This window comes from Billgrantia aerodenitrificans, from assembly GCF_021404405.1.
In the GTDB taxonomy this organism is placed as follows: Bacteria; Pseudomonadota; Gammaproteobacteria; order Pseudomonadales; family Halomonadaceae; genus Halomonas; species Halomonas aerodenitrificans.
In genome coordinates, this window is sequence record NZ_JABFTV010000003.1 from 1 (window position 1) to 111,275 (window position 111,275).

Sequence of the window (111,275 nt, forward strand, 5' to 3'; positions counted from 1 at the left end):
CGCTGTTCGGCCTGGGCATTCCGGGCAGCGTCTCCGCCGCGCTGCTGGTCGGGGCGTTCATGATCCACGGCATCCAGGTGGGGCCGCTGATGCTGCGCGACCATCCCGAGATGCTGTTCACGCTGTTCTCGGGGATGATCGTGGCGAGCCTGTTGATGCTGGCGGTGGGCTGGTACGGCCTGCGTATCTTCGCCAAGGTCACCAGCGTGCCGCCGCACATCGTGATCCCGGTGGTGATCTTCCTGTGCCTGGCGGGCATCCAGGTGCAGGGCTACGGCACCTTCGGCCTGGTCACGGTGTTCGCCTTCGCCATCTTCGGCTACTTCCTGAAGAAGTTCGACTACTCCTTCGTGACCTTTCTGGTGGCGTTCATCGTCACGCCGATGCTGGAGATGAACCTGCGCCAGGCGGTGATTCTCTCCGGCGGCGACATCGCCATCCTGCTCAACCGCCCTATCGCCCTGGCCTTCGTCGTCTTCACCGCGCTGATGGCGCTGCACCTGGGCTGGAGCGGCTATCGCCAGTGGCGCCGAAAGCGCCTCAAGGCGTTGGGTAACTGAACCCACAGCCGGCAGCGACCGGCATCACCACACCACAACAACGCAACCACGAGGTTCCGAATCATGAAAATGAAACTGCTGGGTACTGCCATCCTTTCTTCCGCCATGGCCTTCGGCGCAGCCGGCATGGTCCAGGCCGATGACTTCCCGACCAAGCCGGTGACCATGGTGATCGGCTGGGGCGCCGGCGGCAGCACCGACATTCAGGGCCGCGTGCTGGCCGACATCCTCTCCGAGGAGCTCGGCCAGCCGGTCAACGTGGTCAACCAGCCCGGCGCCGGCGGCGGCGTAGCCCTGGCGCGCCTGGCCAACAGCCGCGACGAGGGTTACACCTTCGTTTTCGGCACCTCCATGACCATCACCTTCGGCCCGCTCTCCACCGAAGCCACCTACGAGCTGGACGACTTCCGCTACGTCGCCGGTGTGACCCTCGGCCAGTCGGCCATCGTCACCGGCGAGAACCGCCCCTTCGGCGACAGCTGGGAAGATCTGGTGGAGTATGCCCGCGAGAACCCGGGCATGAGCTATGCCACCCAGACCGCGCTGGACCGCATGATCATCGAGTACATCGCCCAGCAGGAAGGTCTCGATCTGCGCATCGTGCCCACCTCCGGCGGCGCCGGCATGGCACCGCTGATCCTCTCCGGCGACGTCGACTTCGCCTATAGCGGCGGCACCCACTCCGGCTATGCCGAGACCGGCGAGATGCCGGTGCTGCTGAGCCTGGCCGAGGATCGCCTGGTGGCGTTCCCGGATGCCCCGACCCTGCCGGAAGCCGGCTACGACATCAATGCCGCGGAGATCCGCGTCGCCATGGTGCCGCAGAACACCCCCGACGCCCACGTCGAGCGTCTGGCCGAGGCGCTGGAAGCCGCCACCCAGGACCCGCGCTTCATCGAGATCACCGAGGAGCGCATCCTGATGCCGGTGTCCTACATCGCGGAAGACGAAGTCACCCAGACCCTGCGCGATCAGGTGGAAGGCTACAAGGCGCTGATCGAAGAGCTCGGCGGCCTGCCCGGCGAGGAGTGATTCTCGCCATGGCCCTGTCGTGACAGGGCCGTTCGAACGCCGACGCCGCCCCACGGGGCGGCGTCGCTGTTTGCATGGGCTGTACGGAATAGGGGGCGAGTTCAGTCGCCCAGCGCCCCCAGGCGGTCGGCCTGAACCACCTCGATCCAGTAGCCGTCCACGTCCTTGACGAAGATGACATCCTTCATCTTGCCCTGATCCGAGCGCTTGACGAATTCGACCTCATTGGCATCGAACCACGCCTCGGCGGCGTCGAGGTCGGGCACCGAAAAGCAGATGTGGCCGAAACCCTGGGGCTGGGCATTGCCATCGTGATAGGCAAAGTCTTCCTGGCTCTCGGTGCCCCAGTTGTGGGTCAGCTCCAGCAGCCCCGTCTGGCGGAAGGTCCAGACCGTGCGCTCGCCCTGGTCCTCCGGCACCCGTTCGCCGTCATCCAGCCTGGCCAGGAAGTAGAGCGAGAAGCTCATCTCCTCGAAGTCGAGCCGCCGCATGACCCGCATGCCGAACACCCGCGTATAGAAGGCCAGCGCCTTTTCCGGGTCTTTCACCCGCAGCATGGTGTGATTGAGACGAAAGCCCTGCGAATCGGCCGTCGGTGTCTGCACACCGGGGTGCTGCTCTCCCTTGAAGCTCATGCGTTTCTCCTTTGGTGTCGCTGTCATCTTGCTCATCATTACCAGGATGATGCGGATCGTTACGACGTTTTTCCAGCCGCCGGCAGCTGTCATGCCCTTCGGATCGCGCTAAAGTAGGAAAAGCACCGCCATGAAGAGCGACCGCCCATGCCGACCTCATCCAGGCTAGAACAGGTAGCGCCAGGGGCCTTTCACAGTGCCGTCGGGCATTTGCTGCGCCATCTGCCCTGGCTGCTGGCGCTGATGCTGCTGGCCGGCTGCGCCAGCCGCGATATCGCCACTCACGAACCGAGCCGCGGCCCGGACGCTCTCTCCATCGAGCGGGCGCTGATCCTGGCCACGGCCAAGAATGCGCTGGGCACCCCCTATCGCCTCGGCGGCAATACGCCGGAAGGGCTCGACTGCTCGGGCCTGGTGGAGATGGCCTACCGGGCGGCGGGCATTCAGGTGCCGCGCACCGCCGACGAGCAGTTTCGTGCCCTGCCGGCGGTGCGTCAGGCCCAGCCAGGCGACCTGCTGTTCTTCGGCGACCGCCGCAAGGCGACCCATGTGGGCATCTACCGCGGCAACGGCCAGATGATTCACGCCCCGGGCAACGGGCGCGAAGTCACCAGCGTGCCGTTGCACATCGACTACTGGCAGCAACGGTTTCTGGGTGCCGCCGGCCCAGCCCCCTAAGCTTTGTCCGAAAAGTCGTCGAGCGACGGTCAGACAAGGCAAAAATCGGCGAAAAGACGGAGTTTACGCGGTGTAAATGAGTACTTTGAGCCGAGTTTTAACGCCGTATGACCGAGCGCAGACAGTTTTCAGACAAAGCGTAGCCTCATCGCTCTGGTAAGATGAGTAGCTTTCCAATCGCATTGGTGATGCCATGCCACTCGATCTTTCCCTCTATCTGGTAACCGACCCCGAGCTCTGCGCCCGCCATGGGCTGGTGGAGACCGTGGTGGCTGCGGTGCGTGGCGGGGTCACCGTAGTGCAGCTGCGCGACAAGCACGCCTCCGATGACGAGATGATCGCTCAGGCGCGCCGTCTCAAGGCGGCGCTGGCCGGCAGCGGCGTGCCACTGATCGTCAACGACCGCCTGACGGTGGCGCTGGAAAGCGGCGCCGATGGCCTGCACATGGGACAGGACGATGGCGACGTGGCGGCGGCCCGCGCCGCCCTGGGCGAGAGCGCCATCCTCGGGCTCTCGGTGCAGAATCACGAGCAGCTTTCGCGCCTCGACCCGGCCGCCCTCGATTATCTAGGCCTCGGCCCGGTATTCGCCACCTCGACCAAGCGCAACCACGCCACCCCGCTCGGCTTCGACGGCCTGGCTGCCCTGGTGGCGGCAAGCCCGCTGCCGGCCGTCGCCATCGGCGGCCTCAAGGCGAAGCATGCCGCAGCGGTGCGTGCCGCGGGAGCCAAAGGGCCGGCGGTGGTATCGGCGATCTGCGGACAGTCGGACGCCGAAGCCGCCGCCAGGGCGTTCTTTGCCTGAAGTCAGAAAAAACCAGGGTGAAAGAGGTGATGGGCCCGAGGTGAGAGAACCTGAAGCGAGAGAACCTCAGACGTCGCGGTGCCCCTGTTCGCGGGTGTAGCGCTGCATGATCTCCAGGGTTTCCTGGCTGACGTGATGCTCCATGCCTTCGGCATCAATGCGAGCGGTGCGGTCGCTGACGCCGAGGGCGCGCAGGAACTGCAGCACGATGGCATGGCGCTGATGCGACATGGCCGCCATCGCCTCGCCCTTCTCGGTCAGGAACAGCGAACGGTAGGGCTTGCTGGACACCAGCCCCAGTGACTTGAGCCGGGTGACGGTCTTCGACACCGTAGCCTGGCTGACCCCCATACGCGCCGCAATGTCCGTCGAGCGCGCCTCGCCCTGATGCTCGAGCAGGTCGGCGATCAATTCCACGTAGTCTTCGAGAAGTTCGGTTTCGTGTGCGTTGCGCACGGCAGCGTACTGCTGCGCATGCTGGTCGCTGGGCGGCAGGGCGTCCGCCTTGCACAGGCGATCAGGCGTCACGTCATTCGGCGAGTCGGTCATCGGGCCAATATAGCCAAAGTGCTCATAGGGCAGCAACAGGGCCTCGATAGAGATTTCCTACTACCCTACAAGTTAACCTTGGCTAAAATAGTGTCTATACGCTTACAAACTCACCGCAACGTAACAACCGACCGTTAACGTTCAGCCACCAGAGGAGAGTGATCGATGCCGACCCCCAAGGGCTTCCTGCTTCTTAGCGCGTTTGCCTTCGCCATGTCGACCTCGGCCCAGGCCGCAGAGCCGCCCCTGAAGGTAGCGGCCACTTTTTCCGTGATCGGCGATCTGGTGCGCGATGTGGCGGGTGACGATGCCGATGTCACGGTACTCACGCCGGTGGGCGCCGAGGTCCATGAGTGGGAGCTGATACCGAGCAACTTCATCGCTCTCGAAGAGGCCGATGTGGTGTTCTACAACGGCTACGGCCTCGAGCAGTGGCTCTCTCAGATCAACGCCACGGTAGGCAACGGCGTGCCGGTGGTTGCCCTGGCCGAGGAGAGCGGCTACGCCACCCAGCCGATCGCCACCGGCGAATACGCCGGCGAGGTCGACCCGCACATGTGGATGGACCCACGCGCCGCGGCGGAATATGCACGCGTGATTGCCGAAACGCTGGCCGAGGCCCGGCCCGACGCCGCCGAGGCCTTCCAGGCGCGCGCCGAAGCCCTGCAGGAGTCGCTGCATGCGTTGCATGAGGAGCTGCTGGAGACGCTGGCGATCATTCCCGAGGAGCGGCGTCTGCTCATCACCAGCGAGGCGGCCTTCGTCTACTTTGCCGATGCCTTCGGCTTCGAGCACGACGGCATCTGGGGTACCAACGCCGAGGAAGAGGGTTCGCCGCGTCAGATCATGCGCATCGTCGATCTGATCGAGGAAAAGCAACCGGCCGCCATCTTCTGGGAGAGCACCATTTCCGACCGCCACGTGCGCAGCGTGGCCGACGAGACCGAGGTGGCGATTGCCGGCCCCCTCTACGTCGACTCCCTCAGCGAGCCGGACGCTGCAGCGCCCGATTACGCCAGCATGCTGCGCCACAACGTTGGGCTGTTGCGCGAGGCCCTGGGAGACACACATGAATGACAAGGTGCCGGCGCTCGAGGCACACCGCCTCAGCGCGGCCTATCACCAGCACCCCGTGCTGGAAGACGTCACCCTGGTGCTGCCGCAAGGCGAGTGGACCGCCATCGTGGGCCCCAATGGGGCCGGCAAATCGAGTTTGCTCAAGCTGGTGATCGGTGGCCTCACGCCGCTGCGCGGCGAACTGCGCATTCTCGGCGCAAGCCCAGCCGTGCAGCGCAGGGCCGGCAACATCGCCTACATGGCTCAGCAGGAGCACATGGAGTGGGACTTTCCCATTTCAGTGCGCGAGACGGTGCTGACCGGCCGCTACGGCCTGATGCGCCAGGACCCTTTGTGGCAACGCCTGCTGCCGCGCCACTGGGCCAACCCCAGCCATCGCCAGGCCGTAGAAGCTGCACTGGACGACGTCGACATGGCAGAGCATGCCGAACGTCCCATCGGCGAGTTGTCCGGCGGCCAGAAGAAGCGTGTGCTGCTGGCCCGCGCACTGGCACAGCAGGCCAGTATTTTGCTGCTAGACGAGCCACTGGCCGGGGTCGACCCACCCAGTGAGGCGCTGATTCTCGCCACGCTGGAACGGCAGCGCGACGCAGGCCGCACCGTCATCATGGTCACCCATGACATGCCCAGCGCACGTCGCCACGCCGACCGCGTACTGCTGATCAATCGCAAGGTGGTGGGCATGGGCACGCCGGAAGAGATGCTCAGCGACTCCATGCTGGCCCGCCTGGCGGTGGGTACGGCTTCCCGCTCAGCGTACGGGGGTACACGTGCCGCCGCTTGAATTGCTGGCCCAGGTGATCGATGGCTTGATCGCTCTGCTGATGCTGGTGGTGAACCTGCTGCCCGAGCCCCTGGCCGCTCCCTTCGAGTACCGCTTCATGCAGCGTGCCCTGCTCACTTCGGTGCTGGTGGGGGCGATCTGCGGCCTGCTCTCCTGCTACGTCGTGCTGAAGCGCTGGTCGCTGCTGGGCGATGCCATCTCTCATGCAGTGCTGCCTGGCGTGGCCATCGCCTACCTGCTGGGCTGGCCGTTCTTCATCGGCGCCTTCGTCACCGGCGCACTGACCTCGCTGGGCATCGGCGCGCTGGAGCGTCACACCCGGATCAAGGCGGATGCAGCCATGGGACTGATGTTCACCGCCGCCTTTGCGCTGGGCATCGTAATCATCAGCAAGATCGCCACCAGTACCCACCTGATGCATATCCTGTTCGGCAACGTGCTGGGCGTACAGACCACCGCTCTGATGCTGACCCTGGCGGCAAGCCTGGTGACCGCACTGGCCATCTGGCTCGCCTATCGCCCCTTGCTGCTCTACACCTTCGATCCTCAGCAGGCCCAGGCCCTGGGCTTCAACACCAGCTTCATCCACTACGGTCTGATCCTGCTGCTGACCCTGACCATCGTCGCCAGCCTGGAGACCGTGGGCATCATCCTGGTGGTAGCCATGCTGATCACCCCAGGTGCCACGGCCCACCTGCTCACCGACCGCTTCCCGCTGATGCTGGCGATCTCGGTCACTGTCGGCGTCACGTCCGCCGTGGTGGGCCTGGTGCTGTCGGTGTCGCTGGACGTCGCCTCGGGCGGCGCCATCGTGCTGGTAGCGTCGGGACTGTTCCTCGTCGCCCTGCTGGCGGCCCCCAAGCATGGCCTGGTGGCGCGCCACTGGCGACGTTGGCGCCTGAACCGGGTTTAACTGAATCGGATTAGGCTACGTCTGAAAAGTCGCCGAGCGAAGGCCAGACAAGGCAAAAATCAGCGAAAAGATGGAGTTTGCTTGGTGCAAATGAGTACTTTGAGCTGAGTTTTAACGCCGTATGGCCAAGCGCAGGCAGTTTTCAGGCATAGCCTAGGAGGTGGGGCGGCGCTTCAGGGTAGTCCGGCGATCATGATAGGCGATCGCCAGCCCGCTGCCGATGATCAGCGTACTACCCAGGAAGACCCAGAGATCAGGCATTTCCCCCCAGAACCACCACCCTAGCAACACCGCCCACAGCATGGCCGTGTAATCGAAGGGGGCGGCGATGGCCGCCGGAGCGAAGCGAAAGGCCATGGTGATACAGGCCGTCGCCCCCACCCCGATCACGCCGGCGCCGAGAAACCCCAGCCAATGCCAGGGTTGCGGATCCTGCCATACCCAGGGCAGGGTCACAGCGGTCAGCACCAGCGGCACCAGGGTGATGTAAAACACCATGGCCCAAAGGTGCTCGGTGGCCCCGTAGCGTCGCGAGGTGATCATCAGCAGTGCATAGAAAACCGCCGCGCCCAGCATGATCAATGCGCCGGGATGGAAACCCTCGCCCCCCGGCCGCACCACCACCATCACACCGACAAAGCCCAACAGCGAAGCCGCCACGACTTGGTAGTCGACCCGTTCACCGAGCAACGGAACCGACAGCAATGTGACGAACAGGGGGGCAGCAAAGGCGATGGCCGTAGCCTCGGCAAGCGGCAGCATGGTCAATCCCAGCACGAAGAAGCCCATGGTGCCGGTATAGATCAAACCGCGCACCAGGTGGACCCCGGGCCGACGAGTACGTAGCTTGGTCAACCCACCGCCGTAGTGCGCCAGCACGGCGATCAACGGCAGCGAGACCAGGGTACGGAAGAAGATGATCTGCAGCGGCGAGTGCACCTCGCCCAGCCACTTGGCAATGGCATCGCCGATGGCCAGGCAGAGTACGCCGGCACACATGAACAGGATGCCCTTCAATGACGGCGACATGGCCCCTCCCCCCGGCAGGAAAAAACCACCCCGCCGACCAGGATGGGCGGCGGGGCTTGTTGATTACCAACCTAACGGGTGGGGCGCACGGCGGCAAGTGCCATGCCCCAAGATGGCGCATCGGGGTGGGTGGAGGTCGAACCCAGAATGACGCGAGGTCAGGGCATAGTCACGCCATGGACGTTATGTTATAACGAATCATTCTCAGCGTTCGACCGCCTGCATACGCGAGCGCCTTGCAATCTCTACCATCGCTTTGAAGCGGGCGGACCTCGCAGCACGAATGATATGTTATAGAGTTTCACAAGGAGGTGCCATGCAGCCCCATCCCTCTCTCGATACTTCGGCGCACTGGGCATTCGGCCAGGAAATCGAGGTGCTGCCGCGCATTTTCGACGACGACATCACCCTGGCAGTCATGCAGCGACGGCTCGACTCGGCCCTCGCCCTGGCCGTGCGCGCCCAGCTCAACGGCTCCCGCTCTCTCGACTGGCACTGGCGCGGCGCACCCGGCCAGGCAATGAAAGAGGATCTCGAGCGTCGGCTCCCCGCCCCTGAGGCCGGCGCAGCCCTGGTGGAAGACGTCAGTCATATCGCCGAGGCCATGGCCTATCTCTTCTCTACCGAGGCCATCGGCATCCGTCTGCGCACGCTGGAGGGCGCCATGTGCCCGCGCTTCCACGTCGACAACCTGGCGGTGCGTCTCGTGACCACCTATGCCGGCCCGGCCAGCGAATGGCTGCCCGAGCATGCCGTCAACCGCGCCGGGCTCGGCGCTCCGCATCCCGACAAACCCGATATCGTCGCCGATCCCGACGCCATTCGGCAGCTCGCCGTTGGCGATCTGGCTCTGCTCAAGGGCTGTGGCTGGATCGGCAACGAGGAGCGCGGCCTGGTCCACCGCAGCCCGCAGCCCGCTGCGGGCGAACGCCGCCTGCTGCTGGCGCTGGACCCGGGCTGACCCCGCTCCACCCGTTACTCAACTCCCTTCTTTCCATCTGAGGAAGCCCCCGGCAATGACTCCATGCCTTCGTCCCCTCCTGTTTGGCCTGGCCCTGCTGCCACTGGCGGCACAGGCCGATCGCCCACTGGCGGTCGTCGCCCCTTGGGAGATCACCGGCCTCGACCCCTCCACCTCAGGCTATGTGTTCAGCCGCATGCGCGTTGCCGAGACCCTGGTCGACACCGATGCCGATGGCCAACCAGCCCCTGGGCTGGCCAGCGGCTGGCAGGTCTCCGACGACGGCCTGACCTGGCGTTTCGCTCTGCGTGAGGGCGTGACCTTCCACGACGGCAGCCCGCTGACGGCACAGGCCGCGGCCGCGAGCCTCGAGCATGCCCTGGCCAAGCCGGGCATACTCGACTCGGCCCCCATCGTCTCCATCGAAGCCGAAGGCGACGACGTCGTGGTGCGTCTCGACAGCCCCTTCGCACCGTTGCCGGCCCTGCTGGCTCACTCCACCACGCTGATTTTGGCAGCGGATGCCTTCGACGACGAGGGGCGGGCCACCCAGGTGATCGGCACCGGCCCTTATCGCGTCGCATCGGTCGCGCCGCCTCAGCGTCTGACGGTGGAGCGCTTCGACGGCTACTGGGGCGAGACACCCGCCATTGGCAACGCCAGCTATCTGGCGGTAGGACGCGGCGAAACCCGCGCGCTGATGGCCGAGAGCGGCGATGCCGACGTGGTGTTCACCCTCGACCCGGCCAGTCGCGCACGGCTGGCACGCCATGATCGCTTGGCGCTGCATGCCGAGCCGCTGCCGCGTACCATCGTGTTCAAGCTCAATGCCGAACACCCCTTCCTCGAGGACGAGCGCGCCCGCCAGGCATTGAGCCTGGCCGTCGACCGTATCGGCATTGCCGCCGGGCTGCTGCGCCACCCCGAGGCCGCTGCGGCCGAGCTGTTCCCGACCAGCCTCGGCCCCTGGCATCTCGGCCTTTCTGTAGAAGAAGCACAGGACGTGGAGCGCGCCCGCGAGCTGCTGGCCGAGCTGGGCTGGGAAGCCAACGGCAGCGGCATGCTCGAGCGCAACGGCCAGCCCTTCCAACTGACCCTGCGCACCTTCTCCGACCGCCCCGAGCTGCCGCTGGTGGCAACGGCCCTGCAGGACCAGTGGCGCGAGCTCGGCGTGGCGCTGGAAGTCGCCGTGGGCAACGCCAGTGATATCCCTTCCGGGCACCGCGACGGCAGCCTTGAGCTGGGTCTGATGGCACGCAACTACGGGCTGGTGCCCGATCCGCTCGGCACCCTGCTCGACGACTTCGGCACCGACCCTGAAACGATGGGCGGCGACTGGGGCGCCATGGGCTGGCGCGACGCGGACGTGGCGGCCTGGCTCGATACCCTGCGCCAGGAGGCCGACATGGATGCCCGCGCCGAACTGGCCGAGCAGGTGGCACGCCGACTTAACGAGGCGATGCCGGTCGTGCCAGTGGCCTGGTATCAGCAGACGGCTGCGGTGCACGCCGAGCTGGAAGGCTTCTCCATCGACCCGCTGGAGCGCAGCTACCGCATCGACGAGCTGAGGTGGGGGGAATGAGCGAAACGCTGGCAGCGCGCTCGACGTCGCGCTGGGCCTCTCGCATGACGACAGGCCTGGGTGGCCTGCTGCTGCAGCGCCTGTTCCAGGCCGGGCTGGTGGCTTGGATGGTCGGCACCCTGACCTTCGTGCTGACCCGCTCGCTGCCCGGCGACATGGCCTATCGCATCGCCGCCGGGCGCTATGGACACGATATGGTCAACACCAGCGCCGCCGAGGCGGTACGCGCCGAGCTGGCGCTGGACCAACCGGCGCTGAGCGCCTACTTCGGCTGGTTGTGGGACCTGGTGCAGCTCGATCTGGGCCGTTCGCTAGTCAGCGGTGAACGCGTGGTGACCGAGCTGTGGCATCAGCTCGGCCACTCGCTGGGCCTGGCGACGATGGCCGTGCTGCTCTCGCTGCTGCTGGGCCCGCCGCTGGGCCTGCTCGCCGGACTCAAGCCCAACGGCGTGCTGGACCGCGTGAGCGAAGTGGCGGCCAGCGTGCTGCGCGCCCTGCCGCCCTTCGCCGTGGGCCTGATCCTGATCCTGATCTTCTCGGTCAGCCTAGGCTGGTTGCCTGCCGCCGGACATGGTCGCAGCGCACACAGCGTGCTGCCGGCGCTGACCCTGGCGTTGGCGCTGGCCGCCATCTCCAGCCGGGTGGCGCGCAACGCCATGGCCGACGTCTCGCAGTCGGCCTATTACGCCTTCTCGCGCACCAAGGGGCTGGGCGAGCGCCTGAGCTTCATGCGTCATGGCCTGCGCAACGCCGCAGTGCCGGTGGTGGCTTACCTCGGCGTGCAGTTCGTCTACCTGATCGAAGGTGTGGTGGTGGTCGAGACCCTGTTCGCCTGGCCCGGCATCGGCCATGCCCTGGTGCATGCCATCGTGGCCCGCGACGTGCCGATGATTCAAGGTACCGCGCTGGTCATGGGGCTGATGTTCGTCGCGCTCAATACCGTGGTGGACCTGATCTGCTACTGGCTCGACCCCAGGAGGCGCAGCGCATGAACGGCTCGACCCTGACGTCTACCCGCCGCCTTTTCCTGCCGACGCTGAATGGCCGCCAGCGCCTCGGTGCCACACTGCTGGCGCTGCTGCTCGCCTTCGCCTGGCTGGTGCCCTGGCTGTTCGATGCCGATCCTGCGCGGCAGCAACTCACCCGCATCCTGCAGTTGCCTTCGCTGGCCGAGCCGCTCGGCACCGACCACCTGGGTCGCAGCCTTCTGGCGCGGCTGGCAAGCGCCGTGCGTCTGTCGCTGGGCATGGCGCTGCTGAGCGTAGCCAGTGCAGCCATACCGGGCGTGATTCTCGGCGTGATCGCCGGCTGGCGCGGCGGCTGGCTCGACCGCGTGCTGGGCAGCTTGGCCGATGCCTTCCTGGCGTTGCCGGGCCTACTGCTGGTGCTGCTGCTGGTGGCCATCGCTCCAGGCAACTTCTGGGCTCTCTACGTGGGTATCTCACTGGTGCTGTGGATCGAGTACTTCCGCGTGGTGCGCGCCCGCACCCGGGTGCTGGTCGCTTCGCCCCAGCTCGAGGCGAGCCGCCTACTCGGCTTCGGCCCGCTCTACCTGTTCCGCCGCCACCTGTGGCCGGAGCTGGCGCCGCAGGTGTTGACCCTGGCCGCCTTCGGCGCCGCCAGTGCGATCCTGGCCATGGCCGCGCTGGGTTTCGTCAGCGTCGGGCTGCGTCCGCCCACCGCCGAGCTGGGGCTGATGATGATCGAGCTGCTGCCCTACTACCACGAGGCGCCCTGGGCCATGGCCCAGCCGATCCTGGTGCTGTTCGTGCTGGTGCTGAGCCTCAACCTGCTGGCGGGAAGGGATCCACGATGAGTGCGTACTTACTTCAGGCGGAAGACGTCACGATCCAGGGCGAGGGCGTCACCATCGCGCCCTTCTCCTGTGCGCTCGAAGCCGGTAGCCGGCTGACCCTGCTCGGCGAGACCGGCTCGGGCAAGAGTCTGCTCGCTCAGGCCATCATGGGCACGCTGCCCCGCGGCCTGCGCGCGCGGGGGCGACTCGTCATCGACGGCGAGACCTTCGATGCCGCCGATGACAAGTCGCGCCGCGCCCTGTGGGGCCGACGCCTGGCGCTGCTGCCCCAGGAGCCTTGGCACGCGCTGGACCCGACCATGCGAGCCGTATCGCAGGTGGCCGAAAGCCACCGCCACGTGGCCGGGCGTGATCGACGCCATGCTCAACAAGCGGCCTGGGCCGATCTGGCCGAGCTGGGTCTGGCCGAGGCCGGCGGCAAGCTGCCCGGCGAACTCTCCGGCGGCATGGCACAGCGCGTGGCCTTTGCCGCCGCCAGTGCCGGCGGAGCACCCATCGTTATCGCCGACGAACCGACCAAGGGACTCGATGCGCCGCGCCGCGATGCCGTGGTCGAGCTGCTGGCTCGCACGCCCGAGAGCGGCGGCGTTCTGATCACCATCACTCACGACATCGACGTGGCCCGCCGCCTGGGTGGGGAAGTGGTGATCCTGCGCCAGGGGCAGGTGGTCGAGCGCGGACCGGCCCAGCAAGTGCTCACTCACCCCCAAAGCGAGTACGGGCAGGAGTTGCTGGGTGCCGAGCCCAGCCGCTGGCCACGCCCGGCGCCGCTCGGAGAAACGGCCCAGGCACCGGTGGTGAGCGCCACCGACCTGGCCAAGGCCCGCGGCGGCCGCGAGCTGTTTCGCGAACTCTCCCTCACGGTGCGCCCCGGCGAGATCGTCGGCGTGGTCGGTCCCTCCGGCTGCGGCAAGAGTACCCTCGGTGACATGCTGCTCGGCGTGACGCGCGCCGACGACGGCAAGATCCAGCGCGCGACAGGGCATCCGCTCGGCTTTCAGAAGCTCTATCAGGACCCGCCGGCGGCCTTCTCGCCCCACTGGCGGCTCTCTCGCCTGCTCGACGACCTGGTACGCCGCCACCGCCTGGATCGCAGTGTCATCCCACCGTTGATGGCACGCCTTGGGCTCGATGAGCGCCTGCTGGAACGGCACCCCGGCGAGATCTCGGGCGGCGAACTGCAACGCTTTGCCATCCTGCGGGTGCTGCTGCTCGAGCCGTGCTTCCTGTTCGCCGACGAGCCGACCTCACGCCTCGACCCCATTACCCAGCGCAGCACCCTGGCGCTACTGGTGGAGCTGGCTCGCGAACGGCGCTGCGGGGTAATGCTGGTGAGCCACGACCCAGCGCTGATCGGGCGCATCTGCGATCGCCGAATCTCGCTGGGCGGGGAGCCAGTGAGCGAGGTCCGCCAGACGCTCGATCCGGCCCTGGCCTGAAGGCAGCTCGCAAGACAGCACCCTCTAAACGTCTAAACGACATCGCCCCGCACGAGCGGGGCGATGTCGAATCGGCTTGGCAGCCAGGAACGTCAGTAGTGCGCCACCACCATGCAGTCCATCCCCTGGGCGCGCAGGCTGTTGCAGGCGGAGTGGGCATCGCTCTCCTGCAGGTCGACCAGACGTGCGCGGAACACTCGCCGCTCGCCCTCCGACTCCGCTACCGACACCCGCAGGTCGCGCATGAAGCCGGAAAGCTGATCGGCGGCGCGGGTGGCCAGGTGGCGAGCCTGATCCGGGTCGTTGAAGGCACCGACCTGTACCGCCCAGTTGCCCCTACGCGGTATATCGGCCTGATAGGTGTCACGCGGCATATCGGCCTGGTAGGTGATGCGCGGTGTGTCGGCCTGGGCGATCAGGGCACGAATCGGGTCATCGGCGGAGCCCATCTCGACCCCCATCTCCGACTGGAAGGAGAACTGACGCTCGCCGCTCGAGGCTGGCCCAACGGCCTCAGGTGCAGCGGCCAACTGCTGGGCGGAAGGGGACGGGCTCTCCGGCAGATCCATGCTATCGCCCAGCACATCGGCCTGGGCAATCCAGTCGCCGCGCTGCAGCATGGAAAGCCGGGCAAAGCCGCGGTCGAGCAGGTCGGCCATATGCGTGTCGCGCGAGGCGGCGGTGAAGCCACCCATTACCACGGAGACGATACGACGGTCGTTACGGATCGCCGAAGTCGCCACGTTGAACCCGGAGGCGCGGATGAAGCCGGTCTTGAGGCCATCGGCGCCGGCATAGTTGCGCAGCAACCGGTTGTGGCTGGTGTGGGTGGTGCCGCGATAGGAGAAGCTCTGGGTGGAGAAGTAGTGATAGTACTGGGGGAAATCCTGCATCACGCGGATTGACAGCGTGGCCATGTCGCGGGCCGTGGTGACCTGAGCGTTGTCGGGCAGCCCGGAAGCGTTACGGAACACGGTGCTGGTCATGCCCAGCTCGTTGGCACGCTGGGTCATCATGCGGGCGAAACCGGATTCGGTGTTGCCCAGCGCCTCGGCGACCACCACGGCAACGTCGTTGGCCGAACGCACCACCAGCGCCTTGATGGCCTCTTCCGCCGTGATCGTGCTACCCGCCGCGAGCCACAGCTTGGAAGCGGGCATCGAAGCGGCATGGGCAGATACCGGTAATGGCTGGTTCAAGCGTATGGTGCCGTTCTCGAGCGCCTCGAACAGCATGTAAAGTGTCATCATCTTGGTCAGCGAGGCGGGATAGCGCGTCGCATCGGCATTGGCCTGATGCAGCACGTCGCCGCTCTCGACATCTATCACGATGGCCGCATAGCGGGGGTTGGCCTGCGCCGAACCGATCGTCAACAACTGAAGAAAGAGAAAAAAGAAAATGGCCACACCGAGGTAATGTCGGTTGTAGGAGCGCATGACGAACACCTCTGGTTCCCTTTTGATTCCCCGTGGCCCGATTCTAAAGCGGACCTTGCCTCAGTATGGCCGGATAACGAAGCGCTTAACAGCCGGAATAGCGAGTTTTTTTGCATATATACCGGCTGCTTCCATCAAACTTCCGTTTATTAATCAACTGGAATAACAGCCCGTTACCTTTGGGTTGCAGACCCGCTACTCCCAGGCCGGAAAGGGGTCGGGCAAGTCGGCCCACGCCCGATGACCATCCGCCAATACGGCGTCGCTCAGCAGACACTCGTCCAAAGCCTGACGGATACGCGCTTCGTCGAGATTCTGGCCGATGAAGACCAGTTCCTGACGCATGTCGCCGAACGGCTCCTCCCACTGCTCCATGATGTAGCCACGCGTCTCCGGATCCTTGGGCCAGCGAGACTCGGGGACGGCCTTCCAGAACATGCCGGCAAAGCCGTAATGGGCAATGCCACCCGCCTGACTCCACTGACCGGCGTACTGGGGTCGCGTAGCGAGCCAGAAGAAGCCCTTCGAACGCAGCAGCTTGCCGCCGAACCAGTCACCATGCAACAGGGCGTGAAACTTATCGGGATGGAAAGGCCGCCGGGCGCGGTAGACGAAGCTCGAGATGCCGTACTCCTGGGTTTCAGGCACGTGCTCACCGCGCAGCTCCTTGAGCCAGCCCGGGGCGAGCCTGGCCCGTTCGAAGCTGAAGCGACCGGTATCGAGCACCTTGTCGAGCGGCACCCGGCCATGGGCCATGGGTACCAGCTCGGCATCGGGATTGAGCGAGCGCAGTACCGCCTTCAACTCGGCCAGTTGCACTTCGTCGATCAGGTCGGTCTTGCTGATCAGCAGCACGTCGCAGAACTCGATCTGATCCACCAACAGGTCAGCCACGTTGCGCTCGTCCTCCTCGCCCAGGCTCTCGCCCGCCTCGGCGAGGGATTTTGCCTCCTGGTACTGCACCAGGAAATTGGCACCGTCGACCACCGTCACCAGGGTGTCGAGGCGGGCGACACTGGAGAGACTCTGGCCCTGCTCATCCTCGAAGGTGAAGGTCTCCGCCACCGGCAGCGGCTCGGAGATCCCGGTGGACTCGATCACCAGATGATCGAAGCGGCCTTCCCGCGCCAGCCGGCTCACCTCCACCAGCAGGTCCTCACGCAGCGTGCAGCAGATGCAGCCATTGCTCATCTCGACCAGCCGCTCCTCGGCCCGGTTGAGCGTCACCTCGTCATCGGCACTGCCCGGAGCGCCTCGTACCAGGGCCGCATCGATGTTGACCTCGCTCATGTCGTTGACGATCACCGCCACGCGGCGTCCGTCGCGATTGGCCAGGATATGGTTTAGCAGGGTGGTCTTTCCCGCTCCGAGAAAGCCGGAAAGCACGGTAACCGGCAGTGGCTTATGGGACATTACGCGTCTCCTCGCTGCTTGCTGTAGTGATGTTCGCGTTTCTCCTGTCGCTCCTTGGCCTCCAGGCACAGTTCGGCAGTCGGCCTGAGCAACAGTCGAGGCAAGCCGATGGGCTGGCCGGTTTCGGCGCAATAGCCGTAGTCGCCCTCTTCGATACGCCGCAGCGCCTGACGAATCTTGCGCAGCAGCCGCGTCTCGCGGTCGGCCTGGCGTAACAGCAGCCGCAGCTCCTCCTCCACGGCGGCACGATCAAGCTCGTCGCCGCTGCGTTCGTTGTCGGCTATGGCATTGCGCACCTCCACCAAGTGCGCCTCCACTTCGGCCTGTTCGGCAGCCAGCCGGTGCTGGAAAAATGCCAGCTGCTCATCGTTCATGTATGCCTCTTCGGGCATGGCCAGCAGTCGCTGCACCTCGGGATCGGCCGACATGGGCATCCTCTCCTGAAAATAGACGTTATAACATAACAATACTACTTCCCAAGGCAAGCCCTCTACAGCAAGCCGTGTTTGTGCTCCCGATTTCCCATAGATACCAGGCAATTTCTTGCCCGCCGGGCAACTTCTTGCCCGACCCGGGCAACTTCTTGCCTAACTAGGCTTAGCAATGATTGACCAGAAAATCGCTAACACACTGTATCAAAACAGGTTTGAAGGGGATGGCACACATACTGCTCATATCGAACTGTCCATCGGGACATTTCATTCACATCGTCAAGGAGCAGACCATGCCGACTCCCTGCTATATCAGCATCCAGGGCCAGACCCAGGGCAACATCACCGCCGGTGCCTTCACCCCGGATTCCGTGGGCAACATCTACGTGGAAGGCCACGAAGACGAGATGCTGGTCCAGGAGTTCAAGCACGTCGTCACCGTGCCCACCGACCCGCAGTCCGGCCAGCCCTCCGGCCAGCGCGCCCACAAGCCGTTCGTCTTCACCGTGGCCCTGAACAAGGCCGTGCCGCTGATGTACAACGCCCTGGCTTCCGGCGAAATGCTGCCGAACGTCGAGCTGAAGTGGTACCGCACCTCCGTCGAGGGCAAGCAGGAGCACTTCTTCACCACCACCCTGACCGACGCCACCATCGTCGACATCAACCTGCGCATGCCGCACGCCCAGGACTCCACCAAGTCTGAGTTCACTCAGCTGATGGACGTGTCCCTGGCCTACCGCAAGATCGACTGGGAACACAACGTCGCCGGCACCTCCGGTTCCGACGACTGGCGCGCCCCGATCGAGTCTTGATCGGCTAGCCCCGCGCCCCCACCCGCCGGCTCGCCGGGCGGGGGCGACGGTTCGCACTACGACGCCAGCGCTCTTTTCGAGCGCTGGCGTCGTGGTTTTTCAGGATGGGTGAATATTGAATCGCGGCGCCCGCCGCACGTTGGCCAGCAGCAGGCTGCCGGTGGCGGGGTCGGGGATCAGCGTGCAGTCGATGTCGTAGAGCTGGCGTACCAGCTCGGTGGTGACCACTTCGCCTGGCGGGCCGGCGGCCACCAGCTGGCCATGGCGCAGGGCGACGAGGTGGTCGGCGTAGCGGCAGGCACTGGCGAGGTCGTGGAGCACCATGACCACGGTACGGCCGTGGGCGGCCAGCCGGCGTACCAGTTCGAAGACCTCGATCTGGTGGCCGAGATCGAGCGCCGAGGTGGGCTCGTCGAGCAGCAGCAGCGGGGTCTGCTGGGCGATGGTCATGGCGATCCAGGCGCGCTGGCGCTGGCCGCCGGAGAGGGTATCGAGGGGCCGGTCCGCCAGTTCGTCCACATCGGCCGCGGCCAGCGCCTCGTGTACCACTTGTTGATCCTCCGCCGACCACTGGCGCAGCCAGCCCTGGTGCGGCTGGCGACCGAAGCGCACCAGCTCGGCCACGGTCAGCCCCTCCGGGGCGCTGGCTTCCTGCGGCAGCAGCGCCAGGCGCCGGGCCAGTTCCCTGGCCGGGAGCTGCTGGATGTCCTGACCGTCGAGCACCACCGCGCCCTGGCTGGGCGCGTGCAAGCGCGCCAGGCCGGCCAGCAGGGTCGACTTGCCGCAGCCGTTGGGGCCAACGATGGCGGTGACCTGGCCCGCCGGCAGCGACAATGCCAGCGCGTCGATGATGGTGGTACGGCCGTAGCGCAGGGTCAGGTCGCGGGTGGCGAGTTCATGTCGGGTCATGCCAGATTCCTCGAAGCCGGTCGCAACAGTATCCACAGCAGCCAGGGGCCGCCGACCACGGCGGTGACGATGCCCACCGGGATCTCGATGGGCGAGAGCAGCACCCTTCCCGCCAGGTCGGCCAGCACCATCACCAGCGCCCCCGCCAGCGCCGAGGCCATGACCGGCACCCCGCGTGGCGAGGAGAGCGAACGGGCGATTTCCGGGCCGATCAGGCCTACCAGCCCCACCGGGCCCGCCACGGAAACCGCCAGGCCGGTGAGCAGCACCGAGACCGCCAGTACCTGCCAGCGGCGCTGTGACACGCGCAGGCCGAGGCCCGAGGCCACGGCGTCGGAGAAGCGCATCAGGCTCAGTGCACGAGTGAGCCACAGGGCAGTGCCCAGGCCCAGCGGCAGCCCGACCGCAAGCAGCATGACGGCACCGGCCGGGCGGGCGTTGAGCGAGCCGACCGTCCAGGGATAGGCGGCGTTGGCGGTGTCGATGTGCACCTTGGCCAGCAGCAGTTGGGTGATGGCACCGAACACGGCGCCGACCCCGATACCGGCGACGATGAAGCGGTAGCCGCGGGTGCCGCCACCGGCGGCCAGGCCGAAGGTGAGAGCGGCCGCCGTGGTCGCCCCCACCAGGGCCATGGCCGGCGGCGCCAGCGACACGCCCAGGCCGATCACCGAGGCCACGGCGAAGGCGGTGGCGCCGTTGTCGATACCGATGATGCCGGGCGTGGCCAGGCGGTTGCGGGCCAGGGTCTGCATCAGGCAGCCCGCCACGCCGAAGGCGGCACCGGTGAGGCAGGCGGCAAGCAGCCGCGGCAGGCGTAGTTCCTGAACCAGGAACACCGCCATCAGATCGCCGCGCCCCACCAGCGCCGGCAGCACCGCCTTCGGCGCCAGGGCGCTGCTGCCCATGGTCAGATAGGCGAACGATGCCGCCAGCAAGCCCAGCAGCAGGAGCAGCGCGGCCAAGAAGGCGCGTCTGTCCACCAGCACGCTGTAGGGTGCCCGTGCGCCGCCCAACTGCCAGGCCAGGCACCAGTGGCCGGCCGGCGCGGAAGCCGCCGTTGCCCGGTCGTAGCCGTGCCCGACGGGCTGCTGTTGGAGCCCGTCCTCGGCAGTGTTGCCGTGCATTGCCCCCTCCTCTCTCATCAGGCGCATAGCGTTCATCAGGCTCATAGCGTTGGCATGCGCCGCGCTCTCACCACGGCCACCAGCACGGGCGCACCGCACAGCGCCGTGAGCACACCGAGCGGCAGTTCGGAAGGTGCGACCAAGAGGCGCGATACGATATCGGCCGTGATCACCATCAGCGGACCCAGCGGCAGACACAGCCACAAAGTACGGCGAATATCGGGGCCGGCCAGCGCTCGAGCGGCGAACGGAACCACCAGCCCGACGAAGGCGAGGGGGCCGGCGGTGGCAGTCGCAGCGCCCACCAGCAGCGCCACCGCCACGATCACCAGCAGCCGGATGAGCCCCGGACGATGGCCGAGGCCGCTGGCAACGCGTTCGCCCAGCGAGAGAGCCGCCAGCGGGCGCGCCACGGCGAGCACGATGGCCCCCGCCAGCAGCAGGCTGGGCAGGATGGCAAGCAGATGCTCGAGTCGGCGACCGGCCAGGCTGCCGACGATCCAGAAGCGAATTTCGTCGGCGGCGCGCTGATCGAACAGCAGCAGCAGCGAGGTGAGCGAGAGCAGCAGGCCGGTCAGGGCGGCGCCGGCCAGCACCAGCCGCACCGGATCGTTGCCGGCACCGCTCACCCGCGCCACGCCGAGCACGCAGAGACAGCCGACCATCGCGCCCAGTTGGGCCACGCCGATCCGCATCGTGGTAGCGGTGGCGCCGAGCACCAGCGCCACGGCAACGGCAAAGGCCGCCCCGGCGCTGACGCCGAGCAGACCCGGCTCTGCCAATGGGTTGCGCGTCACCGCCTGAAGCAGGGCTCCCGCCACCCCCAGGGCCAGACCGACCACGAGGCCCACCAGCGTCCGCGGCAGGCGCAGCGAGCCGACCACGAACTGGGCTTCGGCATCGCCCTGCCCGGTGATGGCGGCCCAGGCCCGAGCCGGCCCAACGTCGCCGGCCCCCCACAGCAAACTGGCCAGACAGACCAGCACCAGCAATGCCAGCAGGCCCGCCAGCCTCGCGGAGAGGCGGCGGGCCTGGAACAAGCCCGAAGGTCGTGCTGCGTACATCAGGGTGTCAGCGCAGCATCGAGCTGATCGAGAATCGTCAGCGCCGCCAGCGGGCCGGTGGCGCTCGACCACAGCTGGCCGTCGACGGGCACGACCTGGTCGCGAGCCACCACGTCGAGGCGGGCAAAAGCGGGCGTGGCCTGCGCGGCTTGCAGGGCTTCCCGCCCCTCCTCGTTGAGGGTGGCCAGGAACAACCAGTCGGCGTCCACACGGGAAAGGTTCTCGAGGCTTAGCGGATCGCTGTGTGGGCTGTTCTCACGGGTCAGCCCGGCATCGTGAACCGCCACGCCTGCTGCGCGCAGAAGGCCGGCCGTGAAGAGATCGGCGGACATGACCATGGGGCCTTGCGGCATCCAGCGCACCAGCACGGCACTGGGGGCCTCGTCGGCCGCAATGCGCTCGGCGACCTCGGCGGCGCGAGCATCGACCTGCTCCAGTGCGGCTTCGATTTCCGCCTCGCGCCCCAGCGCCTGGGCGAACAGGCGGGTCTCGGCGCGCCATGCCTCCGGATCCAACCCTTCGGTCAACGGCACGACGGTGGGCGCCATGCGCGAGAGCAGCCGGTATTGCGCTTCAGGTAGCTGCGGCGGAGCGAGAATGACGTCCGGCTCCAGTGCCAGCACGGCCTCGAGGTTGATCTCGCGCACCACACCGACGATGGCGGGTCGCTGCTCGCCCAGATGCGCCTCGATGTAGCGGGCCATGCCGTCGCCACCACGGGTGGTAACGGCACCCAGCGGCGTGACGCCAGCCGCCAAGGCAACGTCGAGTGCACCCTCGTAGAGCGTCACGACGCGTTCCGGCGACCTGGGTACCACGACCTCGCCAAACGCCGTCTCCACGCTGCGCTCGGCCCAGGCGGTCAGCGGCAGCAACGCGAGCACGGCGACCGACAGGGGCAGGCGCAGCGCGCCGACCCAGTTCCGCATCCCTTTCATCACGAACCTCGCACACGAAAACTAATGCGAATTATTATCACAAAGAATTGCAAAGCTATGCCATGCAACACCTTGTTGCGGAAACTGCAACGCCCTCTCGACCTAATGAAACTCAACCAGAATCGTTTTCATTTATCTCCACGACTCTTACACTGTCGCATTCGATGCCACTCATCGCCGAGGAATGGCCATGTACGATCTCGACGAGCTGCTCGCCTTCGATCACGTCATGCGTTCCGGCAGCCTGACCCGCAGCGCACGAGCTCTCGACCTAGCCAAGTCGACCCTCAGCCGGCGTATCGCCCAGCTCGAACGAAAGTTGGGCCAGCCCCTGCTGCGCCGACAGTCCAACCGACTGCTGCCCACCGAAGCCGGCCACGCCTTTCATGTCTACTGCCGGCAGATTCTCGAGCTTGCCGAGCAGGGCCGACAGGCGTTGGAAGAGTTGAACGAGGAGGTCAGCGGCGAGCTGCACGTGGTCGCGCACAACGCGTTGGCCCGCAGCTGGTTGTCCGCTCGGCTGACCGCCTTCATGGAGGTCCACCCCGAGGTACGTCTCACGCTACGCACCGGAACGACACCCACCCTCACCGCCGATAGCCAGGCGGTGACCGTGTGGCTGGGCGAGGTGCGCGGCAGCGAACTGCGCCAGGAGGTGCTGGGCTGGCTCCACCGCGGCCTTTATGGACACCCGGACTACTTCTCTCGTCAGGGCCAGCCACAACACCCTCGCGAACTGATACGGCACACCTGGATCGATCTGCTCGGCGAAACCGAGCAGGGGCTCACCCTCACCCACCGTGGGCAAGGCGGCGAGTTCCACTTTCGCCCCCCCGAGTCGCGCTTCCGCGTCGACCAGCAGATGCTGCATGGCGATGCCCTCGCCAGCGGGCACGGCCTGGGACTGATGTCCGACTGGTTGGCACAGGCGCGCGAACGCGCTCACCCCGGCTCTCTCGTGCGTTGCCTGCCGGAGTGGGATGCACCGGCCGTGCCGGTCACGCTGCTGTACCCCTATGGCTTCCGGCCGCGGCGGCTGAGTGCCCTACTGGCCTTCCTGCGTCAGTCGCTACCGAACGCATGGCAACCAAGCCCAACCCCTCAGCTCGAGCCGACGAGCGTAGCCGGAAGCGAAGGTGTTGCCAGTCGCGCAACGCAACGTTGCCTGTCCTCCCCCTGAGCAAAGGGAACTTTCGGCATTAGAATCACCTGCGTTTGATAATTAATATCATTTGATAATTTTTTCATGCTCAGCAGGTGATCTCATGCTCCATGCCCGTCGCACCGCTCTGGCCGTTGCCGTCGCCAGCGCACCGCTCGCCTTCACCGCCCAGGCGCAGGATAGCGCCCGCCTCGACAATGTCGTGGTGACTGCCGCCGGCTTCGAACAGTCGCTGCGCGACGCCCCGGCCAGCATCTCGGTGGTGACCCGCGAGGAGCTGGAGCGGCGTCAGTTTGCCAATATCGCCGAAGCCATCGCCGACATTCCCGGCGTCGACGTACGCTCCGGCGTGGGCAAGACCGGTGGCCTGAATGTCAGCATTCGCGGCATGCCGAGCAACTACACCCTGATTCTGATCGACGGCCGGCGCCAGAACGCCGCCGCCGACGTCACCCCCAACGGCTTCGGCGAAACCGCCACGAGCTTCATGCCGCCGCTGTCGGCCATCGAGCGTATCGAGGTCATTCGCGGCCCCATGTCGACCCTGTACGGCTCCGACGCCATGGGCGGCGTGATCAACATCATCACCCGCCGTGTCGCCAACGAGTGGAGCGGCTCGGTCAGCGCCGAGAGCACCTTCCAGCAGCATCGCGAAGAGCCCAACTCCCAGGCGCTCAGCGTCTTCGCATCCGGCCCGCTGGTCGAGGAGAGCCTGGGCCTGCAGTTGCGTGGGCGGGTCTACAACCGCGGTGCGTCGGAGCGACTGATGGAGGGTGCGGGACGCGACCCGCGTCCGGCCGAAGGGGAGATCTACTCCATCGGCGGACGCCTGAACCTCACGCCGGACGACACCAACGAGTTCTGGCTCGACGCCGAGCGCGCCCGCCAGTGGTACGACAACACAGACAGTCGCCTGGGCAGCCTCGATGGCAGCAACCCGAACAATCCCGACCAGGTCTACGGCTACGACGATCACATGCGCTTCAACCGCGACCAGATCGCTTTGGGGCATACCGGACGCTTCGCGGCGGGCACCTGGGAGAGCAGCGTGACCCACGCCATCACCGAGACCGTCGGCCGCACCATTCCGCACCCCAACGCGGGGCCCGGCACGCCGCATCCCGCCCTGCCCCACGCACCGATCATCGGTTCGCCGCGTACCCTGGAAAACGAGCAGACCGTGCTCGACACCAAGCTCACCACCAATCTCGGTGCGCACATGCTCACCTTCGGCGGCCAGTACATGGAAGCGGAGCTGACCGACGACCTGGCACCGGACAGCTACGACGAATCCCAATGGGCGCTGTTCATCGAGGATGAGTGGTGGCTGCGTGACGACCTGGCGCTGACCCTGGGCGGCCGCTACGAGAACCACGACGCCTTCAGCGGCCACTTCACGCCGCGGGGGTATCTGGTGTGGAACGCCGACGACAGCTGGACCCTGAAGGGTGGCGTCAGCCGTGGCTACAAGACACCGACGCTCAACCAACTGAGGGATGGTATCAACAACGTCTCCGCCCAGGGCGCCAGACTGCTGATCGGCAACCCGGACCTACAGCCGGAGAAGAGCACCAACTACGAGATCGGCGCGCATTACGACAACCTGGCCGGCTTCTCAGCGGGCGCCACATTCTTCCACACCGATTTCACCGATCGCATCGTCACCGCCAGCGAGCGTGCCGTCAGCGGGCATCCGACCATTCCCGACGGCACCTATGACCAGGCGATCAACATCGGCGAAGCGCAAACCCAAGGGGTGGAGCTGGAGGCCCGCTATCGTTTCGCCCCTGCCTGGGAAGTGAGCGGCGGTTACACCTACACCGATACCGAGATCAAATCCGATGAAGCGCGTGGCGCAAGCCTGACGCTGGCGCCCCGGCACAAGCTGACCGCCGCCGTGAGCTGGGAGATCAACGAGCGCTGGAGCACCACCCTGGAAGGTGAGCACTACAGCGGTCGCAAGCGCTTCGCCTCCGCGCCGGAGGCCGGCACCCAGGATGCCGCCCTCGCCGCTACCGTGGGCGACAAGTTCAAGAGCTACGAGCTGTTCAACCTGAGTTCCACCTACCGCGTGGGGGACAACGTGCGACTGACCGGCACCATCTACAACCTGCTCGACACCGACTTCGGCACCGGCACGACCTACGAGTACGAAGGCGAGACCTTCGCGGCCTATGAGTACTTCACCTCGGGCCAGTCCATCAACGGCGCTTACATGCCCCGGCGCAGTTTCTGGCTCTCCGCGACCTACGAGTTCTGACCGGCACCTGCCTGCCGTTTCGCATCGTTACCTTCGCCCCGGCTCTGCCGGGGCTTTTTCTTGTGCACTGGGCGTCATTCATCCGCCATACGCAGTATCACCGAGTAGCGATAGTCGTGGTCCTGCAACGCTGAAGGGGAACCCGCGTAGGGGGTGGTCACCCGCAGGTACCAGACGCCGGCGTCGAGTTCACGTTCGATGCGGAAGTTGCCGTCGACACCGCTGTGCCAGTCACGTTCCACGACCTCGCCCTCGGCGTTCATCAGCTCTCCCGAGGGCGCGCCCATGGCGGAGTCCCAGGGAAAGGTCTCGCTTTCCAGTACCACGCGGGTCGGCTCCTGCAGGGTGAAGGTGAAGTAGCGCATTCCCGTCGACATGACCTCGAAGGGGCGGTCGGGTGCCAGCGGGATGGCGTAGTCGCGTGGATCGCTCGTGCCCGCACAGCCCGTCAGTAGCAACAGCATCGAGAATAGAGCAGCAACGCAGCGGCGCATGGCAGCCTCCTTTGCAGCTAGCGCGTTACCTTCAGCCTACTCCCAATAGCCGTTCCACGCCCAGCCAGATCAAGCGCAGCGCAACCTTGCAATGCCTTCGTCAGCCTCTTCCCGCCTTAATCGCGACAGGCTCGATGGGGTTGTCGCAGCGGGCTTGGTCGAGATCCACCGCGGCGTAGATACCGCCCATAGTCGCCGCATCATCCAGCACGGCAGCGATCAGCTTGGCCAGATCAGCCCGATGGATGAAACCATGCATGGCAGGGTCGGTGCTCAGTATCCCTCTACCTGTGGCGGGCTCGCTCTTGAGGCCACCAGGTCGCAGGATGGTGAAAGGCAGCCCGCTTGCGCGCAGATCATCCTCGGCACGCGTCTTGGCATCCACGACTTGCCCAAAGGCCTCGATGGCACGCGCCGAGCGATGAGATGCCATTTCACCGCAGCCGATCGAGGTCACCAGCACGATGCGCTCCGGCAGGTAGTCGTGCGCGACCTCAATGATGAGCCGGTTCCCCAGCTCATCGGTGTAGCCACCATCCGGCGCCAGCCCCGAGAGGGTCGAGACGATACGACCGCCCTCTCCGAGCTTGCGAAAGGCCTTACGTACGTCATGGCTGCTGAGCGCATCGCCCATGACGCACTCGACACCCAGTGACACCAGGGGCGTTTCGTCGCTGGTCGGACGCACGAGAGCGATGACCCGCCGGTCTCGCTCTCGCAGGATTCGCGCCACCTCGAGGCCTGCACCTCGCGTGGCACCGAAGATGAGTGTCGCACTCATGCCGCGTACCCGCGTTGCCGGGTCAATCGCAGGACCAGGGATTCGAAGCGCTCCAACTGATCGGGGCGCAGCTGACGCGATGCATCACGCCCGATGTAAACCTTGAACATGCTGTTGCCGTCAGCACTGAAGAACTGCACCGAGGCTGTGGGTGTACCCATGAAAGGACGCCTGAGGAAGATGATATCGCTGCAACAGTCTGGCTTGAGATGGCCACTCAGGCCCGAACCGCCCTTGAGGTTGTAGAAACCACGACCCAGCTCGCCGCCAGGCAGCGGACCGGTGAATTCGAGGATCACCCCGTCGGTATGCACGATGGTGGTAAGCTCACCCCACTCGGCAAGCTCCTGCATCACGCTGACGAAGTGGCTGCCATCGATACGTTGCCAGCACGCATCAGGCAGGCAGCGCACGACGTCGAGCAGGGTCACGTCATGCTGCAGCGCCATGGCTTCCAGAATGCCATCCTGGCTTTCCGCCAGTTGCAGACGCAGCTTTTGCAGACGTTCGGTCTTGGCGGACAACAGTTCGGTCGACATGCTTCTCTCCTTGAGGTTGGTAATCGTACCGCTTCGTTTCAGGTGACATCAGGCACGCTTGGGGCGCCTGTCGAGTGGGTAAGTTCCTGCTTGAGACCTGCAATGAGATTGGTGCTCCAGAACCGGCCCGCAGTGGTCAGGGTGACGATTTCGCCGTGATACTCCGCCAGGCCGGCCTGCTGCCAGCTGCCGAGCAGTGCCTCCAGGCCCGCGCGGCGAGCATTCAGGCCAGGCCAGCGCCGCAGCAACTCAGCGATGTCGAGCCGTGCCGTTTCCAGCATGCCGGTCACCCAGTCCCGCAGCGGCTGATGCTCATCGCTTCTCAGCATGCCCGTGATCGCCTTGCGCCCCTCACCCCCCGCCCGCAGATAGCCCGGCAAGTCGGCGTCGATGCTATAGCTGTAATCGCCCAGACTGCCTCCTGCCCCCGCACCGAAGGCGAGTGTCTCGGCTCCAGCCTTGATCAGCAGGTTGTAGAGATTGCGTTCGCGGGTACAGCTTGCCCAGTGGCTGTTGCTGACCTGGTGCCAGCCGGCCCCGGCCAGACGCTCGCAGGCCCGTTCGTACAGGCGCGCCTGCCCGGCAAGGGAAACGGGCGGCGCAAGCTTGCCGTTGGTCACCGCTCGATGTAGCGGCGTGCCCGGGAACATGGCCAGACAGTAGACATCGAGCCCATCGGGCCCAAGTGAGAGCGCGGTATCGATATCGCGAGACCAGACGGCCTGGTCCTGGTCGGGCAGGCCATACATCAGATCGATGACCACGGCGGCACGGTCGCGTGCGATCAAGTCACCGATGAAACGCTCCGCCTCGGGACCACTGGCACGTCTTCCCTGCTGTTGCCGCACCTTGGTATCGAAGCTCTGCACACCGATGGAGATGCGATTGATGCCGGCCTCCAGGCAAGCGTCGACCTTTTCATCGTCGAAGTGGAGAATGCGCCCCTCCAGCGTCAGCTCACAATCCGCCGCCAATGGCAGTTCGCTGCGCAGCACTTCGATGAGGCGCACCAGGTCGATGGTCTCCAGCGCCGTGGGCGTGCCACCGCCCAAGTAGAGCGCGTGGATCGGCGCCTTGCCTACACATTGCATATCGGCATCGAGGCGCACCTCGTCGATCAGCGCTTGAACGTAGCGCGCCGACTCTTGGTACCGATACTTGTTGCGGTAGAAGCCGCAGAACAGGCAATGATTGGCACAGAAGGGTACGTGCACATACGCCAGCCGCTTGCCGGAGTCCGGTGACGAATCGCACAATCCGCGCCAGACATCCGCGATTTCCACACGCGGTACCGGCCGCTTGTCCAGCCAAGGCATCAATGGCACGCGGGAAGTGAAGGCTTCCGCTATAGGGTCTGAGCTGACCCTGGGCAAGTCGGCTTCGAGTCGTGGCGGCTGAGGCGGCGCCGCCGGTCGCCGCTTGCTGCGGGTCGAGGCAATCAACGTCATGTCGGCCCCTCGCTCAGAAGTGCAGAGTGGTGGTCAAGGTGACGCTGCGCTCTTCACCGGTGAGTTCGCCGAAGGAGCGGTAGCGCTTGTCGAGCAGGTTGTCGAGGCTCAGCCCCACGTCGAGCCGGTCGGCATACTGCAAGCCCAGGTAGGCATTGAGCGTGCCGAAACCGGCCGTGCGAGAGGTCAGCTCGCCCGCGGCATTGCGCTCACGTACCTCGCTTTCTCCACGCAGGAACAGATCGCCCTCCAGACGCATGGCAGAAGCAGGCATCCACTCCTGGCGCACGCCCAAGCGCCCCGCAAGCCGCGGCGTACCGCTATCGTAGGTTTGCGACTCGCCGAAGTCGTACTCACGGCGCAGCACGCTGCCGTTCAGGTAAAACGCCGTGTCCGTCGCCGTCAGGCGATGCTCTCCGAAGAGTTCGAGCCCGGTAGTCGTCGCCTGATGAATGTTGACGTAACGGCGGATCGGCTGCGGGCCGGAAGTGTTGTCCACTTCCTGGCCGATGTAGTCCTCTGCCCGGGTGTGGAAAAGCGTGGCATCAAGCGTCAATCGGCCATCGCGGTAGCGAGCGCCGAGCTCCACGGTGTTGGCTTTTTCCGGCAAAAGCTCAGGGTTGCCCACGGTAGTCTGGCCCCCTGCCGTGGTGGTCAGGAACAGCTGCTGCAGCGTCGGGTAGGAGTAGCCCTGGGCCAGGTTGGCGCGCAGCGACCAGCTGTCACCGGGCGTATATACCAGGCCCAGCGAGCCCAATGCCCGGGTATCGGTATTGCGCTCCAGTGCCTTGTCGCTGCTGGCTTCCAGTTCGGCCTCGACGGCATAGACCCGCCCACCGAAATAGGCGGTGGTATCGTCGTTCAGTTCCCAGGCCTGCTGGGCGTAGCCCGACAAGGTCTGGATGCGCGCCTCATCGGACGTGGCGGTATAACTACGCTGCCCGGCAGGCGGCGGAAACGGCATGAACACATCCGACGTCTTGTCCGTGGCCAGGGCGTCGTTCTCGTACTCCAGCCCCAGCACGCTGCTGCCGAGCCCGGTCACTGCCAGTTCCAGCTGCAGATCGGCGCCATAGGTGGTCTGGCGATCGTCGCTGGTGGTGCCGACCGTCATGCCGCTGGTCATGGCAGCCTGGTTCTCGAACAGCCGATCCACCGTCTGATGATATAGACTCGCTTCCACCCGGCTCACGGCCGGCGACGACGGCGCCCCCTCATAGAACAGGCCTACCTTGCGCAGATCGCGCTGCGGTAGCCTGATGGAGAACTCGGTGAAACCTTCAGGCAGCGGGTTGTAGACATCGGCCTCGAGGCGGTACTGCTCGGCCTTCAATGCGACATAGTGGTCGCCTTGGCGAAAGCCGAAATGGGTCGAGAGCTGGTCCTGCTCGAAGCCGGAGGGCGACAGCCTGCCTTCGGGCGTGCGGCGATCCCCCTCATCGGCCAGGCTGCCGGTCACCCGCCAATCCACTGCCCCACTCGCCCCCTGCAGGGTGGCACTGGAGTGATAACCCCGTGTGGCCGAGAAACCCGTCGCACTGACGCTGCCCTCCAGCGGCCTCTCGCCGCCTCGGCGAGTGATGATGTTGACCACCCCGCCGATGGCGTTGGAACCGCTGAGCACGGACGAAGGCCCGCGCACCACTTCGATACGTTCGATGATGGCGGGGTCGAGTAATAGCGGCGTCCCATAGGGCGAATGATCGGTCAATGCATGGCCATCGACCTTGATGGTGACCCGCCGCGACGTCTCACCGCGAATGCTGATTCGCTTCATACCGGCCGTGCCGTCGTCGAACAACCTCACACCGGGGACGTCTCGCAGCAGCTCAGCCACGCTGGTGGTCGGCGTGCGCCGCAGCTCATGGGCCTCGAGGGCCGTAATCGAGGCGGGATTCTCGAAGATCGAGGTCTGGGTCCCGGTGCCCAGCACGACCATCGTCTCCAGAGCGCCAGGACGCGACTCTGCCGATGGAACGGTGTCGGCGACAGCAGCAGGTATCGCGGCCACGGCAAATAGCGGCGCCATCAGCACACCTAATCCGCCGCCCTTGGTAGGTAGTTCCATTGTCCATTTCCCCCATGATCGAGACAGCGCACAAATCTATGATCAAATAATAATCATTAGCAATACTCCTTTTCTTACGTTTATGACCTAGATCAGACTTTCTTCGACTCGAGTCCGCGCCATCGCTTTTCTCGCTTGGGAGAGCTTGACCGACACAACAGATAATGATCACCATTCCCATTTGAGGCGATGGGGGAGCATCATGTCGAATTCACGACACACCAAGCAGGAGCGAGCACGCCGTGCATTGAGACGCCGACTATTGGGCGGTCTCGTGATTTCCCTCTGCTCGGCTTCCGTGCAGGCGGGTGCCGCCGAACGGATCGTCATCGCTGGCGGAGATCTGACCGAAATCGTCTTTGCCTTGGGCGAGGGGCAGCGGGTGGTCGGCGTGGATACCACCGCCACCTACCCCGCCGAGGCGGTCGACCTGCCCAACATCGGCTATGTACGCGCCCTGTCCCCTGAAGGCGTCCTTTCGCTTCGACCTGAGAGCGTGCTCGTCAGTCATTTCGCCGGCCCGGAAACCTCCCTGTTACGTCTTAACGATGCCGGCGTGCGGGTCTTCCGGGCGCCCGCACCAGAGGGCAACGCTCATTCCGATGTGGCCGCCAAGATTCGCTTCGTTGGTGAAGTGCTCGACCGTGAAGCTGCCGCCACGAATCTGATAGAAATCTTCCATGCCGAGCTGGACAGCACCATCCGGGAAGTCGAATCGCTGCACCCCACCTCGGGTTGGCCACCCCGCACCCTGTTCGTGCTCTCGGCAGAGAGCGGCCCCCTGGTCGTCGGTGGCAAGGGAACCGTAGCGGAACAGATGATCGCCCTGGCTGGCGGCGAGCCGGTCACCGGCAACGTTCAGGGCTACCGACCGCTGGCAATGGAAAGCGTCATGGCGTTGGCGCCCGACGTGATCGTGATGATGGAGGAACAGTTGGCGTCCATTCCTCACGAGCGCGTGCTGCTGCGCTCGGACCTGGCGGCCACGCCGGCCGGTCGGCACGGTCGGCTGATTGCCATGGATGGCATGCTGCTGCTGGGCTTTGGCCCGCGCACGCCCGAGGCGATACGTGAGCTGAACCGATCCTTGCATCGCGCCATGGCGAAAGGGATGGAACCGAACTGATGGCAAGCGTCGGTCTGGAGCTCGAGCGCCACGGCAGCCGCCGGCAGCAGTTGGTCGTCGTCGGTCTTGGCATCCTGGCACTGAGCCTGGCCATGGCGGAGCTGGCGCTTGGCCCGGTCAGGATGAGCGGCGCCCAGCTCTGGGGCGGGCTCACCGGCAGCGGTGATTTTCTGGATATCAACATCATCTGGCAGATTCGCCTGCCACGGCTGGCACTGGGCGTTGCCGTGGGCATGGCACTGGCACTGGCCGGCACCGCGCTGCAGGGCATGCTGCGCAACCCGCTGGCAGACCCGGGCCTGATCGGCATTACCGCCGGGGCATCCATCGGTGCAGTCAGCGCCATTGTGCTGGGTCGCCTGATCGCGCCGGAGCTGCCGGCTCTGCTGCAGACCGCGCTGCTGCCCCTGGCCGCTTTCGTCGGCGCCACGCTGGTCATGGCGTGTGTCTTCACCCTTTCCCGCCGAGGCGGCGAAACCTCCGTGGCGATGCTGATCCTGATCGGCATCGCCATCAATACCATCGCTGGCGCTCTCATCGGCGTGCTGGTCTATGTGGCCGACGACCAGGCGCTGCGCGACCTCACCTTCTGGAGCATGGGCGGACTCGGCCATGCGGGCTGGCCCGTGGTGCTCATGGCTCTGGGCGTGGCACTGGCAATGGCCCCGCTGTTCTGGCGTCAGGCGCGTGGACTCGACCTGTTTCAATTAGGCGAGCGCCAGGCGTTCCACACCGGGCTGAACGTCGAAAGCAGCAAGCGCACCCTGGCTTTTGCCGCCGCACTCAGCGTGGGGGCCGTTACCGCAGCCGCAGGTCCCATCGGCTTCATCGGGCTGGTGGCACCCCATCTCGCCAGACTGCTGGTAGGGCATGCTCACCGCTGGGTGTTGCCGGCATCGGCGCTGCTCGGTGTCAGCCTGGTACTCGCCGCCGACCTCGCCGTGCGCCTGGCGATTGCGCCCCAGGAGCCTCCCATCGGCATCGCCACCAGCCTCATCGGCGGCCCCTTCTTCCTGTGGCTGCTGACGCGACGACTCAGGAGTTCATCTCATGCTTGAAGCCAAGGCGCTCTCCCTCAGCAAAGGCGGCAAGACGCTGCTTTCGAACATCGACCTGTGCCTCAGGCCCGGCGAGCTACTCGCCGTGCTCGGGCCCAACGGCGCCGGCAAGTCATCGCTGATGAACTGCCTCAGCGGTGCCGAACGCGGCATCTGCGGCCAGGTGGTCATGGACGGTCACGATCCCGCCGCCCTGGACGCCGCCAGCCTGGCGCGACAGCGCGCCGTACTGGAGCAAACCCCACGCATCAGCGCCCCCTTCAGCGTGGAGGAGCTGATCCAGCTGGGCGCACCTCGTGCCCTGCCGGCCAACGAGGTAGCAGAACTAAGCGAGCAGGCCATCGAACTGCTCAGCCTGAGCGCACTGAGACGCCGCTGCGTGCCCTACCTGTCGGGCGGCGAGCAGCATAGAACCCACATGGCCAGGGTGATGGTCCAGCTGTGGGCCGGCCAGCGGCTGGGCGGAGGGCGCTATCTGCTGATCGACGAGCCCACCTCGAGCCTCGACCTGCAGCATCAGATCACGGTGCTGCGCGCGGCACGCCAGGCCGCTGCCCAGGGGTGCGGCGTGCTGGCGATCCTGCATGACCTGACCCTGGCCGCCAGCGTGGCGCACCGCATCCTGCTGCTCAAGGATGGTCGGGTGATCGCCGACGGCCAGCCGCAGGAGGTGCTGACGCGCCAGCGCCTGGAGGCCCTGTACGGCCTGCCTGTGAGGGTAGAGACAGGCGACGTGCTGACCGTCACCCCGGACTATGCAAGATGCTGGGCCGCGGCTTGAGCGGTCGGCCTATCCGGCACCCAGCCGCTCCACGCCCAGCCAGATCAGGCGCAGCGCCAGCAGGGTGAGGACCCACTTGAAGAAAAAGTCGAAGCGATGGTCGGTCACCCGGTTCAGCAGGCGCAGGCCCAGCCAGGTGCCGACGAAGCCCGCCACGATCATGACCAGCATCAGCCCCAGCCAATCGCGGAAGACGAAACCGGCAAAGCCGAAGATGAACGCCTTGGTGGCATGTTGAAAGGTCATGCAGGTGGCGAAGGTGGCCACCCGCGGCAGCCGCTCGCTCATGCCGAGCTTGATGAACGAGGCGACCATGGGGCCGCTGGCACCCACGAAACTGGAGAGCAACGTGGTGAGCGCACCGGCGATCACGGTGCCGGTACGCCCCACCGCCCGCTGGGGCAGGCCCGGCCCCCAGCAGGAGTAGAGCACGAAGGCGGCGATGCACAGCTCCAGTACGCCGTAGGGCAGGCGAATCAACAGCCACGCCGCCACCAGGGCGCCGACGATCACACCAGGCAGGAAGGCGACGACGATGTCACGACGAACGTGTCGCCAGGTCATCACCGCCCTGCCACCGTTGGAGCCGAGCTGCACCATGCCGTGCATCGGGATCAGCGCCGTGGCCGGCATCACCTGGGCCATGGCGATGATCAACAGCGTGCCCCCGCCGATGCCGGCCGCTGCCGACAGCGCCGAGGTCACTACCGAGAGCAGCACCAGGGCCAGATTGACCCCGGCCGAGAGCGGCGAGAGCAGCTCCAGCATCAGGCCGGACGCCTCACGGCAGCCTGCCCTCCTCGACGCCGTGGCACGCCACCTCGCTGCCATCGCTGCGAGCGATCAGTCGCGGCACCTCGGCCTTGCAGCGCTCGTTGGCATGCGGGCAGCGCGGATGGAAGGCGCAGCCGGTAGGCGGGTGTACCGGATTGGGCACCTCGCCCTGGATCACGGTGCGCTCCTTGCCCACGCCCTCCAGCGACGGCACCGCGGCCAGCAGCATCTTCGAGTAGGGATGATGGGGGTTCTCGAAGAGCTGGTCGGCCGGGGCGATCTCGGCGATGCGCCCCAGGTACATCACCGCGATGCGGTCCGACATGTGCTTGACCACCGCCATGTCGTGGCTGATGAACAGGTAGGTCAGCCCGTACTCGTCCTGCAGGTCGCGCATCAGGTTGAGGATCTGCGCCTGCACCGAGACGTCCAGCGCCGAGGTCGGCTCGTCGCAGATCATGAACTCCGGCTCGTTGGCCAGCGCCCGGGCAATCGAGATGCGCTGACGCTGGCCGCCGGAGAACTCGTGGGGGTAGCGGTTGGCGTCGGGCGCCGAAAGCCCCACCTGCTCGAGCAGCTCGCCCACCCGTCGCCGACGGTCGGTGCTGCTCATCTCGGGGCGGAAGAAGCGCAGCGGCTCGCCGATGATGGTGCCCACCCGCCACAGCGGGTTGAGGCTGGCGTAGGGGTCCTGGAAGATCATCTGGAAGCGCTTGCGCACGCTGGCGGCCTGGCGCCCGGTGCGCCCGGCCAGGTCGCTGATGTCCTCGCCGTCGAACACCAGCTTGCCGCGGGTCAGGCCGTAGAGCCCCACCACCAGCCGCGCCACGGTGGACTTGCCACAGCCCGACTCGCCTACCAGCGAGAGCGTCTCGCCGCGGCGGATGGAGAAGCCCACGCCGTCCACCGCCTTGAGCGTGAGCTTTTCGCTGCGCTCGATCACCCGGTTGAGCCAGGGCTTGGAGACGTCGAAATAGCGCGCCAGGTCCTGTGCTTCGAGCAGGATCTCGCCCTGCGCCGCGGCGCTCTTCTTCACTGCCGTATCAGCGCCCATGGCTCACCTCCTCTCCCTCTGCGTCCTGCCGTGGCGGCAGCGGATCGACCGGGTCGTGCAGCCAGCACGCCGCCCGGCTGCCACCGGCCGGCAGCAGGTCGGGCCGCTCGTCGCGGCAACGCTGCTGGGCGTGGGGGCAGCGCGGGTTGAAGGCGCAGCCCGAGGGAATCGCCGCCAGCCGCGGCATGGCGCCTTCGATCTGGTAGAGCCGGTCGAGGCGTTTGGCAATCCCGGGGATCGAGGCCATCAGGCCCTTGGTGTAGGGATGCTGCGGGTGGCGGATCACCTCGTCCACCGGCCCGATCTCGATCAGCCGCCCGGCATACATCACCGCCACGCGGTCGGCGGTCTCGGCGATCACGCCCATGTCGTGGGTGACCAGCATCACCGCCGTGCCGTGGTCGGCACACAACCGCTTGAGCAGGGCGAGAATTTGCGCCTGCACCGAGACGTCGAGCGCCGTGGTGGGCTCGTCGGCAATGATGAACTCGGGGCGCGCCGCCAGCGCCAGGGCGATCACCACGCGCTGGCGCATGCCGCCGGAGAACTGGTGCGGGTAGCTGTCGATGCGGTTCTCGGGGGCCGGAATGCCCACCTCGCGCAGCAGCTTGAGCGCCTCCTCGCGAGCCTCGCGCTCGTTCATTGGCAGGTGGGCGCGGATCGTCTCGATCAACTGGTCGCCCACCGAGAACAGCGGATTGAGGCTGGTCAGCGGGTCCTGGAAGATCATGCCAATGTGGCGACCGCGCAGTGGCACGAAGCGCTCTTCGGGAAGATCGTCGATGCGCTTGCCCGAGAGGCGGACTTCACCGGCAGCGATATGACCGGGCGGCTCCAGCAGCCGGATCACGGCGTTGCCGGTCATCGACTTGCCGGCACCGGACTCGCCCACCACACCCAGCACTTCGCCGGGGGCGATGTCGAAGGAGACGTCGTCCAGCGCCACCAGGGTGCCGTGGCGGGTGGGGAACTCCACCCGCAGATGGCGCACGGAAAGAACCGGCTCCTGCCCTGCGGTGCCAGGCTCGTGGCCCGCCACCGGGGCAGCGCTGTGCTGAGCCAGGCGTTGGTTATCGGAGCTTGGGGTTGAGGACATCACGCAACCAGTCTCCCAGCAGATTGACGGAGAGCGCCAGTATCAGCAGCGCCACCCCGGGGAAGAGCAGGATCCACCACTCTCCCGAGAACATGTAATCCTGGCCCACCCGGATAAGGGTGCCCAGGCTCGGCTGGGTCGCCGGCATGCCGACCCCCAGGAACGACAGCGTGGCCTCGGCAATGATCGCCAGCGCCAGGCCGATGGTGCCGATGACCAGCACCGGTCGCATCACATTGGGTAGGATGTGCTGGAACAGGATCTTACGCGCCGGCAGGCCTATCACCCGCGCCGCCTGCACGTACTCCTTGCTCTTCTCCACCATGGTGGCGCCGCGCACCGCCCGGGCGTACTGCACCCAGTCGGAGAGGCCGATGGCGATAATCAGTACGATGATGGCCACCTCGGCGTGCATCGAGCGCGGCAGGAAGCCGCGGATCACACCGAAGATCAGCAGCGCCATCAGGATCGACGGAAAGGTGAGCTGCACGTCGGCGATTCGCATGATCAGCGCGTCGCGCCAGCCGCCGCGGAAGCCCGCCAGCAGGCCCAAGGCGGTGCCCATCACCAGGGCGAAGATCACCGCGGCGAAGCCCACCAGCAGCGAGATGCGCGAACCGTAGAGAATCGCCGAGAAGACGTCGCGGCCCTGGCTGTCGCTGCCCAGCAGGTAGAAATTGCCGGTGAAGTCCGAGGTGGTCATCGGCGGCGTGAAGGCGTCGATCAGCTCCAGCTGGCGCGGATCGAACGGATTCTGCGGCGCGATCCACGGCGCGAACAGCGCGGCGGCGAACATGATCAGCGTCACCAGGGTGGCGACTATTACCACCGGCTGGCGCTTCCACGAGTAGACGATGTCACTGTCGAGGAAGGTGCGCCACTTGCTCGGCTTGGGCGGCACCACGGGTGCGGCGCTGTCACGGGTCTGAGCGTCCTGACTCATTTGCCACCTCCCTGGGCGCGCAGCCGCGGGTCGACGGCGTAGTAGAGCAGATCCACCACCAGATTGATCACCACGAACACCAGCGCGATCATCATCAGGTAGGCGGCCATCACCGGCACGTCGACGAAGCGCACGGCGGTGATGAACAGCGCCCCCACACCGGGCCACTGGAACACCGTCTCGGTGATGATGGCAAAGGCGATGATGGTGCCGAGCTGCAGACCGATGATGGTGATGACCGGGATCATGGTGTTCTTCAGCGCATGACGTAGATGCACTACCCGCTTCGACAGCCCCCGCGCACGAGCGAACTTGATGTAGTCGGTGCTCAGTACCTCGAGCATCTCGGCCCGCACCAGGCGCATGATCAGGGTGAGCTGGAACAACCCCAGGGTGATCGCCGGCAGAATCAGCGAGCGCAGCCCGCTGGTGGTCAGCAGGCCGGTGGTCCACCAGTCGCCGAGGCGCACCGTCTGGCCACGACCGAAGGCCGGCAGCATGCCGAGTTCCACGGCGAAGATGTAGATCAGCAGCACGCCGATCAGGAAGGTGGGCAGCGACACGCCGATCAGCGAGGCGGTCATGATGAAGTTGGCCAGCCAGCTGCGGCGACGCAGCGCGGTGTAGATGCCCAGCAGAATGCCCATGACCACGGCGAAGATGGCCGAGATGATGGCCAGCTCCAGGGTGGCCGGCAGCCGCTCGAGAATCAGGTCGGTCACCGGCCGGGCCGAACGATAGGAGATGCCGAACTCGAACTGAGCGGCATTGACGATGAAATTCCAGAACTGCACCACCACCGGCTGGTCGAGACCGAGCTGGGCCCGCAGCGCGGCGCGGTCGGCCTCGGTGGCCTCCTGCCCGAGCATGTTGAGCACCGGGTCGCCGACGTAGTGGAACAGCGAGAACGAGATGAGCGCGACCACGAACATCACGAAGATGGCCTGCAGTACGCGCTGGATCAGAAACGCTAGCATGGGATCACCAAATAACGACGATACCCCCGGCCGCTTGTGGCAGCCGGGGGTAGAGCCTCGAGACGCTTAGTTGTTGAAACGCAGATACTTGAAGTGCGGCGTATTCTCGCTCTGCACCTTGAAGTCGATATCGTCACGCATCGACCAGGTCAGCATCTGGTGGTGGATCGGGATGTAGACGATCTCGTCGTGAACGATCTGCCACGCTTCCGCGATCATCTCGTTGCGCGCCTCCTCGTCGACCTCCTGGCCCATGGCTACGGTCAACTCGTCCACCCGCTCGTCGGAGAAACCGGTGAAGTTCCAGGTGCCGAGAGCGTCTTCCTTGGTGTGGTAGAGATAGTTGAAGACGTACTCCGAATCCATGGTGGGCACGCCCCAGCCCAGCAGGTAGAAGTCGTACTCACCCCGCGCCAGCTCGGCGAAGTGCAGCGAGCGGGTCTGGGCCACCAGATCCACGGTAATGCCGATGCGCGCCAGCATGCTGACCACCGCCTGACAGATCTGCTCGTCGTTGACGTAGCGGTCGTTGGGGCAGTGCAGAGTGACGCGGAAGCCGTCGCCGTAGCCGGCCTCTTCCATCAGCTCCTGGGCGCGGGCGGTATCCGCCTCGAGAACTTCGTCCATCTCCTCGCTGTAGCCGTTGACGAAGGGCGGTGCGATCATGCCGGCCGGCTCGGAGTTGCCGCGCATGACGGCACGTTGGATGGTGGTGGCATCCACCGCCAGGTTGATCGCCTCGCGCACGCGACGGTCGGCGAAGGGGTTGTCGTCGGTATCGGCGGTGCGCAGCTGGGCCGAGCCCATGTCCATGCCGAGGAAGATGGTGCGGTTCTCGGCGCCCTGCTCGTTCTTGATGCCGTCGGCGTTGGCCAGGCGCTCGATGTCCTGTACCGGGGTTTCCTGCAGGAAGTCGACTTCGCCGGAGAGCAGTGCCGCCACGCGGGTGGAAGCCGACTCGATGGGCGTGAATACCAGACGGGTGATCTCCATCGGGTAGTGGTCGATGCCCCAGTAATCGTCGTTGCGCACGAACACGGTGCGCACGTCGGGCTCACGGCTCTCGACGCGGAACGGACCGGTGCCGTTGGCGTTGCGCACGGCATAGGTCTCTTCGCCGGCGGCGTAGTTCTGCGCCTCTTCCACCCCATGCTCTTCCGCCCACTCGCGGCTCATGATGAACAGGTTGGTGAAGTTGTTGGGCAGCAGCGGGTTGGGCTCGTGGGTCTCCACTTCGACGGTGTAGTCATCCACCGCGCGCACTTCGGAGATCGAAGTGAGCAGACCGCGCATGTCGGCGGGCTCGCGGCGCGCCCGGTCGATGGAGAAGGCCACATCATCGGCGGTCAGCGACTGGCCTTCGTGGAAGGTCACGCCCTCGCGGATCTTGAACACCCAGACGGTCGGCTCGTCTTCCTTCACGTACCACTCGGTGGCCAGGCCGGGCTGGTAGGCCACGTCCATGTCCTGATAGATCAGCGTATCGAAGATCTGATGGTTGACCGAGTGGGTAGGCCCCTCGTTCTGGGAGTGGGGGTCCATGGTCAGACTGTCCGCGGAACGGGTCCAGCGCAGGGTTTCGGCATTCGCTGAGGTGGCCAGCATGGCGCCGATCACGGCGGTGGCCAGAAGGGTCTTCTTGGGTAGCATCTTGTTATGTCCTCAATCAAGCAAGCGTTTGATGGGCTGATGCCCTGGAGAGGTTTCTCCCATACCTTAGCCAAGAAAGCCAGAATTACCTTAGGATTGCTTTTCAGCGCTATTTCGACTGTAGACAGTTACATTTCCGGTATTGCGAGCAATTCCTGGCAAACCGCTCGGCCGGTTTCGCTTCGTCGCCAATAGACGCAAATGCCGAATCAAGGGAAAGATACCCATGACACTGCTGACGACCCGGGTCGCCCCGGAGTGGGTCGACTACAACGGCCACATGAACGATGCCGAATACGCCCGCGTCTTCTCGCTGACGGTGGACACCCTGATGGAGCGCATCGGCCTCGATGCCGAAGGCCGCGAGCGCCAGGCCTACACCCTTTTCACCCTGGAAACCCACCTCTGCTACCGGCGCGAAGCCCATCAGGGACAGGCACTGGAAGTCGAGGTGCTGCTGCTCGACCGCGACGCCAAGCGTCTGCATCTCTTCTTCACCATGAGCGACGCAGCCGGCGAGACGCTGGCCACCAGCGAGCAGATGCTGATGGGCATCGACACGGCCAGCCACCGCCCCGCGCCCTTCCCGGCTGAGGTAGCCGCTGCGATCGCCACCCTGCCGCAGGCCGAGGCGGGCGCCTGGCCTGCGGCGGCTGGGAGGCGTATCGGCATTCCGAGATAAGACACCCATGAACACTTAATTGACACTAGTGTACATAGCCATCTACTGTTGTCGAACAGACAACAAGATGGAGGCCCGGGCATGGCCAACGATCCGCTGCTGCAGCCCTTTCAGCTCAAACACCTGACCCTCCAGAACCGGCTCATGATGACCTCCCATGAGCCTGCCTATCCCGAGGACGGCATGCCCAAGGCGCTCTACCGCGCCTATCACGTCGAGCGCGCCAGGGCCGGCCTGGGCCTTACCATGACCGCCGGCTCCGCGGCGGTGGCCAAGGACAGCCCGCCGGTGTTCAACAACATCCTGGCCTACAAGGACGAGGTGGTGCCGTGGATGCGTGAGCTCGCCGACGCCTGCCATGAGCACGGCACCGCGGTGATGATCCAGCTCACTCACCTGGGCCGGCGCACCCGCTGGGACAAGGGCGACTGGCTGCCGGCGCTGTCGGCCTGCCACCGCCGCGAACCGGCCCACCGCGCCTTCCCCAAGCAGGTCGAGGAGTGGGACATCGATCGCCTGATCCGCGACTACGCCGATGCCGCCGAGCGCATGCACGCCGCCGGCCTCGACGGCATCGAGCTGCAGGCCTACGGCCACCTGATGGATCAGTTCTGGTCACCGCTGACCAACACTCTCGAGGGGCCCTACGGCGGCGAGTTGGACAACCGGCTGCGCTTCACCTTCGACGTGCTGCGGGCCATTCGCCAGCGGGTCGGTGACGAGTTCATCGTCGGCGTGCGCTATACCGGCGACGAGATGCTGGAAGGTGGGCTGACGGCCAGCGACGGCATGGAGATATCGCGGCGCCTGAAGGAGAGCGGCCTGATCGACTTCCTCAACGTGGTGCGCGGTCACATCGACACCGACGCGGGCCTCACCGACGTAATCCCCATCCAGGGCATGCCCAGCGCCCCGCACCTCGACTTCGCCGGCGAGATCAAGCGCCAGGTCGATTTCCCCACCTTTCACGGCGCCAAGATTCAGGACGTGGCAACGGCGCGCTACGCCATCGCCTCGGGCAAGGTCGACGTGATCGGTATGACCCGCGCCCACATGGCCGATCCGCACATCGTGCGCAAGATCGTCGAAGGCCGAGAAGAGGAGATCCGCCCCTGTGTCGGCGCCAACTACTGCCTCGATCGCATCTACCAGGGCGGTGCCGCCTACTGCATCCACAACGCCGCCACCGGGCGCGAAACCAGCATGCCTCATAGCATTCCCAAGGCAGCGCGGAAGCGCCGGGTGGTGATCGTCGGCGCCGGCCCCGCGGGGCTGGAGGCCGCCCGCGTCGCCGGCGAGCGGGGCCATGAGGTGGTGGTGCTGGAAGCTGCCAGCGACGCCGGCGGCCAGGTGCGCCTCACCGCCCAGAGCGAGCGCCGCCGCGAGATGATGGGCATCATCGACTGGCGTCTGGCGCGCTGCGAGGCGCTCGGCGTCGAGATTCGCTACAACGTCTGGGCCGAGGTCGAGGACGTGCTCGCCGAGCAGCCGGACGTGGTGATCGTGGCTACCGGCGGCTACCCCATGGACGACCAGCCCGCGGTCGGCCACGAGCTGGTGGTGAACACCTGGGACATCCTCTCCGGCCACGTGGCGCCGGGCAAACGCGTGCTGCTGTTCGACGATGCCGGCGATCACGCTGCCATGCAGGCGGCGGAGATCATCGCCGCCAGCGGCGCCGAGCTCGAGATCATGACCCCGGACCGCACCTTCTCGGCAGAGATCATGGGCATGAACCTGGTGCCCTATATGCGCGCCCTGCAACGCCCCAACGTCAGCTTCACGCCCACCTACCGGCTGAGGTCGGTACAGCGCGACGGCAGCGAGCTGCTCGCCAAGATTACTAGCGACTACGTATCGCCAGGCAAGCAGGACCTGGACCACGGACGGCGCATCGACCAGGTGGTGGTCAACTACGGCATCACGCCGATGGCGGACGTCTACTTCGAGCTCAAGCCGCACTCCAGCAACGGCGGCGAGGTAGACTACGATGACCTGATCGCCGGCCGACCCCAAGCGGTCGTGCGCAACCTGGAAGGCCGCTTCCAGCTGTTCCGCATCGGCGATGCCGTCGAGTCGCGCAATACCCATGCGGCAATCTACGATGCCTTGCGGCTGGTGAAGGATATCTAAACGGAGACAACCGCTGATGCCGAGTGGCACCGACAGCGCTACCAAATGGAAAGGCTCCCGCGAGGCCTGGCTCGATGCCGCCTTCGAGCTGCTGCTCGACTCCGGCGTGGAGAGCGTGCGCATCCTGCCGCTGGCCAAACGGCTCAAGGTGTCGCGCACCAGCTTCTACTGGTTCTTCAAGGATCGCGAGGCGCTGCTCGACGCGCTGATCGAACGCTGGCGCGAGAAGAATACCCAGGGCCTGGTACGCCAGACCGAAGCCTACGCCGAGAGCATTACCGAGGCGATCCTCAACGTCTTCGACTGCTGGCTGAACCCTGAGCTGTTCGACTCCCCGCTGGAGTTCGCCATGCGCAGCTGGGCGCTGCAGTCGGGTGAGGTGGCCAGTGAGATCGACACCGCCGACGAAATACGCATCGAGGCGCTGACGCGCATGTTCGAGCGCTTCGACTATGAACAGCTGGCGGCCAACGTGCGCGGCCGTACCATCTACCTGACCCAGATCGGCTACATCTCGATGAAGACCCAGGAGGCCCTCGAGGTGCGCATGCAGCGCATTCCCGCCTACGTCGAGATCTTCACCGGACAGGCGCCGCAGCCCCGCGAGCTGCAGCGCTTCCAGGCCCGGCATGGTCATGCGATGGAAGACGCACAAGTGGCGTCAGGCACTGCCGGTCACTGATCCAGCCGCCCCTCGAATGCCGGCAGCACCTCGAACAGGTCGCCGACGAGACCGTAATCCGCCACCTGGAAGATCGGCGCTTCCTCGTCCTTGTTGATCGCCACGATCACCTTGGAGTCCTTCATGCCGGCCAGGTGCTGAATCGCACCGCTGATGCCCACGGCAATGTAGAGCTCCGGCGCGACGATCTTGCCGGTCTGCCCCACCTGCATGTCGTTGGGCACGAAGCCGGCGTCCACCGCGGCGCGGGAGGCGCCGATGGCGGCGCCCAGCTTGTCGGCGATGCCGTCGAGCAGCTTGAAGTTCTCGCCGCTGCCCATGCCGCGCCCGCCGGAGATGACCACCTTGGCTGCGGCCAGTTCGGGACGGTCGCTCTGGGCCAGCTCCTGCTTGATGAAGGCGGAGTGACGGTTCTCCACCACGGTGTCGACGCTCTCGATGGCGGCACTATTCCCTTCGCCCACGGCATCGAAACCGGTGCTGCGCACGGTGATCACCTTGAGGCTGTCGGCGCTCTGCACCGTGGCAATGGCGTTGCCGGCGTAGATCGGCCGCTTGAAGGTGTCGGCGTCGACCACTTCGACGATCTCGGAAATCTGGCTGACGTCCTTCAGCGCGGCAACCCGCGGCAGCAAGTTCTTGCCGGTGGTGGAGGCGGCGGCCAGCACGTGACTGTAGCCATCGGCCAGCTCGACCAGCAGCGCCGACAGGGGCTCGGCCAGCTGGTGGGCGTAGACGGCGTTGTCGGCCACGCGGACCTTGCTCACGCCGTCGAGCCTGGCAGCGGCCTCGGCCACGGCGCCGACATTCTCGCCGGCGACCAGCACGTCGATGTCGCCACCGATGGACGCTTTCAACTTCAGGGCCGCGGCGACCACGTGGGCGGTGGCGCCAACCAGAATGCCATCGTGATGTTCTGCGAGTACCAGGATGCTCATGCGATCAGCTCCCTTCAAATCCCTGTTTTCAAAGAGCGGTTCTCAAAGAACCTTGGCTTCGTTCTTGAGTTTGCCTACGAGCTCGTCGACGGAGCCCACCTTGATACCGCCCTTCCGCTCGGCCGGCGATTCGACCTTGAGCAGCGTGAGCTTGCTGGCCACCTCGACGCCGTAATCGGCCGGGCTCTTGACGTCGAGCGGCTTCTTCTTGGCCTTCATGATGTCGGGCAGCTTGGCGTAGCGCGGCTCGTTGAGGCGCAGGTCGGTGGTGACGATGGCCGGCAGGGTCAGCTCGACGGTCTGCAGGCCGCCGTCGATCTCGCGGGTCACCTGCAGCTTTTTATCACCCCCGTCACCGCTGACTTGCACCTCGGAGGCAAAGGTGCCCTGAGGCAGGCCAGCCAGTGCGGCCAGCATCTGGCCGGTCTGGTTGTTGTCGGTGTCGATGGCCTGCTTGCCGAGAATGACCAGCCCCGGCTGCTCCTCTTCCACCACCTTGGCCAGAAGCTTGGCCGCGGCCAGCGACTCGACGCGCGCTTCGGTCTCGGCTGACGTGTCGATATGAATGGCCCGGTCGGCGCCCAGCGCCAGCGCGGTGCGCAGCTGCTCCTGGGCGGCCTTGGGGCCGATGGTCACGGCGACCACTTCGGTGGCCACGCCTTTTTCCTTCAGCCGCACCGCCTCTTCCACGGCGATCTCGCAGAAGGGGTTCATGGCCATCTTGACGTTGGTGAGGTCGACGTCGGAGTGATCCGCCTTGACCCGGATCTTGACGTTGTAGTCGATGACGCGTTTGACCGCGACGAGGATCTTCATGGCACTCTCCTGGCTCTATTCCCTGGCTCTCGCTCACTTCTCGACGAAGGCACGTTCGATCACGTAGTCACCCGGCTCGCCCTGCTGCGGGCTGGCCTGGAATCCCAGATCGTCGAGCATGGCGGTAAGGTCTGAGAGCATGGCGGGGCTGCCGCACAGCATCACCCGGTCGGTCTCGGAGTTGAGCTGCGGCAGGCCGATGTCGTCGCACAGCTTGCCGCTCTCGATCAGCGAGGTGATACGCCCTTCGTTGCGGAACGGCTCGCGGGTCACGGTGGGGTAGTAGATCAGCTTGTCGCGGATCTCCTCGCCAAGGAACTCGTGCTCGGGCAGCTCCCGTGTGATGTGGTCGTGGTAGGCCAGCTCGCTGACGTAGCGCACGCAGTGCACCAGCACGACTTTTTCGAAGCGCTCGTAGACCTCCGGGTCCTTGATGATGCTCATGAACGGCGCCAGCCCCGTCCCGGTGGAGAGCAAATAGAGGTGTTTGGCCGGTGTCAGGTCGTGGATCACCAGGGTGCCCACCGGCTTGCGGCTGACCATGATCTGGTCGCCCACCTCGAGGTGCTGCAGGCGTGAGGTGAGCGGTCCGTCGGGTACCTTGATGCTCAGAAACTCGAGATAGTCGTCATGATTGGCACTGACGATGCTGTAGGCACGCATCAGCGGCTTGCCGCCCACTTCGAGACCGATCATCACGAAGTGACCGTTCTCGAAGCGCAGCGTCTGGTCGCGTGTGGTGCGGAAGCTGAACAGGGTGTCGTTCCAGTGGTGGACGCTCAGTACGTCGGCGGTTCCGATAGCAGCCATGAGGAATTCCTCCAATCGTCTTGCATCGCGAACGATGCGGGGATCACGCTTGTGTCAGATTCAGGCCACCGGCAGCAGTGCCAGCAGGCCCATCACGGTCAGTACCAGCGCTGCGCTCAGGGCGCAGAGCAGCGACAGCGAACGCCAGCCCTGGGCCAGCAGATCGCGCACTGAAGTGCGCATGCCCAGCGCCGCCATGGTCACCAGCAGGCACCACTGCGAGGCGCTGACGAGCAGTTCCCGCAGCCCCGGAGACAGCAATCCCAGGCTGTTGGCAACGAACAGCGAGACGAAGCCGAGCAGGAACCAGGGAAATTCGCCGCTGCCGCTCTGGCCGCGACGCAGCAGCAGGCCGATTGCCAGCACCAGCGGTACCAGCAACGCCACGCGCAGCAGCTTGGTCAGCGTGGCCACATCGCCGGCGGCGTCGGAGACGAGATACCCCGCTCCGGCGGCCTGGGCCACGTCATGGATGGTGGCGCCGAGGAACAGCCCGCTGGCGATGTCGCCGTAGCCGAGCAGCGCGGTGAGCGGCGGCAGGCCGAGCATGGCAAGCATGCCCAGCGCAGTGACGCACACCACCACACCGAGCAGGCGGCGCTCCTCGAGGCGGCCCGCGGGAAGCACGGCGGCCACCGCCACCGCCGCCGACACGCCGCAGATCGCCACCGCTGCGCCGGCCACCATGCTGTGCGGCGTCGGCAGAGCCAGCCAGCGCCCCAACCCCAGGGCCGCACCGAGGATCAGCGGCACGCTGACCAGTACCACCGCCAGCGGCAGCCAGCCAATCTCCTGTAGCTGGGCCAGGCCGATGCGCGCGCCGAGCAGCGCCACCCCCACGCGCAGCACACGGCGGGCGCAGAAGCCGACCCCCTCCTGCAGGCGCACCTCACCGGCCTGGCTGGCGAAACCGAAGCCCAGCAGCAGCGCTAGCAGCAGCGCCGGGGCACCGTAGTGCTCGGCCAGAAAGCTGCCGGCCAGCGCCAGTACCATGCACAGTGCCACGCCGGGGTAGAGGCGCTTGAGCCTGTCCCAGGACGGCGCCAGAGCAAGTGGGATTGGCGCGTTCATCACGGCGTCTCGCCCAGTTCGCGCAGATAGCCCCAGGGAAACACGCCCCGGCTGTGGCCATCGGAGAAGAACAGCTGCAAGCCGCTGACGCCGAAAGGCTTGGCGTCGACCACGGTGATATCGGCGTCGTACAACGCCAGGCGGCCGCTACGCTTGGCATGCAGGCAGCTCGAGCAGGCGCAGGCGGCCCGCAGCGCCAGGCAGGAGAGCGTATCCGTGCGGCCATCGGGCCAGCGGATCTCCACCTCCCGGGTGCGGCGATTGAGGTGCACGCCGTCGGGCGGGGCAATGGTATGGCGCAGATGTTCCGGTGTATGGGCAATGGCGCTCATGGCAACCTCCTGGCGATCAGGTTCGTGAGTCGTTGGGCGGCCGGTCCCGCAGGCACAGCAGCGGCACCTCCGCAGGCGGCGTGGGTACGGCCGCCTCGACCATCGGCCGGGCGCTGTCGCTGACGCTGGCCCCCAGCACGATGGCGAGCAGCGCGAAGCGTGCCCGGCAACTCGTCATGACAAGTTGGCGCACGCGTCAGCGCTCCAGATACTGCAGCTTCTCGCCCCGGTCGACCCAGTGATCGGCCTCGCCCAGCGGCAGCCGGGCTTCGGCGATCACCGGCCACACCTCGGCGAGCTCGGCGTTGAGCTCAAGGAAATGCGCCTGGCCGGGCGGCAGCTGGTCGTCGGCGTAGATCGCATCCGCCGGGCACTCGGGAGCGCACAGCGAACAGTCGATGCACTCCACGGGGTCGATGACGAGGAAGTTGGGGCCCTCGTGGAAGCAGTCCACCGGGCACACTTCCACGCAGTCGGTGTACTTGCAGCGGATGCAGTTTTCGGTCACCACATAGGTCATGGTCGTTTGCCTCTATAGGGTTCGTGCTGAACCGCTCTACAAGCGAGCGTGCTTCCAACGCGGTATCGCCGACGCACAGCCGCTCGTAGAGCGGCTACTAGGCGGCGTTGTCGAGCTGCGACTGCGCCCAGCGCGCCAGCTTGCGCACGTCCGGGTCGGGGTCGTCGAGAGCCCGCTCGATGTACGGTCGGCACTCCGGCTCGGCGATGGTGCCAAGGGCACCGATGGCCGCCTTGCGCAGGTTGCTCATCGCATCCCGGGCGCACTCGCCGAGCGCCGGTACGGCGGCCACTCCACCCAGCTTGCCCAGCGCTTCGGCAGCCTTCTCGCGTACCTGCCAGGTCCCATCGCGGCTGGCGGCAATCAGCGCTTCGAGCCCGGCCTGATAGTCGAGCTTGCCGATGCCTAGGGCGGCCTCGCAGCGCACCTGCCAGTGCGGGTCGTCGAGGATCGCCACCAGCGGCGGACCCACCCGCTCCGCAGAGGCGTAGACCAGGGCGCCGGCGGCGGCACGCCGCACCTCGGGGTCGGCATCGCTCCTGGCGCGATCGATCAGCGCCGGCAGGTTCTCCACGGCCTTGAGCCAGCCGAGCACGCCCACCGCCTCACGCCGCACGCGGGCATCGTCGTCGCTCAAGCGGTGCAGCGCCGGGGTCTGTGCCGCGGCCACCCGCAACGGCTTGAGCGCACGCAGGATGCCGGCCACCACGAAGGGGTCGTCGCTGCGTTCGAGCGCGGCCAGCAGCGGCGGCGCGACACTGGGATCCTTGAGATCGGCCAGGGCGTGGGCGGCGGCGTTGCGCACCACCTCATCGCCGTCGCTCAGCGCCGCCAGCAGCGAATCGGCGATATCCTCGGCATCGAACTCATCGACCACCTTGGCCGCCTCCTGACGCACCGCGGGGTCCTCGTCCTTGAGCGCCTGGATCAGCAGCTCAGCGGCCTCGGGTTCGCCCGAGTCGACCAGCGCCAGCACCGCCACGCGGCGAATGCCGGGGTCCGGATCGGCGAGTTTCTCGGCAATCTCCTGCAGCTCGGGATCGTCGTACTGTTTCATGGCTCACCTCAGCAGGTAGGGGATTTCGACCTTGACGGCATCGGTCGGACAGTCGGCCTCGCAGGGCATGCAGTACCAGCATTCGTCGTAGCGCATGTGCGCCTTGCCGGTGTCCGGGTTGATCCACAGCACGTCGAGCGGGCAGACGTCGATGCACACGGTGCAGCCCTTGTCGGCGATGCACTTGTCCTCGTCGATGATCACCGGGACGCTGGTGCGTTGCGTTGCAGTCGGCATGGTTTCTCTCCTCTTCATTTGTCCGTGCTTTGGCCTGGGGCTCAGGCGTTGGCAGCCTTCTGCACGCGCAGCTTCTGGTAGGCGTCCTTCTCCTCGCCGAGCTCGACGAGATAGGGCGCCACCGGGCGCTTGCCGTGAGCCATGTTGCCGTTGTCGTCCTTGTACAGCCGGGTGTGGCAGAACCATTCGCTGTCGTTCTGTTCGGGACAATCGACCCGGTAGTGGTAGAGCCCCCAGCGCGACTCGGTGCGATAGAGCGAGGCGCGGGCAGCCATCTCGGCGCAGTCGATGATCGATTGCACCTCCATCGCGCGCAGCAGCTCGTGGGGGTCGGTGGCCTGCAAGCGGGGCAGGTCCTCGCGCACCGCGAGGATGCGCTGCAGGCCGATCTCCATCTTCTTGGTCACCTTGGGCGGCTGCAGATAGTCGTTGACCAGGCGGCGCACCTTGTACTCCATCTGCGCCGGCGGAATACCGTCGGTCACCTTGAGCGGCGCCTGGATGCGCTCCAGCTCGGCGGCGATGAAGGCCTCGTCGAGGGCGGGCATCTCGCTGCGTTCCTTGGCGAAAGCGGCCGCGCTCTCGCCGCAGATCTGGCCGTAGACGAAGGCGCCGAGCATGTAGGAGTGAGCCACCGAGGCCATGTCACCGGCGCCATACAGGCCCGGCACGGTGGTGGCGCCGGTCTCGTCGACCCACACGCCCGAGGCGGAGTGGCCCGAGCAGAAGCCGACCTCGGAGATGTGCATCTCGACCATGTGCTGGCGATAGTCGGTCTCGCGTCCGTCGTGGAAGCGCCCGCGCGAGGGACGCTCGTTGGTGTGCAGGACGGTCTCGATCTCCTGGATGGTCTCTTCGGCCAGGTGATCGAGCTTGAGGAACACCGGGCCGTTGCCGCCTTCCAGCTCCTTGAAGAACTCCAGCATCATCTGGCCCGACCAGTAGTCGCACTCGATGAAGCGCTCGCCCTGGGAGTTGGCGGTGAAGCCGCCGAGCGGGCCGGTAACGTAGGCGCAGGCCGGGCCGTTGTAGTCCTTGAGCAGCGGGTTGATCTGGAAGCACTCGAGGTTCGCCAGGTCGGCCCCGACGTGATAAGCCATGGCATGGCCGTCGCCGTTGTTGGACGGGTTCTCGTAGGTGCCGAACAGATAGCCCGAGGTCGGCAGGCCGATGCGTCCGGCGGCCCCGGTGGCCATGATCACCGCCTTGGCGCGGATGATGATCGGCTCGGCGGTGCGCGTATTCACCCCGATCATGCCGGCAATCCTGCCGTCGCCATCCTTGAGCAGGCGGGTGGCCTGGTAGCGGTTCTCGATCTGCACCCGGTGCCGGCGCAGGCGGCGATAGAGGATCTTCTTGACGTTGTGGCCCTCCGGCATCGGCAGCACGTAGGTGCCGAGGTGGTGGACCTTCTTCATGTCGTAGTCGCCGGTCTCGTCCTTCTGGAAGTGCACGCCCCAGGAGTCGAGCTTCTCGATCATCGGGAAGGAGCGCTGGGCATAGGCCATCAGCGCCGGCTGGTGGACGATGCCGTCGTTGGCGATGGTGATCTCCTTGACGTACTGCTCGGGCGTCGAGTGGCCGGGAACGATGGCGTTGTTGAGCCCATCCATGCCCATGGAGATGGCGCCGGAGCGCTTGACGTTGGCCTTTTCCAACAGCATCACCTTAAGATTCGGGTCCTGCTCCTTGGCGGTCACGGCCGCCATGGGGCCGGCGGTGCCGCCGCCAATGACCAGCACGTCGACGTCGATGACGGGAATGTCGCTTGCGTTCATGATTCCTCCGTTTTCCGATCCACTCGGAATTGGTATTTGAAGGCGTCCCCGCGGAAGCAGAGGTACTCGAAATCGACCGGCCGCCCCGACCGATCGAAAGTCAACCGCTCGACCCGCAAGATGGGCTCGCCCATCCCGAGGTTGAGGTGGTGCCGGGTTTCCTCGTCGCAGAGGGTGGAGTCGATGGCGATGTCCGCCGCGCCCAGCGGTATACCGAAGCGGTTCTCCAGCATGGGAAAGATGTCGCCGGAGAGTTCCTGGCCGAACAGCCGTCGGCCGATGTCCATGGGGAAGTAGCTGCTCTCCAGCGAGACCGGCTCGCGATTGAGGTAGCGCACCCGCTTGACCTCCACCACGGCATCGCCCGATCGCAGCCCGAGCGCGGCTGCCACCGCCTTGCTCGGCTTGCACTCCTGGATCGACAGCAACCGCGCGGTGGCCTCGTACCCCTGCGCCGCCATGGCCTCACCGAAGCCCTGCAGACGCTGCACGTTCTGCACCGCCTTGGGCTTGCTGACGAATGTCCCTTTGCCCTGGGCGCTGAACACCAGCCCCTCGTTGTGCAGGTCGCGCAGGGCCTGGCGGATGGTGATACGGCTCACGCTGAAGCTCTTCATCAGCGTGTTCTCCGACGGCAGCCGCTCGTGGGGCGAGTAGCTGCCATCGAGGATGTTGCGCCGCAGGGTGTCGCGGATCTGCACGTAGAGCGGCTGCGGCGAGTCGCCCGGCTGCAGCTTGAGTTCCTGGCTCTTCATGGTCGTTGCCTCTTGTCATGACATGTCATGTCGACTCGAGCGCCGAATGTGCCTGCCATCCCGGCTCAGCTCGCCTGGTTCTGCTGTTCGAAGGCACGCAGCGTCTGCTCGCGAATCAGGGCGAGACACTCGCGCTTGATCGCCATGAAGTCGGGCGTGGTGAGCAGCTCCTGGGTGCGCGGTCGCGGCAGTCGCACGGGGATGTCGGCGATGATGCGGCCGGGGCTGGCGCTCATGACCACGATGCGGTCGGAGAGGAACACCGCCTCGTCGATGTCGTGGGTGACGAACAGCACCGTGTTCTTGAACTCGCCCCAGATCTCCAGCAGGTTCTCCTGCATCATGCTGCGGGTCTGGGCGTCCAGGGCGCCGAAGGGCTCGTCCATCAGCAGCACGCTGGGGTAGTTGGCCAGCGCCCGGGCGATCCCCACGCGCTGCTGCATGCCGCCGGAGAGCGTGGTCGGAAAGGCGTTGGCGTAGCGCGACAGCCCCACCAGCGCGAGGAAGGTATTGGCCACGCTCTCGGCCTCACGCGTCCCCGCGCCGGCCATCAGCGGGCCGAAGGCGACGTTCTGCTTCACCGTCTTCCACGGAAACAGCGAATGCTGCTGGAACACCATGCCGCGGTCGGGTCCAGGCTTGGCGATGCTGTGGCCGTCGAGCAGCACCTCACCCCGGGTCGGTTTGACGAAGCCGGCCACGCTGTTCATCAGGGTCGACTTGCCGCAGCCGGAAGGGCCCAGCAGCGAGACGAACTCGCCCGGCTGGATTTCGAGGCTGGCGGAGGCCACGGCACGCTGAGGACCGCTGCCGGTGGCGAAGACGATATCGAGGTCGCGCACGCTGATCCTTCCCTTGCCGCCTGCGCTGCGCGGGCGGAAGCTGTGGGGATGCTCGACCACGGCGGCACGATTGGGTTTGCTCGGCATCATGACTTGGCCCCCTCGGTCTGCCAGCGCAGCAGCGGCGAACAGGCCTTGCGGACCAGCAGGGTGCACAGCGAGCCCAGCCCGCCGATGACCAGCATGCCGATGATGATCTTGGGGTACTCCACCAGGGTGTAGGCCGACCAGGTGAAGTAGCCGATCCCGTACTGACCGCTGATGATTTCGCCCGCCAGCAGCGAGAACCACGCCACCCCCATGCCGATGGCGAGCCCCGCGACGATGCTCGGCAGCGCACCGGGCAGCACCACGTGCCAGAGAATCGCGGCGTTGCTCGCCCCCAGGCTGCGGGCGGCACGCACCAGCACCTTGGGGGTCTGCTCGACGCCGTGCACGGTGTTGATCACGATGGGAAACAGCGCGCCGAGGAAGGTGATGAAGACGATGCTCGCCTGCTCGGTGGGCATCATCAGGATCGCCAGCGGAATCCAGGCTACCGCCGGGATCGGCCGCAGAATCTCGATGTAGGGCAGGATCACGTCCTCGGCAAAGCGCGAGCGCCCCATGAGAACCCCCAGCGTCACTCCGAGCACCACGGCCAGGCCGTAGGCGATGGCGATGCGCTGTATGCTGTGCAGGATGTGGAGATAGAACTCCCGGCTCGAGGCCTGGGCCAGGAACTCTGCCCCTACCACCAGCGGCCCCGGTACGTTGTCGAAGCGAACGAAGAAGTCGAAGCCGTAGGTCGAGGCGAGATGCCAGCCCAGCGCTGCCACCAGCAGGGCCCCGATGCGCACCAGGTAGCGATCCCCGTTCACGGGCAGCAGGCGCCGGTAGCCAACCACTCCGTCGACGGCTGGCTGCGCCTCGGCAGGCGCCGGCTTGGCGGCAGAGCGCTCTACCCTCTCGAGCGGGCCTGACGCAACGGCCTCGGACAATGATGGGCGAGGACTGGGGTTCAAGCTCATGAGGTCACCTCTCGTCACGGGAGCGCTGTCTACGCAACGCTGTGGGTAGTGAAACCGGCGCTTGTTGTGTCGTTGTTGCCGGGGGCGAAGCTTGTACTATCAGGTCATATCGTCTATCCAATAATCTGCATCAGCCGTGCCAACACTCCGCGTATCGATGCCAAGGATTTAATCCAAAAGGCGTTTTTGTTTTTCTCCCAATGACAGAGACAGATTTTTTAAAATTGAACTGCGCGCTTGCGTGGTGCATATCAGAGTTGGCAGGCATCAGACTGATGCATTTACCCTGACTCCCGTCCCCTTTATTCAATACAAGTAGAACAACTGAGAACGGCGAAAGGCTGACAACACGCCTATCCATCGACAATAAAAAAGGCGCGGATAATTCCGCGCCCTCCTTCCTGACATTTGAAACAAGGAAGAAATTCGACTGAGGTTAACTTCATTTATTTCATGGCGAGAGACTCGTCACCTGAAGCGGCCAAGGCAATCATTTCTCCACCGTTATTGGTGATGTATGCCTGCGAGTCGTCCCGCTTCATGAAGGCCACCACTTCACCATCGGGCATTTCGGCCAGAAAGGCGGCCTTGCCGAACATCTTGATCCCGCTGTGGTGATCGTAGACATAGGTGGAGTAGACCTCTTGCCCTTCGCTGTCCGCTGCACGGTAGGCCGCCACCATGTCGGCAACACTTTCGTACTCGACGATACCCTCGTCGGCGAACCATATCTGGGCCGGGCTGAGATCCGGGTTCTGCGCCATGGGCGTGACCATGCGCTCCAGGTCGGCGGCATAGTCCAGCCCGGACGCCGCATAGGCGCTACGGATGTAGCTGTCGTCGACCCAGGCATCGAAATCGAGGTCAGGGATGTTGCGCTCCTCCTGCAGCAGGGCGTGATCGTACTGCAGCGCCTCGACCCACTCGGGCTTGATGGTGGCATCCAGGGTGCTGATTCCCCCCTCGCTGAGGTAGAGATAGAGCACTTCCTTGGCCACACCGGTCCATTCGCTGAGCTGAGTGGCGGCACGCACCGGATCCTCCCTGATCCACTGCTGCGCCTCGAGGGTTGCCTGCAGCACGGCCTCGACCACCTCCGGATAACGATCGGCAAATGCCTTGCGCACCACGATGCCGTGGAAAGTCGGCACACCGGCCTCGCTGCCGTCGAAGATCTTGCGCCCGGTACCGCGGAACTCCATCACCTCCGACCAGGGGCCGAAGTCGGCATGGGCATCGATACGGTTGCCGGCGATGTTGGCCACCCCCACCGGCGGGCTCTGGTCGACGATGGCGATCTGCCCATCGAGCCCTGCATCGCGCAGGGCCTTGAGCGTCATGCCCCAGGCGGCACTGCCCACCGGCGTGGAGATGCGCTTGCCTGCCAGCTCTTCGAGGGAGTGCACGTCGGAGGCCACCGGCACCACGATACCGTTGCCGGTTCCCTGGCGGTTGTACCCGGTCACGGTGATGAAGCGAGTTTCATGTCGGCCGGTGGCCTGGAAGTTGGCCCCATTGACGATCAGCGGATAGTCGCCCATCACGCCGAACTCGAGGTTGCCCGCCATCATCTGGTTGGTGATGGGCGGGCCTGAATCATAGTCGCGAAAGATGATTTCGTACTCGGCATCGGCGTAATCCCCATCCGTAGGAAGATATTTTTCGATGAGACCAAGTTTCTCCAGCACGATACCGCCGGCCACGGTATTGGTCACCATGCTCTGGTGGCCGATACCAATGGTGATGCGCTCCGCCAAGGCAGGGTTACTTAGCAGAAAGAGTATTCCCAACAAACAGCAGCCGATGAGTCGCTTCCGGTTCTTCATGTCCAGTCACCTCCGGTCAGGGTGGGTTGTACTTGTACTATCCGGTCATTACCTTCACCCATTGATCTGCAGTGCGCGTGCCATCCTGCGCGACTTTCCGCCCATCTGCATGATTCGAATAAGGGAAAGGTCAGCTCGACAGGAAGCGATCACTCGACCGTCAGCCGCCTCATTGCGCACGCATAGTGCGCAATGAGTGGCTTTCGGCATCATCATGGCGCAGCCTTTCAGATGCCGAATAGGACAACTAGAACAAATCAGTTACACGCTAAGAGTACGAAGTCTCACCCATCAACGTCTGACTCAGAAAAGTGAACGCCAGCGCCTGCATATGGGCGCGCTGGCGATTGTCCGCCGCGCCGCCGTGACCACCTTCGATGTTCTCGTAGTAGAGCGCCGCATGCCCCTGCTCGCTCATGCGCGCCATCATCTTGCGCGCGTGGCCGGGGTGGACGCGGTCGTCGCGGGTGCTGGTCATCAGCAGCATGGGCGGGTAGTCCGCCCCGGGATCGAGGTTGTGATAGGGCGAGACATCACGCAGGAACTGCCAGTCGTCGCTCTCGGGGTCGCCGTACTCGGCCATCCACGAGGCGCCGGCCAGCAGCTTGTGGTAGCGGCGCATGTCGAGCAGCGGCACCTGGCACACCACGGCGCCGAGCAGCTGCGGGTAGCGGGTGAGCATGTTGCCCACCAGCAGGCCGCCGTTGGAGCCGCCCTGGATACCCAGCCGCTGCGGAGAGGTGACGCCGCGTTCGATCAGGTCTTCGGCCACGGCGGCGAAGTCCTCGAAGGCCTTGTGACGATTCTCGCGCAGCGCCGCCTGGTGCCAGCGCGGGCCGTACTCGCCTCCGCCGCGGATGTTGGCCACCACGTACACGCCCCCCTGGCTGAGCCAGGCGCGCCCCACCCCGGGGCTGTAGCCGGGCAGCAGCGGTACCTCGAAGCCGCCGTAGCCGTAGAGCAGGGTTGGATGCTCGCCGCTTGGCTCGAGGTCGCGCCGCGCCACCTGGAAATAGGGAATCGGCGTGCCGTCGCGGCTGGTGGCGAAGTGCTGGGACACCTCGAGCCCCTCGGCGTCGAACAGCGCCGGGGCCTGCTTGAGCGTCTCGAGCTCCTCGCCGACCCGACCGTGCAGCAGCGTGGTCGGCGTGAGGTAGTCGCTGACGATGACGAACACCTCGTCGCTCTCCTCGTCGTCCACCGCGCTCACGCTGACGCTGCCCAGCGTCGGCACGCCCGCCAGCGGTTCGGGCTGCCACTGGCCTGCGCTCGGCGTGAGCACGTAGAGCCGGTGCTTGACGTCGTCGAGCACGTTGAGAATCAGGTGACGACGGGTCCAGGTAGCGTCGGAGAGCGAGGTGCGCTCGGTAGGAGTGAACAGTACGCGCAGCTCGCGCTCACCGTTCATGTAGGCGTCGAAGTCGGCGATCAGCAGCGCGCCGGCGGGATGGGTGGTACCCGCCACCTCCCAGGACTCGCGCAGTTCGACCAACAGCCACTCGCGATGCACCTGCTTGTGGGCCGAATTGGGCACCTCGATGCGGCGCAGGCTACCGTCGGCCTGGCGCAGGTAGAGCTCGTTGTCGTAGAAGGCCCGGGCGCGGCTGACGAAGTCGCGCTCGAAGCCGGGGGTGGAGTCGTGCGCGGCGCCCACGGCCATGTCGTCGGGCTCGGCTTCGAACACCGTCTCGGCGTCGGCCATCGGCGTGCCGCGTCGCCACTGCTTGACGATGCGCGGGTAGCCGGAGCTGGTCATCGAACCTGCACCGAAGTCGGTTTGGACGTAGACCGTGTCGCGGTCGATCCAGCCCAGGCCGCCCTTGGCCTCGGGGCGGTAGAAGCCCTGCTCGACCCAGCGCTTCTCCACCAGGTCGAACTCGCGGGTGACATCGGCATCGGCGCCGCCGCGGGAGAGCGAGATCAGGCAGTGACGCCAAGGGTGGTCGGGCGATTCAGGCCGCAGGCAGTGGGCGCCGTGCCATACCCAGTTCTCGCCCTCTTCGGCATTGAGCGCGTCGAGGTCGATCAGCACCTCCCACTCGGGCCGCGCCTTGCGGTACTCCTCGAGCGAGGTGCGTCGCCACAGCCCACGGGGATGGTCGCGGTCCTGCCAGAAGTTGTAGAAGTGCTCGCCGCGCTTGACCACGAAGGGGATGCGGTCGTCGGCCTCGAGGATCGCCTGCAGGTCGTCGCGCAGCGCGCTGAAGCCCGGCGCATCGGCGAGCCTGGCCTGGCTCTCTGCATTGCGCTGCTCGACCCAGGTCAGGGCGCGTTCGCCCTCGACCTCTTCCAGCCACAGGTAAGGGTCGTGCTCGTCGAAGGGGGCAGCCATGCGGGATCTCCTGGTGGGCAGTCGTTTTGCCCACCAAGCTAGCCCGCTATGGCCGCGGACTCAATGTGTCCGAGGCTTTGTCTGAAAAGTCGGCGAGCGAAGGCCAGACAAGGCAAAAATCAGCGAAAAGACGGAGTTTACGGAGTGCAAATGAGTACTTTAAGCTGATTTTTAACGCTGTATGGCCAAGCGCAGCCAGTTTTCGGGCATAGCCTAGCGCTGGAATACCACGGTACGGTTCCTATTCAGAAACACCCGCCGCTCCACGTGCAGCGCCACCGCCCGGGCCAGGGTCAGACATTCGATGTCGCGGCCCTTGGCCACCAGATCCTCCGGGTAATCGGCATGACTGACCGGCTCGACGCCCTGGGTGATGATCGGCCCCTCATCGAGGTCGTCGTTGATGTAGTGGGCCGTGGCGCCGACCAGCTTGACGCCCTTTTCGTAGGCCTGGTGGTAGGGGCGCGCGCCCTTGAAGCCGGGCAGCAGCGAGTGATGGATGTTGATCGCCCGACCCGAGAGCCTGGTGCACATCTCGCTCGACAGTACCTGCATGTAGCGCGCCAGGATTACCAGCTCGGCGCCGCTCTCCTCGATTACCTGCCATACCTGGGCCTCCTGCTCGGGCTTGGTCTCGGCGGTGATCGGGAAGTGGTGGTAAGGAATGCCGTGCCACTCCGACAGCGATGCCAGGTCGGGGTGGTTGGAAACGATGGCGCGGATGTCGATGGGCAGCTGCCCGGTACGGTAGCGATAGAGCAGGTCGTTGAGGCAGTGATCGGCCTTGGAGACCATGATCACCACCGGCATCAGCCGCCCCGGCGGCGTCAGCTCGGAACTCATCTCGAATTCGGCAGCCCGCTCGGCAAAGGCCGTCTGGAAGGCGTCGGCGTCGAAGCCAGCTTCCTCGGGGCGGAATTCGGTGCGAATGAAGAATTGGCCGCTCAGGCGGTCGTCGAAGGATTGCTGCTCAGTGATGTAGCAGCGCCGCTCCTTGAGGAAGCGGGTCACCACGTCCACGGTACCCAGGCGGCTGGGGCACTGCGCGGCCATGATCCAGATGTCGTCGTGTCGCTTCATGCTGCTTCCTCCGGCGCTTCGGCGGCGAGTGGAAAAAGGGCCGGGGGAACCCCCCGGCCAAACGCGCCTGGCAAACGCGATGTCTTGTTACCGCTCCACACCGATGTCGTACTCCGCCCCGGCGTCCAGCAGCCAGCGGTAGCAGTAGTCGGAGAAGCTGCGGCGCAGCACCAGCTCCCAACGGGTTTCCGTGGGACGGCGCAGGATCAGGTTGGTCTTGGCGAACACCGCAGTCACGCCCTTGCCCACCGGGAAGGCCTCGGGGTGCACGTCGCTGGGCGTCGACTTCATCAGCAGCTCACGCGCCTTCTCGCCCGACAGTTCGAGCAGCGTCTGACCGCCGCTGACGTTGACGATGGCATAGTGGGCATCGCCCAGGGCATTACGCAGTGCACCCTCCAGCTCAAACTCTTCGCCACCGGGTACGATCAGCAGCCACTCGTCGGGCGAGAGCCACTGGATCGAACGCGCGCCATCCTCGCTATGGCTGAGGGTGTTGGGGCGTGCCGGCAGGCCGAAGCCCAGCACCGCGCGCACTGCCTCGTCGAGCACGATGGCGCCGCCGCGCAGCACCAGATGGCCGAGGAAGGCCCGCTCGCGCAGCACCACCCGGCTCTTGGCGCTGGGGGCCGGAGCCCCCGAACGCTGGTAGGAGTAGGCCAGGGGCGATTCCACCGGGATGTTGGCCTCGGTGCGGGTATCGAAGGTAGCGGCGTTAGACATTCTGGCGCTCTCCCTTGGGATCGACGAAGATCGGACTGACGATTTCGGCCTCATGGACCTGACCGTCGGCCATGGGCAGGTAGACGGTCTCACCCATCTTCTGCTGACCGCCCTTGACCACGGCCAGGGCGAAGCCTGAGTCCAGGGTCGGGCTGTAGTAGCTCGAGGTCACGTGGCCCACCATCGGCATGGGAATGGCGTGCTTCGGATCGAAGACGATCTGCGCGCCCTCCTCCAGCACCACCTTCGGGTCCTTGGGCTTGAGACCGACCAGCTGCTTGCGGTCCGTGCGGCGAGTGTCGCTGCGCGTCAGCGCGCGCTTGCCGATCCACGAGTACGGCTTGTCGTAGCCCACGCACCACTGCATGCCCAGGTCTTCCGGCGTCACCGAGCCGTCGGTGTCCTGGCCGACGATGATGAAGCCCTTCTCCGCCCGCAGCACGTGCATGGTCTCGGTGCCGTAGGGGGTCAGGCCGTACTTCTCGCCGTGCTTGAACAGGGTCTTGCACACGTGCATGGCGTAGTTGGCCTGGACGTTGATCTCGTAGGTCAATTCGCCGGTGAAGGAGATCCGGAACACCCGTGCCGGCACCCCGGCCACCTTGCCAGCCCGCCAGTCCATGAACTTGAAGGAATCGCGGTCGAGATCGATGTCGCTGATCTCGGCCAGCAGATTACGCGCCTCGGGGCCGGTGATCGTCATGGTCGCCCAGTGATCGGTCACCGAGGTGAAGGTCACGTTGAGCTCGGGCCATTCAGTCTGATGCCACAGTTCCAGCCACTCCAGTACCGCGGCAGCACCGCCGGTGGTGGTGGTCATCAGGAAGTGGTTCTCGGCCAGACAGCTGGTCACACCGTCGTCGGTGACCATGCCGTCGTCCTTACACATCAGCCCGTAGCGGCACTTGCCGACGGCCAGCTTTTCCCACTTGTTGGTGTAGACGCGACCCAGGAACTCGCGAGCGTCGGGGCCCTGGATGTCGATCTTGCCCAGGGTCGAGGCATCGAGGATGCCGACCTTCTCGCGCACCGCCCGGCACTCACGGGCCACCGCCTCGTGCATGGTCTCCTTCTTGCCGTTGACGACCTGGGGGAAGTACCAGGGGCGCTTCCACTGGCCGACGTCCTCGAACTCGGCGCCATTCTCCACATGCCACTGGTGCAGTGCGGTGTAGCGCTCGGGGTCGAACAGGTCACGACAGTGGCGACCGACGATGGCACCGAAGGTGACCGGCGTGTAGTTGGGTCGGAACACTGTGGTGCCCACTTCGGGAATCGATTTGCCCAGGCAGCGTGCGGCAATGGCCATGCCGTTGATGTTGCCGAGCTTGCCCTGGTCGGTACCGAAACCCATGGCAGTGTAGCGCTTGACGTGCTCGATGGACTCGAAGCCCTCGCGCGTCGCCAGTTCGATGCCCCCGGCGGTGACGTCGTTCTGCAGATCGACGAACTGCTTGGGCGCGCGCAGGGTCGGCTTCTCGTGAGGCACCTGATAGAGCGCACAAGCCGCTCCCTCGCGGCGGGAGTCGACCTGCGGCAGCTCGACCGCCTTGGCCGATTGCCCCAGCGCTTCCAGCGCCTGGGAAGCCATGGCCACGCCATCGGCCAGGCCTGCGGCCAGGTCGTGGATGCCACGGGCACTGCCGGCAGCATGCACGCCTTTCACCAGGCTGGGCACGAAGCCGAGGATCTCTTCGTTCCAGGTCGGCCGCGCGCCGGTGTGCGAGGCCAGGTGGATCACCGGGCTGTAGCCGCCGGAGCTGGCGATGGTGTCGCAAACCAGGGTCTCGGCCTGGCCGGTGACCTTGAAGGCAGCGAGGTCGATCTTGGCCACGCGGGCCGCGCTGACGCGCTTCTCGCCCTTGGCCTCGATCACCGCACTACCGGTGATGATACGAATGCCCTTGGCCTTGGCGGCGTCGATCCAGTCGCCCTGCGGATTGGCACGGGCGTCGACGATGGCCACCACCTCGCGGCCAGCTTCGACCCAGTCGAGCGCCGCGCGATAGGCGTGATCGTTGCTGGTGGAGAGCACCAGCTTGTTGCCCGGCACCACGCCGTAGCGGCGGATGTAGGTGGATACCGCGCCGGCCAGCAGGTTGCCCGGCACGTCGTTGTTGGCGTAGACCAGCGGCCGCTCGTGGGCACCAGTGGCCAGCAGCACCTGACCGGCACGCACGCGGTGCATGCGCGAACGCGCGCCACGATGGCCGTCTACCAGCGGTGCCGTCTCGCCCAGGTGCTCCGTGCGCCGCTCGTGCAGCGTGACGAAATGGTGGTCGTGGTAGCCGTTGGCGGTGGTGCGGGGCAGCAGCGTGACGTTGTCCAGCCCGGCGAGCTCCTCCAGCACGCGCTCCGCCCACTTGGCAGCCGGCTGCTGGTCGAGCAGGTCACGGCTGTCGAGCAGCGAACCGCCCATCTCTTCCTGCTCGTCGGCCAGGATCACCCGGGCGCCGCTGCGGGCTGCGGTCAGTGCCGCCGCCAGGCCGGCGGGGCCGGCACCGATCACCAGCAGGTCGCAGTGCTGGTTGAGGTGATCGTAGCTGTCCTGATCGGGTTCCATGGGGCTGCGGCCCAGGCCGGCGCTCTTGCGGATGTACTTCTCGTAGGTCATCCACATGGAGGCCGGTGCCATGAAGGTCTTGTAGTAGAAGCCCGGCGGCATGAAGCGCCCGCCCAGCTTGCCCACCAGACTCATGACGTCGCGCTGCACATTGGGCCAGCCGTTGGTGCTGCGCGCCACGAGGCCGTCGAACAGCGCCTGCTGGGTGGCACGCACGTTGGGCACCTGGGCGGCTTCGGTGCTGCCCAACTGGACCAGCGCGTTGGGCTCCTCGGCGCCGGCGGCAACGATGCCGCGCGGACGCGAGTACTTGAAGCTGCGGTTGACGACATCCACGCCGTTGGCCAGCAGCGCCGAGGCCAGGGTGTCACCGGCATGGCCCTGATAGTGCTGGCCGTTGAAGGTGAAGCCGAGCTTGCGCGAGCGATCGATACGCCCGCCCTCTTTGAGACGATTCGGCTGTGTCACGGACTTGCTCATGCCTGCTCCCCCTTGACCGATGCCACTGCGGCGTTGGTGGCGCCCACGGTCTGTTGTCCGCCGCCGGCGACCTGCACGTTGCCTTGGATTTCGACACGCGCCAGGCTCTCGGCGGTGATACGGGGCTGCTCGCCCATCTTGTAGGTTTCGAGAATCTCGTAGGTCACGGTATGGCGCGTGACGTTGAAGAACTTGCGACAACCGACGGCGTGCACCCACATCTCGTGGTGGATGCCGCGCGGGTTGTCACGGAAGAACAGGTAGTCGCCCCACTCCTCGTCGCTGCAGGCTTCGGGGTCCTTGGGGCGGACGATGTGCGCCTGGCCCTTGGGACGGAACTCCTCTTCCTCGCGATGCTCCTCGCAGTAGGGGCAGTAGATCAGAAACATGGGAATGCCTCCTTAGTGAGCAACGCCGGCCGCACCGTGCTCGTCGACGAGAGCACCGGTATGGAAACGGTCGATGGAGAACGGGGCCGCAAGCGGGTGAGCCTGGTTCTTGGCCAGGGTCCAGGCGAACACGTGGCCCGAGCCCGGCGTGGCCTTGAAGCCACCGGTACCCCAGCCACAGTTGAAGAACAGGCCCTTCACCGGCGTGGCCGAGAGAATCGGGCAGGCGTCCGGGCAGGTGTCGACGATACCGCCCCACTGGCGGTTCATGCGCACCCGCGAGAAGATCGGGAACATCTCGACGATGGCCTGCAGGGTGTGCTCCACGGTGGGGTAGCTGCCACGCTGGCCGTAGCCGTTGTAGCCGTCGATACCGGCACCGATGACCAGGTCGCCCTTGTCCGACTGGCTGATGTAGCCATGCACGTGGTTGGACATCACCACGGTGTCGAGCACCGGCTTGAGCGGCTCGGAGACCAAGGCCTGCAGCGGGTGCGATTCCAGCGGCAGGCGGAAACCGGCCATCTTCGCCAGCACGCCCGAGTTGCCCGCTGCCACGCAGCCGACGGTCTTGGCTTCGATGTCACCGCGGTTGGTGTGCACACCGTAGACACGGCCATCACGAATCTTGAAGCCGGTGACTTCGGTGTTCTGCAGCAGGTCGACGCCCAGTGCGTCAGCGGCGCGGGCATAGCCCCAGGCCACGGCATCGTGGCGCGCCACGCCGGCGCGCGGCTGCCAGGAGGCGCCGAGGATCGGATAACGGGCGTTCTTCGAGCAATCCATGATCGGCACGATCTCCTGGATCTGCTCGGGAGTGAGCACTTCACCGTCGATGCCGTTCAGGCGGTTGGCGTTGACCCGGCGCTGGATGTCACGCATGTCCTGCAGGGTGTGGCCCAGGTTCATGACCCCACGCTGGGAGAACATCACGTTGTAGTTGAGGTCCTGGGAGAGTCCCTCCCACAGCTTCATGGCGTGCTCGTAGAGCGCCGCGGCCTCGTCCCACAGATAGTTGGAACGCACGATGGTGGTGTTACGCGCGGTGTTGCCGCCGCCCAGCCAGCCCTTCTCGACCACCGCCACGTTCTTGATGCCGTGTTCCTTGGCCAGGTAGTAGGCGGTGGCCAGGCCGTGGCCGCCACCGCCGACGATGATTACGTCGTACTGCTTCTTGGGGGTGGGGTTGCGCCACTGGCGCTCCCAGTTCTCGTGGTGACTGAGGGCGTGCTTGGCCAGCCCGAATCCTGAATAGCGTTGCATCTCGTCTCTCCTCGACCGGCCCCGCAGAGGGGGCCGATTTCATACATTCAGGCGGTGGCGGTTTCTTCTACCGCGGCCGAAGCGGCGCCGTAGACCGGGTGCCGTTCACACAGCTCGGCGACCTTGGCGCGTACCTCGGCCTCCACGGCATCGGTATTGCCCTGCTCGGCCAGCACGTCGAGGATGTCGCAGATCCAGCCGGCCAGGGCCTCGCAGTCGGCCACGTCGAAGCCGCGCGAGGTTACCGCCGGGGTGCCGATGCGCAGGCCGGACGTCACGAACGGGCTCTGCGGGTCGTTGGGCACGGCGTTCTTGTTGACGGTGATGTGCGCCCGGCCCAGCGCCGCATCGGCGTCCTTGCCGGTAACGCCCTGACGAATCAGCGAAACCAGGAAGAGGTGGTCGTCGGTGCCACCGGACACCACGTCGTAGCCGCGTGCGACGAATACCTTGGCCATGGCCTGGGCGTTGTCGATCACGCGCTGCTGGTACTGCACGAAAGCCTGGCTCATGGCTTCCTTGAAGGCCACCGCCTTGGCCGCGATCACGTGCATCAGCGGACCGCCCTGCTGACCGGGGAACACCGCGCCGTTGAGCTTCTTGTACAGCTCCGCATCGCCATGGGCGGAGATGATCAGGCCGCCGCGCGGGCCGCGCAGGGTCTTGTGGGTGGTGGTTGTGACCACGTGAGCATGCGGCACCGGGCTCGGGTAGAGGCCGGCGGCAACCAGGCCCGCCACGTGAGCCATGTCCACCATCAGCCAGGCGCCGACTTCATCGGCGATGTTGCGGAAACGCCGCCAGTCGACCACACGGGAGTAGGCGGAGAAGCCGGCAATGATCATCTTGGGCTTGTGGCTGCGCGCCAGCCGCTCGACTTCTTCGTAGTCGATCTCGCCGGTCTCGGGGTTCAGGCCGTACTGCACGGCGTGGTAGTGCTTGCCGGAGAAGTTGGGCGCCGCACCGTGGGTCAGGTGGCCGCCGTGGGCCAGGCTCATGCCGAGCACGGTGTCGCCGGGGCTGACCAGCGCCATGAAGACGGCGGCGTTGGCCTGGGCACCGGAGTGGGGCTGCACGTTGGCGTAGTCGGCGCCGAACAGGTCGCAGGCACGCTCGATAGCGAGCTTCTCGACCACGTCGACGTGCTCACAGCCACCGTAGTAGCGCTTGCCCGGGTAGCCCTCGGCGTACTTGTTGGTCAACTGGGTGCCTTGGGCCTCCATCACGGCCCGGCTGGCGTAGTTTTCGGAGGCGATCAGCTCGACGTGGGCCTCCTGACGGGCCACTTCGTCGGCAATGGCGGCGGCAACCTGAGAATCGAATGCGGCGAGACCGACCTGGTTCATGACTGACTCCTGTTGTTGTCGGGTATGGCAGGGGTTGCCTCGAATCTATCGGCTACCTGCCCAGGTGAAAAATTTGAAATCCTTATGCTGGGATTAAAGGCAACCGGGAGCAGGAAAGATTGAACGAATGCGACAGGCTTGCTGAATGTCCGAGTCGGGCCGGCCGCCCTGGCATATTGGCTCGAGCTGATGAAGCGCACGCCAGGGAAGAGTGCTCAAAGCCGCATGAGGCGGACGGGTGGAGCAAACCGGCTCAGAGCGCCGGACGGCCCTCGACGTGCAGGAAGAAGGGATCGACCCGGGCGCCTCCCGGCTCGCTGACGCTCTTGCGCATTTCCGACGGCGTCATGCCGAAGGCGCTACGAAAGTGGCGCGAGAAGTGGGCCGTATCGGCGAAGCCGCAGCGCTCGCCGATTTCGGTGATGCTCTTGCCGGTGTAGTGCAGCAGCCACACGCCGTAGCGCAGGCGCAGGTCGCGGGAGAACTTCTGCGGGCTGACGCCGAGCGTCTCCTTGAACCGGCGCTCCAGATTGCGCCGTGAGGTACCGACCCGCTCGGCGAGTACCTCCATGGAGATCATCTCCCCCAGGTGCTGCTCGAGCAGGGCAATGGCCTTGCGCACCAGGCGGTCCTCGATCTTGCCGAACACCACCGGCTGGGGCTGGGGGTGAACTCCCGTTCGCGCCTCGTCGAGCAGCATGATGTGCAGGCTCTTCATCGCCCATGCCTTGCCCAGGTGACGCTCGATCAGATAGGCGGCCAGGTCCGCTCCCGCCGCGCCACCGGCGCAGGTGAGACGGTCGCCGTCGTCGATGAACAGGCGATCGGCGACGGGCTCGATGGCAGGAAAGCGCTGGATCATGTCGCGGTGGTGATACCAGCTCACGCAGCAGCGGCGCCCCTTCATCAGCCCCGCCTGAATCAGCGCAAAGACCCCGGTGCACAGCCCGACCAGCGGCACCCCGACATCCGCCGAGCGACGCAGATAGGCCAGCGCCGTGGAGTCCACCCGGTCGCGCTCGTCCTGCACCCCGCCAATCACCACGATGTAATCGAAGCTCGCCGGATCGCGGAAGGGCTCGCAGGGCGAGATGGCCGCCCCGCAGCTGGAAGTGGCCTGCTCCCCCGTACTGGTCATGAAGGTCCAGTGGCAGCGCAGCTGGCGGCTGCGGTCGCCCTCGTCGGCCGCCAGGCGCAGGCAGTCGACGAAGGCTGCAAACGGCAGCAGGGTGAAGCGATTCAACAGAACGAAGCCGACCGAGAGGGGCTCGCTGGAAGCAGAGGGATACATGTCGACGCCTTAGGACAGGGCTCAGTGCCCTATAGGGACACTCTCCAAGGCCTTGGATAGAAAATCAATGTTAACGAGGAGAAGTTCGACCGTAAAACAACTCTGAAGTCAAATCGTTAAGGCGCATATCCTCATGTTCGCCATATGTCAGAACCGAGTTGATCCTTGGTGTCTCTCCTTCAACCGGTGTAACACGATGCATGGCACAGTTGCCATGGAAGAAGGCGAGCGTCCCAGGCTCACCGGACTGGACCTTGATTCGGGAGCGGTCGCCGTGCAGCACCTTCTTGACCTCATCATAGCACTCGTCCTGCTTGGTCCTCAGGGCAGGCACGTACTCGAAGTCGCCGCCTTTCTCGGCTTTCTGATACATGACCGTGACCGAGAATTCGCTGCGGTCGTAATGCCAACCAAGCTCCTCACCCGGCTTGAACAGGGTAATCTGGAACGCATCGAGCGGGTCGGCGCTGCGATACAGCACCGGCCTCTCCAGCACCGCCCCAATGAATCTCGTCAAGTCATCCGATTCGTACAAGCGACGCAGAGGGGCATCCTCGGGAATATAGTCATAGGCGATGCCGTGCTTGGCCGAACGCACCTGGAACGCCAGGGGGTGATCCGGCTCGACCGTCTCATCGAAGGGCTCGAAATAGACGTTGTGCGGCCTGTCGCTGACCCAGGCCTTGCTTTCCAGCTGGTTGGCCAGCGCCACCATCCTGGCCACCGCCTCGGGCTTGATGAAGCCTTCCAGCGTGCAGCAGCCATCCTTGGCCAGTTCCTGGCGACAGCTATCGATCAGCGCTCTGCCGCGCTCGCTGCCAAGCTCATGGATGGGGTAGCGATCGAGGTCGACGACATCGGCATAAAGGGGGCGAGACAGGGTAGTTGTAGTTGACATTTCATTCACCTTGCGGACGAACGGTATGCAGAGCGAGTTGCGGAGAATGCGGCTCGAGAGGGCCACAGGACCAAGCCGACCGAGAGGGGCTCGTGCGAGGCGACCGGGAGCATGGCAACGACCTTTGGACAGGATGCGATACTCTACCCCGACATTGCCCCTGACGCCCGTGTCGGTCAAGTCAGCGGGACGATGCGAACCGCCGTCAGCCCCCGGTCATGTTCATGAAGCGCACCACCTGGACGTCAGTGGTAAAGCCACGGTGTAGCGCCGTGACGCTAGCGCTCAGCCAGTCACTACCTCCCAGAAGCAATCTCAAAGTGAGAGCGACGCGCAACAGAAGACCTTTCCAAGTAATTAAAATCCGTAGCAAACAATTGATTTAAAAAGATAAAAAAAAATTATGCGTGACAATGTCACGCAATTCTCGGGAAAATGGCAAAATTTCTACTCCCATACGTTGACACGAGAAACGCATGAACGTAGACTATCCTAAATGATGGAACCCATATGCTGGGGAGAACGTTTATGAGAAGAAAAAGCCCTCGCGCCCCATCCATACCTCTTGATGATGCGATTGAACGCGCACAGAAGCTCTATGAGAAAGAGAAGCGTCATCCAGCCCCAGTAGATGCGATCGCTCAGCATCTGGGATACAAGAACGCTACCAATGGTGCTGCCGCATCAGTCATAGCCACTCTTAAATATTACGGCCTTATACAAAGAGACAGCGAGAAAATGATATCGGTCTCCAATGACTTGGAGCTATACATGTTCTCTCCCACTGAAGAAATGAAGCGGGATTATCTTGTCAAATGGCTTAAAACTCCCCCAGTATTTTCGGACCTGCTGGAGCAATATCAGGATCATTTACCTTCAGATGGAACTCTCAGATTTAACCTAATAAAACGCGGCTTCTTCCAAGAAGCTGCTGACGCTTGTATCGCTGTGTTCAGGCGGTCGGTTGACTATGCGAGATATTATGAGCACACACAACAAGATGAGGTCGTCGGGGAAGAAAGCATAAATCAAGAGGTAGATGAAACGCCGCCTTCAGAGAAGAGTGACATAACTGCCGAGCCCCAAACTCTTAGTCAGGCGCGCCCTGTAACGCCTATCGCCACTTCAGCAGAAACGTATGCTGTACATGATATAGATAGAATTCCAGTTCGTTTGACACGCGGCAGGAAGGCATGGATTGAAATCCCCACCCCTTTTTTTGCTGCTGACAAGGAGAGACTAAAGGCTCAAATTGATCTACTGCTCTCTGATGACGAAGATGATTTTCTTGAGTGAAGAAAAAAGCCCAGAGCAGTTGCAGCTGCGCTGAGCTTAGAATCTACCTAGGAGACACTTGCCCTCCTCAGGTAGGCCGGGATCGCGCCCGACGTTAGTCGTTGGATGATAGACAAGGTGGCGACCGGTGTCAAGTGGCGAGGTTTGAGGTACTCATTTATGAGTATTAGAAAGCCTCCTCCTCCGGGATACCGGTGGATATTTTGCCAAAGCTTTAAGCATTGGCGAACTGGGAAACCAGTCTATCGAAAAGATGGGAAATGCTTTGCATTCCTAGTCCGTAGGTAGGTAAAGAGCCGGGAGAGAAGAATCTCTCCCGGCTCTTTAACCAAGTTAACATATTGACCCAATAATAAATCTTTTATCCCCCGGTCATGTTCATGAAGCGCACCACCTGCACGTCGCCATCGGTGGTGAAGTGGTGACGCTCGGGCTTCTTCTGCATGGCGGCGACAATGGCGGCCTTGAGCCGCTCGAGATCGCCGGGGTAGCGGCGCATCACGGCACGCAGGTCGACCGAGTGTTCGTTGCCCAGGCACAGCAGCAGGCGACCCTCGGCGGTAACGCGTACGCGGTTGCAGGCGGCGCAGAAGTTGTGGCTGTGGGGCGAGATGAAGCCGATGCGCGAGGCGCTGTCGGCCATGCGGTAGTAGCGAGACGGCCCCAGAGTGGTTTCGGTGGTGGGCAGCAGCGTGTGGCGCGCCTCGATGGCGGCACGCACGTCGTCGCTGGAACAGAAGGTCTCGCCGCGGTCGTGGCTCATGTTCTGGCCCAGCGGCATCTCCTCGATAAAGCTGATGTCCACCTCTTCCTTCCTGGCGAACTCCACCAGGTCGAGCACTTCGTCGTCGTTGCGCCCCTTGAGGATCACCGCGTTGAGCTTGATGCGCTGGAAGCCGGCCCCCCGAGCGGCGCGAATGCCGTCGATCACCTTGGCGAGATCGCCGGTGCGGGTCAGAGCGCGGAAGCGCACGGGATCGAGCGAATCGAGGCTGACGTTGAGCCGCTTTAGCCCGCCTTGGTAGAGCGCGCGGGCGTGCTTGACCAGCCCGGCGCCGTTGGTGGTCATGCCGAAGTCGCGCAGACCCGGCAGCGCGCCGAGTTCGGCCACCAGCTCCTCGATGCCGCGACGCACCAGGGGCTCGCCGCCGGTGAGGCGGATCTTCTCCACGCCCAGCTCGACGAAGGCTCGCGACAGGGTGGCGATCTCCTCCAGGGTCAACAGCCTGGCCCGAGGCAGGAAGGTCATCTCCTCGGCCATGCAATAAACGCAGCGGAAGTCGCAGCGGTCGGTGACGGAGAGGCGGACGTAGCGCACGGTTCGGCCGAAGCCGTCGATCAGGCTCATGCGTTCTCCTCGGCGTTGACTTCTACGTGAGATACGGCATCCATCGGCAGGCGGGCGATCAGCTCACCGACCTGCTCGGCTACTTCGTTGACGGTTTCGTCGTCGTAGCTCTGGCCGCGACGCTTGCGAAAGCCCTGTTCATAAAGCTTGACGTGTTCGCTGGCGCTCACCCCTGCCCGGGCCAGGCAGTGGGTCACGCAGTGCATCTGGCAGCCGTCGATGGCAACGATGGGCCGCCCCGAGCGGGCAATGCGCACCAGGCCCGGCACACCGCCGCCGACGCCGGAGATGCACGACATCTCGGCCACGCCGGTATGGTCGAGCCGCACGGCCACGTCGTTGGCCAGCTGCGCCACGTCGGAGCAGCCTGAGCAGGAGTAGACCAGGGTGCGAGGTTTGTTCGCGGTTCGGGACATGCAGCCCTCCCTTTTTGCCACGCGCGACCCCGCGCCGACGACCTCAGTCGTCGGCCAGCATGGCGTCGCGCAGTTTCTGCTCGTCGAGCACCGTCAGGCGTTGGCGGTCGATGCCGATCACGCCGCCGTCGCGCAGCTTGGCCAACAGCCGCGACAGGGTCTCCGGTGTCATCGCCAGTTGGGCGGCGAGCCAGCGCTTGGGAATCGACAGGCGCACCACCCGCGGGCTCTTGCTGCGCCCCGCCGGCAGCTGACGCAGGATGTAGCTGACCAGCCGCGACATGGCATCGGCCTGGGTCAGCAGGGCCAGATCCTCGAGACGCTCGGTCAGCTCCAGCGCCAGCCGGCTCATGAACTCGGCGCGGCAGGCGGGCTGGCGGTCCATGATCTCGCGACAGTGCTGAGCGGGAATGGCCAGCACGTGGGTGCGGCGCAGCGCCTCGGCGGAGTAGAGATAGACCCCCGCACTGGAGACCATGCTCAGCTCGCCCAGGGTGCCGCCGCGCTCGACGCAGCGAATGGTGGCCAGGCGGCCGTCGCCCGCGCTGCGCGCCAGGCGCACCGCACCGTTGATGACGATGTAGAGCCAGTGCGCCGGCGCGTCCTGACGAAACAGCCATTCGCGGGTCTTCAGCGACTGCAGCTCGGAGTCCTGCAACAGCGCCGTTACCTCTTCTTCGTCGAGCTCGCTCAACCAGGGCACGCCGTTGACCAGCTCGCGCAGCTGCTTGGGCTTGAACAGCAGGTCAGTCGACGAACTGTCCGGCGGGTAAATAGGGATATTCACGACCTTCCTCCACGTCGGTATCGGCGGCCATCATCAGATAGCCGTGCGCCTGGCTGGCGGCATGCAGCATGTGGGAGCCCTGCCCGCCGGCGAGCAAGGCTACCGGATGGTCGCCCTGCCAGTCGAGCGTCACACGCAGCAACTCGCGCCGCCCTGGACTGCCCCGCCGCGAGAAGCCGGCACGCACACGATAGTGTTGTAGTGGCCCGACGGTGCGGCCCTGGCAGCCCTGAACGAAAGGTCTCGCCAGCAGATGCCAGCCCACCAGGGATGCCACCGGATTGCCCGGCAGGCCCAGCAGCGGCACGCCCTCGGGCGAGCCGTCGTCCAGGTAGCCGAAGGCGAACGGCTTGCCCGGCTTCATCGCCACGCCATGGAACCAGAGCCCACCGAGCTCATCGAGCACGGGCCTGACGTGGTCCTCTTCGCCCACCGACACGCCGCCGGTGCATACCACCAGATTAGCGCCGTCACGGGCGATGGCGAACGCCTCGCGCAAGGCATCGGGATCGTCGGCGATGATGCCGAGATCCAGCACCTCGCAGTCGGCCTGCTCGAGCAGCGCCTTCAGCATCACCCGGTTGCTGTTGTAGACCAGCCCGGGAGCGAATGCCGTGCCCGGCTCGATCAGTTCGTCGCCGGTGGATATCAGCGCCACCTTGAGGCGCGGCAGTACCGGCACCTCGGCGATGCCTTGGCTGGCCAGCAGCGCCAGTGCCGCAGCGTTCAGCGTCCAGCCTGCCGTCAGCAGCGTGTTGCCCTTACGGTACTCCTCCCCGCGGCGGCGAATGTTGGCCCCTGGCTTCGCTTCGCCGACCACGTGCATGCGCCCCGCTTCGTCCAGGCATACCCGCTCCTGGGGCACCACGCAGTCGGCTCCCTCGGGCACCGGCGCGCCGGTGAAGATACGCGCGCAGCCGCCTGCGGGCAGCGGCTCGATGGCCGCACCCGCCGGCACCCGCATGACCACCGGCAGGCCGGCGTCGCTGAGTTCCGCCAGGCGCAGGGCATAACCGTCCATCGCGCTGTTGTCGATGCCGGGCATGTCGAGCCGTGCCGTCAGGTCGCGGGCCAGCACGCGCCCGGCGGCACGCTCCAGCGCCACGGGCTCCTCTCCCCGCACCGGCTCGGCCGCGGCGATCATCCGCGCTCGCGCCACCTCCAGGTCGAGTAATCCTTTGGCAAGCGTGGCACAGCTCATGCGCGCACACCTTGACCGTGGTTAGGTACCGATTCGACGCTGCGTGACTCGCAGCAGTGCTGCTCGGGCAGCACCATGGCGACGAAGTTGCACGGTCGGGTGCGAGCATCGAGCTGGCTGGCCAGAATGCCGTCCCACGCCGTGGCGCAGGCCTTGGGCGAGCCGGGCATGGCGAAGATCAGGGTGCGGTTGGCCACGCCGCCCACCGCCCGCGACTGCACGGTGGAGGGGCCGATGCTGTCGAACGAGAGCTGGCGGAACAGCTCACCGTAGCCGTCGATGGCGCGGTCGAACAGCGGCACGAGAGCCTCGGGCGTGGTGTCGCGCACGGTAAAGCCGGTACCGCCGTTGACCAAGATGACCTGCACGTCGTCGCGCACCACCCACTTGGAGACCACCGCGCGAATCCGGTAGATGTCATCGGGCACGATGCGCCGGTCGACCAGGGCATGGCCGGCCTCGGAGAGGCGTTCGCTGAGCAGGTCGCCGCTGCCGTCGCGGTCGAAGCCGCGGGTATCGGACACGGTCAGCACGGCGATACCGAGCGGCACGAAGCGAGCGTTGGCGTGGACGTGGGACATGAACTTCTCCTATTGCATCAGGCTGCCGGCGGCATCGTCATCCAACTCGACGCCTTCGACGCCGATCTCCTCTTCCAGCGCCAGCAGATAGTGGCGCAGGGCGCGGCGAGTGGCCTGTTCACGTAGGGTGTGGCGCACGCGCTCGGCGACCTGCTCGAAGGGCAGGCGCTGACCGCCTTCGCGCGCGTCGATGCTCACCAGGTGCCAGCCGTAGCGCGAGGCCAGCGGACGGTCGTGTAGCCCTTCGGGCAGGTGCTGCAGGGCGCGGTCGAGTTCGGCCACGGTCTGCCCTTGCGCCAGCCAACCCAGCTCGCCACCCTCGCTCTTCGAGGGGCAGGCGGAGTGGCGCATGGCGAATTCGGTGAAGCGCTCGGGAATTGCCGCGAGCTCTTCGAGCAGCGTTTCGCCCAGACGATACTGCGCATCGCGCGCCTCGGCATCGTCGGGAGCGGCAGCCAGCAGAATGTGGCGAACGGCGATGCGAGTCGGTGCGCTGAAGCGCTCGGGCTCGGCGTCGAAGAAGCGGCGGCAGGCCTCTTCTTCGGGCTCCGGGACATCCAGTTCCTGTTCGAGCAGGGTGGCGATGGCGGCGTCGTGCTCGCTTTCGTCCCGGGAATCCGCGCTCAGCAGACCGAGCTCGACGGCGCGCTGGCGCAGCAGTTCGCGAACCACCAGGGCGCGGGCGGCCGCAAGCTTCGCCTCGTCGGCGCTCGCTGCCGGGTGGTACTGCATCTCGCGGGCGATGCTCTCTTCGTCGATCGACTTGTCCCCGACCTTGACGGGCGGCGGGGCGTAGCGGCCCGGCAACTGTGCGATCTCGATCATTTGCATGATGCTGATCCTCTAATACATGACATAAGCGGCTGTCGATGCCCGGGGCTGTTCCGTCGACAGGCCTGCGAGGAGGCGCTGTGAACCCATCCCTGGGCGCTACTTTTGCCATCCATGGCAAAAGACCTCCTCGTCCACCTTTCCCCGGCCCTTGAGTGGTGCCATTGCTCGCAAAGCTAAGCGAGCGCTTGAACCTGTCAGGCCCCGCCGGTGCGACGACGCACGATCTGGTAGCGCCGTCCCAGGTAGCCCATCGGCGCGCTCCACACGTGAACCAGGCGGGTGAAGGGGAAGACCAGGATGATGGTCAGACCCACCAGGATGTGCAGCTTGTAGATCCAGCTCACCCCCTCCAGATAAGCGGCAGCACCGCCCTGGAAGAACACGATGGACTGCGCCCAGCCGGAGAACTGCAGCATCTTGCTACCGTCCAGGTGGCCCAGAGTGGGCAGGATGGTGAGCAGGCCGAGCGCCACCTGAAGCACCAGCAGCCCGATGATCACGGTGTCCATGGTGCTGGAAGAGGCGCGCACCCGCGGGTTGGTGAGGCGACGATGGAACAGCATGGCGCCGCCCACCAGACACATCACGCCGGCGATACCGCCCACCACCACGGCGATCACCTGCTTGGAGCCGGCACTGATGAAGGGGCTGTAGACCCAGTGCGGCGTGAGCAGGCCGGCCAGATGGCCGAAGAAGATCACGATGATGCCGATATGGAACAGGTTGCTGGCCAGGCGCATGTTCTTCGACGACAGCATCTGGCTGGAGCCGGTCTTCCAGGTAAACTGACCCTGGTCGTAGCGCAGCAGGCTGCCGATCAGGAAGACGCTGCCGGCGAGGTAGGGGTAGAGCCCGAACAGCAGGGTATCGATGTAGTTGCTCATGACAGGTCTCCGTTAGTGTTTCTTGGCGGCATCGACGGGGTCGAGGATGCGAATCGCCTCGCCCTGCACCTGCCGCTTGCGCTCGGCCAGGCGGCGCCCTTCGGCGGACTGCAGCGCGCAATCCTCGTCGGACTTGGCGGAGAAACGCACCGCCTCCTCCTCCCACACCGCGTCCAGCGCTTCGGGGGTGTCGTCGCGCTTCTCGCTGACCACCGCCTGACGCTGCGCCTCGATGTCCTCTTCGGCGTCGATCAGCGCCAGCAGTGCGCGGGTTACCAGGGCCTGGTCGGCGCCGCGCTCCTCGAGGCGTGCGGTGAGCAGCGCCAGGATGTGGCGGATCTCGCCCAGCCAGCGGCCGATCTCCTCGTCGCTGCGGGTGGAGAGGTACTCCAGGAACAGCGGCAGGTAGTCGGGCAGTTCGCGGGCGTCGAGCTCGAAACCGGCGGCCTTGTACTCGTCGATCAGGTCGACCATGGCCTGGCCGCGATCGCGGGACTCGCCGTGCACGTGTTCGAACAGCAGCAGCGAGTGGGCGCGGCCCTTGTCGAACAGCGCCACGTACTCGGACTGCAGCTCGAGCAGGTCGCCGTCTGCGATGCGCTGGCACCAGCTCATCAGGTCGGCCTTGAGCGCCGCCGAGAGGCGGCGCTCGACGTAGAGCGCCTCGATCAGTTCATCCACCGCGCCCTGCAGCGCCTCGGTGGGGTAGTCCAGCAGGCGGGCCAGCACGCGCAGGCTGCGCATGCCGAACTCCGGCTGGATCATCGCCTCGTGGGGCATCTGGAGTGCTGCATCAGCCATGGTGAGTCTCCTTGGCGCCAGTTTTCGGGTCGAACACGTCCACCGGCTTGACCAGCGCGCTGGTCTGCTTGCGGCCGTTGAACAGACTCGGCTTGCTCTCGCCGTGGCAGCCGTCGCCGAAGCTGAAGCCGCAGCCGCCGCGCTCGGGGAACGCTTCGGTGGCCATCTCGCGGTGGCTGGTGGGGATCACGAAGCGATCCTCGTAGTTGGCGATGGCCAGGTAGCGGTACATCTCTTCCACCTGAGCCTCGCTGAGACCCACGGCGTCGAGCACCTCGGTGTCGTGCTTGCCTTCGACGTGCTTGTTGCGCATGAAGACGCGCATCGCCATCAGCCGCTTGAGCGCCAGCACCACGGGCTCTTCCTCACCGGCGGTGAGCATGTTGGCCAGGTAGCGCACCGGGATGCGCAGCGACTCGATCTTGGGCAGCACGCCGTCGTACTCGACCTTGCCGGCCTCGGCGGCCGACTGGATCGGCGACAGCGGCGGCACGTACCAGACCATCGGCAGGGTGCGGTACTCGGGGTGCAGCGGCAGCGCCAGCCCCCAGTCCATGGCCATCTTGTAGACCGGGCTCTCCTGAGCGGCCTTGATCACGTTGTCGGTAATGCCGTCCTTCTTGGCCTGGGCGATCACCTCGGGGTCGTTGGGGTCGAGGAATATCTCGCACTGCCGGTGGTAGAGGTCGCGCACGTCCGGCGAGCTGGCCACTTCCTCGATGCGGTCGGCGTCATACAGCAGCACGCCGAGGTAGCGGATGCGACCCACGCAGGTCTCGGAGCAGATCGTCGGCATGCCCGACTCGATGCGCGGGTAGCAGAAGATGCACTTCTCGGATTTGCCGGTCTTCCAGTTGTAGTAGATCTTCTTGTACGGGCAGCCGGAGATGCACATCCGCCAGCCGCGGCACTTGTCCTGGTCGATCAGGACGATGCCGTCCTCCTCGCGCTTGTAGATCGCGCCGCTCGGGCACGAGGCCACGCACGCCGGGTTCAAGCAGTGCTCGCACAGGCGCGGCAGGTACATCATGAAGGTGTTCTCGAACTGGCCGTAGATGTCGGCCTGCACCTGCTCGAAGTTCTTGTCCTTGCGGCGCTTGGCGAACTCGGTGCCGAGGATCTCCTCCCAGTTGGGACCCCATTCGATCTTCTTCATGCGCTCGCCGGAGATCAGCGAGCGGGGACGCGCCACCGGCTGGTGATCGCCCTGCTTGGCGGTATGCAGATGCTGATAGTCGAAGTCGAACGGCTCGTAGTACTCGTCGATCTCGGGCAGGTCGGGGTTGGCGAAGATGTTCGCCAGCACCCGCCACTTGCCGCCGATACGCGGCTCGATATTGCCGTCCTTGCGGCGCATCCAGCCGCCCTTCCACTTGTCCTGGTTCTCCCACTCCTTGGGATAGCCGATACCGGGCTTGGTCTCGACGTTGTTGAACCAGGCGTACTCCAGACCTTCACGGCTGGTCCAGACGTTCTTGCAGGTGACCGAGCAGGTGTGACAGCCGATGCACTTGTCGAGGTTGAGGACCATGCCTACCTGGGAACGAATCTTCATTTCACGGTCTCCTGCACGCTGTCGTTGCCTTCGCCATCCAGCCAGTCGATTCGGTTCATCTTGCGGATGAGGACGAATTCATCGCGGTTGGAACCAACGGTGCCGTAGTAGTTGAAGCTGTAAGAGAGCTGCGCGTAGCCGCCGATCATGTGGGTCGGCTTCGGGCACACCCGGGTCACGGAGTTGTGCATGCCGCCGCGGGTCTTGGTGACTTCGGAGCCCGGCACGTTCACCTGACGCTCCTGGGCGTGGTACATCATCACCATGCCGTCCTTGACCCGCTGACTGACGATGGCCCGAGCGGTGATGGCGCCGTTGGCGTTGAACAGCTCGATCCAGTCGTTGTCCTCGATGCCGATCTCCTGGGCGTCGTTCTCCGACATCCACACCACCGGACCGCCGCGGTTGAGCGTCAGCATCAGCAGGTTGTCGCTGTAGGTGGAGTGGATGCCCCACTTCTGGTGCGGGGTGATCCAGTTCAGCGCCTTGGTCGGGTTGCCGTTGTCCTCCGGCATCTGGAAGCCGGTGATGGTCTTGGTGTTGATCGGCGGACGGTAGGTCAGCAGGCTCTCACCGAAGGCGCGCATCCAGGGGTGATCCTGGTAGAACTGCTGGCGGCCGCTCACGGTGCGCCACGGAATCAGCTCGTGCACGTTGGTGTAGCCGGCGTTGTAGGAGACGTGCTCGTCTTCCAGGCCGGACCAGGTCGGGCTCGAGATGATCTTGCGCGGCTGAGCGACGATGTCGCGGAAGCGGATCTTCTCCTCGTGCTTGGGCGTGGCCAGGTGGGTGTGGTCGCGTCCGGTGATCTTGGACAGCGCATCCCACGCCTTGACCGCCACCGCACCGTTGGTTTCCGGCGCCAGGGTCAGGATCATCTCGGCGGCATCGATCGCGGTCTCGATCTTCGGCCGGCCCTTGGCGGGACCTTCACTCTTGCGGTAGTTCAGCTTGCCGAGCAGCTCGACCTCGGATTCGGTGTTCCAGGCGATGCCCTTGCCGCCGTTGCCGATGGTCTCGAGCAGCGGGCCAACGGAGGTGAAGCGCTCGTAGGTTTCCGGGTAGTTGCGCTTGACCTCGATCAGCGCCGGCATGGTCTTGCCGGGGATCGGCTCGCACTCGCCCTTCTTCCAGTCCTTCACTTCGGGCTGGGCCAGCTCCGCCGGGGAGTCGTGCTGGTGCGGCAGGGTGACCAGATCGGTCTCCTCGCCCAGATGGCCCACGCACACCTCGGAGAACGCCTTGGCGATGCCCTTGTAGATGTCCCAGTCGCTGCGCGACTCCCACGCCGGGTCGGTGGCCGCGGTCAGCGGGTGGATGAACGGGTGCATGTCCGAGGTGTTGAGGTCGTTCTTCTCGTACCAGGTGGCCGTCGGCAGCACCACGTCGGAGTAGAGGCAGGTAGAGGACATGCGGAAGTCCAGCGTGACCACCAGGTCGAGCTTGCCTTCCGGCGCCTCGTCGTGCCACTTCACCTCTTCCGGCTTCTGGCCGCCCATCTCGCCCAGGTCCTTGCCCTGGATGCCGTTACGGGTGCCCAGCAGGTACTTGAGCATGTACTCGTGGCCCTTGCCCGAGCTGCCCAGCAGGTTGGAGCGCCACACGAACAGGTTGCGCGGGAAGTTCTGCGGGCTGTCCGGATCCTCCGCGGCGAACGCCAGCTCGCCGCTCTTGAGCTGCTGGACGGCGTAGTCCTTGGTCGACATGCCCGCTTCGGCAGCCGGCTTGGCCAGGCGCAGCGGGTTGGTGCCGAGCTGCGGCGCGGAGGGCAGCCAGCCCATGCGCTCGGAGCGCACGTTGAAGTCGATCAGGCTGCCGGTGTACTTGCTGGGATCGGCCAGCGGCGACAGGATCTCCTTGACCTCGAGCTTCTCGTAGCGCCACTGGGAGGAGTGGTTGTAGAAGAACGAGGTGGAGTTCATGTGGCGCGGCGGACGCTGCCAGTCGAGGCCGAAGGCCAGCGGGGTCCAGCCGGTCTGCGGGCGCAGCTTCTCCTGACCCACGTAGTGGGCCCAGCCGCCGCCGCTCTGGCCGATACAGCCACACATGACCAGCATGTTGATCAGACCGCGGTAGTTCATGTCCATGTGGTACCAGTGGTTCATCGCGGCACCCACGATGACCATGGAACGACCCTGGGTCTTGTCGGCGTTGTCGGCGAACTCACGGGCGATACGGGCGACCTGCTCGGCGGGCACGCCGGTGATCTTCTCCTGCCAGGCCGGGGTGTAGGGGCGGATCTGGTCGTAGGAGGTGGCGCCGTCGTCCTCGCCTTCCTTGCCGAAGCCGCGGTCGATGCCGTAGTTGGCGCACATCAGGTCGAACACGGTGACGGCCAGGATCTCCGTGCCGTCGGCCTTCTTCAGGCGCTTGGCGGGCAGGCTGTGGAACAGCAGCTCGTTGCCGGCCACATGATCGAAGTGCTCGTGGGCGATGCCGCCGAAGTAGGGGAACGCCACCCTGGCCACGTCGTCATGGCTCTCGGCCAGGGTCAGCAGCGGCTTGATCTCGGCGCCGTCGGCGCTGCGCTCCTCGAGGTTCCACTTGCCCTGGTTCTCTTCGCTCTCACCCCAGCGGAAACCGATGGAGCCGTTGGGCACGACGAGGCTATCGGACAGCTCGTCCCACGCCACGGTCTTCCACTCGGGGTTGTTGTCCTGCCCCATGTTGCCGTCGAAGTCGCTGGTACGCAGCTGCTTGCCGGGCACGAAGCTGCCGTCCTCACGCGCTTCGAGCTCGACCAGGAAAGGCATGTCGGAGTACTTGCGCACGTACTCGGTGAAGTAGGCGCTGGGCTTGTCGAGGTGGAACTCCTTGAGGATGACGTGGCCCATGGCCATGCCGAGGGCGGCGTCGGTGCCCTGCTTGACCGACAGCCACTCGTCGGTGAGCTTGGAGACCTCGGCATAGTCCGGGGTGATAGAGACGGTCTTGGTGCCCTTGTAGCGCACTTCGGTGAAGAAGTGGGCGTCCGGGGTACGGGTCTGGGGCACGTTGGAACCCCAGGCGATGATGTAGCCGGAGTTGTACCAGTCGGCCGATTCCGGCACGTCGGTCTGCTCGCCCCAGGTCTGCGGGCTGGCCGGCGGCAGGTCGCAGTACCAGTCGTAGAAGCTCATGCACACGCCGCCGATCAGCGACAGGTAGCGGCTGCCCGCGGCGTAGCTGACCATCGACATGGCCGGGATCGGCGAGAAGCCGATGATGCGGTCGGGGCCGAACTGCTTGGCGGTGTAGACGTTGGAGGCGGCGATCAGCTCGTTGAGCTCATCCCAGTTGGCACGCACGAAGCCGCCCATGCCGCGGGCGCGCTTGTACTGCTTGGTCTTGGCCGGGTCGGAGACGATGGAAGCCCAGGCATCTACCGGGTCGCCGTGCTGCTGCTTGGCCTCGCGCCACAGCTTGAGCAGCGGCTTGCGGATCAGCGGGTACTTGAGGCGGTTGGCGCTGTACATGTACCAGGAGTAGCTGGCGCCACGCGGGCAGCCCCGCGGCTCATGGTTGGGCAGGTCCGGGCGGGTACGCGGGTAGTCGGTCTGCTGGGTTTCCCAAGTGACCAGGCCGTTCTTGACGTAGATCTTCCAGCTGCAGGAGCCGGTACAGTTCACGCCGTGGGTGGAACGCACGACCTTGTCGTGCTGCCAGCGCTGACGATAGCCGTCCTCCCAGCCACGGGACTCCTCGCGGGTCTCGCCATGCTCGTTGGCGAAGGGCTCGCGGGCCTTACGGAAGAAATTCAGCCGATCTAAGAAGTGACTCATGGTCGATCTCCAGGCTTCTTGAAGTGTTGCGTGGCACCCGGGCCACCCCGCCTGCCGTGTCGTGCGACGTGATCCACACGACCGCCGGGGCAGGTTCTTGAAGCGAAGTCTGGAGCATCGAAAAGCGGATTACTGCCAGGTTACCTCCATATACACCCCGTCTACCCACAAGGTGATAGACCGCTCGGTGAAAGGTGGTTAGTCCGCCTGGGCACGCACTCCCTCCCACAGCATCAGCAGCATGCACACTGCCAGCGCGGCGTAGAGGAACATGAAGCCGGCGGTGCGCACGCCGATCCACTCGTTGCCGAGCACGAACATCAGCGGCAGCACGGCGGCGAACAGCCCGCCCAGGGCCAGCGCCAGCCCGCCCGAGCGCACCATGTCGTCACCGTATTCGCGGTGCAGCAGGCACATCAGGCTGCCCTTGCCGATGCCCATGGCCAGCCCCATCACCGCAAGCAGCGCGGTGAAGCCGTAAAGCGGCATGGAGAAAACGAGCGTGAGGTCGCCATGCACGCCATGGATCTGCATGGTGAAGTCGGGATAGGAGAGCAGGAACAGGCACACCATGACGCAGGCGCTGACCCACCAGCGCAAATCGCGGAAATCGCGCCGGTCGGCCAAGGCGCCACCGACGATCTGACCCACCCCGCCAGGCAGGGTGAAGGCCAGCGCCCACAGCGCGGCCAGCTTGAGCGAAAGCTGATACTGCGCCGCCAGATAGCCCGGCAACCACAGCGCCAGCGCCACGAAGGCGCCGTAGAAGAAGCTGTAGTAGAGCGCCAGACGGCACACCGCAGGCGGCGGCAGCCAGCACCGGCGCACCCGAACGTACTCGGGCGAGGGTTCGAGATCATCGAGTGCTTCGACCGACAGGGAGACCTTCCTCGGCGCATCCTCGGCGAACACCCACAACAGCAGTGCCACCAGCAGCACCGGCAGCAGGTAGAGCTTGGGCGCCATGGGCCAGCCGTAGGCCTGGCTGATCAGGGGCAACAGGAAGTAGGTCAGCCCCGCCCCCAGCATGCCGGCGCCGTAGAGCCCCAGCGCTAGCCCGGCATGACGCCGCGGGCACAGCGCCGCCACGTAGACCAGGCCGGCAGCCAGCGAGCCGGCCCCCAGCCCCAGCCCGGCACCGGCCAGCAGAAACTCCAGGTAAGCGTCGGAGTGGGCAATCGCCCACAGGAAGGGACAGATCAGCAGCAGACAGCCGATCATCACCCGCCGCCCGCCGAGGCGATGCGCCAGCACCGCCATGGGCAGCGCCGCCAGCGCACCGGTGAACATCGGCATGGCCAGCAGCAGGGCAAACTGTACTTCGCCGAAGTGCAGCACGCGCTTCAGCTCGACGCCCAGCACGGCGAAGATGGTCCAACTGGCGAACACCAGCGCGAAGGCCAGCGGCGACAACAGCACGACCACCAGCGAACGGTAGTCGACCTGCGCGCCCAGCGGCGGGGCTTTTACGGCAGGCTGCATGAACGGTTTGTCTCATGGGGTGGTCGAAGAGATTCTCGTTTCCGTCCCCTGTCAGGTCAAAAGGGCAAGCGAGGTACCTCTTTGGTGGCAGAACACCGTATCGACAGGTAGGATGCGCCGCCAGCTCTTGGGGTTTAATGTCGCTGAGGAGTTATAGTGTCGACATGCCCCGCGCCTTTGTGGAGACGCCCGCCGTCAATGAAACTGCTGCAACGTTCCCTCGTGGCCCGTATCGTCGCTTCGCTGCTGGCGATCAGCGCCATGGCCCTTATCAGCATCGTGGTGACCATGGCCGTGGCCGGTGGCAGCCGGGGCGACGCCGCGGCGATCAACGTCGCCGGCTCGCTGCGCATGAATACCTACCAGATCGTGGCCGCGCTGCAGCGTTACGAACGCGTTCCCTCGCTGGAGCATCGGGCCGAGGTGCACGTACTCAAGCGGCGCTTCGAGGAGCGCCTGGCCAGCGACGAGCTGACTGGGGCGATTCCGGTTTCCGAAGCCCATGAGCTGCGTCGCCAATATCGCCTGATACTCGGCCGCTGGCACAACGAACTGGCCCCCCAGGTGAGCGAGGCGGTGGCCAGCCAGTACGTGCGCATCGAGCCGCTCAACCGCACCCTGGACGGCCTGGTGGGCGACATCGACACCATGGTCAAGCAGCTCGAGCAGAACACGGAAGCCAAGATCCGCCTGCTCAGTGCGCTGCAGATCCTGTTCCTGGGCCTGACGGCGGTGGTCGTGGCCATCGCGCTCTACGACATTCGCCACAACTTGGTGGCGCCGCTGCGCCAGCTGATGGTGCTGGCCCGCGAGGCCGCGCGGCGCAACTTTTCGCTGCGTACCCAGCTCAAGGGCAGCGATGAACTGGCCATGCTCGGCAAGACCTTCGACACCATGTCCGAGGAGCTGGGCACCAGCTATGCCGAACTCGAGGACAGGGTCAAACGCAAGACCCGGGAGCTCGAGCGCAGCAGCCAGGTGATGCAGGTGCTCCACGACGGCAGCCGCTCGCTCTACGGCGGCGGCAACGACCTGTGTACCAGCGCTGCGCCCATGCTGCGCCGGGTGGCGGAGCTGCTCGACATCGGCCCCATCCGGCTGTCGCTCAACGACCCCCACGACGACCGCCAGATTCCCGTTCTTGCCACACACGCCGCGCGACGTCCGGACTTCTGCCGCGACCACGACTGCCACGCCTGCCTGATCTCCCCGCACCCTATGCGTCTATCCGATACCGAAGAGGGCGACTGCGTGCTGCTGCCGGTGAGCGTGGGCGACGAGATGCTCGGCACCCTGGAAGTCTGGCACCCCAAGGACGAGCGCCTCTCCGACGGCGTGCGGCGACTGCTCAACGCCCTGGCCGACCAGCTGGCCACGGCGGTGTATCTGCAGCGGCGTATCGAAGAGGAGCAGCAGGTCTCGCTGATGAGCGAGCGCACCATCATCGCCCGCGAGCTGCACGACTCCCTGGCCCAGTCGCTCTCCTACCTCAAGATGCAGGTGGCGCGGCTGGAGCGCATGCAGGCCAAGGACGCCCCCAAGGAGATGCAGGCGGCGGTGTTCGACGAGCTGCGCACCGGCCTCAACAGCGCCTATCGTCAGCTGCGTGAGCTGCTCACCACCTTCCGCCTCAAGCTGGAGGGGCCCGGCCTGCAGTCGGCGCTGCAGCAAACCACCGAAGAGTTCGCCGAGCGCATGGGCGCCCCGGTGGAGCTGCACTTCGACGTGCCGCCGCATTTGCTCAACCCCAATGAAGAAATTCACCTGCTGCAGATCGCCCGCGAGGCGCTGAGCAACACGCACAAGCACGCCCAGGCGCACTGGGCCGCCGTCACGGTGAAATTCCATGAAGCGCGTATCCTGCTGCGCATCGAGGACGACGGCGTGGGCCTCGAGAACGACGACTCGCCGCCCATGCACTACGGGCTGATCATCATGCGCGACCGCGCCCACACCCTGAGCGGGGAGCTCAAGCTCTCCAATCGCACCGAGGGCGGCACCTGCGTGGAAGTGGTCTTCACGCCCCAGACGGCGCGACTGATCACCCGCCAGCAAGCCATCGAACCCACCCTTCACGACCAAGGAAACTGAGACCCATGGGCCAGTCAGTCAACGAGACCCCCGCCAGTATCCTGATCATCGACGACCATCCGCTGCTGCGTCGCGGCGTGGCTCAGCTGCTGGAGCTTGAAGAAGACCTCGAACTGGTCGGCGACGCCGGCGAACCGCAGCAGGGCGTACGCATGGCCGCCGAGCTCGACCCCGACATGATCCTGCTCGATCTCAACATGCCGGGCATGGACGGCATCCAGACGCTGAAGGCGCTGCGCGACTCGGGCTATGCCGGACGCATCGTCATGTTCACCGTCTCCGATCACGAGGAGGACCTGGTGGCGGCCCTGCGCGGCGGCGCCGACGGCTACCTGCTGAAGGACATGGAGCCCGAGGAGATGGTGCGTCAGCTGCGCCAGGCGGCACTGGGTCGCATGGTGGTGAGCGAGAGCCTCACCGCCCTGCTGGCCGAGGCGCTGCGCAACCAGCGCTCAGCCCCGGCCACGCCGGACATCCACAGCCTGACCCAGCGCGAGCGCGAGATCCTGCGCGAGCTGGCCGGCGGTCTCTCGAACAAGCTGATTGCACGCAAGCTCGACATCTCCGAGGGCACGGTGAAGGTCCACGTGAAGCACCTGCTGAAGAAGCTCAATCTGCGCTCGCGGGTAGAAGCTGCGGTGTGGGCCGTGCAGGAAGGCATCGATAGGTAGAAAGCTGGGGAATACCCCCGGTTCTGTGTGGATACCTCCAAAGACTTCCAGGCGCCGACAAGGCGCCTTTTTCTTGCCCCGGCGCTTTTCTCTTCGTCAACAAAACAACGACTTAGCCAAATACCCCTGCTACCTCTCAAGAGGTATTTCCCTGATTTTTCGGCATTTTCGGCCGGTTTCGCCGCCCTTTTCCCGGGCGTATCTTTGCCTCAACCGAACCTGAATTGATCCCGGTCAGGACGGATGTCGCAAGGCGGGATCAGTGGAAACTCAAGGGGAAAACGTCATGGCTAAATCGAGCGCCGATATCGGCAAGCTCGGTGCCGGCAGACCGAAAAATGCCGACATCGAGCACTGGGATATCGAAAACGAACAGTTCTGGGAGCAGGAGGGCAAACGCGTCGCCTCCCGCAACCTGTGGATCTCCATCCCCAGCCTGCTGATGGGCTTCGCGGTGTGGATGATGTGGGGCATGATCACCACCCAGATGCAGAACCTGGGCTTCCCCTTCGCCGTCGATCAGCTCTTCATGCTGACCGCCATCGCCGGCCTCTCCGGGGCCACCCTGCGCATTCCCGCCTCGTTCATGATCCGTATCGCCGGCGGGCGCAATGCCGTGTTCTTCACCACCGCGCTGCTGATGATCCCCGCCTTCGGCACCGGCGCCGCGCTGATGAACCCCGACACGCCGTTCTGGGTGTTCCAGGTCCTGGCGCTGCTCTCGGGCATCGGCGGCGGAAACTTCGCCGCCTCGATGAGCAACATCTCCACCTTCTTCCCCAAGAAGAAGCAGGGCTACGCTCTGGGCATGAACGCCGGCCTGGGCAACTTCGGCGTCACCACCATGCAGATCCTGATCCCGCTGGTGATGACCGTGGGCATCTTCGGCGCCATTGCCGGTGGCTCCATGGAGCTGCAGAGCGCCAGCGGCACGCTGATCGGCCGCATCGAGGCGGGCACGCCGACCTGGATCCAGAACGCCGGCTTCATCTGGCTGGTGTTCCTGGTGCCGCTGGCCTTCCTCGGCTGGTTCGGCATGAACAACCTGCGTCCCATCACGCCCAACCCGGGCACGCCGATGCAGGCCTTCGGCAAGATCCTCGGCCTCTACGGCGTGGGCGTCATCGCCACCGTGGTGGGTATCGTCACCCTGCAGTGGTTGGGCATGTGGGTCGCCCTGCCGGTCACCATCCTGCTGACCCTGGGGCTGATGCGCCTGATCCCCGGTGAGATCAAGCCCAACATCCAGAAGCAGTTCGCCATCTTCTCGAACAAGCACACCTGGTCGATGACGGTGCTCTACATCCTGACCTTCGGCTCGTTCATCGGCTTCTCCGCCGCGCTGCCGCTGTCGATCAACGTCATCTTCGGCAACATGATGGAAGTGGCCGCCGACGGCAGCGTGACCCGCGTGGTCAACCCCAACGGCCCCAGCGCCCTGACCTGGGCCTGGATCGGGCCCTTCGTTGGCGCCCTGATCCGCCCCTTCGGCGGCTGGGTCTCCGACAAGGTGGGCGGCTCCATCGTCACCCAGGTGATCTCGGTGGTCATGGTGGTGGCCTCGGCGGTGACCGGCTACGTGATGATGCTGGCCTACAACTCCACCGACCCCAACAGCTACTTCGCCCTGTTCATGCTGCTGTTCGTGATCCTGTTCGCTGCCAGCGGCATCGGCAACGGCTCCACCTTCCGCAGCATCGGCGTGATCTTCAACGCCCAGCAGAAGGGCCCGGTACTGGGCTGGACCTCCGCCGTGGCCGCCTACGGCGCCTTCATCGCCCCGGTGGTGATGGGTGGCCAGATCCGTGCCGGCACCCCCGAGCTCGCCATGTACGGCTTCGCGATCTTCTACGCGGTGTGCCTGCTGATCAACTGGTGGTTCTACCTGCGCCCCGGCGCCGAGATCAAGAATCCCTGAAATGCCGTCCGTGCTCCGGCTGCACGCCGGAGCACACCCCTTACCCTTGCCTTCTTCGGAGGGATGTCATGAAAGTCATGATCGCTTATGACGGCTCACGCAACGCCAAGCTGGCCCTGGCGCAGACCGTCAGCCTGTTTCGCTGCAACGCCCCCACGCTGATCCTGGTCGGCGTGGCGGAGAACCCCGGCGACGCCACCGACGCCAACGAGGAGCTGTTCCAGCAGGAGTATGAGGAGCTCAAGGCCGCGCTCAAGGAGGGCGCCGACTTCGCCCATCAGGAGGGCTTCGAGGTCGACTGGGTACTGGCCGAAGGCGACGCCCGCAAGATGCTGCTGCAAGCCACCAAGAAGCATACCCCCGACATGCTGGTCATCGCCCGCCACAGCAGCAAGCCCGACGGCGGCATCATCGCCCAGTCGTTGAGCTACTTCGTCGACGAACTCGATTACATGACCTTCGGCAAGGTCAGCTCGTTTCTCGCCCGGCGCGTCGAATGTCCGCTCTTGATTCTGCCAAGCCCGTGACGGCGATCCCGTCATGCGTGGCTAATTTCGCTTTCACTTCAGGATGATACGACCATGAAAGTGTCTTCCATCTTCAAGTTTCGCAGTCCGGAGATCAGAGCTCTTCACCTGACCTGGATCGCCTTCTTCATCACCTTCTACGTCTGGTTCAACATGGCGCCCTTGGCATCGAGCATGCTCAAGAGCGTCGACTGGCTGACCCGCGACGACATCCGCCTGTTCGCCATCGTCAACGTGGCGCTGACCATCCCGGCACGTATCATCGTCGGCATGGCGCTGGACCGCTTCGGCCCGCGCCGGGTGTTCTCGGTGCTGATGGTCTCCATGGCCGTTCCGGCACTCGTGTTCGCCTTCGGCAACACCATGTCGCAGTTGCTGATCTCGCGCCTGGTGCTCAGCTCCATCGGCGCCAGCTTCGTGGTCGGTATCCACATGACCGCGCTGTGGTTCAAGCCCAAGGACATCGGCTTCGCCGAAGGCTTCTACGCCGGCTGGGGCAACTTCGGTTCCGCCGTGGCCGCCATGACGTTGCCCACCATCGCCCTGACCATGTTCGGCGGTGCCGACGGCTGGCGCTACGCCATCGGCATGAGCGCCATCGTGATGGCCGCCTACGGCGTGTTCTACTGGTTCGCCATCACCGACGGCCCCGACGCCCGCGCCCACCGCAAGCCGCGCAAGGCGCTGGCCATGGAAGTGAGCTCCTGGCGCGACATGGTCCTGCTGATCCTGTGGACCATCCCGCTGGTGGGCTGTCTGGCCATCCTGGTATGGCGCATCGAGGGCATGGGCTACCTCTCCTCCACCGGCGCGCTGATCTGCTACGCGGTGATCGCCGCCGTGGTGGTCTATCAGATCGTGCAGATCCTGCGGGTCAACATCCCGATCCTCAAGAAGGGCGTACCGGAGGACGACAAGTACTCCTTCGGCAGCGTGGCGGCCCTCAACAGCACCTACTTCGCCAATTTCGGCGCCGAGCTGGCGGTGGTTTCCATGCTGCCGATGTTCTTCGAGGAGACCTGGGGGTTGACCGCCGCCGCGGCGGGCATGATCGCCGCCTCGTTCGCCTTCGTGAACCTGGTGGCACGCCCCATGGGCGGCCTGGTGTCCGACCGCATGGGCAACCGCCGCTTCGTCATGCTCAGCTACATGTTCGGCATCGGTATCGGCTTCGTGCTGATGGCCCTGCTCAACTCCAACTGGCCGCTGATCATCGCCATCGCCATCACCATCTTCACCTCCTTCTTCGTGCAGGGGGCGGAGGGCGCCACCTTCGGCATCATCCCCTCGATCAAGCGCCGCATCACCGGCCAGATCTCGGGCATGGCCGGCGCCTACGGCAACGTGGGAGCGGTGGTCTACCTGACCATCTTCACCTTCGTCACCCCGACCCAGTTCTTCTACATCATCGCCGGCGGCGCCTTCCTCAGCTGGCTGATCTGTCTGATCTGGCTGAAGGAGCCGGAAGGCGCGTTCGACGAGGAGTACTACGTCTCCTCGGTGGACCGCATGATCGAAGAGCAGGAACTGGCCGCGGCACAGGCGCAAGGCAAGTCATGAGGGTGGGTTGAATCGACCCTAAGGCTCACCAAGGCGGCGACTTCGGTCGCCGCATTTATTGGGACAACACTAAGTAAAGCGTCGTATATGCCTATCCCAACCCTTCACCGTCATCTGGATTGATTATTCTTAGAAGAGAGCGATACAGGACGAGGTGTTGCCATGGGGGAAAGCAGCAACGCTAGTCAATTGATTCGACTTCATGAAATTCGTAAGGCTTGCAGCTCCTGCAGCCTGCGCGAACTCTGTTTGCCTGTTGCGCTGGACCGCAAGGATACCGACGAGCTGGATCGTATCGTCGAGCATCGCCGTCCCCTGAGGAAAGGTGAGAAGCTGTGCCGTCCGGGCCAGCCATTCAGCGCCATCTATGCCGTACTGAGCGGCAGTCTGAAAAGCAGCCTGTTGGGGCACAGAGGCGATAGCCAGGTCATTGCTTTCCACCTGCCGAGCGAGCTGGTCGGGCTTGATGCCATCGGCAGCGGGAGCCACCCCACTACCATCGAGGCGCTGGAAACCACCAGTGTGTGCAAGATTCCCTTCTCCCAATTGGAAGCCCTTTCACGCAAAATCCCCGGGCTGCAGCACCAGTTACTGAGAGTGATGAGCAAGGAGATATTTGATGAGCATGAGCTGTTGCAGGTGGTGTCGCGGCGAACTGCCGAGCAGCGCCTGGCCATCATGCTGATCAATCTGGGTCAGCGTTTCGGTCGACGCGGCCTGTCGCGAACGCGATTCCGTTTGCCCATGTCCCGCCTCGACTTGGGCAACTATCTCGGGCTCGCCCCGGAAACGACGAGCCGAGCGTTTCGGCGCTTCATCGATCAGGGCTTGCTCAAGGTTACCGGCAAGGAAGTCGAACTGCTGGACCCGAGCGCACTACAGGAACTCACCGACGGTATGAGCGCACCGTTCCACAGCAGAAAGCAGCGTTGAGGCAATCTGCCAATGCGCCGCACTCCTCCCCGATCGGTTTTTGCTCACACAGGCCGCCCGGGCAGATGCGCGCGAATCTCCTCGGCACTCAGGCTGGCTAGTTCCTTGTCCAGGATATGGGAAACGCACTTCATGACCTGCTCCGGCAAGGCCTCCTTCAAGAACCCGAGAAAGCGGGGCGGCGCGCAGAGCACCACATGACCAAGCGCCCCCCTGCCATACTCGGCGCCAAGCCGTTCGCCGATCGCAGTGGCAAAGCGGATCGCTTCCTGTTCCTTGGGCGAATGGTGCTTGCCCATGGCATGCCGACCGACACCCATGGAATCGAACGTCCGGCCGGGACGATCGGCGTTGATGTCTCGCTCGTGCAGTTTGCCTTCAGGGTTGAACAGTGTGTCCACTTCCTCCAGGGCGGCCGTTGCTTCGGGCGCGGTGAAGAATCGCGCACGTGCCTGATCGGCCACCACCACCCAAGTCGCTTTCATGCCCACCTCCCGTGTAGTCAATAGGCGAGCCGAGCATTTCGGCCCGCCGTCTCGTCACCATCTGGAAACTCACTTGATATCGAGCTTGCGCCGAGGTACCTCTTTGACCTTCGGCAGCGTCAGTTCCAGCAGCCCGTTGTTGAATTTGGCCTCGGCCTTGTCGGCATCGACTTCGCAAGGCAGGGCAACCGTACGTTCCACACGGCCATGGGAGATTTCACAGCGATAGTACTCGCCGCTTTCTTCCTTGGACTCCTTGTGGCGCTCTCCCTTGATCGTCACGGTGCTGTCGGTGACCGAGACATCCAGATCCTCACGCGCCATACCGGGAAGCTCGGCACGTATCACAACCTCCGCATCCCGGTTGACGACATCGACCTTGGGCATTCGGCTCCCGGCGGCAAGCCGCTCGAAAACCGGCAGGTCCCAGCGCAGCGGATGCCCCCATCCTCGTTCGAGAAAGCGGTCGAACATACGGTCAAGCTCACGGAACGGGCTCGCTTCCTGCGGCGGCGTCGCTGACGGCACTTCACTAACGTTGGGTCTGATTTCCTTCACGCTCTTCTTGGACATGGCACTGGCTCCTGTTGGCGAATCCAAACGCAGTGCAGCGATCGGACTCATGTGCATGCTTGCCATTGAGAAAGCTAGGACGGATCCGGCCCAAGCAAGTTGATGCAAATCAAGTCAGCGACCACTATCACTTTCTCGCCTGTAGCCAAGAGGAGCGAATCTGCTCCCGAGCCAGGCTAGTCAGGATCAAGCAGGCCACAGCAGAGCGGTGGCGCGACACCCCACCTCGCCGAATCCCATACCGAAACGGCCCTGCATTGATCCAAGGCAAGGACAGCCAGTTCCTCACCAGGCATAGTGCCAATAACAGGCATTCAAAATACTCATTAACTTCCGACACACCGCGTCGACACACACCCACGGGAGGGAGCGATGTCCACCATCTCGTACTCCAATGCGCCAGCCGACACGGCCGCAGCGCCGCTCGATACCCGAGGCCGGGCTCTGGCCGCCGTCGTCTACGTGCTCTATCTGGGCAGCATCATGGCGGTGGTCACCGCACCCATCGGCGTGCTGATCGCCCACCTTCGCCGTCGCCGCAATGCGGAATGGGTGGAAAGCCACCTGCTGTTCCAGATCCGTACTTTCTGGCTGGGTGCCCTGGCCGGTGGGGCGGTGCTGGCCGCCTGGTACCTGCTGGGCCTGATTGGCGCACCCTCCTGGGCTTCCTGGGTGCTGGGCTACGGTTTCTTCACCGCCTGCCTGGCCTGGACCATCGGTCGCAGCGGCGTGGGGATCAACCGCCTGCTGAACGACCGCGCTATCGATGACCCGCGCAGCCTGCTGTTCGGCGGCGCCAAGGTGTCACTGGAAGACTGATTGGGGAGCTCGCCGATGACTACCGCCACCTCGCCCCTGCGCCTGGCGCCGACACGTTCCGCCGCCGTCACCGGCCTGGCTTGGGGCTTCATTGCGTTCTCCACGCTGACCGTGGCACTGCTCACCCTGCCGCTACTGCCCGGCGAGGCGCTGGTCGCCTCGCTGGGCGTCGAAACCGGCAGCGGTGGGCTCACCGGCGGGGTGGCCTGGCTGATCGAGCGCAGCAATACCGTGGCCGGCCTACTGATGGTGGGCGCCGCCGTGACCCTGGCGCTCTCCGTGGCGCTGCTGCAGCGTCGGCGCTGGGCGCGGCCGGCTTTTCTCGGCCTGATGGCGGCCGGCTTCGTCGGCGTGCTGGGCGGCGCCGCCCTGACCCCGCTGACCTTCGGCTTCATGGCCGATGCGGCCGGCGAAATGGCCCGCTACGAGGATTCTGTAGCTGGCCTGATCGGCGCCCTTTCGGTGTTGATCATGTTGGCCACCGCGCTGGTGGTGCTGTTCGCCTGGGCCGGCTGGAAGCTGACCACGCCGGCGGTTCGCGCCGAGTTCGAACGCACGCCCGTCGCCACGGAGCGCTAAGTGGCAGAGCGTCACGAGCTGTCTCAGCCACGGCCGCTGCCCAACCCGGGCTGGGGGCCGCTGGCGGCGCTGCCCGGCAATCCGCTGATGTGGGTGCTGATCCTCAGCGAGATGGTGGTGTTCGCCGCCTTCTTCGGTCTGTTCGCCTGGCTGCGGGCCGGCGAGCGCGAGGTGTTCGACGCCTCCCAGCAGCTGCTCGACCCGGTGGCCGGCGGCATCAATACCATGGTGCTGCTGACCAGCGGACTGTTCGCCGCCCTGGCGGTGCAGTCGATCGGCCGTGGCGACAGACGCCGCTGCCGCCAGTGGTTGGGGGCGGCCTTCGCCCTGGGCGTGGTGTTCTGCGTGGTCAAGGTGGTGGAATACGCCGACAAGCTCGGCCAGGGGCTCATGCCCGAGACCAATACCTTCTTCACCTTCTACTACCTGCTGACCGGCTTCCACTTCGCCCACGTGCTGTTCGGCCTGGGGCTGATCGCCCTGGTGGCCTGGCGCATCTCCCACGACAACGTGGAGACCGCCGCGGCCTTCTGGCACATGGTCGATCTGATCTGGATTCTGCTCTACCCGATCCTCTACCTGCTGAGGTGAGCCCATGCGCGCCATGCAAGACGCCTTTCGCGATGCCGCCACCCGCCGGCTGCTGATTACCTGGGCGGTGCTGATGGGGCTGACGCTGGTTACCATGCTCTCCGCACAGTTGGGCGGCGATGCCCGCCTGGCCGCCCTGCCGCTGTGGTCAGCAGGCCTGCTGCTGGCCACCACCTTCTTCAAGGTGCACCGGGTGCTGATGGTGTACCTGGGCCTGGCCGACGCTTCGCCGGCCTGGCGCGGCGCCTTCGTTGGCCTGGTACTGGCCACTCTGGCGCTGGTGGCTTCGGGATACATGATGGCCCGCTTCTAGCGACTTGCTTAGCAGGACTCAACGAAACGGCGCCGCTATCGAGGATAGCGGCGCCGTTTACTGTGGCATGGGTTCAGTAGGTGGGTGGCGGTGGCCCGACGCCGGCCCACTCCGCCAGCCGCCGGCCCAGGCGGATCAGGCCGTAGACGGCGAAGGGGGCAACGAACATCATCAGGATGCCCCAGTCCTGGGTGTTGATCACCCAGGCCAGCGGGGTGATCACCGCGAAGGCGGCCAGCAGGCCGAGGCACAGGGCAATGGCGGGACGGTTTACTGTCATCTTCACTCCCCCTAGTTACCTATGATTTGACGGTAGATACCCGGCAGCGCAAGCGACAGGTGCTCCGGCCGGTTGACGATGGCATAGCTGCCGCGGCCGAACAGGTGCGACACGTACTGGTGCGCCTCGCTGTCGATGGTCACGCCGAACACGCGCACCTCGTGCTGGCGCGCCTCGAGCACCGCCCGGCGGGTGTCCTCGATGCCGTAGCGGCCCTCGTAGTAGTCGGTGTCGTTGGGCTTGCCGTCGGTGAGCAGCAGCAGCAGCCGGTGCCGGTTGGGCCGCTCGGAGAGCTCCTTGGTCACGTGGCGGATCGCCGGCCCCATGCGGGTGTAGTGGCCGGGCTTGAGCGCCGAGATGCGTCTTGCCACCCGTTCGTTCATGGGCTCGTCGAAGGTCTTGAGCGTGTTGACCCACACCTTCTGGCGCCGATGCGAGGTGAAGCAGTGGATGCTGTAGTCGTCGCCGCAGCCGGCTAGGCCGTGGCCCAGCACCAGCAGCGCCTCCTTGGCTACGTCGAGCACCCGGCGATCCTCCAGCCAGGCGTCGGTGGAGAGCGAGACGTCGACCAGGATCGACACCGCCAGGTCGCGGGCCTGCTGGCGGGTGGCCTGGTAGAGCCGGTCGCTGGACTCGCCGGTGGCGGCCAGGTCGCAGCGCGAGCGGATCACCGCGTCCATGTCGAGCTCGCTGCCGTCGTACTGGCCGCGCAGGGTCTCGCGGCGCGGTCGCAGCGCCTCGAACTCTCGGCGTACGCGGCGAATGCGCCGCTGGGTGGCGGCATCGGGCTGCCACTGCTCGCCCTCCTCGCTCTGCAGTTCGGTATGCACCAGGCAGTGTTCGGGCAGATAGATCTGCTTCCGGTAGTTCCACTCGGGGTAGGTGTGCTTGCCGCGCAGGCGCTCGCCCAGCGCCTCGTCCGGCGGCAGGTCGAGGTCGACCTTGATGCGCGTCGCCGCCCGCTGCTTGTGCGGGCTGAGGATGATCTCCTCCATCTGCTCGGCGGCGCGCTTGGCTTCCTCGTCCTCGTTGTCCTCGACCAGGCGGTTGAGGTTCACCATCTCGGTCCAGGAGAGCATCTTCTCGAAACGGTTGGCGATCAGCGGATCGTCGCGCTCGGTCTGGTCCTGGCGCTTGCGCTCGGCCTTGCGCTTGCCGTCGCTCACCGTCTGGGCGCTGTTGGTCTCGCCCTCTTCCGGGTCTTCCCGGCTCTCGTCGCGGCCGGCCCCGGTACCCAGGGCCACCACCTGGCCCCACAGCGGCACCGGCAGCGGCGGACGATAGCCGCGCGGCGCGCCGATACCGTCGAGCGACAGCTCGGGCCGCGTCACGGCGTGGTGCAGGGCCGCAGCCCAGCCTTCCAGCTCCCGCGCTTCGCCGAGCAGCACGCGCAGGGTCTGTTCCAGCGCCAGCTCCATGGTCGGCAGGCGCTTGCGGGCCGGGCGCACCAGCAGCAGTGCCTGGCACAGCCGGCGATAGCGCTCGGCCAGCCCGGGGAAGCGTTCGAGCGCGGCGTCGCGGGCGCGCACCGCCTCGCGCAGGCGAGCCAGGTCGGCGCGCAGTGGGTCGCGCTGCGGTTCGGGCTCACGCGCGACGGCCAAGTAGGCCACCAGCCAGAAGTAGAGATCGCGATTGAGCCCGGCATCGGGAAACAGATCGATCTGCGGCGGCAGCAGCAGGTTCTCCTCGTCGCGCCGGGCCTGGTCGATGGCCTCGTCGTCGAAGCCGAGCCGCTGACGCAGCGACAGGCGGTGATTGGAGCTGCGCGCAATGATGGCGGCGACTTCAACGCCCGCCTCCCCGCCGCTGGCGCGGAAGAACACGCCGAGCACGTGACGCATCCGCTCCATGGAAACGGCCGCTTCCGGATAGCGCTGATAGCTGGCCGCACTGGAGGCCCAGCGATGCCAGTGACGACCGACGAACTCTTCGAGCTCGAGAATTTGCAGCATGGCGGTTCTCCTACTCCTATTAAGGGAGCGCTGAGACATGTCACGAGCGAAGATAGGCTGGGCGCCGCCGAAGCGCAGGAACCGGAGTGTAGCCTGCTACATGAGGATTCCGAGCACCGCCGGCGGTCAGGATATCGAGCGCAGTAATGTGTCAGTGCTTCCTCAGCCGAAAGTGGCGCGAATCGACTCCATCAACCCTTCCTGCACGTCCAGATCGTCCGAGAGCGGCTCGACCAGGGTGGCGCGGGTGGCCTCGAGAATAGGCATGCCGGCGTTGATCAGGGTGGCGCAGTAAACCAGCAGGCGGGTGGAGACCCCCTCTTCCAGGTCCTGGCCCTTGAGCTCGCGCAGGCGCCCGGCCAGGTTGACCAGTGCGGCGCAGCGCTCATGGGAGAGACCGCTCTCACGGGCGACGATGTCGCACTCTACCCGCGGCGGCGGAAAGTCGAACGACATCGCCACGAAGCGCTGGCGGGTGCTCGGCTTGAGCGACTTGAGAATGTGCTGATAGCCGGGGTTGTAGGAGACCACCAGCATGAAATCGTCCGGCGCCTCGAGCAGCTCGCCGGTTCTTTCCAGCGGCAGCATGCGGCGGTCGTCGGTAAGCGGGTGCAGCACCACGGTGACGTCCTTGCGGGCTTCCACCACCTCGTCGAGGTAGCAGATGCCGCCCTCGCGCACGGCGCGGGTCAGCGGGCCGTCGACCCAGCGGGTCTCGCCGCCCTGCAGCAGGTAGCGGCCGGTGAGGTCGGCGGCAGTGAGGTCATCGTGACAGGAAACGGTGAACAGCGGACGGCCCAGCTTGGCCGCCATGTGGCTGACGAAGCGGGTCTTGCCGCAGCCGGTCGGCCCCTTGAGCAGCAGCGGCAGGCGCTGCCGGTACGCCTGCTCGAACAGCGCGCACTCGTTGCCGACCGGCTCGTAGTAGGGCAGCTCGCGCGCGAAGGCGGCAGCGGCGTTGGTGGCAGTAGCGGTATGCATGGCGAAACCTCCCCAAGAAAGAAGAGCCGGGAGAGAAGAGGACGGGGCGGCATGCCGCCCCGTCCCTGGCTCACTCGGTGGCGACGATGGAGGGCTGCCTGACGTGAGCGCCTACCTGCTCACGGGCCGGCCCGAACACCGCGTAGAAGAACATGGCGGCGGCGAGGGCAACGAAGATGCCGGTGCCGAAGCGCATCACGTAGAACAGCTCGAGCTGTGCCTGCACCTGCATGAAGTTCATGCCCAGTACCCGCTGCAGGTGGGTCTGCACCACACCGGCGAAGGTCAGGGTGAAGGTCATGAACCACATGGCCGAGGTCATGATCCAGAACGCCCACATGTTGAGCACCTGGTTGTAGGGCTGCACGCGGCGCAGCTGCGGCATGGCGTAGGTGATGATGCCCATGATCAGCATCACGTAGGCGCCGTAGAAGGCCAGGTGGCCGTGGGCGGCGGTGATCTGGGTACCGTGGGTGTAGTAGTTGATCCACGACAGGGTGTGCATGAAGCCCCACACACCGGCGCCGAAGAAAGCCACGGCGGCACAGCCCAGGGTCCACAGCATGGCGGCCTTGTTGGGGTGGTTACGGCTGCCCTTCCAGAACATGTAGAAGGCGAACACCACCATGGCGAAGAACGGAATCACCTCCAGGGTGGAGAAGATGCTGCCGATCGGCTGCCAGTAGCCGGGGGTGCCGATCCAGTAGTAGTGGTGGCCGGTACCCAGCAGGCCGGAGAACAGCGCCAGGCCGACGATGACGTAGAGCCACTTCTCGATGATCTCACGGTCCACGCCGGTCATCTTGATCAGCAGATAGCCGAGCAGCGAGGCCATGATCAGTTCCCACACGCCCTCGACCCAGATATGCACGATCCACCACCACCACAGCTTGTCCAGCGCCAGGTTGTCGGGGTTGTAGAAGGCGAACAGCCAGAACACCGCGGCCAGCCACAGGCCCAGCATCAGCACCATGTTGATGGCGGTCTTGCGGCCCTTGAGCATGGTCAGGCTGGTGTTGAACAGGAACATCAGGAACGAGACGGTGATCATCAACTTCGCCCACAGCGGCTGCTCGAGGTAGTGACGCCCCTCGTGAATGCCGAACTGGTAGCTGATCAGCGCGCCGGCGCCGGCAATGGCGAACAGCAGCAGCTGGAAGTAGGCCAGCTTGGGACTGTAGATCTCGTTCTCCGCCTCTTCCGGCATCAGGTAGTAGGTGCTACCCATGAAGCCGATCAGAAGCCACACGATCAAGAGGTTGGTATGGCTGGTACGGGTGATGTTGAAGGGCATCGCCTCGGACATGAAGTGCGGCCACACGTAGGCTGCCGCTGCCGCCAGTCCGAAGACGATCTGTAGAGCGAATAGTGCCATTGCCAGCATGAAGAACGGCAAGGCCACCTTCTGCGTTTCGTATTTCATCGTTCGACTCCTTGGTTCCTGGAAGGGGGATCAGCCCGCCGGGTGCGGCGGCCAGCCCTGGGTGTCGATGGAATCGGTCCACTCCAGGAAGTCGATCAGCGCCCGCATCTCTTCGTCGTTGATGTCGTGAGCCGGCATCTGGCGACGGCCGGGGGCGCCGGTGGGCTGGGCGTTCATCCACGCCGTCAGCGCCATGCGGGCAGCCTCGGGGTTGTCGCGTCCGCCGAAGCGGGTCCAGACGTTGCCGACCTCAGGCGCGAAGTAGGAGCCTTCGCCGAGGATGGTGTGACAGTTGATGCAGTTGTGCTCTTCCCACACGTGCTTGCCCAGGCGCACGGAGTCCGACATGGGCTGGGTCGAGGTATTGACGATGTAGAAATGGCTGTGAGCCGTCAGTGCGGCAAACAGCAGGAAAAAGAAGAGCGAGCCGCCGTAAAAGATATTACGGGCCGCCGCCTTGGTGAGGCCTTCGGTCATGGGCCTTTCCCCCTCGCTGGTGACACTTCAGGGACCTGCGACCGAAGTCGGCGAGCCCCACCCCTTAAACAAGCATCTATAATGCATCTTAAGAGTAACGCCACGAGTCAGAGGCGGCATTGACCTTCGTCAAATCGGCGGTGATGAACGGCGCGAGCGGCGAGAGAACGGAGCTTTCAGAGAGCGGTGGAATGTCGCACGGCGGGCCGCTGGGGCCCGCCCGTCAGTTGTAGGTAAACGCACGAGCGGGATGAAGGGCTAGGCGCACGGCGCGCAGGAACCGGAGCCTATGGGGTATAGGTGAGGATTGCGAGCACCGTGCAACAACGCCCTTCACCCGCGCAGTCGTTTACCGCCGGGTATCGGTGATGTCCTCGATCCAGGTCAGTGCCGCCACCCCCGCCGGCAGCCCCAGGGTGGGAATCGCCAGCATGGCCACCTGCTTCAAGGCCTCCGGTTCGATGCCTTCGTCCATGGCGCGGCGCATATGGGAATGCACGGCCCCCTCCGAGCCGCCGCCCACCGCCAGCGCCAGCTTGACCAGGCGCCGCGTGCGGTCATCCAGCGGACCCGCTTCGGCGCACGCCTTGCCCAGCGCAGCATAGGCGCGCCACACCTCGGGATAGTCGTCGGCCACCTTGCCGGCACCGGAAGGAAGATCTTGATTGGCCATGTGGTTTTTCCTCGTCTTGTCGTGAATGTCTCGGCAGGCTTCAGTATAGAAGCCTGCAGCGTCGTAGAAAGCCGTCTCAAAGGGGCAGGAAGAACCAGGGGTCCTTGGTCATGGCCGTGCCCATGATGTAAACGAACACCACGATGGCGGCCAGCGCGGCTAGCCCCCGCGACATCGGCGTGCGCCCGCGCTTGATCGCCACGGTGCCGAGCAGGATGTAGCCGAGCAGGCCCAGCAGCTTGGCGGCCAGCCATGGATGGTGCTGCGGCCACATGGAAAGCATCGTCATCAAGGTGAGCCCCAGCAGCAGCAGCAGGGTGTCGTTGATGTGGGGCAGGACCCTCACCCAACGCCGCTGCAGCAGGGAAGTCTCGCGCACCGACCACCAGGCGCGCACGATGAAGAAGGTGATACTGAGCACCGCGGTGGTCATGTGCAGGTGCTTGATCAGTGAATAGTACTCGATCATCGACTGGCTCCGTCCTTGCCGGCCTGTTATTGCCTCGGCCTCTATCCCCGCTGACCGTCTATCCCCTTTGACCGTCTACGCGGGCACTCATGAGTGGCAGCGTATAGTGAAACAGGAAGATGAGGTAGGCGATACACCAGAAGATGATGCTCAGATTGTAGGTCCAGTGGGTGATCTGCGGGAACATGGCGAGGATCGGCGAGCGCAGCAGAGCCCCGGCGAACATCAGCGCCAGGCCCACGCCGATGCCCGGCAGGGTGCGAATCTCGCGCCCGGTGTGCCCGAGCGAGACCCGCGCCATCATCGCCAGCATCATCGTCGCAATGCCGCCGATGGCCAGGGCGTGCACGGCTAGCTCGACACGGAAGGCACCCATCAGCGCCATGGCCCACATCGTCAGACCGAGCGGTACGAAGGCGTAGCTCAGGTGCAGGCCCCACAGCAGCGGCTCACGCAGGGTGCGATGCCCTTCCCAGCGCACCAGACGTATCAGGCTGGCCAGCGCCGCCACCAGCATCACGCTGGCCAGCAGCGCCGGCGGCACGGCGGCACCGAGCAGCGCCGCAAGTTGTAACACCACGATCGCCAGCATCGAGCCCAGAGTCAGCCTCTCCAGTGCCGGGATCGCCGCCGGCTGCGGCCGTCCCAGCTTGCGCGAGGTGAAGAAGGGAATCACCCGTCCACCGAGTAGCACCATCAGCACCGCGATCAGCAGTACGCCGAGATAGCCCCCTTCGCGAATCAGCGCGAACTTGCCCTGGGCCACGCCCAGGTGCATGGCCAGATTGGCCCCGGCCAGCAGCAGCAGTACCGGAACGAACATCAGGTTGCGCCACAGTTTCACCGCTACCACCAGGCGCCCCATGACCAGCGCCGCCAGCGGCAGGAAGGCCACGTCGAGCACGATCAGCAGCCATACCGGCAGCCCCATGGGAAACGCCAGGGTGATGCGGGCCGCCAGCCACAGCGCCACCAGGCCCAGCAGCGGCGCGCCGCTCAGACTCGGCCGGCCGGTCCAGTTCTGCACCGCGGTGAGCAGGAAGCCCACCACCACGGCGGCACCGAAGCCGAAGATCATCTCGTGCTGGTGCCACCACATCAGCCCACCGTGGGGGCGCAGCAGGATGTCGCCGTGCCAGAAGGCGAACCACACCACCATGGCCAGCACGCTGAACAGCGACGCCAGCAGGAAGAAGGGACGAAACGCCAGCCGCGCCAAGGGCAGGCGCGGCTGGTTGGGAGCAGGGGAAGCGGTGTTCATGGCGGCATACCCGACTTGAATGCTTGGATGAATCCATTATGGCGATTCGCGTCGGGCGGCTTCATGACGAGTATCAAGAATGCTTCTTTTTAATCGCCACGCAGCCAATGAGCTTTAATGACTTGTTCCCTCTTCGTACTGGGTCTTGTTCCACACATTGTACTTGCCCGAGGGCCGCTTCATCGGCATGCGCCCCAGCTCCTTCAGAGTATTGGCGTCGAGCCACAGCAGGTAGCCGTCGTCGTCCCACACGCTCAGCAGCAGGGTCTCGCCGCGGCGGTCAAACTCCACGTGGGCGGCGGTCTTGCCCGGCTCGGGGATCAGCGTCTCGACGATCTCCAGGCTCTGCTTGTCGATCACGTGGATGCGATCGTGGTTGGGACCGAAGAAGACGTCGACCCAGGCGTAGGGCGAGTTCTCGTGGCTGCGCATGAAGAAGCCGGGGCCGTCGGTCTCGATATGGGTGATCAGCGACCAGTCGGTCATGTCGAACACCGAGACCTGCCCCTTGTCGATGTGCGGCATCGCCATCACCCGGCGCCCATCGAGTTCCCAGGTGATGCCGGCGCCCAGGTGCGGCATGCCCTCCAGCGGCAGGTCGGCGACCTTGACCTCCTCGTCCATGTCGAACACCTGGCCGCCCTTGCCGCCGCGAGCGGCGCCGACCAGGTAGCGGTACTCCATGTCGAAGAAGAAGTCGTCGAGGTAGTCCGGCGCCTCCATGCGGTGCAGGGCGAAGTCGCCGACCAGTGCCTCGTCCCCTTCGGCCCGCTCCTCGGGCCAGCGGATCTCCCACACCTCGGGGATGTCGCGCAGGGCGGCGACGAAGCTGTTGCGCGGCGGTGCGGTATAGACGGCGCTGACCCGTGAGGTCTCGCCGTTGAGGCCTTCCACCGGGATGGAGGCGATCAGCTCCAGGTTGCGCGCATCCAGCAGCACCAGGGTATGCGGCAGGTAGTTGCCAGCCAGCACGTAGTTGCCGTCGGCGGATACCGCGATGTTGCGCATGTTGATGCCGGCACGCACCTCGGCGGTGACCTCGAGGTTGTAGATGTCGTACTTGGTCACCCAGCCGTCGCGGGAGCCGAAGAACACGTAGCGGCCGTCCGGGGTGTACTTGGGCCCGCCATGCAGCGCATAACGACTAGGGAAGCGGGTGATGCGCTCGAAGCGGTCGCCGTCGAGCAGACTGACGTGGTGATCGCCGATCTCCACCACGATGAACAGGTTCTTGAGATCCTCGACCTCGAACACCGGTTCGTCGGGCAGCGTGCCATAGGCGTGGCTGACCACGTGGCTGGCCAGGATGTCCGCATCGCTCCAGCTCGGCTCGACCTCCGGCGGCTCGTAGATCCACTCCGCCAGGGCGGCGATCTCGGCCTCGCCGAGCAGCTCACCGTAGGCGGGCATTTGGGTGGCGGCGCGGCCATCGCGGATCACCTCGACCGCCTCGGCGTGCTTGAGCCGCGAGAGGTTGTCGGGTAGCAGCGCCGGGCCGATGCCGCCGAGGCGGCTCACGCCGTGGCAGATGGCACAGTGGTGGTTGTAGAGCACGTTGGCGTCGGGCTCGTCGGCCAGCGCCGGAAGGGCGGGAACGGTCAGGCCCAGCAGGCCCCCGATGAATAGCCTGGAGAGTTTCACAGTGCCAGCCCTCCCACGGTCAGGGTCGGGTCGAGATCGGCATCCGCGCGGGTCAGCCGGGTCATGCCGGGAGCCAGGACGTCGGCCAGGCGCACCACCTCGCCCACCACGATCAGCGTGGGCGGCCTGAGCGCCTCGCGTTCGATTGTTTCCACCAGATCGCCCAGGGTGGCGAAAACGTTGCGCTGCCCGGGGGTGGTGCCACGTTCCACCAGCGCCACCGGGTGCTCCGCCGGCAGGCCGTGACGCTGCAGCTCGGTGCTGATCAGCCTGGCGTTGGCCAGCCCCATGTAGAACACCGCGGTGTGATGGGGCACCGCCAGCGCAGCCCAGTCCAGCGTCAGCTCGCCGTCGGCCTTGGCGTGGCCAGTGACGAAGGTCACGCTCTGGGCGTGGTCACGGTGGGTGAGCGGAAAACCGGCGTAGCTGGAACAGCCCGAGGCCGAGGTGATGCCCGGCACCACGCGAAAGCCGATGCCGCACTCGACGAGGTACTCGGCCTCCTCGCCGCCGCGGCCGAAGATGTAGGGGTCGCCGCCCTTGAGCCGCAGCACCCGCTTGCCCGCACGAGCCAGCTCGACCAACAGGGCGTTGGTCTCCTCCTGGGGCAGTGAGTGGTGGCTCGAGGCCTTGCCCACGTAGTAGCGCTGCGCCTCGGGGCGGGCCAGCGCCAGCACTTCCTCGGATACCAGGCGGTCGAAGACCAGACAGTCGGCCTGCTGCAACAGCGACAGGGCGCGCAGGGTGAGCAGACCGGGGTCGCCGGGGCCGGCGCCGACGATGGCGACCTCGCCGGGCGCCAGCGGCGCCTCGTCGAGCTCGAAACCCGGATGTCTCGATTGGCGGTGTGTTGTCATGATCGGCCTCTCCCCGAAGCGTCAAACGGTCTTTTTTTCGTGTTCCGATATGGGTGTTCCGAGGCCTACAGCTCGACGGCCTGAATCGTGTCGAAGGGGGCGGCCACGCGCCGCTGGCGCTCTTCTTCCACTCCGATCTCCTCGTTGCTGAGGTAGCAGCCGGGATCCTCCTCCCAGGGGTCGCCGGTCACCTTCCACGCCCGCACCCGAGTGTTGCCGTTGCAGATGGCAAGAAAGCGGCACTCGGCGCAGCGCCCCTTGAGCGGCCGCGGACGCTGACGGAAGCCCTGCATCAGCTCGTCCTGGCTGTCGCGCCAGATCTCCGAGAACGGCCGCTGGCGCACGTTGCCGATGGCGTGGTCCCACCAGAAGGTGTCCGGGTGCACGATGCCCAGGTTGTCGATGTTGGCGATGTACTCCCCCGAGGCGTTGCCGCCCCAGTGGGTCAGGCGCCGCTCCAGCGCCTCGACCCGGTCGGGAAAGTGCTCGCGAGCCCACATCAGCAGGAAGGGGCCGTCGGCGTCGTTGTTGCCGGTGACGTACTCGCGCTCGACACCGCGTTCGAGCTCGGCCCGGCAGTGGTCGAACAGCCGGGTCATGGCGTCGCGGGTCATCTGGTACCAGGCGTCCTGCTTGCGATGACGGTGGCCACGCCCGCCGTAGTTGAGGTGCGAGAGGTAGAACTTGTCGACGTCGTGCTCGTCGATCAGCGCCAGGATGGCGTCGAGCTGCTCGTAGTTCTGCTGGGTCAGGGTGAAGCGCAGCCCCACCTTGATGCCGTGCTGCTTGCACAGCTTGACCGCATGCATCGACTCGCGGAACGCCCCCTTGCGCCGACGGAACTCGTCGTGGGTGGCCTCGAGGCCGTCGATGCTGATGCCCACGTAGTCGTAGCCACACTCGGCGATCTGCGCAATATTGCTCTCGTCGATCAGGGTGCCGTTGGTGGAGAGCCCGGTATAGATGCCGAGCTCCTTGGCACGCCGGGAGATCTCGAAGATGTCGGGCCGCATCAGCGGTTCGCCGCCGGAGAGGATCAGCGCCGGTACGCGGAAGCGCTTCAAGTCGTCGAGGACGCTGAAGACCTCCTCGGTTGAGAGTTCGCCCTTGAAGTCGACGTCCGCCGAGACGGTGTAGCAGTGCTTGCAGGTCAGGTTGCAGCGGCGGATCAGGTTCCAGATCACCACCGGGCCGGGGGGCTTGGGCGGCGCGGTGCCGGTTTCCCTCCCTTGGGGCGAGGGCTCGAGCAGCGATTTGACGTAGCGAGTGACACGGAACATGGAAACCTCCTCTGGCGCGGCGCAGGCCTCAGCGCGGCGGACCGGGCCGGCGGGCGAGCCGCAGGCCGGTCTTCTTGAGAATGCGGGAGCTGTACAGGATGCGGTGGTCGCGGCAGGCCTCGCCTAGCATCTCGCGCAGCGCCTCGGCCTGGCGCTCGACCTCGGCCTGACTCTTGCCGTGCAGCATCACGAACAGGTTGTAGGGCCACTCGGGCAGGTGGCGCGGGCGACGGTAGCAGTGGCTCACGCCGGGGATGGCGGCCACTTCGCGCCCCAGGCGCTCGATGTGGGCATCGTCCACGTCCCATACGGTCATGCCGTTGGCCACGTAGCCCAGCCGATAGTGGTTGGGTACCGCGGCGATGCGGCGGATCACACCGCTCTGCTGCATGCGCTGCATGCGCGCGCGAACCTCTTCGCCGGCGAGACCGAGCGGCCCACCCACCGCGCTCCAGGGATCCGGCACCAGCGGCAGGCCGGCTTGGGTGGCCAGCACGATGGCGCGGTCGATGGCGTCGAGGCCGTGTGCGCCGGCGGCTTCGGCCAGCGGCTCAGACGGGCAGGTGGAGACGGACATGGAATTCCTCCTGCTTGGGCATGTTGAACACCGCCAGGCCGGTGGTGGCCTCGATCGCCGCAATGGTCTCGCCGATACGCTCGGGGGTTTCGGTGGCCAGCACGAACCACATGTTGAGGCGGTGCTCGCGGCGGTAGTTGTGGGCCACCTCGGGAAAGGCATTGACCGCCGTAGTGACCCGCTCGAAGTCGGCTTCCGGCACTTCCAGCGCCGCCAGGGTCAGGCCGCCGCCCAGGCGCTCGGCGTGGTACATCGGGCCGAAGCGGCTCAGCACGCCGGCTTCGAGCAGCCGCTCCAGGCGATAGAGCAGCTCGCCTTCGGAGAGGCCGAGCTCGGCGGCCACCGTGGCGTAGGGGCGCTCGACCAGCGGCAGGCCGTCCTGCAGGCGGTTGACGATGCCCCGGTCGGCAGCGTCGAGTTCTACCGGCTCGGGCCGGTGGCGGTGGGTACTCATGGCTGCTTCTCCCGGGTGTAGCGCCCGCCGCACTGCTTGTAGGCCTTGAGGCTGAACAGCACGCGGCGGGGAACATCCTGCAGGTCGTGACGCTCGACGATACCATCGAGCGCTGCCAGCACCCGCTCGCGGCGGGCGCCGTGGATCATGCAGAACAGGTTGTAGGGCCAGGCGGGCAGGCGCCGCGGGCGGCGATAACAGAGCGTCACGGCGGGCTCCGCGGCCAGTTGACGCCCCACTTCGGCCACCGCGGCATCGGGCAGGTCCCACACCACCATGGCGTTGGCGCGCATGCCCAGGGCGTGATGCCTCACCACCAGCCCCAGGCGCTTGATCAGGCCTTCGCGCTGCCAGCGCTCGACCCAGACCAACACCTCGCTCTCACTCATGCCACACTGCTCGGCCAGCGCCCGCCAGGGGCGTTCGGTCAGCGGCAGGCCACGTTCCAGCAGCGAACGCAGCCGCTCAGGGCATGCGCTCGCGCGAAAAGCGGTGGCGGTAAATGTGGCTGTGGCGGTCGAAATCAGGCCGTTCATGGCGTCTCCAGCTCGTCCCAGGGAATCGGAAAGCCGAGGTCGATGTGGTAAGCCGCGACCATCGGCAGGCGCAGCACCGCATATCCCAACTCCTCTTCCAACGCTTCCAGGCGCGCCTCGAGCTGCAGCTCGTCGGCCGCCGTCATCACGAACCAGAGGTTGAAATCGTGTTCGCGTAAATAGTTGTGATTGACCCCCGGTGAGCGGTTGATCGCCGCCGCCACCCGGTCGCGCTCGGCCTCGGGCACCGCCACTGCCGCCAGCAGGCTGGCGCCGGCGCGGGCATGGTCGAACACCGGCCCGACCCGGCTCAGCACCTGATCATGCTGCAAGGCCTGAAGCCGCTCGATCACCTCGGCCTCGCTCGTTCCCAGGCGCTCGGCCATGGCCGCGAAGGGGCGCTCGCAGAGCGGCAGGTCGCGCTGATAGGCATCGATGAGGCGTCGGTCGAGTGAGTCGAGTGCAGCCATGGGCAGTGTCCCGGCAGGCCGAAGGAAGCATGATCTTAAGCGGTATCTTACATGCGACATCAGCCCTGAAAGCGGCCATCGACGCTGCCGTTGACACAGGTCAAAAGAGGTATTTTCAAAGTATCTTTTTCACGCCCTCGAAGCCGCTACTTGCCGCGGCATTGACGTTCGTCAAAACAATGGCGTGATCGGAGCGCAACACTGCGTGAACGCTGCGCCCCGCTGCGGGTGCGGCAAACGCTGACTTTCGCTGCATCGTGAGGCTCCCCATGCACCTTCCGGCCCTGCCGTTATTCCTCGCTCTCATGCTTCCGGGCATCGCCATGGCGGAGCCCCATGCGGATGGCGTCGACCCGCAGCGCCAGGCCGAACTGGAAACCCTGCTCTATCAGGACTGCGGCTCGTGCCACGGCATGACCCTGCGCGGCGGACTCGGCCCGGCACTGCCCCGCGACCGCATGCAGGGCTTCAGCCCCGAGGCGCTCGCCCACATCATCCAGCACGGCATTCCCGGCAGCGCCATGCCGGGCTGGAAGGCCCTGCTGAGTGACGCCGAGGCGCGCTGGCTGGCGGAGCATCTGCGCACCGACAACCGCCTGAAAACGCTGCAACAGGACTGATTCCGGAGACTGGCCATGGCTATTCCACACCCGCTGAAGACACTGCTTGCCGGCGGCGCGCTCACTCTGCTGACCGCCGGCCAAGCGCTGGCCGAGACGCCGCTGAACGGGGAGCTGCGCGGTACCGGCGACCTCGGCGTGGTCATCGAGCGCGCCACCGGCAGCGTGGCGCTGGTCGACACCACCCGCCGCGAGGTGCTGCGGCATGTCGAGGGCTTCGGCGATCTCTCCCACGCCTCGGTGAAGTTCACCCGCGATGCGCGTTACGCCTTCGTCTTCGGCCGCGACGGCGGCCTGACCCGGCTCGACCTGCTCACCGGCGAGATCAATGCACGCATCATCCAGGGCGGCAACAGCATCGGTGGTGCCATCTCCCAGGACGGCCGCTTCGTGGCAGTGGGCAACTACGAACCGGGCGGGGTGAAGGTGTTCGATACCGAGACCATGGAGCTGGTCATCGATGTGCCGGCCACCTATCAACGACCGGATGGCAGCAGTGCCCAGGCCAAGGTGGTGGGCGTGGTGGACGTGCCGGGCAATATCTTCGTCTTCAGCCTGTTCGAGGCCGGCGAGATCTGGACCCTGGACATGTCCCAGGACGAGCCCGAGCTGACCCAGTACCGCGACGTGGGCAGCATGCCTTACGACGCCCTGATCACCGCCAACGGCCGCTACTACATTGCCGGCCTGTTCGGCGAGGACGGCATGGCCCTGCTCGACCTGTGGCACCCGGAGAATGGCGTGCAGCGTATCCTGCCAGATTACGGTCAAGGCGAGCAGCGCCTGCCGGTGTACAAGATGCCCCACCTGGAAGGCTGGGCCATGGCCGGCGACCAGGCCTTCTTCCCCGCCGTGGGCCGCAACGAGGTGCTGGTGGCCGACAGCCGCGATTGGTCGCTCACCAACCGCATCGAAGTGCACGGCCAGCCGATCTTCGTCATGAGCCGCCCCGACGAGCGTCAGGTGTGGGTCACCTTCGCCCACCCGCTCAACGACAAGGTGCAAGTCATCGACACCCAGACCCACGAGGTGATCCAGACCCTGGAGCCCGGCGAATCGATCCTGCACAAGGAGTTCACTCCCCGCGGCGAGCACATCTGGATCTCGGCTCGCGACAGCAACCAGGTGGTGGTCTACGACACCCGCACCTTCGAGGAGCTGGCCAGGCTGCCGGCCGAATCGCCCAGCGGGATATTCTTCACCCATCGGGCGCACAGGATAGGGCTGTGAGCCAGGGCTATGAGACAGGACTATCCCGTCTCGCCATGACCCTCATCAAAAGCCGCTCTGCCGTAGTCGACTAGCATGGTCGGGTTTACCAGACTGCGAGGAGAGCGACATGGAGCTCGTCTGCCCGGCCGGCAACCTGCCGGCCCTGAAGCGGGCGGTGGATGAAGGCGCCGATGCCGTCTACTTCGGCTTCCAGAACGCCACCAATGCCCGGCAGTTCGCCGGCCTCAATTTCACCGACAAGCGTGCCCGCGAAGGCATCGACTACGCCCATGCCCGCGGCAAGAAGGTGTTCTGCGCCATCAACACCTATCCACAGCCCGACGGCTGGGCCCAGTGGACCCGCGCCGTGGATCAGGCCGCCGAGCTCGGCGTCGACGCCCTGATCATGGCCGACATGGGCTTGCTCGACTATGCCGCCCGGCGCTACCCGGACCTCGCCCGCCACCTCTCGGTGCAGGGCTCGGCCACCAGCTTTGAAGCGCTGCGCTTCTACCACGACCAGTTCGGCATCAAGCGCGCCGTGCTGCCGCGGGTGCTCTCCATCACCCAGGTGCGCGACCTAGCCAAGCAGAGCCCCGTCGAGCTGGAGGTATTCGCCTTCGGCAGCCTGTGCATCATGGCCGAAGGGCGCTGCTATCTCTCGTCCTATCTCACCGGCGAGTCGCCCAACACTCGCGGGGTCTGTTCGCCGGCGGCCCACGTGCGCTGGGAGGAGACACCCCAGGGGCTCGAGTCGCGCCTGAACGGCGTGTTGATCGACAGATATGGCGAGGGCGAGCGGGCCGGCTACCCCACCCTGTGCAAGGGGCGCTTCGAGGTCGGCGGCGAGACCTACCACGCCATCGAGGAGCCCACCAGCCTCAACACCCTGGAGCTGCTGCCGGAGCTGCGCGAGCTGGGCATCAGCGCGGTGAAGATCGAGGGCCGCCAGCGCAGCCCGGCCTACGTGTCGAAGGTCGCCGGTATCTGGCGCCAGGCACTGGATCGCCTCGAGCGAACGCCGGAGCGCTTCCACCCCGATCCCGCCTGGATGGCCGGCCTCGGCGAGGTCTCCGAGGGCGCCACCACCACCCTGGGCGCCTACGAACGCCGCTGGAAATAGGAGCTTTTCATGTCATCCGATTCCCTGCAGCTCGCCCTGGGCCCGGTGCTGTTCTACTGGACCCGCGAGCGCTACGCCGACTTCTACCGTGAGGCCGCCGACTGGCCGGTGGAAATCGTCACCCTGGGCGAGTCCGTCTGCTCGCGTCGCCGCGACATGAAGCTCGACGACTGGCTCGGCATCGGCCGCGAGCTGGCCCAGAGCGGCAAGCAGGTGGTGCTGGCGAGCCAGACCCTGATCGAGTCCGAGGCCGATCTGCGCGACCTGCGCAAGCTGTGCGACAACGGCGAGTTCATGGTCGAGGCCAATGACCAGAGCGCCCTGCAGCGCCTGGCCGCCGCCGGCCTGCCCTTCGTCGCCGGCGCCGCGCTCAACCTCTACAACACGGCCGCCATCGGCGTGATGGCCCGGGCCGGCATGCAGCGCTGGCAGGCCCCGGTGGAGATGTCCCGCGACGATCTCGCCCGCCTGCTGGCCGACTGCGCCACCGAGGGGCTCGAACAGTCCTGCGAGGTGTTCGCCTACGGCCATCTGCCGCTGGCCTGGTCGTCGCGCTGTTTCACCGCGCGGCGCCACCAGAAGCCCAAGGACCGCTGCCAGTTCGTGTGCCAGAAGTACCCGGAAGGCCTGGCGCTGCGCTCCCAGGAATCCAAGGAGGTGTTCACCCTCAACGGCATCCAGACGCTTTCCGGTGCCTGCCAGGACCTGCGCCACGAGGTCGGCGACATGGCCTCGATGGGCGTGGCGGTTGCACGGCTGAGCCCCCGCGCCGAGGGCATGGCCGAGGTGGTCGCCGCCTTCGACGCCGCCCGCCGCGGCGTGTTGCCCGCCGCCGACCCGCTGACGCTGGTCGAGGCCGAGGTGTGCGACGGCTACTGGCACGGTCGCCCGGGCATGGACAACACCCGGCTGCCCGCCGGCTGAGCCG

At 65.5% G+C, this 111,275-nt stretch carries 108 protein-coding genes; 36 read left to right on the top strand and 72 right to left on the bottom strand.

The window, feature by feature from the left end:
* Both HOP59_RS06145 and HOP59_RS06150 read left to right on the top strand, forming a co-directional pair.
* Nucleotides 1-560, top strand: a 560-nt coding sequence (locus HOP59_RS06145) for a tripartite tricarboxylate transporter permease (RefSeq protein ID WP_234253206.1), incomplete at its 5' end; no start/stop codon positions are given.
* A 63-nt stretch (nt 561-623) separates the two neighbouring features.
* Nucleotides 624-1,592, top strand: coding sequence for a Bug family tripartite tricarboxylate transporter substrate binding protein (locus HOP59_RS06150; RefSeq protein ID WP_234253207.1), 969 nt, complete (start codon nt 624-626; stop codon nt 1,590-1,592).
* A gap of 101 nt (nt 1,593-1,693) precedes the next feature.
* Here HOP59_RS06150 and gloA read toward each other — a convergent pair whose 3' ends face one another.
* Nucleotides 1,694-2,227: a lactoylglutathione lyase gene (gloA, locus tag HOP59_RS06155; protein WP_234253208.1), complete on the bottom strand. Its 534-nt coding sequence runs from the start codon at nt 2,225-2,227 to the stop codon at nt 1,694-1,696.
* 147 nt (nt 2,228-2,374) lie between these two features.
* On the opposite strand from gloA, the gene HOP59_RS06160 reads away from it, so the two are divergent.
* Both HOP59_RS06160 and thiE read left to right on the top strand, forming a co-directional pair.
* The gene (locus HOP59_RS06160) at nt 2,375-2,905 is read left to right on the top strand and encodes a C40 family peptidase (RefSeq protein WP_234253209.1); all 531 of its coding nucleotides are present in this window, start codon (nt 2,375-2,377) and stop codon (nt 2,903-2,905) included.
* 193 nt (nt 2,906-3,098) lie between these two features.
* Nucleotides 3,099-3,710 carry a thiamine phosphate synthase gene (gene thiE / locus HOP59_RS06165; RefSeq protein ID WP_010626324.1) on the top strand — a complete coding sequence of 204 codons (612 nt, stop codon included), beginning with the start codon at nt 3,099-3,101 and terminating at the stop codon, nt 3,708-3,710.
* Between the two features lie 66 nt (nt 3,711-3,776).
* Here thiE and mntR read toward each other — a convergent pair whose 3' ends face one another.
* Nucleotides 3,777-4,259: a manganese-binding transcriptional regulator MntR gene (gene mntR, locus HOP59_RS06170; RefSeq protein WP_035589973.1), complete on the bottom strand. Its 483-nt coding sequence runs from the start codon at nt 4,257-4,259 to the stop codon at nt 3,777-3,779.
* A gap of 165 nt (nt 4,260-4,424) precedes the next feature.
* On the opposite strand from mntR, the gene HOP59_RS06175 reads away from it, so the two are divergent.
* The 3 genes from HOP59_RS06175 to HOP59_RS06185 are packed head-to-tail and all read left to right on the top strand — an operon-like array spanning nt 4,425 to nt 7,033.
* Entirely contained in the window at nt 4,425-5,336 is a 912-nt protein-coding gene (locus HOP59_RS06175) for a metal ABC transporter solute-binding protein, Zn/Mn family (protein WP_010626322.1), read from the top strand.
* Nucleotides 5,329-6,120, top strand: coding sequence for a metal ABC transporter ATP-binding protein (locus HOP59_RS06180; RefSeq protein WP_010626321.1), 792 nt, complete (start codon nt 5,329-5,331; stop codon nt 6,118-6,120). The genes HOP59_RS06175 and HOP59_RS06180 overlap by 8 nt, the downstream gene beginning before the upstream one ends.
* 40 nt (nt 6,121-6,160) lie before the next feature.
* On the top strand, nt 6,161-7,033 hold the full coding sequence (locus tag HOP59_RS06185) for a metal ABC transporter permease (protein WP_234253488.1): 873 nt from the start codon (nt 6,161-6,163) through the stop codon (nt 7,031-7,033).
* Nucleotides 7,034-7,186: 153 nt separating this feature from the next.
* Here HOP59_RS06185 and HOP59_RS06190 read toward each other — a convergent pair whose 3' ends face one another.
* Entirely contained in the window at nt 7,187-8,062 is an 876-nt protein-coding gene (locus HOP59_RS06190; protein ID WP_010626319.1) for a DMT family transporter, read from the bottom strand.
* Nucleotides 8,063-8,378: 316 nt separating this feature from the next.
* Here HOP59_RS06190 and HOP59_RS06195 point away from each other — a divergent pair, with 316 nt between their 5' ends.
* Genes HOP59_RS06195 through HOP59_RS06215 form a run of 5 tightly spaced genes read left to right on the top strand, consistent with a single transcriptional unit; the run spans nt 8,379 to nt 13,860 of the window.
* Nucleotides 8,379-9,023, top strand: a complete 645-nt coding sequence (locus HOP59_RS06195) for a DUF1826 domain-containing protein (protein ID WP_234253210.1) — start codon at nt 8,379-8,381, stop codon at nt 9,021-9,023.
* A gap of 55 nt (nt 9,024-9,078) precedes the next feature.
* A complete protein-coding gene (locus HOP59_RS06200; protein WP_234253211.1) occupies nt 9,079-10,605 on the top strand; it encodes an ABC transporter substrate-binding protein in 1,527 nt (508 codons plus the stop codon).
* Nucleotides 10,602-11,597, top strand: coding sequence for an ABC transporter permease (locus HOP59_RS06205; RefSeq protein ID WP_234253212.1), 996 nt, complete (start codon nt 10,602-10,604; stop codon nt 11,595-11,597). The genes HOP59_RS06200 and HOP59_RS06205 overlap by 4 nt, the downstream gene beginning before the upstream one ends.
* Nucleotides 11,594-12,421: an ABC transporter permease gene (locus tag HOP59_RS06210; protein WP_234253213.1), complete on the top strand. Its 828-nt coding sequence runs from the start codon at nt 11,594-11,596 to the stop codon at nt 12,419-12,421. Before HOP59_RS06205 ends, HOP59_RS06210 begins: the two co-directional genes overlap by 4 nt.
* Complete coding sequence (locus HOP59_RS06215; RefSeq protein WP_234253214.1) at nt 12,418-13,860, top strand: ABC transporter ATP-binding protein; 1,443 nt, start codon at nt 12,418-12,420, stop codon at nt 13,858-13,860. The genes HOP59_RS06210 and HOP59_RS06215 overlap by 4 nt, the downstream gene beginning before the upstream one ends.
* Nucleotides 13,861-13,952: 92 nt before the next feature.
* Here the strand turns inward: HOP59_RS06215 and HOP59_RS06220 are convergent, their stop codons facing one another.
* From HOP59_RS06220 to dksA, 3 genes are all read right to left on the bottom strand, one after another.
* A complete protein-coding gene (locus tag HOP59_RS06220) occupies nt 13,953-15,296 on the bottom strand; it encodes a D-alanyl-D-alanine carboxypeptidase (RefSeq protein WP_026037858.1) in 1,344 nt (447 codons plus the stop codon).
* A 195-nt stretch (nt 15,297-15,491) separates the two neighbouring features.
* Nucleotides 15,492-16,709 (bottom strand): zinc metallochaperone GTPase ZigA, encoded by a 1,218-nt coding sequence (gene zigA, locus HOP59_RS06225; protein WP_010626311.1) that lies wholly within the window; start codon nt 16,707-16,709, stop codon nt 15,492-15,494.
* The gene (dksA, locus tag HOP59_RS06230) at nt 16,709-17,137 is read right to left on the bottom strand and encodes an RNA polymerase-binding protein DksA (RefSeq protein ID WP_010626310.1); all 429 of its coding nucleotides are present in this window, start codon (nt 17,135-17,137) and stop codon (nt 16,709-16,711) included. Before dksA ends, zigA begins: the two co-directional genes overlap by 1 nt.
* A gap of 296 nt (nt 17,138-17,433) precedes the next feature.
* Here dksA and HOP59_RS06235 point away from each other — a divergent pair, with 296 nt between their 5' ends.
* The gene (locus HOP59_RS06235; RefSeq protein WP_234253215.1) at nt 17,434-17,952 is read left to right on the top strand and encodes an Hcp family type VI secretion system effector; all 519 of its coding nucleotides are present in this window, start codon (nt 17,434-17,436) and stop codon (nt 17,950-17,952) included.
* Nucleotides 17,953-18,051: 99 nt separating this feature from the next.
* Here HOP59_RS06235 and HOP59_RS06240 read toward each other — a convergent pair whose 3' ends face one another.
* Genes HOP59_RS06240 through HOP59_RS06255 form a run of 4 tightly spaced genes read right to left on the bottom strand, consistent with a single transcriptional unit; the run spans nt 18,052 to nt 21,981 of the window.
* Nucleotides 18,052-18,861, bottom strand: a complete 810-nt coding sequence (locus HOP59_RS06240; protein ID WP_234253216.1) for an ABC transporter ATP-binding protein — start codon at nt 18,859-18,861, stop codon at nt 18,052-18,054.
* Nucleotides 18,858-19,988: a FecCD family ABC transporter permease gene (locus HOP59_RS06245; protein ID WP_234253217.1), complete on the bottom strand. Its 1,131-nt coding sequence runs from the start codon at nt 19,986-19,988 to the stop codon at nt 18,858-18,860. The genes HOP59_RS06240 and HOP59_RS06245 overlap by 4 nt, the downstream gene beginning before the upstream one ends.
* A gap of 41 nt (nt 19,989-20,029) precedes the next feature.
* Entirely contained in the window at nt 20,030-21,052 is a 1,023-nt protein-coding gene (locus HOP59_RS06250; protein ID WP_234253218.1) for a FecCD family ABC transporter permease, read from the bottom strand.
* Nucleotides 21,052-21,981, bottom strand: coding sequence for an ABC transporter substrate-binding protein (locus HOP59_RS06255; RefSeq protein WP_176342821.1), 930 nt, complete (start codon nt 21,979-21,981; stop codon nt 21,052-21,054). The genes HOP59_RS06250 and HOP59_RS06255 overlap by 1 nt, the downstream gene beginning before the upstream one ends.
* Before the next feature lie 199 nt (nt 21,982-22,180).
* On the opposite strand from HOP59_RS06255, the gene HOP59_RS06260 reads away from it, so the two are divergent.
* Together HOP59_RS06260 and HOP59_RS06265 are read left to right on the top strand one after the other, a co-directional pair.
* Nucleotides 22,181-23,170 carry a LysR family transcriptional regulator gene (locus HOP59_RS06260; RefSeq protein WP_086509532.1) on the top strand — a complete coding sequence of 330 codons (990 nt, stop codon included), beginning with the start codon at nt 22,181-22,183 and terminating at the stop codon, nt 23,168-23,170.
* Nucleotides 23,171-23,255: 85 nt separating this feature from the next.
* A complete protein-coding gene (locus tag HOP59_RS06265) occupies nt 23,256-25,412 on the top strand; it encodes a TonB-dependent receptor domain-containing protein (RefSeq protein WP_234253220.1) in 2,157 nt (718 codons plus the stop codon).
* A 74-nt stretch (nt 25,413-25,486) separates the two neighbouring features.
* On the opposite strand, the gene HOP59_RS06270 is transcribed toward HOP59_RS06265, so the two are convergent.
* From HOP59_RS06270 to HOP59_RS06290, 5 genes are all read right to left on the bottom strand, one after another.
* Nucleotides 25,487-25,906, bottom strand: a complete 420-nt coding sequence (locus HOP59_RS06270; protein WP_103969755.1) for a hypothetical protein — start codon at nt 25,904-25,906, stop codon at nt 25,487-25,489.
* Between the two features lie 100 nt (nt 25,907-26,006).
* Nucleotides 26,007-26,687: an NAD(P)H-binding protein gene (locus tag HOP59_RS06275; RefSeq protein ID WP_234253221.1), complete on the bottom strand. Its 681-nt coding sequence runs from the start codon at nt 26,685-26,687 to the stop codon at nt 26,007-26,009.
* Nucleotides 26,684-27,226: a heme utilization cystosolic carrier protein HutX gene (gene hutX, locus HOP59_RS06280; RefSeq protein WP_234253222.1), complete on the bottom strand. Its 543-nt coding sequence runs from the start codon at nt 27,224-27,226 to the stop codon at nt 26,684-26,686. Before hutX ends, HOP59_RS06275 begins: the two co-directional genes overlap by 4 nt.
* Nucleotides 27,227-27,264: 38 nt before the next feature.
* Complete coding sequence (gene hutW / locus HOP59_RS06285) at nt 27,265-28,674, bottom strand: heme anaerobic degradation radical SAM methyltransferase ChuW/HutW (protein WP_234253223.1); 1,410 nt, start codon at nt 28,672-28,674, stop codon at nt 27,265-27,267.
* A 13-nt stretch (nt 28,675-28,687) separates the two neighbouring features.
* On the bottom strand, nt 28,688-30,742 hold the full coding sequence (locus HOP59_RS06290; protein ID WP_234253224.1) for a TonB-dependent receptor plug domain-containing protein: 2,055 nt from the start codon (nt 30,740-30,742) through the stop codon (nt 28,688-28,690).
* A 202-nt stretch (nt 30,743-30,944) separates the two neighbouring features.
* Between HOP59_RS06290 and HOP59_RS06295 the strand changes: the two genes are divergently transcribed.
* The 3 genes from HOP59_RS06295 to HOP59_RS06305 are packed head-to-tail and all read left to right on the top strand — an operon-like array spanning nt 30,945 to nt 33,707.
* On the top strand, nt 30,945-31,868 hold the full coding sequence (locus HOP59_RS06295; RefSeq protein WP_234253225.1) for a heme/hemin ABC transporter substrate-binding protein: 924 nt from the start codon (nt 30,945-30,947) through the stop codon (nt 31,866-31,868).
* On the top strand, nt 31,868-32,926 hold the full coding sequence (locus HOP59_RS06300) for a FecCD family ABC transporter permease (protein ID WP_234253226.1): 1,059 nt from the start codon (nt 31,868-31,870) through the stop codon (nt 32,924-32,926). The genes HOP59_RS06295 and HOP59_RS06300 overlap by 1 nt, the downstream gene beginning before the upstream one ends.
* Nucleotides 32,919-33,707: a heme ABC transporter ATP-binding protein gene (locus HOP59_RS06305; protein ID WP_234245169.1), complete on the top strand. Its 789-nt coding sequence runs from the start codon at nt 32,919-32,921 to the stop codon at nt 33,705-33,707. Before HOP59_RS06300 ends, HOP59_RS06305 begins: the two co-directional genes overlap by 8 nt.
* A gap of 9 nt (nt 33,708-33,716) precedes the next feature.
* Here HOP59_RS06305 and HOP59_RS06310 read toward each other — a convergent pair whose 3' ends face one another.
* The 6 genes from HOP59_RS06310 to HOP59_RS06335 form a co-directional block, all read right to left on the bottom strand.
* Nucleotides 33,717-34,475, bottom strand: coding sequence for a sulfite exporter TauE/SafE family protein (locus tag HOP59_RS06310; RefSeq protein WP_234253227.1), 759 nt, complete (start codon nt 34,473-34,475; stop codon nt 33,717-33,719).
* A gap of 13 nt (nt 34,476-34,488) precedes the next feature.
* Nucleotides 34,489-35,535 carry an ABC transporter ATP-binding protein gene (locus HOP59_RS06315; protein ID WP_234253228.1) on the bottom strand — a complete coding sequence of 349 codons (1,047 nt, stop codon included), beginning with the start codon at nt 35,533-35,535 and terminating at the stop codon, nt 34,489-34,491.
* Entirely contained in the window at nt 35,525-36,631 is a 1,107-nt protein-coding gene (locus tag HOP59_RS06320) for an ABC transporter ATP-binding protein (RefSeq protein ID WP_234253229.1), read from the bottom strand. Before HOP59_RS06320 ends, HOP59_RS06315 begins: the two co-directional genes overlap by 11 nt.
* On the bottom strand, nt 36,606-37,574 hold the full coding sequence (locus HOP59_RS06325) for an ABC transporter permease (RefSeq protein WP_234253230.1): 969 nt from the start codon (nt 37,572-37,574) through the stop codon (nt 36,606-36,608). The genes HOP59_RS06320 and HOP59_RS06325 overlap by 26 nt, the downstream gene beginning before the upstream one ends.
* Nucleotides 37,571-38,551, bottom strand: coding sequence for an ABC transporter permease (locus HOP59_RS06330; protein ID WP_010626296.1), 981 nt, complete (start codon nt 38,549-38,551; stop codon nt 37,571-37,573). Before HOP59_RS06330 ends, HOP59_RS06325 begins: the two co-directional genes overlap by 4 nt.
* 66 nt (nt 38,552-38,617) lie before the next feature.
* Nucleotides 38,618-40,201 (bottom strand): ABC transporter substrate-binding protein, encoded by a 1,584-nt coding sequence (locus HOP59_RS06335; RefSeq protein ID WP_234253231.1) that lies wholly within the window; start codon nt 40,199-40,201, stop codon nt 38,618-38,620.
* Between the two features lie 226 nt (nt 40,202-40,427).
* Here HOP59_RS06335 and HOP59_RS06340 point away from each other — a divergent pair, with 226 nt between their 5' ends.
* The 3 genes from HOP59_RS06340 (at nt 40,428) to HOP59_RS06350 (ending at nt 43,698) form a co-directional block, all read left to right on the top strand.
* The gene (locus HOP59_RS06340) at nt 40,428-40,883 is read left to right on the top strand and encodes a thioesterase family protein (protein ID WP_234253232.1); all 456 of its coding nucleotides are present in this window, start codon (nt 40,428-40,430) and stop codon (nt 40,881-40,883) included.
* Nucleotides 40,884-40,964: 81 nt separating this feature from the next.
* Complete coding sequence (locus tag HOP59_RS06345) at nt 40,965-43,016, top strand: NADH:flavin oxidoreductase (protein WP_234253233.1); 2,052 nt, start codon at nt 40,965-40,967, stop codon at nt 43,014-43,016.
* A gap of 16 nt (nt 43,017-43,032) precedes the next feature.
* Nucleotides 43,033-43,698 (top strand): TetR/AcrR family transcriptional regulator, encoded by a 666-nt coding sequence (locus HOP59_RS06350; protein WP_234253234.1) that lies wholly within the window; start codon nt 43,033-43,035, stop codon nt 43,696-43,698.
* Here the strand turns inward: HOP59_RS06350 and HOP59_RS06355 are convergent.
* The 23 genes from HOP59_RS06355 to HOP59_RS06465 form a co-directional block, all read right to left on the bottom strand.
* Nucleotides 43,692-44,636, bottom strand: coding sequence for an electron transfer flavoprotein subunit alpha/FixB family protein (locus HOP59_RS06355; RefSeq protein WP_234253235.1), 945 nt, complete (start codon nt 44,634-44,636; stop codon nt 43,692-43,694). The two genes, HOP59_RS06350 and HOP59_RS06355, sit on opposite strands and share 7 nt — an antisense overlap.
* 42 nt (nt 44,637-44,678) lie before the next feature.
* On the bottom strand, nt 44,679-45,452 hold the full coding sequence (locus HOP59_RS06360) for an electron transfer flavoprotein subunit beta/FixA family protein (protein ID WP_234253236.1): 774 nt from the start codon (nt 45,450-45,452) through the stop codon (nt 44,679-44,681).
* Between the two features lie 33 nt (nt 45,453-45,485).
* Complete coding sequence (locus HOP59_RS06365) at nt 45,486-46,262, bottom strand: ferredoxin--NADP reductase (protein ID WP_234253237.1); 777 nt, start codon at nt 46,260-46,262, stop codon at nt 45,486-45,488.
* Between the two features lie 60 nt (nt 46,263-46,322).
* Nucleotides 46,323-47,333: a YeiH family protein gene (locus HOP59_RS06370; protein ID WP_234253238.1), complete on the bottom strand. Its 1,011-nt coding sequence runs from the start codon at nt 47,331-47,333 to the stop codon at nt 46,323-46,325.
* The gene (locus HOP59_RS06375) at nt 47,333-47,665 is read right to left on the bottom strand and encodes a DUF971 domain-containing protein (RefSeq protein ID WP_234253239.1); all 333 of its coding nucleotides are present in this window, start codon (nt 47,663-47,665) and stop codon (nt 47,333-47,335) included. Before HOP59_RS06375 ends, HOP59_RS06370 begins: the two co-directional genes overlap by 1 nt.
* Nucleotides 47,666-47,681: 16 nt before the next feature.
* Nucleotides 47,682-47,858 carry a hypothetical protein gene (locus HOP59_RS06380; protein ID WP_234253240.1) on the bottom strand — a complete coding sequence of 59 codons (177 nt, stop codon included), beginning with the start codon at nt 47,856-47,858 and terminating at the stop codon, nt 47,682-47,684.
* A gap of 3 nt (nt 47,859-47,861) precedes the next feature.
* A complete protein-coding gene (gene fdxA, locus HOP59_RS06385) occupies nt 47,862-48,185 on the bottom strand; it encodes a ferredoxin FdxA (RefSeq protein ID WP_234253241.1) in 324 nt (107 codons plus the stop codon).
* Nucleotides 48,186-48,282: 97 nt separating this feature from the next.
* Nucleotides 48,283-49,242, bottom strand: a complete 960-nt coding sequence (locus tag HOP59_RS06390) for a HEAT repeat domain-containing protein (protein ID WP_234253242.1) — start codon at nt 49,240-49,242, stop codon at nt 48,283-48,285.
* A 3-nt stretch (nt 49,243-49,245) separates the two neighbouring features.
* Nucleotides 49,246-49,479, bottom strand: coding sequence for a 4Fe-4S dicluster domain-containing protein (locus HOP59_RS06395; RefSeq protein WP_234253243.1), 234 nt, complete (start codon nt 49,477-49,479; stop codon nt 49,246-49,248).
* A 41-nt stretch (nt 49,480-49,520) separates the two neighbouring features.
* Nucleotides 49,521-51,257 carry a fumarate reductase/succinate dehydrogenase flavoprotein subunit gene (locus HOP59_RS06400; RefSeq protein WP_234253244.1) on the bottom strand — a complete coding sequence of 579 codons (1,737 nt, stop codon included), beginning with the start codon at nt 51,255-51,257 and terminating at the stop codon, nt 49,521-49,523.
* Complete coding sequence (locus HOP59_RS06405) at nt 51,254-52,012, bottom strand: GntR family transcriptional regulator (RefSeq protein ID WP_234253245.1); 759 nt, start codon at nt 52,010-52,012, stop codon at nt 51,254-51,256. Before HOP59_RS06405 ends, HOP59_RS06400 begins: the two co-directional genes overlap by 4 nt.
* Before the next feature lie 65 nt (nt 52,013-52,077).
* Entirely contained in the window at nt 52,078-52,944 is an 867-nt protein-coding gene (locus HOP59_RS06410; RefSeq protein ID WP_234253246.1) for an ABC transporter ATP-binding protein, read from the bottom strand.
* A complete protein-coding gene (locus HOP59_RS06415) occupies nt 52,941-53,864 on the bottom strand; it encodes an ABC transporter permease (protein ID WP_234253247.1) in 924 nt (307 codons plus the stop codon). Before HOP59_RS06415 ends, HOP59_RS06410 begins: the two co-directional genes overlap by 4 nt.
* Before the next feature lie 446 nt (nt 53,865-54,310).
* A complete protein-coding gene (locus HOP59_RS06420; RefSeq protein WP_234253248.1) occupies nt 54,311-55,690 on the bottom strand; it encodes an ABC transporter substrate-binding protein in 1,380 nt (459 codons plus the stop codon).
* Between the two features lie 268 nt (nt 55,691-55,958).
* Entirely contained in the window at nt 55,959-58,022 is a 2,064-nt protein-coding gene (locus HOP59_RS06425) for a prolyl oligopeptidase family serine peptidase (protein ID WP_234253249.1), read from the bottom strand.
* A 213-nt stretch (nt 58,023-58,235) separates the two neighbouring features.
* Nucleotides 58,236-59,102, bottom strand: coding sequence for a formyltetrahydrofolate deformylase (gene purU, locus HOP59_RS06430; RefSeq protein WP_234253250.1), 867 nt, complete (start codon nt 59,100-59,102; stop codon nt 58,236-58,238).
* A gap of 87 nt (nt 59,103-59,189) precedes the next feature.
* A complete protein-coding gene (locus tag HOP59_RS06435) occupies nt 59,190-59,825 on the bottom strand; it encodes a sarcosine oxidase subunit gamma (RefSeq protein ID WP_234253251.1) in 636 nt (211 codons plus the stop codon).
* The gene (locus HOP59_RS06440) at nt 59,818-62,868 is read right to left on the bottom strand and encodes a sarcosine oxidase subunit alpha family protein (RefSeq protein WP_234253252.1); all 3,051 of its coding nucleotides are present in this window, start codon (nt 62,866-62,868) and stop codon (nt 59,818-59,820) included. Before HOP59_RS06440 ends, HOP59_RS06435 begins: the two co-directional genes overlap by 8 nt.
* The gene (locus HOP59_RS06445) at nt 62,865-63,257 is read right to left on the bottom strand and encodes a sarcosine oxidase subunit delta (RefSeq protein WP_234253253.1); all 393 of its coding nucleotides are present in this window, start codon (nt 63,255-63,257) and stop codon (nt 62,865-62,867) included. Before HOP59_RS06445 ends, HOP59_RS06440 begins: the two co-directional genes overlap by 4 nt.
* 12 nt (nt 63,258-63,269) lie before the next feature.
* Complete coding sequence (locus HOP59_RS06450) at nt 63,270-64,520, bottom strand: sarcosine oxidase subunit beta family protein (RefSeq protein WP_234253254.1); 1,251 nt, start codon at nt 64,518-64,520, stop codon at nt 63,270-63,272.
* Nucleotides 64,521-64,567: 47 nt separating this feature from the next.
* Nucleotides 64,568-65,866: a serine hydroxymethyltransferase gene (glyA, locus tag HOP59_RS06455; protein WP_234253255.1), complete on the bottom strand. Its 1,299-nt coding sequence runs from the start codon at nt 65,864-65,866 to the stop codon at nt 64,568-64,570.
* Between the two features lie 253 nt (nt 65,867-66,119).
* Nucleotides 66,120-67,157, bottom strand: a complete 1,038-nt coding sequence (locus HOP59_RS06460; RefSeq protein ID WP_234253256.1) for a GlxA family transcriptional regulator — start codon at nt 67,155-67,157, stop codon at nt 66,120-66,122.
* A 70-nt stretch (nt 67,158-67,227) separates the two neighbouring features.
* Nucleotides 67,228-68,121 carry a HalD/BesD family halogenase gene (locus HOP59_RS06465; protein ID WP_234253257.1) on the bottom strand — a complete coding sequence of 298 codons (894 nt, stop codon included), beginning with the start codon at nt 68,119-68,121 and terminating at the stop codon, nt 67,228-67,230.
* A gap of 462 nt (nt 68,122-68,583) precedes the next feature.
* Here HOP59_RS06465 and HOP59_RS06470 point away from each other — a divergent pair, with 462 nt between their 5' ends.
* Nucleotides 68,584-69,351 carry a hypothetical protein gene (locus HOP59_RS06470; protein WP_234253258.1) on the top strand — a complete coding sequence of 256 codons (768 nt, stop codon included), beginning with the start codon at nt 68,584-68,586 and terminating at the stop codon, nt 69,349-69,351.
* A 361-nt stretch (nt 69,352-69,712) separates the two neighbouring features.
* Here HOP59_RS06470 and moaA read toward each other — a convergent pair whose 3' ends face one another.
* The 11 genes from moaA to HOP59_RS06525 form a co-directional block, all read right to left on the bottom strand.
* Nucleotides 69,713-70,699, bottom strand: a complete 987-nt coding sequence (gene moaA, locus HOP59_RS06475) for a GTP 3',8-cyclase MoaA (protein ID WP_234253259.1) — start codon at nt 70,697-70,699, stop codon at nt 69,713-69,715.
* Nucleotides 70,696-71,115, bottom strand: a complete 420-nt coding sequence (locus HOP59_RS06480; protein WP_010626268.1) for a putative zinc-binding protein — start codon at nt 71,113-71,115, stop codon at nt 70,696-70,698. Before HOP59_RS06480 ends, moaA begins: the two co-directional genes overlap by 4 nt.
* A gap of 43 nt (nt 71,116-71,158) precedes the next feature.
* A complete protein-coding gene (locus tag HOP59_RS06485; RefSeq protein WP_010626267.1) occupies nt 71,159-71,902 on the bottom strand; it encodes a Crp/Fnr family transcriptional regulator in 744 nt (247 codons plus the stop codon).
* The gene (locus HOP59_RS06490; RefSeq protein ID WP_234253260.1) at nt 71,862-73,103 is read right to left on the bottom strand and encodes a molybdopterin molybdotransferase MoeA; all 1,242 of its coding nucleotides are present in this window, start codon (nt 73,101-73,103) and stop codon (nt 71,862-71,864) included. The genes HOP59_RS06485 and HOP59_RS06490 overlap by 41 nt, the downstream gene beginning before the upstream one ends.
* Nucleotides 73,100-73,684 carry a molybdenum cofactor biosynthesis protein B gene (moaB, locus tag HOP59_RS06495; RefSeq protein ID WP_234253261.1) on the bottom strand — a complete coding sequence of 195 codons (585 nt, stop codon included), beginning with the start codon at nt 73,682-73,684 and terminating at the stop codon, nt 73,100-73,102. Before moaB ends, HOP59_RS06490 begins: the two co-directional genes overlap by 4 nt.
* Before the next feature lie 9 nt (nt 73,685-73,693).
* Entirely contained in the window at nt 73,694-74,515 is an 822-nt protein-coding gene (locus HOP59_RS06500; RefSeq protein ID WP_234253262.1) for a peptidylprolyl isomerase, read from the bottom strand.
* A gap of 197 nt (nt 74,516-74,712) precedes the next feature.
* The gene (gene narI, locus HOP59_RS06505; protein WP_010626263.1) at nt 74,713-75,402 is read right to left on the bottom strand and encodes a respiratory nitrate reductase subunit gamma; all 690 of its coding nucleotides are present in this window, start codon (nt 75,400-75,402) and stop codon (nt 74,713-74,715) included.
* 12 nt (nt 75,403-75,414) lie between these two features.
* Complete coding sequence (narJ, locus tag HOP59_RS06510; RefSeq protein ID WP_010626262.1) at nt 75,415-76,203, bottom strand: nitrate reductase molybdenum cofactor assembly chaperone; 789 nt, start codon at nt 76,201-76,203, stop codon at nt 75,415-75,417.
* Nucleotides 76,196-77,758: a nitrate reductase subunit beta gene (gene narH / locus HOP59_RS06515; RefSeq protein WP_234253263.1), complete on the bottom strand. Its 1,563-nt coding sequence runs from the start codon at nt 77,756-77,758 to the stop codon at nt 76,196-76,198. Before narH ends, narJ begins: the two co-directional genes overlap by 8 nt.
* The gene (locus HOP59_RS06520; protein WP_234253264.1) at nt 77,755-81,519 is read right to left on the bottom strand and encodes a nitrate reductase subunit alpha; all 3,765 of its coding nucleotides are present in this window, start codon (nt 81,517-81,519) and stop codon (nt 77,755-77,757) included. The genes narH and HOP59_RS06520 overlap by 4 nt, the downstream gene beginning before the upstream one ends.
* A 198-nt stretch (nt 81,520-81,717) precedes the next feature.
* Complete coding sequence (locus HOP59_RS06525) at nt 81,718-83,001, bottom strand: MFS transporter (protein WP_010626259.1); 1,284 nt, start codon at nt 82,999-83,001, stop codon at nt 81,718-81,720.
* A 198-nt stretch (nt 83,002-83,199) separates the two neighbouring features.
* Between HOP59_RS06525 and HOP59_RS06530 the strand changes: the two genes are divergently transcribed.
* The 6 genes from HOP59_RS06530 (at nt 83,200) to fnr (ending at nt 90,701) form a co-directional block, all read left to right on the top strand.
* The gene (locus tag HOP59_RS06530) at nt 83,200-85,092 is read left to right on the top strand and encodes a histidine kinase (protein WP_010626258.1); all 1,893 of its coding nucleotides are present in this window, start codon (nt 83,200-83,202) and stop codon (nt 85,090-85,092) included.
* A gap of 5 nt (nt 85,093-85,097) precedes the next feature.
* Entirely contained in the window at nt 85,098-85,763 is a 666-nt protein-coding gene (gene narL, locus HOP59_RS06535) for a two-component system response regulator NarL (RefSeq protein ID WP_010626257.1), read from the top strand.
* Between the two features lie 286 nt (nt 85,764-86,049).
* A complete protein-coding gene (locus HOP59_RS06540; RefSeq protein WP_010626256.1) occupies nt 86,050-87,681 on the top strand; it encodes an MFS transporter in 1,632 nt (543 codons plus the stop codon).
* A 68-nt stretch (nt 87,682-87,749) separates the two neighbouring features.
* Nucleotides 87,750-88,208 carry a universal stress protein gene (locus HOP59_RS06545; RefSeq protein ID WP_010626255.1) on the top strand — a complete coding sequence of 153 codons (459 nt, stop codon included), beginning with the start codon at nt 87,750-87,752 and terminating at the stop codon, nt 88,206-88,208.
* 54 nt (nt 88,209-88,262) lie between these two features.
* Nucleotides 88,263-89,768 (top strand): MFS transporter, encoded by a 1,506-nt coding sequence (locus HOP59_RS06550; RefSeq protein ID WP_234253265.1) that lies wholly within the window; start codon nt 88,263-88,265, stop codon nt 89,766-89,768.
* A gap of 162 nt (nt 89,769-89,930) precedes the next feature.
* Nucleotides 89,931-90,701, top strand: coding sequence for a fumarate/nitrate reduction transcriptional regulator Fnr (gene fnr, locus HOP59_RS06555; RefSeq protein WP_010626253.1), 771 nt, complete (start codon nt 89,931-89,933; stop codon nt 90,699-90,701).
* A 44-nt stretch (nt 90,702-90,745) separates the two neighbouring features.
* On the opposite strand, the gene HOP59_RS06560 is transcribed toward fnr, so the two are convergent.
* Together HOP59_RS06560 and HOP59_RS06565 are read right to left on the bottom strand one after the other, a co-directional pair.
* Complete coding sequence (locus HOP59_RS06560; protein ID WP_010626252.1) at nt 90,746-91,186, bottom strand: host attachment protein; 441 nt, start codon at nt 91,184-91,186, stop codon at nt 90,746-90,748.
* A gap of 69 nt (nt 91,187-91,255) precedes the next feature.
* Nucleotides 91,256-91,759 (bottom strand): Hsp20/alpha crystallin family protein, encoded by a 504-nt coding sequence (locus tag HOP59_RS06565; protein ID WP_010626251.1) that lies wholly within the window; start codon nt 91,757-91,759, stop codon nt 91,256-91,258.
* A 372-nt stretch (nt 91,760-92,131) separates the two neighbouring features.
* Here HOP59_RS06565 and HOP59_RS06570 point away from each other — a divergent pair, with 372 nt between their 5' ends.
* The 4 genes from HOP59_RS06570 to HOP59_RS06585 are packed head-to-tail and all read left to right on the top strand — an operon-like array spanning nt 92,132 to nt 94,061.
* Nucleotides 92,132-92,578 (top strand): DUF4870 family protein, encoded by a 447-nt coding sequence (locus HOP59_RS06570; RefSeq protein WP_086510542.1) that lies wholly within the window; start codon nt 92,132-92,134, stop codon nt 92,576-92,578.
* A gap of 15 nt (nt 92,579-92,593) precedes the next feature.
* Nucleotides 92,594-93,157 (top strand): hypothetical protein, encoded by a 564-nt coding sequence (locus tag HOP59_RS06575; RefSeq protein WP_234253266.1) that lies wholly within the window; start codon nt 92,594-92,596, stop codon nt 93,155-93,157.
* On the top strand, nt 93,158-93,748 hold the full coding sequence (locus tag HOP59_RS06580; RefSeq protein ID WP_234253267.1) for a cytochrome c oxidase subunit 3 family protein: 591 nt from the start codon (nt 93,158-93,160) through the stop codon (nt 93,746-93,748).
* 4 nt (nt 93,749-93,752) lie between these two features.
* Nucleotides 93,753-94,061 (top strand): hypothetical protein, encoded by a 309-nt coding sequence (locus HOP59_RS06585; RefSeq protein ID WP_234253268.1) that lies wholly within the window; start codon nt 93,753-93,755, stop codon nt 94,059-94,061.
* 73 nt (nt 94,062-94,134) lie between these two features.
* Here the strand turns inward: HOP59_RS06585 and HOP59_RS06590 are convergent, their stop codons facing one another.
* The 15 genes from HOP59_RS06590 to HOP59_RS06660 form a co-directional block, all read right to left on the bottom strand.
* Complete coding sequence (locus tag HOP59_RS06590) at nt 94,135-94,341, bottom strand: hypothetical protein (RefSeq protein ID WP_010626246.1); 207 nt, start codon at nt 94,339-94,341, stop codon at nt 94,135-94,137.
* A gap of 11 nt (nt 94,342-94,352) precedes the next feature.
* Nucleotides 94,353-96,293 (bottom strand): nitric oxide reductase activation protein NorD, encoded by a 1,941-nt coding sequence (locus HOP59_RS06595; RefSeq protein WP_234253269.1) that lies wholly within the window; start codon nt 96,291-96,293, stop codon nt 94,353-94,355.
* A 162-nt stretch (nt 96,294-96,455) separates the two neighbouring features.
* On the bottom strand, nt 96,456-97,274 hold the full coding sequence (locus tag HOP59_RS06600; protein WP_234253270.1) for a CbbQ/NirQ/NorQ/GpvN family protein: 819 nt from the start codon (nt 97,272-97,274) through the stop codon (nt 96,456-96,458).
* 70 nt (nt 97,275-97,344) lie between these two features.
* Nucleotides 97,345-98,697, bottom strand: coding sequence for a cbb3-type cytochrome c oxidase subunit I (locus tag HOP59_RS06605; RefSeq protein ID WP_234253271.1), 1,353 nt, complete (start codon nt 98,695-98,697; stop codon nt 97,345-97,347).
* A gap of 30 nt (nt 98,698-98,727) precedes the next feature.
* Nucleotides 98,728-99,174 (bottom strand): c-type cytochrome, encoded by a 447-nt coding sequence (locus HOP59_RS06610; protein ID WP_010626242.1) that lies wholly within the window; start codon nt 99,172-99,174, stop codon nt 98,728-98,730.
* A 349-nt stretch (nt 99,175-99,523) separates the two neighbouring features.
* Entirely contained in the window at nt 99,524-99,847 is a 324-nt protein-coding gene (locus tag HOP59_RS06615; protein WP_010626241.1) for a carboxymuconolactone decarboxylase family protein, read from the bottom strand.
* A 76-nt stretch (nt 99,848-99,923) separates the two neighbouring features.
* On the bottom strand, nt 99,924-100,316 hold the full coding sequence (locus HOP59_RS06620; protein WP_010626240.1) for a SirB2 family protein: 393 nt from the start codon (nt 100,314-100,316) through the stop codon (nt 99,924-99,926).
* Between the two features lie 58 nt (nt 100,317-100,374).
* Nucleotides 100,375-101,577: an NnrS family protein gene (locus HOP59_RS06625; protein ID WP_234253272.1), complete on the bottom strand. Its 1,203-nt coding sequence runs from the start codon at nt 101,575-101,577 to the stop codon at nt 100,375-100,377.
* Nucleotides 101,578-101,691: 114 nt separating this feature from the next.
* Nucleotides 101,692-103,218, bottom strand: coding sequence for a cytochrome D1 domain-containing protein (locus HOP59_RS06630; RefSeq protein WP_234253273.1), 1,527 nt, complete (start codon nt 103,216-103,218; stop codon nt 101,692-101,694).
* Complete coding sequence (gene cobA, locus HOP59_RS06635) at nt 103,215-104,075, bottom strand: uroporphyrinogen-III C-methyltransferase (protein WP_234253274.1); 861 nt, start codon at nt 104,073-104,075, stop codon at nt 103,215-103,217. The genes HOP59_RS06630 and cobA overlap by 4 nt, the downstream gene beginning before the upstream one ends.
* Nucleotides 104,076-104,140: 65 nt before the next feature.
* Nucleotides 104,141-105,355: a heme d1 biosynthesis radical SAM protein NirJ gene (nirJ, locus tag HOP59_RS06640; RefSeq protein WP_234253275.1), complete on the bottom strand. Its 1,215-nt coding sequence runs from the start codon at nt 105,353-105,355 to the stop codon at nt 104,141-104,143.
* Between the two features lie 28 nt (nt 105,356-105,383).
* The gene (gene ahbB / locus HOP59_RS06645) at nt 105,384-105,932 is read right to left on the bottom strand and encodes a siroheme decarboxylase subunit beta (RefSeq protein WP_234253276.1); all 549 of its coding nucleotides are present in this window, start codon (nt 105,930-105,932) and stop codon (nt 105,384-105,386) included.
* Nucleotides 105,907-106,386 carry an Lrp/AsnC family transcriptional regulator gene (locus HOP59_RS06650; protein ID WP_234253277.1) on the bottom strand — a complete coding sequence of 160 codons (480 nt, stop codon included), beginning with the start codon at nt 106,384-106,386 and terminating at the stop codon, nt 105,907-105,909. The genes ahbB (HOP59_RS06645) and HOP59_RS06650 overlap by 26 nt, the downstream gene beginning before the upstream one ends.
* Nucleotides 106,383-106,922 (bottom strand): siroheme decarboxylase subunit beta, encoded by a 540-nt coding sequence (ahbB, locus tag HOP59_RS06655; RefSeq protein ID WP_234253278.1) that lies wholly within the window; start codon nt 106,920-106,922, stop codon nt 106,383-106,385. Before ahbB (HOP59_RS06655) ends, HOP59_RS06650 begins: the two co-directional genes overlap by 4 nt.
* Nucleotides 106,919-107,392: an Lrp/AsnC family transcriptional regulator gene (locus HOP59_RS06660; protein ID WP_234253279.1), complete on the bottom strand. Its 474-nt coding sequence runs from the start codon at nt 107,390-107,392 to the stop codon at nt 106,919-106,921. Before HOP59_RS06660 ends, ahbB (HOP59_RS06655) begins: the two co-directional genes overlap by 4 nt.
* Nucleotides 107,393-107,661: 269 nt before the next feature.
* Here HOP59_RS06660 and HOP59_RS06665 point away from each other — a divergent pair, with 269 nt between their 5' ends.
* The 4 genes from HOP59_RS06665 (at nt 107,662) to HOP59_RS06680 (ending at nt 111,271) form a co-directional block, all read left to right on the top strand.
* On the top strand, nt 107,662-108,012 hold the full coding sequence (locus HOP59_RS06665; protein ID WP_010626230.1) for a c-type cytochrome: 351 nt from the start codon (nt 107,662-107,664) through the stop codon (nt 108,010-108,012).
* 15 nt (nt 108,013-108,027) lie between these two features.
* Entirely contained in the window at nt 108,028-109,242 is a 1,215-nt protein-coding gene (locus HOP59_RS06670) for a cytochrome D1 domain-containing protein (protein ID WP_234253280.1), read from the top strand.
* 109 nt (nt 109,243-109,351) lie between these two features.
* The gene (gene ubiU / locus HOP59_RS06675) at nt 109,352-110,347 is read left to right on the top strand and encodes a ubiquinone anaerobic biosynthesis protein UbiU (RefSeq protein WP_234253281.1); all 996 of its coding nucleotides are present in this window, start codon (nt 109,352-109,354) and stop codon (nt 110,345-110,347) included.
* Nucleotides 110,348-110,356: 9 nt separating this feature from the next.
* Nucleotides 110,357-111,271, top strand: coding sequence for a U32 family peptidase (locus HOP59_RS06680; protein ID WP_234253282.1), 915 nt, complete (start codon nt 110,357-110,359; stop codon nt 111,269-111,271).
* The last annotated feature ends 4 nt before the right edge of the window (nt 111,272-111,275 follow it).

What these genes read in the sequence shown, in the direction of transcription:
- HOP59_RS06565 (WP_010626251.1), bottom strand. Translation starts at nt 91,759, where the DNA reads ATGTCCAAGAAGAGCGTGAAGGAAATCAGACCCAACGTTAGTGAAGTG.
- HOP59_RS06370 (WP_234253238.1), bottom strand. Translation starts at nt 47,333, where the DNA reads ATGAACGCGCCAATCCCACTTGCTCTGGCGCCGTCCTGGGACAGGCTC.
- HOP59_RS06375 (WP_234253239.1), bottom strand. Translation starts at nt 47,665, where the DNA reads ATGAGCGCCATTGCCCATACACCGGAACATCTGCGCCATACCATTGCC.
- HOP59_RS06500 (WP_234253262.1), bottom strand. Translation starts at nt 74,515, where the DNA reads ATGCAAATGATCGAGATCGCACAGTTGCCGGGCCGCTACGCCCCGCCG.
- HOP59_RS06490 (WP_234253260.1), bottom strand. Translation starts at nt 73,103, where the DNA reads ATGAGCTGTGCCACGCTTGCCAAAGGATTACTCGACCTGGAGGTGGCG.
- HOP59_RS06175 (WP_010626322.1), top strand. Translation starts at nt 4,425, where the DNA reads ATGCCGACCCCCAAGGGCTTCCTGCTTCTTAGCGCGTTTGCCTTCGCC.
- zigA (WP_010626311.1), bottom strand. Translation starts at nt 16,709, where the DNA reads ATGTCCCATAAGCCACTGCCGGTTACCGTGCTTTCCGGCTTTCTCGGA.
- HOP59_RS06345 (WP_234253233.1), top strand. Translation starts at nt 40,965, where the DNA reads ATGGCCAACGATCCGCTGCTGCAGCCCTTTCAGCTCAAACACCTGACC.
- HOP59_RS06570 (WP_086510542.1), top strand. Translation starts at nt 92,132, where the DNA reads ATGTCCACCATCTCGTACTCCAATGCGCCAGCCGACACGGCCGCAGCG.
- HOP59_RS06665 (WP_010626230.1), top strand. Translation starts at nt 107,662, where the DNA reads ATGCACCTTCCGGCCCTGCCGTTATTCCTCGCTCTCATGCTTCCGGGC.
- HOP59_RS06215 (WP_234253214.1), top strand. Translation starts at nt 12,418, where the DNA reads ATGAGTGCGTACTTACTTCAGGCGGAAGACGTCACGATCCAGGGCGAG.
- HOP59_RS06310 (WP_234253227.1), bottom strand. Translation starts at nt 34,475, where the DNA reads ATGCTGGAGCTGCTCTCGCCGCTCTCGGCCGGGGTCAATCTGGCCCTG.
- HOP59_RS06680 (WP_234253282.1), top strand. Translation starts at nt 110,357, where the DNA reads ATGTCATCCGATTCCCTGCAGCTCGCCCTGGGCCCGGTGCTGTTCTAC.
- HOP59_RS06420 (WP_234253248.1), bottom strand. Translation starts at nt 55,690, where the DNA reads ATGAAGAACCGGAAGCGACTCATCGGCTGCTGTTTGTTGGGAATACTC.
- HOP59_RS06290 (WP_234253224.1), bottom strand. Translation starts at nt 30,742, where the DNA reads ATGGAACTACCTACCAAGGGCGGCGGATTAGGTGTGCTGATGGCGCCG.
- HOP59_RS06480 (WP_010626268.1), bottom strand. Translation starts at nt 71,115, where the DNA reads ATGTCCCGAACCGCGAACAAACCTCGCACCCTGGTCTACTCCTGCTCA.
- HOP59_RS06270 (WP_103969755.1), bottom strand. Translation starts at nt 25,906, where the DNA reads ATGCGCCGCTGCGTTGCTGCTCTATTCTCGATGCTGTTGCTACTGACG.
- HOP59_RS06530 (WP_010626258.1), top strand. Translation starts at nt 83,200, where the DNA reads ATGAAACTGCTGCAACGTTCCCTCGTGGCCCGTATCGTCGCTTCGCTG.
- HOP59_RS06605 (WP_234253271.1), bottom strand. Translation starts at nt 98,697, where the DNA reads ATGAAATACGAAACGCAGAAGGTGGCCTTGCCGTTCTTCATGCTGGCA.
- HOP59_RS06415 (WP_234253247.1), bottom strand. Translation starts at nt 53,864, where the DNA reads ATGAGCTTGAACCCCAGTCCTCGCCCATCATTGTCCGAGGCCGTTGCG.
- HOP59_RS06540 (WP_010626256.1), top strand. Translation starts at nt 86,050, where the DNA reads ATGGCTAAATCGAGCGCCGATATCGGCAAGCTCGGTGCCGGCAGACCG.
- narL (WP_010626257.1), top strand. Translation starts at nt 85,098, where the DNA reads ATGGGCCAGTCAGTCAACGAGACCCCCGCCAGTATCCTGATCATCGAC.
- HOP59_RS06390 (WP_234253242.1), bottom strand. Translation starts at nt 49,242, where the DNA reads ATGAAACAGTACGACGATCCCGAGCTGCAGGAGATTGCCGAGAAACTC.
- HOP59_RS06560 (WP_010626252.1), bottom strand. Translation starts at nt 91,186, where the DNA reads ATGAAAGCGACTTGGGTGGTGGTGGCCGATCAGGCACGTGCGCGATTC.
- dksA (WP_010626310.1), bottom strand. Translation starts at nt 17,137, where the DNA reads ATGTCGGCCGATCCCGAGGTGCAGCGACTGCTGGCCATGCCCGAAGAG.
- HOP59_RS06185 (WP_234253488.1), top strand. Translation starts at nt 6,161, where the DNA reads ATGCTGGTGGTGAACCTGCTGCCCGAGCCCCTGGCCGCTCCCTTCGAG.
- HOP59_RS06520 (WP_234253264.1), bottom strand. Translation starts at nt 81,519, where the DNA reads ATGAGTCACTTCTTAGATCGGCTGAATTTCTTCCGTAAGGCCCGCGAG.
- HOP59_RS06275 (WP_234253221.1), bottom strand. Translation starts at nt 26,687, where the DNA reads ATGAGTGCGACACTCATCTTCGGTGCCACGCGAGGTGCAGGCCTCGAG.
- HOP59_RS06340 (WP_234253232.1), top strand. Translation starts at nt 40,428, where the DNA reads ATGACACTGCTGACGACCCGGGTCGCCCCGGAGTGGGTCGACTACAAC.
- HOP59_RS06240 (WP_234253216.1), bottom strand. Translation starts at nt 18,861, where the DNA reads ATGACCCGACATGAACTCGCCACCCGCGACCTGACCCTGCGCTACGGC.
- HOP59_RS06395 (WP_234253243.1), bottom strand. Translation starts at nt 49,479, where the DNA reads ATGCCGACTGCAACGCAACGCACCAGCGTCCCGGTGATCATCGACGAG.
- purU (WP_234253250.1), bottom strand. Translation starts at nt 59,102, where the DNA reads ATGAAGCGACACGACGACATCTGGATCATGGCCGCGCAGTGCCCCAGC.
- HOP59_RS06325 (WP_234253230.1), bottom strand. Translation starts at nt 37,574, where the DNA reads ATGAGTCAGGACGCTCAGACCCGTGACAGCGCCGCACCCGTGGTGCCG.
- HOP59_RS06335 (WP_234253231.1), bottom strand. Translation starts at nt 40,201, where the DNA reads ATGCTACCCAAGAAGACCCTTCTGGCCACCGCCGTGATCGGCGCCATG.
- thiE (WP_010626324.1), top strand. Translation starts at nt 3,099, where the DNA reads ATGCCACTCGATCTTTCCCTCTATCTGGTAACCGACCCCGAGCTCTGC.
- HOP59_RS06600 (WP_234253270.1), bottom strand. Translation starts at nt 97,274, where the DNA reads ATGCATACCGCTACTGCCACCAACGCCGCTGCCGCCTTCGCGCGCGAG.
- HOP59_RS06585 (WP_234253268.1), top strand. Translation starts at nt 93,753, where the DNA reads ATGCGCGCCATGCAAGACGCCTTTCGCGATGCCGCCACCCGCCGGCTG.
- HOP59_RS06550 (WP_234253265.1), top strand. Translation starts at nt 88,263, where the DNA reads ATGAAAGTGTCTTCCATCTTCAAGTTTCGCAGTCCGGAGATCAGAGCT.
- HOP59_RS06615 (WP_010626241.1), bottom strand. Translation starts at nt 99,847, where the DNA reads ATGGCCAATCAAGATCTTCCTTCCGGTGCCGGCAAGGTGGCCGACGAC.
- HOP59_RS06610 (WP_010626242.1), bottom strand. Translation starts at nt 99,174, where the DNA reads ATGACCGAAGGCCTCACCAAGGCGGCGGCCCGTAATATCTTTTACGGC.
- HOP59_RS06210 (WP_234253213.1), top strand. Translation starts at nt 11,594, where the DNA reads ATGAACGGCTCGACCCTGACGTCTACCCGCCGCCTTTTCCTGCCGACG.
- HOP59_RS06435 (WP_234253251.1), bottom strand. Translation starts at nt 59,825, where the DNA reads ATGTCTAACGCCGCTACCTTCGATACCCGCACCGAGGCCAACATCCCG.
- glyA (WP_234253255.1), bottom strand. Translation starts at nt 65,866, where the DNA reads ATGAACCAGGTCGGTCTCGCCGCATTCGATTCTCAGGTTGCCGCCGCC.
- moaA (WP_234253259.1), bottom strand. Translation starts at nt 70,699, where the DNA reads ATGAGCCTGATCGACGGCTTCGGCCGAACCGTGCGCTACGTCCGCCTC.
- HOP59_RS06595 (WP_234253269.1), bottom strand. Translation starts at nt 96,293, where the DNA reads ATGCTGCAAATTCTCGAGCTCGAAGAGTTCGTCGGTCGTCACTGGCAT.
- HOP59_RS06670 (WP_234253280.1), top strand. Translation starts at nt 108,028, where the DNA reads ATGGCTATTCCACACCCGCTGAAGACACTGCTTGCCGGCGGCGCGCTC.
- HOP59_RS06625 (WP_234253272.1), bottom strand. Translation starts at nt 101,577, where the DNA reads ATGAACACCGCTTCCCCTGCTCCCAACCAGCCGCGCCTGCCCTTGGCG.
- HOP59_RS06315 (WP_234253228.1), bottom strand. Translation starts at nt 35,535, where the DNA reads ATGGGCGCTGATACGGCAGTGAAGAAGAGCGCCGCGGCGCAGGGCGAG.
- HOP59_RS06445 (WP_234253253.1), bottom strand. Translation starts at nt 63,257, where the DNA reads ATGTTTCTGATCTACTGCCCCTACTGCGAGGAGCATCGCGAGGAAGAG.
- narI (WP_010626263.1), bottom strand. Translation starts at nt 75,402, where the DNA reads ATGAGCAACTACATCGATACCCTGCTGTTCGGGCTCTACCCCTACCTC.
- HOP59_RS06295 (WP_234253225.1), top strand. Translation starts at nt 30,945, where the DNA reads ATGTCGAATTCACGACACACCAAGCAGGAGCGAGCACGCCGTGCATTG.
- fdxA (WP_234253241.1), bottom strand. Translation starts at nt 48,185, where the DNA reads ATGACCTATGTGGTGACCGAAAACTGCATCCGCTGCAAGTACACCGAC.
- HOP59_RS06470 (WP_234253258.1), top strand. Translation starts at nt 68,584, where the DNA reads ATGAGAAGAAAAAGCCCTCGCGCCCCATCCATACCTCTTGATGATGCG.
- fnr (WP_010626253.1), top strand. Translation starts at nt 89,931, where the DNA reads ATGGGGGAAAGCAGCAACGCTAGTCAATTGATTCGACTTCATGAAATT.
- HOP59_RS06450 (WP_234253254.1), bottom strand. Translation starts at nt 64,520, where the DNA reads ATGCAACGCTATTCAGGATTCGGGCTGGCCAAGCACGCCCTCAGTCAC.
- HOP59_RS06355 (WP_234253235.1), bottom strand. Translation starts at nt 44,636, where the DNA reads ATGAGCATCCTGGTACTCGCAGAACATCACGATGGCATTCTGGTTGGC.
- hutX (WP_234253222.1), bottom strand. Translation starts at nt 27,226, where the DNA reads ATGTCGACCGAACTGTTGTCCGCCAAGACCGAACGTCTGCAAAAGCTG.
- HOP59_RS06300 (WP_234253226.1), top strand. Translation starts at nt 31,868, where the DNA reads ATGGCAAGCGTCGGTCTGGAGCTCGAGCGCCACGGCAGCCGCCGGCAG.
- HOP59_RS06590 (WP_010626246.1), bottom strand. Translation starts at nt 94,341, where the DNA reads ATGACAGTAAACCGTCCCGCCATTGCCCTGTGCCTCGGCCTGCTGGCC.
- HOP59_RS06235 (WP_234253215.1), top strand. Translation starts at nt 17,434, where the DNA reads ATGCCGACTCCCTGCTATATCAGCATCCAGGGCCAGACCCAGGGCAAC.
- HOP59_RS06195 (WP_234253210.1), top strand. Translation starts at nt 8,379, where the DNA reads ATGCAGCCCCATCCCTCTCTCGATACTTCGGCGCACTGGGCATTCGGC.
- HOP59_RS06190 (WP_010626319.1), bottom strand. Translation starts at nt 8,062, where the DNA reads ATGTCGCCGTCATTGAAGGGCATCCTGTTCATGTGTGCCGGCGTACTC.
- ahbB (WP_234253278.1), bottom strand. Translation starts at nt 106,922, where the DNA reads ATGAACGGCCTGATTTCGACCGCCACAGCCACATTTACCGCCACCGCT.
- HOP59_RS06305 (WP_234245169.1), top strand. Translation starts at nt 32,919, where the DNA reads ATGCTTGAAGCCAAGGCGCTCTCCCTCAGCAAAGGCGGCAAGACGCTG.
- HOP59_RS06220 (WP_026037858.1), bottom strand. Translation starts at nt 15,296, where the DNA reads ATGCGCTCCTACAACCGACATTACCTCGGTGTGGCCATTTTCTTTTTT.
- HOP59_RS06575 (WP_234253266.1), top strand. Translation starts at nt 92,594, where the DNA reads ATGACTACCGCCACCTCGCCCCTGCGCCTGGCGCCGACACGTTCCGCC.
- moaB (WP_234253261.1), bottom strand. Translation starts at nt 73,684, where the DNA reads ATGTCCCACGTCCACGCCAACGCTCGCTTCGTGCCGCTCGGTATCGCC.
- HOP59_RS06410 (WP_234253246.1), bottom strand. Translation starts at nt 52,944, where the DNA reads ATGATGCCGAGCAAACCCAATCGTGCCGCCGTGGTCGAGCATCCCCAC.
- HOP59_RS06545 (WP_010626255.1), top strand. Translation starts at nt 87,750, where the DNA reads ATGAAAGTCATGATCGCTTATGACGGCTCACGCAACGCCAAGCTGGCC.
- HOP59_RS06250 (WP_234253218.1), bottom strand. Translation starts at nt 21,052, where the DNA reads ATGTACGCAGCACGACCTTCGGGCTTGTTCCAGGCCCGCCGCCTCTCC.
- HOP59_RS06660 (WP_234253279.1), bottom strand. Translation starts at nt 107,392, where the DNA reads ATGGCTGCACTCGACTCACTCGACCGACGCCTCATCGATGCCTATCAG.
- HOP59_RS06440 (WP_234253252.1), bottom strand. Translation starts at nt 62,868, where the DNA reads ATGAGCAAGTCCGTGACACAGCCGAATCGTCTCAAAGAGGGCGGGCGT.
- HOP59_RS06400 (WP_234253244.1), bottom strand. Translation starts at nt 51,257, where the DNA reads ATGAACGCAAGCGACATTCCCGTCATCGACGTCGACGTGCTGGTCATT.
- narH (WP_234253263.1), bottom strand. Translation starts at nt 77,758, where the DNA reads ATGAAGATTCGTTCCCAGGTAGGCATGGTCCTCAACCTCGACAAGTGC.
- HOP59_RS06245 (WP_234253217.1), bottom strand. Translation starts at nt 19,988, where the DNA reads ATGCACGGCAACACTGCCGAGGACGGGCTCCAACAGCAGCCCGTCGGG.
- HOP59_RS06320 (WP_234253229.1), bottom strand. Translation starts at nt 36,631, where the DNA reads ATGTCCTCAACCCCAAGCTCCGATAACCAACGCCTGGCTCAGCACAGC.
- mntR (WP_035589973.1), bottom strand. Translation starts at nt 4,259, where the DNA reads ATGACCGACTCGCCGAATGACGTGACGCCTGATCGCCTGTGCAAGGCG.
- HOP59_RS06525 (WP_010626259.1), bottom strand. Translation starts at nt 83,001, where the DNA reads ATGCAGCCTGCCGTAAAAGCCCCGCCGCTGGGCGCGCAGGTCGACTAC.
- gloA (WP_234253208.1), bottom strand. Translation starts at nt 2,227, where the DNA reads ATGAGCTTCAAGGGAGAGCAGCACCCCGGTGTGCAGACACCGACGGCC.
- HOP59_RS06460 (WP_234253256.1), bottom strand. Translation starts at nt 67,157, where the DNA reads ATGTATCCCTCTGCTTCCAGCGAGCCCCTCTCGGTCGGCTTCGTTCTG.
- narJ (WP_010626262.1), bottom strand. Translation starts at nt 76,203, where the DNA reads ATGGCTGATGCAGCACTCCAGATGCCCCACGAGGCGATGATCCAGCCG.
- HOP59_RS06180 (WP_010626321.1), top strand. Translation starts at nt 5,329, where the DNA reads ATGAATGACAAGGTGCCGGCGCTCGAGGCACACCGCCTCAGCGCGGCC.
- HOP59_RS06160 (WP_234253209.1), top strand. Translation starts at nt 2,375, where the DNA reads ATGCCGACCTCATCCAGGCTAGAACAGGTAGCGCCAGGGGCCTTTCAC.
- HOP59_RS06330 (WP_010626296.1), bottom strand. Translation starts at nt 38,551, where the DNA reads ATGCTAGCGTTTCTGATCCAGCGCGTACTGCAGGCCATCTTCGTGATG.
- HOP59_RS06620 (WP_010626240.1), bottom strand. Translation starts at nt 100,316, where the DNA reads ATGATCGAGTACTATTCACTGATCAAGCACCTGCACATGACCACCGCG.
- ubiU (WP_234253281.1), top strand. Translation starts at nt 109,352, where the DNA reads ATGGAGCTCGTCTGCCCGGCCGGCAACCTGCCGGCCCTGAAGCGGGCG.
- HOP59_RS06150 (WP_234253207.1), top strand. Translation starts at nt 624, where the DNA reads ATGAAAATGAAACTGCTGGGTACTGCCATCCTTTCTTCCGCCATGGCC.
- HOP59_RS06650 (WP_234253277.1), bottom strand. Translation starts at nt 106,386, where the DNA reads ATGAGTACCCACCGCCACCGGCCCGAGCCGGTAGAACTCGACGCTGCC.
- HOP59_RS06350 (WP_234253234.1), top strand. Translation starts at nt 43,033, where the DNA reads ATGCCGAGTGGCACCGACAGCGCTACCAAATGGAAAGGCTCCCGCGAG.
- HOP59_RS06425 (WP_234253249.1), bottom strand. Translation starts at nt 58,022, where the DNA reads ATGGCTGCCCCCTTCGACGAGCACGACCCTTACCTGTGGCTGGAAGAG.
- HOP59_RS06205 (WP_234253212.1), top strand. Translation starts at nt 10,602, where the DNA reads ATGAGCGAAACGCTGGCAGCGCGCTCGACGTCGCGCTGGGCCTCTCGC.
- HOP59_RS06260 (WP_086509532.1), top strand. Translation starts at nt 22,181, where the DNA reads ATGTACGATCTCGACGAGCTGCTCGCCTTCGATCACGTCATGCGTTCC.
- hutW (WP_234253223.1), bottom strand. Translation starts at nt 28,674, where the DNA reads ATGACGTTGATTGCCTCGACCCGCAGCAAGCGGCGACCGGCGGCGCCG.
- HOP59_RS06360 (WP_234253236.1), bottom strand. Translation starts at nt 45,452, where the DNA reads ATGAAGATCCTCGTCGCGGTCAAACGCGTCATCGACTACAACGTCAAG.
- HOP59_RS06255 (WP_176342821.1), bottom strand. Translation starts at nt 21,981, where the DNA reads ATGCGGAACTGGGTCGGCGCGCTGCGCCTGCCCCTGTCGGTCGCCGTG.
- nirJ (WP_234253275.1), bottom strand. Translation starts at nt 105,355, where the DNA reads ATGTTCCGTGTCACTCGCTACGTCAAATCGCTGCTCGAGCCCTCGCCC.
- HOP59_RS06365 (WP_234253237.1), bottom strand. Translation starts at nt 46,262, where the DNA reads ATGGCTGCTATCGGAACCGCCGACGTACTGAGCGTCCACCACTGGAAC.
- cobA (WP_234253274.1), bottom strand. Translation starts at nt 104,075, where the DNA reads ATGACAACACACCGCCAATCGAGACATCCGGGTTTCGAGCTCGACGAG.
- ahbB (WP_234253276.1), bottom strand. Translation starts at nt 105,932, where the DNA reads ATGTCCGTCTCCACCTGCCCGTCTGAGCCGCTGGCCGAAGCCGCCGGC.
- HOP59_RS06405 (WP_234253245.1), bottom strand. Translation starts at nt 52,012, where the DNA reads ATGAAGAGCCAGGAACTCAAGCTGCAGCCGGGCGACTCGCCGCAGCCG.
- HOP59_RS06200 (WP_234253211.1), top strand. Translation starts at nt 9,079, where the DNA reads ATGACTCCATGCCTTCGTCCCCTCCTGTTTGGCCTGGCCCTGCTGCCA.
- HOP59_RS06265 (WP_234253220.1), top strand. Translation starts at nt 23,256, where the DNA reads ATGCTCCATGCCCGTCGCACCGCTCTGGCCGTTGCCGTCGCCAGCGCA.